Source organism: Nitrosococcus wardiae (genome assembly GCF_004421105.1).
Lineage (GTDB): Bacteria > Pseudomonadota > Gammaproteobacteria > Nitrosococcales > Nitrosococcaceae > Nitrosococcus > Nitrosococcus wardiae.
This window is the reverse complement of sequence record NZ_CP038033.1, coordinates 914839-1027769: the sequence shown is the minus strand read 5'-3', so window position 1 is coordinate 1027769 and position 112931 is coordinate 914839. Positions and strand designations below refer to the sequence as shown.

The following is a 112931-nucleotide window of genomic DNA, read 5'->3' as shown; positions in this document are numbered from 1 at the left end:
TGGATGATATTGAACACCCCAACAAGGCTAAATACCTAAATCAACGGGTATTCGTTGTAGAGGTTGATGAATATGCCTATTTGGTCCCGTATGTAGAAAGTGATAATGAAATCTTCTTAAAAACTGTCATTCCAAGCAGAAAGGCTACAAAGCAATACCTTGGAGGCAAGTCATGAGCAAAGTTAAACTTGATGAGGAAGAGAAAGAAATTCTGCGTGATTTCGAAGCAGGAGAGTTTAAGTCTGCTTTAACTCCGCAGCGAAAGAAGCAACTTGCGAAAGCTGCTGAAGAGACATTTAAAAAAGATAAACGCATAAACATTCGCATATCATCACGTGATTTAGAGGCTTTACAAAGGCGGGCGCTAGAGGAAGGCATCCCTTATCAAACACTTGTATCAAGCATTCTTCACAAGTATGTATCGGGCAGCTTATACGATGCTACGGCTAACAAGTCGCTCAACTCGGACCCGCGCTAAAGCGCGGGCCGGTTAGCTTCGATGTTCGCGCCGCTACGCGGCGCGAATCGGCACGAAGGAGTCAAGTCTTGTCTATTGCTATTTACTATTTTTAGAACATCAAGTTCGAAGGTAAACACAAAATAAGACTTAGCCCATTATTTCTAAATACTAAATAACTGTTTAATTTAATCACTAATAATTCATCTCCGCATGGAGGGAGTAATGTCTTAATCACCTAACTTGTCGAACTTATTCCAATAAGGTAGGGGCATTCTTTCTTGACATCTTTTAACTAGCGTTTATGATGATTTCTAAAGTAGATATGCAGACAAATTTGCCATTATTTTTAAATTGTTCGGCAATTGACACCATGGCGTGCCACAAGAGGAGTGCCTAGGCAAAGGGAGGTGCCTTAATTATGCCCGTAATTTCAATGTTCTACGGGATTATCATCCGGATGTACTTTCTGGATAATCAGCATCACGGTGTGCCACACATCCATGCGCGGTACGCAGAGTTCGAGGCGTCAGTCCGGATTGATGATGGTGAAATACTCGCAGGCGAGCTGCCCCGTAAGCAACTGCGTCTGGTGCAAGCATGGATTGAGCTGCATCGGGATGAACTCATGGCTGACTGGGAATTAGCCGTGGCCGGAGAGACCCCCTATAAGATCAATCCACTATGAGGCAATTATGTATTGGGACGTGAAGAGAGTATGTCCATTGGACAACTACGAAATTTACGTTGAGCTCGAAGATGGACGGAAAGGAATTTTTGACCTCAAACCGTATCTGGATCATGGCTTGTTCAGAGAGCTGAAAAACAAGGCGTACTTTTCACAGGTCGATGTGGTGTTTGGTGCTGTCACATGGCCTCATGAGCAAGATATCGCACCCGAAACGCTTCTCGCTGGATTAAAGCCCGTGGAAGAAGAAATCAATGCCAAACAGGGTGCTTAGCGCTTAACTCGGACTGTCCAGTCGCTGTACTTCTTCGGCATCTGGTTAGTGCTAGCGTTGCCCGGTTAACCCCCTTCTCTGCTACCTGGCGCAAGCTCGTCGCCCAGCTACGCCATTAGGCGCTATAGGGAGAGTTATGAGTCGTCCTACTATTTTCCGCGAGAGAGTGGAGCAGCGTAAAAAGGACGCCCATATGTTGTTCTATAGCGGTTCCCTTTTAAGTTGTCCTGTAGGAGGGAAGGTGTTAGCCTTTTGCCATTGAATTTAGAGTAGCCTAGGAGGAGGTTGCGAGACGATTTTGGGTTTCGGTGAGGACGTTCAAGCGGTGGTGGAAGCGTTACCAGGAAAGTGAGCGCATTGCCCCGGAGCCGATGGGGGGCTGGGTCAAGCCGAAAGTGGATGAAGCGGGAGGAGTTTACCTGCGCAAGTGGGTGGAAGAGCGCTCGGATTTAACACTGGCGGAGCTGTGTGAGCGGTAGGAGAGGCAGCTGGGGGTGTCGATAAGCACCCGTGCCATGGACCGGGGGTTGAAGCGGTTAAAGATCCGCCGTAAAAAACACGTTTTATGACCCTGAGCAAAAGAGCCCCCGGGTCCAAAGGCTCAGGGCAGCGTATCGAGAGAAACGGGTCCAGATTGAGGATGAGGCGCTGATATTTATCGATGAAAGCGGTGCGGGTCTTGACCTGACCCCCACTTTTGCCTTGCCGTCCACCCTCTTGACCCGATAGCCTGGCAACAGGGGCAAACACGTGGCCTTTAGCGCGTGAATCATCCCACCAAGCTCCATGGCGCTATCCCGCACCAAGGCCGCCGATACCGACGTTTCAAGGCCATTGAGCTTGTTATACACCGACGTTATCGACACGCCTATCGTCTCTCTCCGTGCTTGATAAGCCGCGTTGATGGAAGAAAAGGTTTGAGTGACCACCAAACTCATCAATTCGAATATCGAGGAAAATAACAGCTCTCGCGTATATCGCTTCTCGGTGGCGTTCTCAAAACACGCTTCCAGTTTCTCTTCCGTCAATGCCCTTTCCAGTAAGGCTCTGGCCATCACAGGGAGAGGACTGTGTTCCCTAAATCGGCTTAAAATTGCACTGAATGCCATCGCTGAGCCCACCCTCTTGAAAACAAAAAGGTATTTTGGTGCAATCCGAACGAAAAACCTACCGTTCAAGAAAAAAAGGGTTAGAAAATTTCTCTACAAGGGCTCCTGAATTGATTAATCCCTCACCTTGAAAGGGCTGGTCCAATGGACTTATCACCCCATGGCCGTCCTGTCGCCCCGAATCGGTTGGAACAGGAATTTCGGGTAGAACAGCCCGATACCGTGTGGTGACATCACCACCATCCCCACAGAGGAAGGCTGGCTCTACCCTGCCGTCTTCCTTGACCTCTACTCCAGAGCGGTGGTGGGTTGGGCGATGTCCAAGCGCATGAGCGCTCAACTGGTGGAGGATGCCTTGAGAATGGCCATCTGGAAGCGTCAGCCCCCTCAAGGGCTGCTGGTCCATAGCGATCAAGGCAGTCAATACGCCTCCAATCGCTACCCAAAAACCCTCAAGGACCATAGGCTTCATTTGTAGTATGAGCCGTCAGGGCTGTTGTTGGGGCAATGCCCCGGCAGAAAGTTTCTTTCTTTCTTTCATACCTTGAAAACCGAGCTAACCCATCACCGACGCTATCAGACACGGGAGAAAGCTCAGCAGGAAATTTTTGAATATATCCAGGTCTTTTATAACCGCCAGAGGCGCCACTCAACTCTCGGTTATCAAACCCCATTAGGCTATGAGAAAGATAACCGAAAAGTGGCCTGATCATTTGTCCGGAAAACCCTTGCCACATCATTCCAGATTCTGCTCTTCAACGAGAACGTCAACTTCATATTGAAAACTAAAACGGAAGTGCTAAACCATAGGTTTAAAGAAAGGATGATTTGCTCTCCCTTACGGGAATTTAAGTAAACCTTAAGGGAGCGACTTGGTAATCATTCAGGGGTAGGGACTTTGAAAGGGTATAACCCTGCAAACGGAACAAACGCGCTAACGCTGTAAACCCACTATTAGGGAGAGGTCATCCCAATGATATGGCAAGGGCGAAATTTGGGCGTGCTTTTGGTGTTTTATGCGGTCGCAAGACAGAACACCACGGGTTTACCCGTGGGTATCTATTTCATGTTCGTCGGTGTGAAGCGCCGACGAACGGGAGCGTCTAGTGGCGGACTCAACCAGGCTGCACAAGTCGGGGCTAGGAGGAAGATCATGAGTGAGCCAACTCTTCGGAAGTCCACGTTGGCCTCCACGGTCAGGCATTCGGTGACGCGGGTCCCGATGGGAGTTCGATGTATAGCATTGTGTGCGGTGCTGGTGTTTGCGAATCTTCCCGCCATCGTGTTTGCCCAATCATCGTGCCCTGGAATTCACGTGAATATTCTGAACATCAAAAACAGCGCTGGAGCAGTAGCTTGCGCGCTTTTCGAAGCGCCCGACGGCTTTCCTAATGAATTTATGCGTTCCGCAGTCAATCTCATGATGATAAAAGTTCGGGATAAGGAAGCGCATTGCCACTTTATAGACATACCGCTAGGAACATATGCGCTTGCCGTGATTCATGATGAAAATAGGAACGGCAAGCTTGACACCAACTGGCTGGGGGTACCCACGGAAGGGTACGGTTTTTCAAGCGGCGCAAAAGCCTTAATGAGCGCGCCTTCATTTGATGCCGCCAGCTTTCCGTACGATGGGGGAAACCTAGAACTGACGATCAGTTTGAATTAATGAGCGATCTTTGCATGAACACTGTGGATATAGGGGTCACACTGGATATAGTGGGTCAAGTCTTGTATATTGCTATTCACTATTTTTAGAATATCAACTTATCAGGGAGGCGGGAATAAGGAATAACGGAATAAAGGACACCCATATTTTGTTGCCCTCTAATATCCAAAACTTCAACCTATACTCGATGTATAACAAGACCTTCAAGACTAGAATTTTCGAATCGCTACTACGGCTTGGTAGAGTACCTGTATCAAGGTCGTTATAAGACGATTCTGCTCTAGTTCATGAGAGGCGTTAAAATCATAAGGACCGAGTTTTGAAGCTGCCGAATCCTGATCGGGCGATCATGCCGAAGAGAAAATCCGGAATTACTTGTTGTCGGATACCCACCCCATTGGACGATTCAAAGCGGCTCTATTTCGAGGGCTTGGTTATCGACAAAGCGAATGATGCTGATTTAAAAGTTTTTTTGGCGGGATAAGCCGTGGAGGAAGAATCCACCCCTTATGGGCAAAAGTATGAAATCCGGGGCGAATTATCATGTTCAAACGGAAAGTCGATATACTTAGTGACAGCTTAGATTGTTCTAAAGAAAGAAGATTTTCCTCGATTTGTTACCGCGTATCCGGGAGAACGAGAATGACCATCAAAGTGCTAGATACCGTCGTATTAAAAAGAGACATGCCGGAGCACTATCTTAAGAAAGATGATCTTGGCGCGGTTGTTGAAATTTACCCAATAGGGCGTAAAGCATCGCCCAATTGGGCGGTGATATAAGCGCAAGCCGCGAGGCGGCTTACAGAATTCGCTGATTTTTGTAAGATGCAAATATGACGAAGAGGGCGTACAAGGAACGATTCTATCCCACAGCTGAACAAGCCGAACTGCTGGCTCGTTCGTTCGGCTGTGCGCGTTTCGTTTGGAACAACACGCTCAAGCATCGTACCGATGCGTTCTATCAGAACGGCGAAGTCATTGCCCATTCGGCGCTGGAAAAAAGGCTTGTCCAACTCAAGCAGGACTTTTCTTGGCTGAATGAGGTTTCCAGCGTTATTTTCCAGCAGTCGCTGCGCGATCAGCAGCAGGCTTTCAAGCACTTCTGGGAGAAGCAAGCGCGGTATCCGCGTTTCAAATCCAAGCATCGGCGCCAGTCAATCCGGCTGACCAAAGCCGCGTTCCGGTTCAAGGACGGCCAACTGTTCATCGCCAAGTCGAGCGAACCGCTGAATATCCACTGGAGCTTCAAGGACGGTCTGCCGTCGGAGCCCTCCTCTATCACGATTTCTAAGGACGCAGCGGGACGCTATTTTGTGTCCATGCTGTGTGAATTCGAGTCCGAACCGATGCCGGTGCTCAACAAGACGGTCGGCATCGATCTGGGTCTGAAAGACTTGTTCGTCACTAGCGACGGATTCAAATTCGGCAATCCCAAGTACACCGAGCAGTACGAAGCGAAGCTGGCCTATCTGCAGCGTAAGCTGGCGAAGAAGCGGAAAGGTTCCCGTAACCGCAACAAACTGCGGCTGAAGGTGGCCCGTATGCACACCAAAATAGCTGACTGCCGTAGGGACGCCACCCACAAGGCGACCCGCACACTGATCAACGAAAACCAAGTCGTGTACGTTGAATCTCTGGCGGTGAAGAACATGATCAAACACCCCCGGCTTGCCAAGCACATAGCCGATGCCAATGGGGGTGAGTTTGTCCGTCAACTGAAGTACAAGGCGCAGTGGGTAGGGCGAACCGTAGTCGAGATCGACCGCTGGTTCCCCAGCTCCAAGCGTTGCCCCACCCCAGGGTGCGGACATATCAACGAAACGCTGCCGCTGGACGTGCGTGAATGGAGCTGTCCCTCGTGCGGGGCTGTCCATGACCGCGACATCGCAGCGGCGCTCAATATCAAAACCGCCGGGCCGGCGGGGTTAGCCTCTGGAGCGACTGGAACGGGGGCGACAACAGGCGTTGTCGCCTAGGGAAGGCGTGTTGAACGAGGAAAGTTCTTGGAGTGATCCAACAACCCTCGCCCGACAGGGCGGGGAAAAGTCAGGAACCGGACGGCATTGAGGTCGAGTTCATTATGGGAACCGGTAAACCGGTAAAACCCACGCGCTAGTCACATTGACGACGAAAGATGCACGCTCGTTTCAGATTCAGATGTTCTCTCCGTAAGGCCTGAGCACGCCGCTTAGAAAAAAAATTTTTTAGCTAATCGAAAGAAAAGAGGTCTGCCCCCTTTTCCTTCTTTCCTTAGAATGTAAGCAAGGCTCAAGCCGCAGTCAGGGTGGGAATATCGCTGGTATCCACCTCACGTTCGGCGTGCCAGGTATTATAACTCGCCTGCATTCGCATCCAAACCCCGGCACCATCGCCGAACAGCTTACCAAGCCTGACGGCAACAGTAGGCGTGACCGGCTTGCGCTGTCCGACGATATCGTACAGATGCTGGCGGGAAATACCCAGAAGGCGAGCGATTTCCGTCTTGCTGTGGCCGGTTGCCGGGATGAGTTCGGCCAGCAGCGCGCCCGAATGGGACGGGCAGCGATCGGGATTACGCTGGGCGGAATATTCCTTCATGATGTCATGCTCTTTAATGATACTGTTCAAAATCAACTCGACAGGCATCGCCCTTCTCGAATTCAAAAGTGATGCACCAGGGACCATTCACATGCACACTGTAGCGCGTGGGTCTTTGGCCCTTGAGTTCGTGAAAATCAAAGCCTGGCAGATTCATCTCTTCGGGCCGCTGGATGGCATCGAGACGATCAAGACGCACTGATATAAGAATGTAGGAACTGGCCCTCTTGTATTGATCCTCCTGCAAGTGCGCAGTTTGTGAAAGTGCGCCTGTGGCAAAATATAAGTTTTTCTACAGGCTCGTTAGGCAAGCATGAAACCATGCCCATAGCGAAGCTGTCAAAATGATGAAAGTCCGTGATATTCTCCATAAATTGAAAGACGACGGCTGGTACCTCCACTCAATTCGGGGTAGCCATCGCCAGTTCAAACACCCGTCCAAGTTGGGCCGGGTCACAGTTTCGGGAAAGCCTGGTGATGATCTGGCACCCGGAACCATCAATAGCATTTTCAAGCAAGCTGGCTGGAAATAGATAGGGATTCTCATGAAATATGCAATCGTTATTGAAAAGGCTGCAAGCAACTATTCTGCCTATGTCCCAGACCTCCCTGGGTGCGTAGCTACCGGTTCTACCATTGAGGAAGTCGAATCAGAGATTCGGGAAGCCATTGAGTTTCATCTTGAAGGAATGCGAGAGGATGGTGAGCTAATTCCTCCACCAAGCAGTCAAGTTGAATACGTTGACATTGATATCGCCTAACCCGTCGCTCAAGCAAATCCTGCAAAGCTCCAGGACGCTAAGGCCGCTTGCCAAAAGGGTCAATTCTCACATCAAAATATTCAACCTATATATGGCAAGCCCTGATGGTAGACCCTTACCTCCTCCCTGCAAGCGCGCAGTTTGTGAAAGTGCGCCTGTGGCAAAATATAAGTTTTTCTACAGGCTCGTTACGCAGCACGGCTTCATCATTACGGCTAGAAGAACTATTTAGTATCCACCGTTCACTACACAACAAAAGTAATCACTGCCGTGAGACTAGTAGAACGTCTGGCCATGAGCGAGCCCACAACGCTAGCGTGCATGCATGGCAGCGTTTGGAGGGGTAACGACGGTGCGATGCTACTCCGTGCACTCTCGGAACGGCTCTCAGCCGGATGACCGGCGACGGCCGGCACGGATCCGTACTGCGAGGATAATCCTAGCGCCGCATAATCAGATCAAGATTACCCCTCCCTCCGATGGGGGAGATGACCGGATTGTTGCCGCAGGCTATTTCGCGGGGTTTCTTTATTTGAGCAAGGCGTAATCACGTTCGATAAAGCTTGTTATTATCCCCTTAATCATATATCATAAAGACAGCCTTTCCTCTTAACTAGGATAGAAAAGGCGAGGGTATTTAAGGATCACGTATTTGTGTAGTTGTTGTTTTTTTCCCAAAAATTCATTTCTGCCCTAATTCGTTCCCCCTTCGATACGTAGTTTTATTCACTGGCATTTCTATAATGTCAGAGAGTTACATTATTTTTGAGAAATTTCTATGTCAGTACAAGAAACAGGAACCGTAAAGTGGTTCAACGATGCAAAAGGTTATGGCTTTATACAACGGGAAAGCGGCGGTAGTGATCTGTTTGTACACTTCCGTTCTATCACGGGCTATGGCCATAAGTCCCTCGAGGAAGGTCAGCAAGTCAGCTTCATTGAAGTCCCCGGCCAGAAAGGCCCTCAAGCTGACCAGGTGACTGTTTTATAAAAACCACCTTCCTTTGAGAAAAAGCCGGCCTCTAGTGCCGGCTTTTTTTTGCTCCAAAATAAAGTAAGGGAGTAATATCTTAATTGCTGAATGAAGAAAACGGATGGAAAAGGAGAGGCTTCATTAAGCCCAGTGGTTTTTGGGAGGATACCGCACCACATCACTCAACGATAGAACGTATTTTTTTACGGAGGAAGATCGCACGGTTTATCTCGTTTGGATGAAAGAATACTGGGGCAAACACTAAGTTGAAATTCTGGCGTACTGTTTGATGACAAACTCTATTCATCTTGTCGCCGTCCCAGAGAGCGAAGAAGGCTTGCAACAGGTATTGAAACCATTGCACATACGTATGCGCAAAGAGTTAATTGGGCACGCGGTTGGAAAGGCCCTGTGTGGCAAGGCCGGTTTTTCTCATCGCCCTTGGACGATGCCTATTTATGGGCAGCGATCCGGTATGTAGAGCGAAATCCGGTGAGAGCGAAAATTGCGGGTAGAATATTGCAGTATCGACCTATAGGGCGTCCTAGAAAAAAAGGGTAGCCTCCCCTTTCCTCCTCGTGAATTGATGCCGGTGTTACTTGAAAACTAAAGTAGAAGTGCTAAACCTATTTAAAGATGATTTGTCCCCACCGGAATTTAAGCAAACTTTGAATTAACAGCTGGGCAATCATCCGGGAAGAGGGACTTTGAAAGAGTATAACCCTGTGAATGAAAGAAGCGCCCTAGCGCTCTCAAGACAAGCGGAGAATACCTTTTCAAGGATAGTCGTAAACATTAAAGAAGGCGTATGACCAAAAATCTTCACTGGTGGCAATATGGCGTGATCTATCAGCTCATCGTCCGCTCCTTCTTTGATACCAACGGTGACGGAGAAGGTGATCTGCCTGGTGTTATCAACAAGCTTGACTATATTCAGTCCCTGGGCATCGAAGCAATTTGGTTATCCCCCATCTATCCATCGCCTATGGCCGAATTTGGCTATGATGTGACCGATTATACGGATATCCATCCTCTCTTCGGGACGTTGAACGATTTTGACGCTCTGGTAACACAAGCCCACGATCGCGGAATAAAAATTATCCTAGACTGGATACCCAACCATACTTCTGATCAACATCCCTGGTTTATGGAATCCCGCTCAAGCCGCGATAATCCTAAAAGAGATTGGTATATCTGGCGTGATCCTAAGCCGGACGGCGCACCACCTAGCAATTGGATTAGTGTATTTGGCGGCAGTGTCTGGGAGTGGTCTAATGAGACCGACCAATACTACTGTCATACTTTCCTGAAAGAGCAACCCGATCTTAACTGGCGCAATCCAGAGGTTCAGCAGGCCATGCTGGATGTGTTACGGTTTTGGCTTGAACGAGGCGTGGATGGCTTTCGAATTGACGCTACTTGTCTTTTGATTAAGGATGATCAATTCCGCGATAACCCACCCAATCCGGATTATCAACCTGACCAGGCACCAGACAAAGCGGTACTTCCTAAGTACACTCGCGATCAACCCACCGTACATGATGTTTTCGCCATGATACGGCGGGTGGTCGATGACTATGATGACCGCATGCTAGCAGGTGAGCTGTATCTGCCGATTGAGAAGGTAGTAAGCTATTACGGTAAGCAGGCACCAGAGTTACATCTGCCACTTAATCTACAACTCGCTTGGTCACCCTGGAACGCTGATAAACTGGCCAGCACCATCGACCACTACGAAAATCAGCTTCCGGCGGAGGGCTGGCCCACCTGGACCATTAGCACCCATGATTCGACTCGCATTGCCAGCCGTGCGCAAGGCGAGCAGGCTCGGGTAGCAGCGATGCTTCATATGACTCTGCGCGGGACGCCTACACTTTACTACGGCGCCGAGATTGGGATGCAAGATGTCCCTATTGCACCCGAACAGGAGGAAGATCCACAAGGAAAACGGACAGATCGCAGCCGTGATCCCTTTCGCACGCCCATGCAATGGGACAACCGCGAACATGCCGGTTTCACGAGCGGTCAACCCTGGCTGCCCGTAGCTGAGGATTTCTCGACGGTTAATGTCGCTGTCCAACACAATGATCCACACTCATTATTGAACTTATATCGACGCCTCATTAATCTGCGTCGGTGCGAGCCAACGCTGATATCTGGCGCCTATATATCCGTCCCCCGGAAGGATCCATTTATCGCTTATCAACGCCAAGGTGGTGAACGACGATTGCTGGTAGTGCTGAACCTGAGCGCAGAACCCCAAAACTTCAATATTGGTGAAGGGGGCAGGCATGGTCGCATTTTACTCTCCACTTTTATGAATCGCGAAAAAGAAGAAGTCCATGGAGTTGTGGAACTGCGAGGCAACGAAGGCGTGATTATTGTGGTGTAAGGCTCAGCGAAGTCAGCATTAAGGGGTTATCTTAATAGGTCAAGTCTTGTCTATTGCTATTTACTATTTAGAATATTAAATTCTAAGGTCAGCATGAAATAAAACTTAGCCCATTGTTTCTAAATACAATGTCGAGGAACCGTCTCCGGATCATTTCTATTGGCCAGAGGTGGATGTAGATTTGACTACTGAGAAGACTGGAATCTGAAGGCGCACTGTCCCAGAGGGACATGGCAGCTGAATGATATCTACACACAGTTTCGCCCCCTACTCCTTCCCTTTGCAGGTAGACTTACAGGTGGCCTGGATTACGCAGATCCCGCTCATTAGCAGGCGGCGGATTCCACTGGTACAGCCAAGTTTCGCTCATCGCTTCCTTACCCAGCTTGAGGAATAAACGGATATCGATGGGGTCCTGCTTTACATCCAGCGGCACTATATCAAACTGGGCCCGATAGCCGCCGATGTGTAGCTGAGGCCGGCAGGAGAGCAGCTCCACTCGGCCACGGGAAGAGGTCACCACCGCTTCCAGTTTGGCATCCTTACCCAGCAGTGCCAGCTTGCCGCCGATAAAATCCACAGTAAAACGCCAGCTAAAATAATTACGGCGCCGGCCCACTACCCCACCCAAGCCGCTACGGGTGGCCACCACATAGGCTAGGGGAGTGTGGACAGGGGGCAACCCACTCCAGTAGAGGCGATAACTATAAAGGTATTCTTGCCCCGGCTTTACCAGCTCTTTTGGATTCCAGAAGGCCACAACATTATCGAAGGTTTCATCTAGAGTAGGGATTTCCACCAGCTGCACCGAACCTTTTCCCCAGGCATCCTTGGGCTCCACCCAGAGACTAGGGCGCTTATCATAGAACGCCCCATCATCCTGATAGTGGTCGAAATTGCGGTCGCGCTGCAGCAGGCCGAAGCCATGGAGATTATTATCATCATAAGCGTTGAAGCGCATCTGGCGCGGGTTATTGAGCGGCCGCCAGATCCACTCACCATTGCCTGTCCAAATGGCTAGACCATCAGCATCATGGATTTCCGGACGCCAGTCCCAATTGGCGCGGCGGTCGTTCTCCCCCACCATATACATGCTGGTAATGGGTGCAATACCCAGGCGTTCAATAGGCTTGCGCGGATACAGAGCGACATCCATATCCATGACCAGAGTATCCCCAGGAGTGATGGTGAAGCGGTAGGCACCGCTGGTACTGGAGGAATCCAGCAGGGCATAGACTACCAGCGATTGGCTGTTATCTGCTGGCTGCTCCAGCCAGAAACGTACAAACTCAGGAAACTCCTCCGGACGCGGCATGGCGGTATCAATGGCCAGTCCACGGGCGGATAAGCCGTACTGCATCTCCCCTCCTACGGCGCGAAAGTAGCTGGCGCCGAGAAAGGCCGCCACATCCCGGGTCCAGTCACTGTGGTAGTTGAGGCGGAAACCAGCAAAACCCAGATCCTTCGGCAGCTTGCTCGGCTCCACTCCGGATTTGCCGTAAGTAAACATAGCCGGATCGTAAGCGATCTCCTGGGCCTGACCGTTGCTCACTTTATACATGCGCACCGGGGTTTTGAAATAAAGCCCTAGATGGAAAAACTGAGCGCGGAAATTGCTGTCACGATCGCCCCAGAGCGCATGATCACGCTGGTACTGCAGCTGCTGATATTGATCCCAAGTCAGATTTTGCAGGGAGGCCGGCAGCTTAGCTGCATAGCTCTGGTAAGGCTGAGTGGCCAGCGTACGGGCCAGACCTTTCAGCCAGGCATAATTAAAGGGTTCTGGTCCGCCAATCAATTTGATTTTTTCACCACTAGCAGCCCATGCCAATAAAGAAGAGAGGGAAGATAGGGCGCCACCGGCTAGGGCAGCACTTTGCAGAAAAATGCGTCTTTTCATTGCCATATTGCCATTATGCTGAAGTGGTCAGAATGGGGTGTATTTTAATACAAAAGCTGACCCGCACTAAAGACTGGACAAAAATTCTCCATTCCCCTCCATAGCATTCTGATCATGGTAGGTTTCGCTACGTTCAACGCCCCCTACTGAAAGATAAAGGAGTCTACCATCTGATATACAGGCTCGTTAGGCGGATATGATAATGACATCATAAATCAAAGGGCCAAGTCTTGCTAATTGCTTACATAGTCTGAAGGATTTGCGAGAGTAGTTCATAATATATAATCCGTGATTCCCCCTCTCGCTCCCTAGGTGGCGAATTAACGGCAAGCAGAGGAGTAATGTCGTGCAGACAAAAAAGCAGCAAGCTAGCGAGGTGATCGCTAGAGAAGGATACTCTAGCTGGAGTAAGGTAATTGGTATTGTGTCGATGATAATACTCGGTGCAGGGCTCTGGTTTGCTTGGGATTATGAAGCTTTTCTAGCATGGAAACGGGACGCCGGGGCCTTGCCTTTTTTTACCGCCCTGGCAATTATGCCCGCGTTTGGGATTCCGATAACCCCCTTTTACTTGCTAGTGGGGGCAACCTTTGGCATGACCCTAGGCCTGATAGGCTCAGCGCTGAGTTTAGCAGTTAATCTGGTGCTGTGTTACTGGATTGCCCGGAGCGGGCTGCGGCGAATATTAGAAAGGTTATTGGCGCATACGCGCTATACCCTGCCTACGGTGTGGCCTGGGCATGAGTTCAGATTCACTTTGATCGTAAGATTAGTGCCCGGTTTACCAATTTTTATAAAAAACTATCTACTCAGCATAGGTGGTGTGCCTTTCTTAACCTATTTTTTGGTTTCTTTTACGGTGACTTTAGTTTACGCAGTAGTGTTTATTATGCTGGGCGAATCCTTGTATAAGCATGATTTGAACGAAGCCACGGGGGCGTTAATAATCCTGGTCCTGTTCGGCCTCATCACCGAATTTTCTCGCCGCCACTCAAAGTTAACAAGCAATTCCGGTGAAGTAAGGCAAGACTCGGATTGAATTATAAGCCGAGGCAATATTAGAGCAAAAGGCTCAGTTCTCACAGTCAAATATTCAATGCTATATTTAGCGTATGGTAAGACTTCCAAATGAGCACATCGAGCATCACTGTGAGAAAAAACAGGCCGAGGGAAAACCATAATCAGGCCATCCGCGCACTGGGACAACAGCTCTGCCGCATTATATTCAAACTACTCAAAAAGATGATAGACCTCACCAACTCGGTGGTTCGATCCCGTCTCCTATCTTAGGGTTATCCCTGATAGGGTATTCCTCTATAGAATACTCGCGAGCATAAAAATATACTTACCCATAACAGCTTTTCTAATTCAGCCTGGCCACGAGGCGGAAAAGTCGTGGTACTATCTCTAAACCCTTTAGCCCGGATCCCCTCCGGGCTATTTTTTTTTAAACTCTGGTGCTAATCCTAGCTAGCATCGACTCGGCTGCTAATTCCCCGTAGGCTGCTCTCTACCTGGACTACGGCCACTCAGAAACCAATGCGCTAGAAATCATCGACATCGCAAAACAGCTCCACTAAGCTCATACAAATACGTTTGCTAAAAGTAAAGCAAAAGAATGGGTGGAGTTGCAAGTCGATAAACCTAATAGGTCGCTAAATGGAAAGGAAGTTTCTGAGAATTACGACAGCAACTATCTCGGGGTTTCCGCCAAACTGCACAATATGCGCTCAGTATCATGATTGATCTACTCATTGTCCTTGCTTTCGTGGTTTATGCTATCTCAGCTGGGTTATATTCCCGCCGAGCAGCTTCTCAAAATCTGCAAGAGTACTTTCTTGCCGGTAAGACCATTTCCGGGTGGCGGGCAGGCTTTTCTATGGCCGCTACGCAATCTGCTGCGGACACACCACTGCTGGTAACCGGCTTGATCGCCACAGCCGGGATTTTTGCGCTTTGGCGCCTTTGGATTTACGGTTTTGCCTTTCTGTTGATGGCCTTTGTCTTTGCCATTGGCTGGCGGCGCAGCGGAGTGCTTACTGATGCTGAATTTACCGAAACCCGCTACAGCGGACGGGGAGTGTTACTGCTGCGTGGTCTGAAGGCAATTTACTACGGCACGGTTATCAATTGTGTTGTTCTCGCTATGGTAATGGTGGCGACTGTGCGTATTACTGAGGTATTCTTGCCTTGGCATGAGTGGCTGCCTAGTGGCTTTTATGAATCGGTCGTATCTTCCATTGCAGGGACTGGACTGCGGCTGGGCGAAAGTGTAACGGGCCTTGCACCAGAGATCGCGACAACTAATAACGCGATATCGATCCTGCTGATTCTCCTATTCACGGCCATGTATTCGACCACGGGCGGGTTGCGTGCAGTGGTTGCCACAGACGTAGTCCAGTTTATTTTAGCGATGATCGGCACCTTCATTTACGCCTGGGTTATTATCAAGGAAGTGGGTGGACTAGAGGGGTTGGCGACGCAAGTCATTCACCTTTATGGCGCCGAGGAGGCTAGCAGAATGCTCTCGTTCTTCCCAGAAGCCACATCGGCTCTCTTGTTGCCCTTCTTGACCTTGATTGGCCTGCAATGGTTATTTCAGATGAACGCAGATGGCACCGGTTACCTGGCGCAGCGTTCCATGGCTTGCCGCACTGATCGGGATGCGCGGGTGGCTGGGGTGGTCTTCGCCTGGATGCAGATTTTCCTCCGCAGCCTGCTCTGGTTGGCCATTGCGGTGGGCTTGCTTGTTCTGTATCCATTCTCGCCCCAAGAGATCAGCGGCGGAGATTTTGCAACCTCCCGAGAGATACTCTTTGCCACCGGTATTAACGAGTTACTGCCTCCAGGCATTCGCGGCTTGATGATGGTCGGTCTATTGGCGGCATTGGCTTCAACTGTGGACACGCACCTGAATTGGGGTGCTTCGTACTGGAGTAATGATATCTATGATCGCCTAATCTCCCAACACTGGTTCAAACGGGAGCCCAAAAGCCATGAATTGGTCATCGTAGCGCGATTGGCAAATATCCTGATCCTGGTGATTGCGCTTGCAATCATGGCCAATTTGGGATCAATTCAAGCGGCCTGGTTCATCTCGCTGTTGTTCGGTGCCGGAATGGGCTCCGTTTTGATCCTGCGGTGGCTATGGGAACGAATTAATCTGTATTCAGAATTGGCAGCCATAGCCGCGTCCCTGATCACCGCGCCACTGCTATTACTTTTCTTAGGAATGGAGCCTGAGACCGAATGGCTGCGCCTTAGCATTATGGCGCTGGTAACCACCAGTGCAGCGATCGGCATCACCTATGTAACACCGCGCACCGATGATCAGGTGCTCGTCTCTTTCTATGAGCGGGTCCAACCCTTCGGCTTCTGGTCAAATACGGCACAGAAAGCGGGCGATCGTTCCAACGCGCCATTGGAAGCATTTCAACGACGGCTGAAAGCTGCGATTCTCACCGCCCTGTCCTTATTTTTCCTGCTTGTCAGCGTGGGCAAACTTATACTCAGTATCCCTGGTGAGTCCGCTTTTTGGCCATGGGTTCTCCTACTGGCCGGTATCGCGCTTATCCCACTGTGGTGGCGCGAATTGAGACAAGAAGATCTAGAAATCGACCGCTCACTCCAGCCCCAAGATGTTCAGGTAACTGATCACATTTTGCTTGAAGAGAAAGGTGGTTTGCTGGCTGCCCTGCAGCAACTCGCTCACCATATGAAGTTGGTGTATGGGATGGAGGTGGAAGTTGGGGTACGCGGTGCTCACTGTATGAAAGAACCTGGACAACGCCTTTTAATGTTCCAGAATGTAGAAGATTTGCTCCTGTATATGGCCCGATACTTCAAACTGGCCAAAGTGCGCGTGATTCTCGGCCAGCAGGACGGGTACCATTTAATTGAGTTGATACCGAAAAAGAGCATCAATCTTGAAGCATCCCTCGACAGGGTGCCAGACAAAGCTCAGCCCTTTGCCTATAATATCCTGGAGCATATTGAGGAGCGCTTGTATCAGATAGAAGGGCGGCTGAAGGTCAAACCCAGCCGAAGACATGCAAAGCGCATCATTCTTACCTCAGCCATTGAACTGCAGGAAAATCCGCCTAAAATGCCACTTAAGTGACTGTATTGTCAATCGTTTCTTGGAAGCGAACAGTGACATTGCGAAAGCTCTCATCAAGCGCAAGCATAGGAAAAACTTTATTCCTCGTGGCCATTGTCCTCTGGTATCTCATGCCCAAAAGAACCTAGACGTAGTGAAAAAAACTGTTAATAAGGCGAGGATTCAGAAACTCTGTAAAAGGGAAGCGATCAGTTAGAGCACGAGATGAAATCTCTGGCTCCACTAGCGGAGGGCAATAAAAAACCCGCAAGCTCTACAGCCCACGGGTTTTTTTCTTAACAGAAACAAAGATAATTAATCGAGGCCAATAGTCCAATCCTGAGTCCAATCATCATTGCGATCTCGGAAAGCACCAATAAAGTCGACCTCTTCAATGACACAAGTAATGCCTTGGGGGCGAGTTAAATTTTGGATTTCAAAAGTACCGGTGCCATCTAGGCCATTAAAATCGACTGTCCCTTGATTACAAGATTCAAAAGTGAAGGTGGCTTCCCCCCAATCGATAGCGCTGGCCTGGTCAGCCTGGAAATTGGGGCCAAATTGACCGCCTTCCTTGCGGATAAGAGGTACAGTGACAGAGTTAGACCCCCTGTCAACAGGCGCGGCACCGTTCAGCCAGATTTGATTGCCACCGTCATCGTAGGTGAACCAGTTCACAACCAACACATTGCCCGTGTCCGCCTCCGTCACCTCTAAGAGCAAACCACGGCCAGATTTTTCTGGGCCTTCCCACCAATTACCAGTAAGCGTACCATCAACATTCTCAACATTGATGGCGTATGCTGATCCCATGCCTAATCCCCCAATCAAGGCAGCAGGGATAATCATCTTGCGGAGAGTATTCGTTCGTTTCATGGAGTAGTGCCCTTGTATGCTTATTGAGTAACTCATCACAGTTTAAGGGGCGGGAATGACAGTATTTTTAAATTCAGATGACAGAAAGATGACAAAATAGCGACAATCGCTGAGAGAGAAAGCCGAGCTTTGCCAACATGGAGCCACGTTCACCGGCCTTAAAAGTCCCACGTAAAACCAATGCTAAACTCCCGCCCCGGACGGAAAGCACGAGTCACCTTATCTCCCTGCAGTACCTCTATTTCATCATCTAAGAGATTTCTCATTTTTAAATTCAACCGCCAGTGATCGCCAAATTGGTGACGATACACGAAATCCAATTGATGGAAGGGCTGCTCGTATTTATCCGGTGCCCCTAAAGTTCCTACTTCAATAATGCGCTCGCCGGAAGTATTGTAGAGCAGGGTGGCGACAATGCCCCGAGCGGGATTGTCATAGCCAATCTGCGCATTAACAATAGGGGGAATGCCCTTGGAATGGCCGCTGACCAGTGGTTTGCACAGCCAAATCCTCTGGCTTGAGTTGGATTTCCGACTGGGTATAGGTGACATTGCCGCCGAAATAAAAATGCTCTAGACGAGGATGGATAAAATCCAAATATTTCATCAATTCCAGTTCAATTCCCCAAACATTGGCCGTTTCGGCATTCTCCAAAGTCAGCAGTCCAGCGGGACCCGGCAGAAGAATTTTTTCAATGGGGCTTTGGATATCCTTCCAGAAAAAGGCAGCCGACATATGTTCACTAGGCGAGAAGTAGTACTCCCAGCGTAAATCGTAGCTCGTGATAAAAATCTGCTGGAGATCTGGATTGCCCACGGTTTCTGCATCAGATTCCGGATCGATGAACGGTGCTGGGGAAAGCTCCCTAAAGTCGGGACGGGAAAGGGTCTCACTATAGCTGTTGCTCACTCAGGAAATAAGTGGCCGCCACGGCACGCAGTAGATCGACGCTACTGAGCACTGACTCAATAGGCTCCTGATTAGGATTGAACAAAGCGAAGGTTTTGACGCTCTGGCGATTGTCTTCCACCCGCACCCCCCCCGCCAAACGTAGCCGATCAAAAAAATTGGCATCAATTTGGCTAAAATAAGCCTCTAACTCTTGGATGGCTTCATAATTATCGGTTGGGCGGGTGGCTTCGCGGAGTTGAAATCCCTCAACCCCAATATTTTCTGGGGACAAGATATCTTCCAGGGAAGAAAGGGCAAGAATTTCCGGATCCCGGGATTTAGGACCGAACTGGGCAAAATCAAAACGGCGGATTTCCGACTCCCGTTCACGCTGCCGGGAAAGATAACCACTGGATAAATTGAGATCGAGGCGGTTGAATAGTTCTAACGGCAGATTGACGGAAAAGCGAATGGTATCGTCATTATCAGTTAAATCGGCAAAGATCGTCTGATTGCTGTCTGCCCGGCGGGAAAAGGAAAATTGTCCACTGCTAATTGATGGAATCGCGAATCTGGGTATTAAAGCCGGCGGTCACCGCCGAAACACTGTACTCCCCTGGAGGCAATTCTGCTTGATAAGTCCCCTCTTGATCACTGGTCATTTCCAGATTCAAACCGCTCACATACAATTTCACTCCCACCAAAGGATTGCCGTCTTCGGCTGAAAGCACCCGGCCTCGGATCAAACCCGGCTCGCCTTTCACCACCTCCTGTTTGGATTCAACCTTCTCGCCACCTACTGCGGAGCTTTCCACTTCCATGGAAGGCTCCCTGGAATCCGCAAGTAAAGAATCCACCCGCAGAGCGGGTGGATTTGTATTGACCCCTAAAAGGGGATGAGTCTGCCTTGCCCCCAGAGGAGGCAAGGCTTAAGTTGCCCCCTTTCACTCGTCAATCAATTAGACATCCAGACCTTGTTGCTCTGCCCGGCGCTCTCGTCTCTCTTGGTACTGCACATACGCGCGGATTTTCGCCTCATCCAATCCCACCGTATCTACACAGTACCCTCGCGCCCAAAACCGATGACCCCAGTACAGTCGGCGCTTTAGCTCTCGGAATTTGTTGAATACCCGTATCGCCGTGCGTCCCTTCACCGTTCCCACAAAATCCGAGAGCGAGACCTTCGGGGGCACCCATACCAACCAATGAACGTGATCGAACTGGACATTCAGCTCCACCACCTCCCCCTTCTGCTGCTCTGCAAAAGCGCGTATGCACCACCCGACTTCCTCTGCCACCCGTCCCGTCAGTATCCGATGACGGTACTTCGGCACCCATACGATGTGATACTGACAGTGCCAGATTGTATGTGATAGCTTCCGAAAACGGCTCATTGTTCTTACCTCTCGGTGCGTTGTGGGGACAACGCGGAATAGAGGTAACAATGAGCCGTTCAACTGGCAAAGCCGTTGAACTCTGACCACGCCCAGAGGACGTGGTTTTTTTCATTTACCAATAAAATAATAAACAGCCGGATATTTTCCCCTGCTACCACCGTAAGGTCATAGATGAAGAGACTCTTCCCAGAGCGGCTAAAACTTAAGCAGTGGGAACCCGGTTCAATCAAAAGGTGAATGGCGCCATCCCGGTCGCTGCTTAAGGATTGCTGGCCATCCACAACTAGTTTCACCTCCGACTGGGGTCGGCCTTCTTGAAAAAGATAAATGGATAATTCGGCGGGGTCCGCAGCGAATCCAGCACCGGGAATCCCTATCAGCAGGGCAAGGAAAACAAAAGAATATCGCATGATCACCAGTGGGCTATGCCAGCTTATTGTTGTTATTTGGGATCGTTAAAGACCTAGGGAAAGAAGTACCTTCTTGCCCACGCCCCACGCCCCACGCCCCACGCCCCACGGCTGCCTTCAGGAAAATGGGGGAACGGCTCAGTACGCTCCTATAAGCATCGCTCCGGCTCTGCTCGACATTCATCCATTGCCCGCCTGAGGGCCACTGATTTTTTGAACAAATCAGGCGTGCGAATATGCTTCAAATGCTGATCGGCTTGCTCATAATCCCCAATAGCAAAATTGGCATAGGCAATGGCATAACGAATATTTTCGTCGCTTAGTAAGCCGACTCGATAAAGGTCGGTTTCCATACCACTTGCCTGGGCATAGCGCTTGAGGGCAAGAAGAATGGAAAGCCGCTGTTTGAATTTAACCTTTTGATTGCGAATCTCTGCATTGAGGCCTAAGGCCCGGTAGAATCGGCCAGCGCGACGATAGAGTTCAGCGGCTTCGGCAAGCAATTCAGGATTATTGCGGGCTGCTTGTTCTAGCAGGTAGGCCGCCGAAAAGGGCTGTTCTAGATCCAAATAGGTATGGGCAAGGACCTTCGCTAGACCTTCATGATGGGGGTATAGCAACCGCCCCTGTTCCAAAATAGTCAAGGCTTCCTGAGATTGCCTACTTAGTCGAAGGGCATTGCCAATAGCCATGTAATCAGCCACCTCGGCTTGGGATTGAACAAAATAACGCCGCCCCAATTCTGCAGCTTGACGGTAGAGTTTCAGATCCAAGAGGTAAAATACTTGCCGGCGCAGGAAACGGTAATCTTCAGGAAAGGCCTTGTGGGCAACGCTTAAAGTACGCCAGGCTGCATTCTGCTCTCCCAGCAGCCAGTAACTCTGGGCTTTCATTTCATAGAGGGCCGGATATTGATGGATCACGGTCCCCGCTTGCTCAATGGCAGCAACGGTTTCGCGGTACTCTTTGAGGGCATAGTGGGCCTGGGCGAGGTAAACATGGATAATCGGCTCAGTCTGACCATGGGCCAACGCCTGTTGGAAACTTTCCTTGGCCTCGATTTCCTGTTGAAGATTGAGCTGAGCCAACCCCTTGAGGGTATAAAACCGCCCCCGGTCCAACTCCTCCGCTTCCGGGTCCACTTGATTTAAGGTGGTCAGAGCGCGGAGAGAATGGCCATCCTTGAGCAGCATTGCCGCTAAGGCGAGAAAATCCGTTTCTGCAGGATCGGGCTTTTCCTTTTCCTTGGCGGCAAGGCTAAAAGTCACCCCGAGCCACAGCACCGCCACTAGCAGGACCAACATAGAGAGGGGAGAAATCTTTCTGCTCATGCTCAATTTGCATTCCGGCACATGGTCAAAGCGCTACTCGCATTAGCCCAAATCAAATTTAATTTTCTGTTTGGCCCAGGTTTTTACCTTCTTGCCCTGATATTTCGCTGGTTCAAATTGCCATTGCTTAATCCCGGTCACCGCCGAAGCATCAAAAATCCCGCTCGGAGAGGCCTCCAAGACTTTCACTTGGACCACTTCTCCATCTTCGTCAATCAACAGGGAAAGGACCACATACCCGGTGATGCCTCGCTTTTTAGCATTGCGAGGATATTTAAACGATCCGCGAGATAGAGGGCGGGGCGGAACATCCACTGAATCCTCCGTCATCACCCCCACTTGGGTATTGCCCAGGAGTTGATCGTTGAGATCGCTCAAATCATCAGTCGCTAAACCAGGCAGTCCCAGGTCAATACCAGATAGGGCGGAATCGAGTCCTGCCAAAGGAGCAGGCGGGGTGACGCGCCTCGGTTTAGGTTTAGGCTTTTGCCGCTTGATCTCTTTCTTAGGTTTGGGTTTAGGTTGCTTAACTACCGCTAAATTTCTCGCTTCCGGAGTTGGCGGCTTTTCCACTTGGGGGGCAAGACGATTCATCAAAATCACTAACCCAAAGACCAAGGTGCCCCCTACCATCATGGAAATCACCGCCGCCAGGTATTTCCCTGCCCCACTGTTCATCGTTGCCCATCCCGTCAACCCGCTTCTCGCTCGGTGGCCACCCCTACATCCTGGGCGCCAGCCAGGCGGGCTTGATCCACAACCTCCACCAACTTACCGGCAGGCACCCCGTCGTCCGTCACCACGAGCACGGTTTTTGAGGTCGTGGTTTTAAGCATATCCCTGAGCTTGCTTTGGATTAGCCACAAGCGGATGGGCTCGCCATCGAGATAGGTTTCGCCACTTTGATCGATGTAAAGGCGAATCGCCTTGGTGGAAGCCAATGAAGCACTGGAGGCATTGGGTCGATTCAGCTCCAGCTGCATGTCTTTGATGAAGGTCGTGCTGACCATAAAAAAAATCAGCAAAATAAACACGATATCGATAAGCGGCGAGATATCGATGGTGCTGGAATCTTCTTTGCGTTCCCGGTATCGCATATTTAACTAGAAATTAGATGCTGCCTGAGTGGCTGATGAAAATGTGTCACTGCAAAGTAGGTCTTTAATCTGGGCAAATTCCATTTCTAACTGCTTCTGCTTCCTATCCAGCAGTCCTTTGATAAGTAATCCTGGAATAGCGACCACCAATCCCATCTGGGTTGTAAACAGGGCTTGAGAAATTCCTCCTGCAATCCCTCCTGACTGGGTGAACAGGGCCATATCCGCCAAGGATTCAAAAGTTTCAATCATGCCCACCACCGTTCCCAAAAGCCCGAGCAGAGGCGCAATCACCACGATACTTCGGATGAGCGTGGCAAACTTCTTCAGCTCTTGCTCCTGAGCAGCAAATACTTCGTCTAGATGACGCCGCAAATAAGGCGGACGGGTTCTAGCAATGGCCAACCCCTGGACAATCATGTGCTCAATCATTCCCTGAGGCTGATGGTGGGGCTCTTCCTGGAGTCGACAGAGGCATTCCCTCACACTCAAGACGGTCCCTCGGCGCAAGATCCAAAAGCGATAACCGATAGCAAACCACAACAGTAAGGTCGCCACCATCAAGGGAGGCATCACATAGCCGCCCGCTTGATAGAAATGACTCCCTGCTTCCCAAATCTCGGAAAAATTCATCGCTTCGTTAAGCCTATGAATCACACTGCGGAGTAGGCGAGAGGACCTTCAGGTTCGGCGCTTGCCGCCGATGCCGGTTCTACTTTTTTATCTACTTGGGAAATATTGGTGACGCGCAAGGCGGCCTTTTCCATGTTATCCTTGATTCGTTCCGCCCAGCTCGACAGGAGCGTACCCACGAACAGGGTAGGAATAGCCACCGCCAAGCCGACTTCGGTGGTGATCAAGGCAATGGAAATACCACTGGACAGGAGTTTAGGATCGCCGGTCCCAAATTCGGTGATAATATCAAAGGTGGAAATCATGCCGGTCACTGTTCCCAATAGCCCCAGGAGCGGCGAAATGGCAGCAATGATCAAAATCACCGATCCGAAGCGATTAAGGTGGGCTGATTCATGCAAAATAGCCTCGGAGATGATGTCCTCCAAATGAGGCCGGTCCCGATCCAAATTACGAATAGTTGCCGCCATTACTCGGGCAATAGCCCCCCGAGTCTGCTGGCAAAGTTCTTGGGCCTGCTGATGCTTTCCCTGTTGGATAAGATCATTGACTTGCTGAGTCAAGCGACGGGTATTGGCGCTTGCTCCGCTTAAGAACAGTACCCGCAGAAGTATCAGCAATAACGCCACTCCTCCCAGTCCCATGATCACCCAAGCAACCGGCCCCCCTTCATTGATGGTCACTAAGAGGGTTTTTTCAGCTTTCTCCTCAATGGCTTGATCCTGGGATTCGAATAAAAAGATTTTCAGAGTCGGCGGTTGTTGCCCTGCTGCCAATGTCTTGGCCACTTCCGGAGCTGGCTGCGACCACATCTTGAACTGTTCACCGCCGGCAGGCACAAGAATACCGGCGCCCTGAGGGCTTACCCCGTAAGCAGCAATATTACCGAAACGAATCACTGTTCCTTCGGCTTCCGTGCCATCGCCAAGAAAAAATTTATCCTGAGTCCGTTGGACCTGTCCCACTTGGCGCAACAGTCTCAGACCTTGCCCGAACAAAAATGCAAGTTTTTTCTCTGGAGCGGCCTGCTCAAACTGGGCCTGAGATTGAAGCTTGAAACCATAACTTTCCAAAGTGGCGTTTGCTTGCTTAAAGGTCATTTGCAACAATTCGTTGCGCTCCCGGGCGGCCTCGCTACGCCGTTCCACCTGCTCGATACTTCGATTCAGGCGGTCGGCCTCGGCGGTTAAAGAGACATTCTTCTGCTCTAGGGAGCGGATATTTCCTTCCAATTGCCGCTCGCTAGCTTGACTCTTTTGACGAAAATTATCGATGCGCTGTTCGAGTTCCCGCTTTTGAGATTGGAGGAAAGCAAATTCTCGCTTATAGGCTGCTTCTAAGGTTTCTAACTCAGTAGGTTTTTGAGCAGGTAATGACGATTGCTCAGGGGAGTTTTCCTCCGGCTGTCCGGCAACTCTAGGGATAGAAGAATTGTCCTCGGACTGGACCACAGCACTGTTAGCGATGACCCATAGCATCATCAGGCAGATAAAAAAAGACCGAATACTCATCATGACTCGAGGGGGTTAGGCAATTCAAAATATCCTTGCCGGATTTGCTTCTTGAGGGAATCGAAAAGCTGAACAATATGTTTGCGGTCTTGTTCTGTGTCCATTACCACGAAACGCCAATGATCTTTGTCCTGTTGCGCCATTCCCACCCGGCTATCCTCGGTCTGGAAAAAGAGCAACATCATGCCGATTTTAGCCACCTCAGCGAGGTTGTTTTCACCGTCCAGTTGAATGGTTTGGCGGTAGATTCCATTTTCTTTACTCAGCCGGACTTCATCTTCAATAAATGCCCAAATGCGGTTAGCAGATTTTTTCGGGTCTAAAACACCGGTCTTCAATTGAGTATGCAATTGTTCTAGTTCCCTCAGACGACCCTCGACTTTAAACGGGAGTCCAGTCCGTACATAATCTTGCAGATAATCAACTGCCTTAAGCATGACTGGTAAAAGTTCCGTCTCCCCTGATTGTCTATGACTTAGCTGCTGCCTGTGTTCTTCAAAAGTTTGATGCAATTGCTCCACTGATAAAGACAAACGCCGGTTTTCAGTGCTCAACTCAGCCAACTGAGAGGACAAAACCTCCATGCGGTTCTTATGTTTTTCTTTTTCTAGATCAAGCTGACTCTGCAGCTCTTCAACTTCGCTGCGCATGCGGATAAGCTCCTCTGCCAAATTGTCTAGGCTATCCGCCTGGACACCACTCCAAAGCAGGAAGCATCCGACTAAAAATGCGACTCTAGGCAATGCTGCAGCAATAGAAGAAAAAGGAATCATTAAATATCCAGCGTTGTTGACACCTGAATTGAAAGAAGCGACATGGTAAAAAACAAAGATGACAAAATTATGAATGATTGATGACATTTTGTTTGCATTTTGCTTAAGTACTTTAGCGAAAGTTTTGAAGTATTTCTGGAGCAAGCCGGTGGCGTGGAGCCAGGGGACAGGGAAATCCCCATAAACCCTTTTTAAGGAATGTTAAGAAATGGTTAATTATGGAGTACAGAGGGGATTAATAAAGAAAAGTGAGGAGAGAAAATAATTGGCGAAGGGGTAAGTTTGATTGCCTGCGCAGACAGAGCTAGGGCATTAAAGATAGGGCAGGGTAATAGAACAGAAAGGATGAAATTAATTTCAGGGTTTTAGAAACAAATCAATCTTTTTCATCTGGCGCTGGCGATCGCGCCATGCAAATCTGGTCTCGGCCTTTGTGTTTGGCATTATAAAGGGCTTGGTCAGCCAGGCGGTAAAGATCATCCCATTCTTTCATCCCTTCTAAACTTGCCGCCAGACCTATACTAATACTTAAGTCCCCATCGAAACCCGGCACGGTCCAGCGATGGCTTTTTACAGCACGGCGTAATCGCTCGGCCACCTGCAACGCTTCGGCAGCCGTGGTATTGGCGCAGATGACGAAAAACTCTTCGCCACCTAAGCGGCAGACCACATCACTGCTACGGGCTGAATGGCGGAGCACATTGGCAATCTCTCGCAATACGCCATCGCCGATATCATGACCATAATGGTCATTGATCTGTTTAAAGAAATCCAAATCTACGACCAAGCAGGATAAGGAGGTTCCATTACGCTGATATTCAGCCCATGCCTGCTCCATCCGCTCCATTGCATAACGGCGATTAGGCAGCGCAGTCAACGAATCAGTCATCGCCATCTGTTCCAGACGCCGGTTAGCGACAGCGAGTTCAGCTAGGTAACGGCGGGTGGCCTCCCGCTCCCGCTCCACTTCTTGCCGAAGTCGAATAAGGCGCTGCCCACCCCAAAGGCGGGCTTGTAAAAGTCTAGGACTCAAAGGCTTTGCAAGATGATCATCAGCCCCTGCCTCGAAAGCCTGGATGGCGTCATCTCCATTCTCCGAACAGGTCAACACGATAATATAAACTTGTTGGCCAAACTTGGTTTGCCGCAAGCTCTGGCAAAACTCCAAGCAATCCATCCCCGGTATGCGCCGTTCACAAATGACCACTTGGGGTTGCTTGCTCAAAGCCAGGGAAAGTCCTTCACTCGCCTCACCGGCGCTAGTCACTGAATGCCCCATGCCCTCAAGCCAGCCGGAAAGCCGCTTAAGGTTCAATTCATCATCGCTAACCAGTAAAATCCTAAGAGGGAGAAACTCAACCTCCCGGAGGGAGGTTTGCAGCCTCATCTTCGCTTGAAGCCCCTCTTTGAGCTCGGCTAGAGAGGGAACTTCCTGGGTAGGCACATCCAATAACCGCCCCCACTCGGTCCACTCTTGGGTCACCTTTTCGAGCAATTGACCTACAAGCACCTTGTCTAATTCTAAGCTGGGGGCAAGCTCCTCCAAATGGGCCAAGCAATGGGGCTGATCAACGGTTTGGGCAACACAAAGCCAAGCCATCCGGCCGGCAAGATGGAGTTGCCTGGCAAGCCGCTGTACCCGCGAATTGTCCTCCAAATCCTCTAGCCCAAGTTGATAACTCGCGGCGACCCCATCCACATGGATAACAGGCAAGCCCCAATCTTCCAAAAGCGCTCTGGTCAATTCCCTATGATCAGTGGCAAATTTCTCTTGTTCACAAACGATTAGGGCTTGCTCATCTTCATGGGGAATTGACAACAGGACGGCCGTATAGCCATCCGGATAGATGCTTGCCAGAGCCAGCTTGCCCACACGCGCGAGTAAACCACAGGTAAAGGCCTCTTCTGGGGCCACAGCACGGTCCAAATTCGCAAGTGCTTGGGCAGCAAGAGCAGTGGCCAAGGAATGGGACCAAAATTTTAGATAATCAAACCCTTCACAGCGGCCATGGCCGCAATTGGAGAGCACGGAGATCCCGAGGGCAAAATGCCGAATGGCTTGCATCCCCAGCAGTCTTATGCCATCTTCGATGGCAATCACAGGGCGGCGGACTCCCAGATAGGCAGAGTTGGCTAGCTTAAGCAACCTTCCCGAAAGGGCCGGATCGGTCTGAATGGCCTTTGCCAGATCTTGTATGGAGGTATCTTCGCGCTGGGTGAGGCGCATAATCTCTAGGGCAACCCCAGAAGGAGAGGGCAGATCCCCCATAGCTTTGAGTTCGTCAAATCGAGTGGCAACCGTCATTCTGTGGATCCCTAATAGCTGAACAAGCGCAACGGGTGGCTATCCGCTTCGACTACCTATCAAAGCCCACCCATTTCTTTAAATCATCTTTGTGGAACTTATACTTGTATCGGTTGCAACTTCTATTTTTTCAGATCCTGGAGCCAAACTGTGACCAGTTAATACTTTTTCCTAGCCCGAGGGTGGGTTTGATCATAAACTTTAGCGAGATGCTGAAAATCTAAATGCGTATAAACTTGTGTCGTACTGATATCGGCATGACCCAGCAATTCCTGTATGGCTCGTAAATCACCACTGGATTCCAGTAAATGGGACGCAAAAGCATGCCGCAAGCGATGGGGATGGATAGCCACATCGAGTCCCTGCCGCAACCCCCAAATACGCAGCCGTTTCTGTACCGCACGGGGCGACAGACGGCGGCCTCGCCGAGACACAAAGACGGCGTCTTGGTTTTGACGGGTCCATGCCGCCCGCACTGGAAGCCAAGCCAAGAGAGCTGCTTTCGCCTGCCGGCCGAGGGGGACTTCCCGGGTTTTGGCACCCTTACCCACGACCCGCACTAAGGAGGCCTCTAGATCTAATTCCCTCAAGTTCAGCCCCACCAACTCAGCCAATCGGAGCCCGGAGGAGTAGAACAACTCCAGCATGGCCTGATCGCGAAGCAGCAGCTCTGTGCTAGGTTTCCCGTTCAATAATTGGGCAACTTGATCCACATCGAGGGTACGGGGCAATTGGCGCTTCCCTCTCGGTGCAGAAACGCCTTGTGCCGGGTGATTATTCATAACGCCTTCCCGCTGCAGATAGGCGGAAAAACTGCGGAGGGCCGATAATAGACGCTGGATACTACGCCCAGAAAGCCCCTTTTGGTGATGGGTAGCCACCAGTGCCCGGACTTTTTGGGCATCTAACTCTCCCCATCCCCGGATTCCATGACGATCACAAAAAGCAACCACCTTTGCAAGATCACGGCGGTAACTGACGATAGTTTGCCCTGAGAGACCCCGCTCATACTGGAGATGGGTGAGAAAGCGCTGAATCCAAGTCTGCTGTTCCTCTTCCATGGTCTGCTATGTCCAATGACGATGCAAAGCCCGCTCCACAATAGCCCCCAAATAATCCAGAAACATCGTGCCTAGATCGGCACGAAACCGGTTCGGCTCCTGACTGCCTATAGCAAGCAAGCCTCTACGCTGCTCCTCACCGAGGGGAATCAGAACACAAGACACCGCCTGCTCCACAGCGTCCCCAAACAGGTATGCGCCCTGCTCTGCAGTGAGCCGGCCACAAATGGGCCGAGAGCTTTTCAAAATACTGCTAAACACTTCCAGTTCAGGTGCATTTCGAGAAACTAACACTACTTCAGGATGATCCGAAAAAGGAGACGGCGAGGATGGGTCATCAAAAAACAGCCGTAATGCAATAACATCGACTTCGAAATCAGTCCGCAAAGAGGAAAACAAAGCTTCTAGCATGGCCTGGGGAGTCGCCGCCGACAGCACTGTCAGAGCGAATTGGTGAACTTTCTTGCTTAAATTATCATTCGCCGTAGCGTTTTCAATCAAATCCCGTAATTGCCACTTTAACTCCCGGTTCTGCTCTCGCAACAGTGCTAATTGTCGCTCCACTAGGCTAATGGCATCACCGCTGGGGTGGGGAATGGTCAGTTCACTCAAAAGATCCGAATGGTGAATAAAAAAATCCTTATGGGTACGTAGGTATTCCACTACCGCTTGTTCACGCCCTCGCTCTTCCTCTAGCTGAGTTTTGGGCGCCTCTTTTGCTCTAGCTCTCTTTTTCATAGCTCGATAGTCCCCTCGAACACGGTTTCTGCCGGCCCTGTCATCCAAACAGATTGACCCTCACCCGCCCAGTGAATACCTAAACGCCCACCGGGCAGGTCCACATAAACTTGCCCACTCAGCCAGCCCCGCCGTCGGCCTATCACCATTGCCGCACAGGCCCCAGTTCCACAAGCGGGGGTTTCTCCTGCACCTCGCTCATAGACCCGCAGACGGATATGGCCAGGGGAGATGACTTGGACAAAACCCACATTAACCCGCTGGGGAAAGCGGGGGTGCCTTTCCAGTATAGGTCCCCAGTAGGCTATAGGGGCAGTATCAATCTCTGGCACGCGCAGCACGCAGTGGGGATTGCCCATGGATACGGCTCCAATTTCTACGCGCTGTTTATCGAATTCCAACAGGTAATAGTCTGCCTCATGGTCTGCTTTAAACGGGATCTCATCGGGGGCAAAACGGGGCACCCCCATATCCACGGTGACCTGCTTATCAGTCTCTAGGTGCAAATGAATAACGCCACCAGCGGTCTGGACTTGCAACCTTTCTTTACCGGTAAGGCCTTGTTCCCGAACGAAGCGGGCAAAGCAGCGGGCACCGTTACCACACTGTTCCACTTCTCCCCCATCAGCGTTAAAAATCCGATAACCAAAATCAACCTCCGGAGAGGGAGGCGGCGCTACCAACAGCACTTGGTCACAGCCTATGCCTAGGCGGCGATCGGCAATCCGACGTACCTGGGAAGCAGTTAAAGATAATGGCTGGGAAATGGTGTCAATCACCACAAAATCATTGCCCAGACCCTGCATCTTGGTAAAGGCAATTCGCATTTTATGCTTATTTATCAAAAACTAACTAATTGCACTCCCTAAGAAGGGGCCAACAAACCTGAAATAGTCAAGTGTCTATCGCTCGCCACCTCCACCTGCAACGAATCAAGCCCCGCTTGAACCAGTTGTCCTTGGACTTCCTCCGGCTCAAAGGCCGCCAGCAATGAATTGAAAAAATCTCGCTGCAGGATCTCCGGCTCGCCGACCCCATAGTGTTCCACCAAAGCCTTGACCTCATGGCGGGTGGCCGGACGGCGGAGATCCATAATAAAAACCGGCGCGCCCCGGGCGCCGTAGCGCTTGAGGCAATCCCATAAAACGGCCGGTTCAAGCAGATGATGGAGCAGACTATTACTGATGAGTACATCGTATTTCCCCCGGGGCAATCGGACCTCTGGCAACCGCCCGTGTATGAACTGGACCCGCTCCCCCAACCCCGCTTGGCTAAGCGCTCGTTGTCCATGCTGCAACATGGCGGCAGCGCCGTCTACGCCATGGACAGTACAGGAAGGCCAGGCCTGTGCGACCCGCAAGGTAATATCTCCTGGACCGCAGCCCAAATCGAGCACATGGCCTTTAATGGTGCCAGGGGGAAAAGCCGCCTGCAGCAGTTCTATAAAATGGCTGTTGGGCTCGGAAAAATCAGCCTCAGCATAGGCCTGAGCTTGGGCCTCATCTTCCATTAATTCAGGCTCGGGGATACGTTTCACGGCTAGGACATCACGACTACTTGTTTTATGCTCTTTAACAGGGAAATGATAAATAACACACTATTCAGGTAAGATCGATTCACCGGCATAGAGAGATTCCACGGTTTCCCGCTTCCGTACCAAATAGGCCTCACTGCCGTCCACCATCACCTCAGCTGCCCGTGGCCGAGAATTATAATTGGAGCTCATGGTAAAGCCGTAGGCCCCGGCGGCCCGTGCCACCAGCAACGTCCCAACCCCGAGGGCAAGATGACGCTGTTTACCGAGAAAGTCGCCGGTCTCACATACCGGCCCCACCACATCAAAGAAGTGCGACTGGCCATCGGTGCCAATCGTCACCGGGATAATTTCTTGCCAAGCATCGTAGAGCGCCGGGCGGAGCAGATCATTCATCGCCGCATCCACAATGGCAAAATTCTTCTGGGGAGTATGTTTGAGATACTCAACCCGGGTTAACAACACCCCTCCATTGCCGACAATGGCCCGACCAGGCTCGATCCAAACCTCCAAATTTCTTCCCGCCAATTTTTCTCGCAAAGCAGAGGCATATTGCTGCGGACTAGGCGGTGTTTCATCCCGATAGGTAATTCCCAACCCCCCCCCAAGATCAATATGACGGACCTCAACCCCCCGCTCAGCTAACTGGTCGACTAACGCTAAAACCCGTTCCAGAGCAGCCAAGAAGGGAGATAAAGAAGTGAGCTGAGAACCAATGTGACAATCCACACCGAGGATATCAATATAAGGCAAGGTAACAGCATGGGCATAGACTTCTAGAGCCTGGTCAATTTCTATGCCAAATTTATTTTCACGCAGCCCCGTTGCAATGTAAGGATGGGTACGCGCATCCACATCGGGATTTACCCGCAGGGACACCGGCGCTCGCCGCCCTAACTTCCCGGCAATGTGGTTTAAATGCGCTAATTCGGCTTCAGATTCCACGTTAAAGCAGGCAATACCGGCGGTAAGGGCCCGGTGCATCTCGTCAGCCCGCTTGCCCACCCCAGAGAAGACTACTTGCCCAGGATCGCCTCCTGCGGCGAGCACCCGTTCGAGTTCCCCCACCGAAACGATATCAAATCCCGATCCCAAACGGGCTAGGATATTCAAAACGGCTAGATTAGAGTTAGCCTTCACCGCGTAGCATACCCGGTGGGGATACTCCTGGAAAGCTTGGTCGAATGCCTGCCATTGATGCTCAATCATGGATCGAGAATAAACGTAACAAGGCGTACCAAAGCGGCTTGCAATCTCCGGCAAAGGAACCTCTTCCGCCCATAAAGTATTATCGTGGTAGTGAAAATGGTCCATAGATCAGATTGCCTTTTGCATCATCCCTTTCTCTTTTGGTATATAAAGCGGCCCCTTTTGGCCACAACCTGTCACCAACACCCCTAAAAACAATAGCGCAGTAAGACCTAGCGCCCCCTTCCTGCGTCGCAGCCCCATGCTTGCCTCCTTAAGAAAGTAAAGTGCCCATTGTAGCGGTTTTTTAGTCATGATTTTCGCCACTTCTTGCTCTTTGATCTCTACCAACGACCTCAAGAATTAGCCAAAACTCGCGATATCTTTAAATGTCGCATGGGGAATCCGCTCCCAGAGACCTTCCATTATTGAGATTGTCGCCACGGAATATCCCCCCTACTGGAGGTACATTAGAATATATGGCAACCCCTGGAGCACAGATCATAATGAACGGTCTGGCCCGCCGTTTAGTGGAAGATGGGCTACTTAGCGAAGCGGATGCCCTGCAGGCTCATGAGCAGTCCCGCAAGGCCAGTATTCCTTTTGTCACTTACTTAGTCCAGCAAAAACTACTCAAAAGCCTGGATATTAGCCAAGCGGCCTCACAGGAATTTGGCATTCCTCTCTTCGATCTCGATGCGTTGGATTTGGACTGCCTTCCCAAAGGCCTGGTGGAAGAAAAACTAATCCGCCAGCATCAAGCATTACCCATTTTCAAGCGCGGGAATCGCCTGTTCGTTGCCGTGGCCGATCCCACCAACCTCCAGGCATTAGACGAAATTAAATTCCACGCGGGGATTAATACCGAAGCTATCCTCGTTGAAGAAGATAAGCTAGCACAAACTATTGATCGGGCCATGGAGGCCCAAGACACTTCCCTTGCCGATCTGAATGATACCGCATTAGATGATCTCGACATTTCCGGGGGCGAAGAGGAGACCCCGCAAAATTCTATCGAATCTGACGTCGATGATACACCTGTAGTACGCTTTATTAATAAGGCCCTATTGGATGCCATTCATCAGGGGGCCTCGGATATCCATTTTGAGCCCTATGAGAAAATCTATCGGATTAGATACCGCCAAGATGGGGTGCTGCGGGAAGTCGTTTGCCCTCCCGTAAGCCTAGCAAGCCGGCTAGCAGCTCGCCTTAAGGTGATGGCCCGCTTGGATATTTCCGAACGGCGCGTGCCCCAAGATGGGCGCATGAAAATGAATATCTCCAAAAACCGAGCAATTGACTTTCGTGTCAATACCTGTCCTACTTTATTTGGTGAGAAAATCGTCCTTCGTATCCTGGACCCCTCCAGCGCCCAATTGGGAATCGACGCCCTCGGTTATGAAGAAAAACAAAAACAAATCTTTCTAGAAACTATCCACCGGCCTTACGGGATGGTGCTGGTTACTGGCCCCACTGGCAGCGGTAAAACCGTCTCTCTTTATACCGCGCTGAATATTCTTAATACCGCGGACCGTAATATCTCCACCGCCGAGGATCCGGCCGAAATCAACCTGCCCGGCATTAATCAGGTTAACGTATACCCGAAGGTAGGGTTGACCTTTGCTGGAGCCCTAAGAGCCTTTTTACGTCAAGATCCTGATGTCATCATGGTAGGTGAGATTCGGGATCTCGAAACGGCTGAAATTGCCATCAAAGCGGCCCAAACCGGTCATATGGTGCTTTCCACCCTCCACACCAATGACGCACCCCAGACCCTGACTCGGTTATTAAACATGGGGGTGGCTTCCTACAACATTGCCTCGGCAGTCTCTCTGATTATTGCCCAGCGCTTGGCACGGCGCCTTTGTTCCCGATGTAAAGCTCCCGAGAAGATCCCTCAGGAAGCCTTATTAGAAGAAGGTTTCACCCAAGCCCAGCTCGACGCCTCACCCACTATTTATAAAGCAGTAGGCTGCCAGCGCTGCTCAGGAGGCTATAAGGGCCGAGTGGGCATCTATCAAGTCATGCCGGTATCCGAGGAGATGGGGCGCATCATTATGGCAGGGGGCAACTCCATGGAGCTCTCGGAGCAAGCTAAAAAGGAAGGAGTGGTCGATCTACGCCAGTCTGGGCTCAAAAAAGTTATTGATGGGATTACCAGTTTAGAGGAAATCAACCGCGTGACGAAGGAGTAATCTGATGGCGCAAGCAGCCACGAAGCAGCAGATTTTTGTCTGGGAAGGCGCCAACCGGCAGGGGCAGCGGGTTAAAGGCGAGGTGAACGGCAAAAACACTAGCATGGTGAAAGCCGATCTACGGCGACAAGGCATTGTACCCTTAAAGGTCCGGAAAAAACCCACGCCTTTGTTTAGCCGAGGCAAGAAAAAAATCACCCCTAAGGAAATCGCTATTTTTAGCCGCCAACTGGCAACGATGATGTCCGCGGGCGTACCATTGGTTCAGGCCTTTGAAATCATAGGTCGCGGCCATGAAAACGCCTCCATGCAAGCGCTGGTCCTAAATATCAAGGGGGAAGTGGAGGGTGGCGGCACGCTGGCTGAAGCCCTCAAGAAACACCCAAGGCAGTTTGACGACCTTTTTTGTAACCTGGTCAATGCCGGGGAGCAGTCCGGTACCCTTGAGACATTGCTGGATAAAATCGCCACTTACAAAGAAAAGACAGAGGCCATAAAGGGAAAGATAAAAAAAGCGCTATTCTATCCTACCGCCGTAGTGGTGGTGGCTTTTATCATTACCGCTATTTTGCTTATCTTCGTTATCCCCCAATTTCAAACCTTGTTCCAGAATTTCGGCGCCGATCTCCCCGCCCTCACCTTATTAGTACTCCAGCTTTCCGCCCTCTTTCAAGAGTGGTGGTGGGCTATTTTTGGAGGCATGGGGGTCGCCATTTATAGCCTTATCGAAGCCAGGCGGCGCTCACGCAAGATCAACCATCTCTTCGATAAACTACTACTCAAGCTGCCGGTGATTGGCGATATCCTGAACAAGGCAACTATCGCCCGCTATGCCCGTACCCTCTCGACCATGTTTGCCGCCGGCGTTCCCTTGGTTGAAGCAATGGCCTCTGTGGCTGGCGCTGCTGGCAACTCCGTCTATGCTCAGGCCATCCTCCGCATGCGTGATGAGGTCTCCACCGGGACTCAGTTACAAGCGGCTATGCGCAGCAGCCAATTATTTCCTAATATGGTGGTGCAGATGGTAGCTATTGGTGAAGAAGCAGGCTCAATCGATCAGATGCTAGCCAAAGTAGCCGATTTCTATGAGGAGGAAGTCGATAATGCCGTTGATGCCCTAAGTAGCTTGCTAGAGCCTCTTATCATGGCGATACTAGGGGTTTTGGTGGGCGGCCTTGTCATCGCCATGTACTTACCCATCTTCAAGATGGGCTCGGTCGTTTAACTGGATTTGATAGGGGTTCATGGAAGTTATTGCCTTTTTTGAGAATCATCTGATTGCCTTTGTGGCTTCAGCCTTTGTACTAGGCTTAGTGGTAGGCAGTTTCCTTAATGTGGTGATTTACCGCCTTCCCCTCATGATGGAAAGACAGTGGAAGAGCCAGTGTGCGGAACTGCATGGTAAGTCCCTACCGGAGCAGGAACCATTCAACCTGTTCGTCCCCCGCTCTCGCTGTCCAGCGTGTCGCCACAAAATACAAGCTTGGGAGAACATTCCCTTATTCAGTTATCTCCTGTTACTGGGACGCTGCAATCACTGCGGCGCTTCTATTTCCCCCCGCTATCCCCTGGTAGAGCTTTTAACCGGCGTGCTTTCTGCTGCCGTAGCTTGGCACTTTGGCACCAGCTGGGAAACCATTGCCGCTTTGCTCTTGAGTTATGCCCTTATTACGCTTACCTTTATTGATTTTGATCACCAACTGCTGCCCGACAGTATTACCCTTCCTTTTCTTTGGTTTGGATTAGGACTAAGTTTATTTGAGGTATTTACGGATGTCCGAACCAGCCTTATTGGCGCCATGGCAGGCTATCTTTCCCTATGGCTGGTTTACCATCTGTTTCGGCTGCTTACCAAAAAAGAGGGAATGGGATATGGCGACTTCAAACTTTTAGCACTCCTTGGTGCCTGGTTGGGCTGGACGATGCTCCCTGCTATCATTCTACTTTCCTCACTGGTAGGCGCCCTACTGGGTACCATATGGCTCTCTCTTTCCAGCCAACACCGAGAAACCCCCCTCCCCTTTGGCCCTTATCTTGCAGCTGCGGGTTGGTTAGCCTTGATGTGGGGACAGGATATCAACCATTTTTATCTCTCCTTCACCGGACTCGGCTAAGCTGCAGCTTTCCCTAAACTACGGAGCCGTAAACATAGGTTGCTGAAAATGCCTATTTACAAGGTTGGACTCACCGGCGGTATTGGTAGCGGTAAATCTACAGCAGCTCAGATTTTTGCCGAATTAGGCGTCCCTGTCATTGATACCGATACCATCGCCCGAGAATTAGTCGAACCTGGCCAGCCGGCCCTTGCTGAGATTATTACCACTTTTGGCGAAGAAATATTAAACGCTCAAGGAATGCTCGATCGGGCTCGCTTACGCCGTCTCGTATTTGCCAATGAAACATTAAAAGCCCGCCTAGAAGCAATATTGCATCCCCGAATACTCCAAGAAATGCATCACCGGGCTACTCAGTTGACAACGCCTTACTGCATTCTCATCATTCCCTTGCTAATAGAAACTGCTCAGGAAGGCTCTATTGACCGAATTCTGGTAATTGATGTCCCTGAGGCCATCCAACGCCATCGGGTTAAAGCCCGGGACCAGCTTTCAGATGAGGAAATTGATGCCATTCTTCGGACCCAATGCCCCCGCGCGGTTCGACTCGCCGCCGCTGATGATATCATCGTCAATGATACCGATTTGGCCACCCTGCATCGCCAAATTGAGCGTTGCCACCAAAAATATCTCTCCTTGGCTTCCTAGCACTTCCTAGCATTTGCTACTCACCTCAACCTGATCGAAAATGTTTAGTTTACTGCTGTTTCTAGGATTATTGTGCTAAATAAAAATTTTTACGAACAACCGCTTAACGAAAGAGTCCGGACCCTGCTAAGACTCGAGTTCCTATTCCGCCAGGTCCAGCACTACCTGCCGGGCGAGTCAGAATGGGATAGCCAGGGTGCACTCACTGGCCTATTCGAATTACTGACTATCTTTGGCCGAAGTGATCTAAAAACCGAAGCTATCAAAGAACTAGAACGCCTACAAACTAATCTGTCGCGTCTCCAAAAGTCCCCCCATGTGGATCGAGAACGCCTAGACGAATTCTTGCAACAGATTGAAAGCCTGGCTGACACCCTACGGGCTAATAATATGCAACTTGGGCAACAGCTTAAAGATAGCGAGTTCCTCCATAGCATCCGGCAACGATCTACTATCCCCGGTGGTGCCTGTGACTTTGATCTGCCTAACTATCACTACTGGCGAAGATCGCCGGCTGAACAACGCGTTTCGGATCTCGAAAATTGGTTTCAAGACTTTGATCCTATCCGCAACGCTACGGAATTAATTCTTCAGCTCATTCGAAGCAGTGCTCCTCCTACACCGCAAGTGGCTAAAGGGGGGTTTTATCAGCAAAATTTAGATACCCACACGCCTTACCAAATGGTCAGGGTACTGCTGCCTCCCGATAGCGATTGCTTTCCGGAAATCAGTGGGGGAAAACATCGTTTTAGCATACGCTTCATGGTTTTTTCTATTGATAAGCCAACCCAACCCGTTGAAGAAGACATCTCCTTCGAGCTATGCTGTTGTGCTATATGAGTGAGGATAGAAAACGGTATATCCATTGCCCCACCTGCGGCCGTGAAACCCTCTGGTCCCAGGAAAACCCCTGGCGTCCTTTCTGTAGCGAACGCTGCCGACTGATTGATCTCAGTGCCTGGGCCACAGAAACCCATCGGATCCCAGGAGAGGAAGTAAAACCCAGCCCTTCTTCAGAAGAGTAACAGCATTAGCTTTTAGGCCCATGCCCCCACAAGGCTCGAATAGCGGCAATACCTTGGGCCCCCCGATGCCACGCTTCCTGCAAATGCTCCAGTTCCATGCCTCCTAAGGCGTAAACGGGAAAAGGAGCTTGCGCCACCAAGGTTTGGAACCGCTCCCAACCCAAGGGGGATGCTTGTGGATGGGAAGGCGTTTCAAGGACCGGTCCGAGTACGGCAAAATCGACGCCAATTCTGGCAGCGTGGGCCAGTTGTTGAGGGTTGTGGCAGGAAGCCGCTACCCATCTATCCACTCCCAAGGGCCGTTGGGAGAGGCGCAGCAAACGCTCGCTGGTCAGATGCACCCCATCAGCGCCCAACTCCACAGCCCGGGTTGGTGAGGTATTCAGCAATAAGACTGCCTCATGCTCCAAACACAAGCGCCGAGCCTCTCGTGCCAAAGTTTGGTAATGCAGCGGACTAAGATTTTTAGCCCGCAGCTGGACCAACCGTACCCCGGCTTGCAATGACTGGAGTAAACGGTCTAAGAATACTGTCAGATCCTCAACCGGCCCCCCCGTAATAAGATAAGTGGATGGCAGACGTACCGCCGTGACGATGGGTTGGTTAGCCGCCGGGAAAGGATAGCTGCTTAAATCCGCAGGTCGAACCCATTCCACAGGTTGCCCTTCTTGGCCCCTCGCCATGCCAGAAAAGCGATCGACTCGCCACGTATGGAGCCGCACAGACCGATCCGGATAATCATGATGCACTTGTAATAAGGGGCGGGCTTGGAGGACTCGGATCCCGAGCTCTTCCCACAACTCCCTGGAAAGGGCCTGAGCTACACTCTCACCTGGATTGAGCTTGCCTCCCGGAAATTCCCACAAATTACCTTGGTGAACATGGGAAGGGCGTTTGGATAACAATACCTGGCCCTGATCATTAAAGATTGCACCTGCGGCCACCTGTAGTATCATAAAAAGAATTATTTTGTAAAACGGTGCTAAGGCCAGGTGTAATGTCGCGACTGCTGATCACTCTGGGACTCATATTGGTTGTGATAGGGGTCCTCTGGCCATGGCTAACCAAATTGGGCCTCGGCCGACTACCCGGCGATATTGTCATTGAGCGAGAAAATTTCCGTTTTTATTTCCCGATTACCACATCCATCTTAATTAGTTTGATTCTTTCCTTACTCTTTTGGCTGTTTCGCCGCTAAGCAGTTAGCCTACTTCATAATAAAGGGAATTAAATAGCTATCCTAAACTTCGAGCTTTGCTAGCCTGATCTTATTGACTTCTGTTCCCTTTAGTCCTTGAGCACATATATCGCCCCACAATAGGGGCAACGTTCCCGCCCCGTTTCTTCAATAGGGAGATAAACCCGGGGGTGGGAGTTCCATAATTCCATAGAGGGCATTGGACAAGATAAGGGTAAATCCGCGCGCGTGACCTCATAACGGCAGGCTTCATTAGCCTGGGTTCCATGGGTTGGAGAAGTATTAGTATCTGAAGTTGTTGTTTCGCTCACGGCCATATCTATTCACTGGTAGTTATTTACGGAGTTTTAGGTAATAAAGAATATTACCTGCTTTAGGGGGAGACCTCCAACATCCGAGTCAAAGCCAAGCGGGCAAGCTCAGCTTCTTCTTCGGGCACCTTGATTTGATTCACGACTTGCCCGGAAATCAAGTTTTCCAAGCTCCAGGCCAAATGCTGGGGATCAATCCGAAACATGGTTGAGCACATACATACCGTAGGTGACATAAAGTGGATAGATTTACCTTCCGTTTTGTAATGCTCACGCAAGCGATTCACCAAATTAAGCTCGGTCCCCACCAACCAACGGGTACCGGGCTCTGCCTCCCGGATAGTCTTGATGATGTATTCGGTTGAACCGACATAATGGGACTTTTGGCAGACCTCGAAGCTGTTCTCGGGATGAGAGATAACTTTTGCATCAGGATAGCGCTCCAGAAAACGATCGATATGGACCGGCTGGAACATTTGATGCACCGAACAGTGACCTTGCCAGAGGATTATCCGGGCCGCCTGAATCTGCTCCCGAGTTAACCCCCCGTAGGGCTGATTAAAATCCCAAACCACCATTTCTTCTAGCGGAATCCCCATACTATAGCCAGTATTCCGCCCCAAGTGCTGATCAGGGAAAAACAACACCTTTTCACGACGGTCAAAGGCCCATTTAAGGACAGCCTGGGCATTGCTTGAGGTACAAACGATACCCCCGTGGCGACCGCAAAAGGCCTTGAGGTTGGCGGCAGAGTTGATATAAGTGACCGGAGTCACCTCTTGTTCAGGCTCCAAAATTTCGCCTAATTCCCGCCAGGCCCGCTCCACCTTGGCTAAGTCAGCCATATCGGCCATAGCACAACCTGCGGCCATATCAGGGAGAATAGCCTTTTGTTCAGGGCGAGACAGAATATCTGCCACTTCAGCCATAAAATGGACACCACAAAAAATAATATAATGGGCATCTGAAGCAGCGGCCTGACGTGACAATTTGAGGGAGTCGCCAGAATAATCAGCAAACTGGAAAACTTCTTCCCGTTGATAGTGGTGTCCAAGGATAACGACCTGTGAGCCTAAAGCCGCTTTGGCTCTGGCAATCCGGTCCTCACACTCAGTATCACTAAGATCAATGTAGCTCTGAATTACTGCCGCTTCAGCCATCTTTTTATCTTCGCTAGGGACGGTAAAAAATAAATACTTTACTATTTTACTAAAGAATTATAACAAATAGGTAGCCCCTAATGGGTAAAAAAGAAGCGGTTGAATTTCAACAATAACGCAAGTACAGCCTCTCTCAGTCTCTCTTACAGGGGATCTTGAACGTAGCGCGTTAGCGGCTGGCCGCCTAGTTTTTCTGAAAACAGGTCCCTTCTTTCAAAAGACTCCTATTGAGATTTAATGATCTACCCCTTCTCTGGAGTTGATTTGCGCGCTCGAATCCCGAGTTCGCGTAATTGCGCCTCTGCAACCGGGCCAGGCGCCCCTGTAAGGGGACAAGTCGCCGTTTGAGTCTTGGGAAAAGCGATGACTTCTCGGATTGAAGCGCTTCCAGTCATCAACATCACCAGGCGATCCAACCCAAATGCAATCCCCCCATGGGGCGGACAACCATATTTCAGCGCATCCAATAGAAACCCGAATTTTTCCCTGGCTTCTTCATCGCCAATCCCTAACAAACGAAAAACTTGAGTCTGGACCTGGGAGCGAAAGATACGCATAGAGCCCCCCCCCACCTCAGTACCATTTAGCACTAAATCATAGGCGCGAGACCGACAAGCGCCTGGATCTTGCTCCAGCAGGGGAAGGTCTTCCTCTTTAGGAGAAGTAAAAGGATGGTGTAAAGCACTCCAGCGGCTACTGGTCTCATCCCACTCGAACATGGGAAAATCTATCACCCAAAGAGGGCGCCAGCCATGTTCCACTAAGCCGTGGTCGTGGCCTAGCTTCTCTCGCAAAGCTCCAAGAGCTTCATTGACAATGGAAGCTTTGTCAGCGCCAAAAAAGATGACATCTCCATCCTCAGCACCCGTGCGGTCCAGAATGGCGCCAATCACCTCATCAGGCAAGAACTTAAGGATAGGAGACTGCAATCCCTCCCGCCCCCGACGACGCTCAACCACCTTAATATAGGCCAAACCCTTGGCACCATAGATAGCCACAAACTTAGTGTAGTCATCAATCTCTTTACGGCTAAGCTTGCCACCACCAGGTAACCGTAGCGCAGCGACTCGCCCGTCCCGATCTTGGGCCGGTTCGGCAAAGACCTTAAACTCCACCATCTTCATCAAATCCCCTACTTCCACCAATCTTAGGGGAATACGCAAATCAGGCTTGTCCAAACCAAAGCAGGCCAAAGCCTCGGCGTAGGGCATCCGAATGAACGGCGTGTGGAGGGGTACTTCTAATACCGTGGCAAATAGCTCCTTAATCATCTCTTCCATCAACCCCATAAACTCATCCTCATGAAGGAATGAAGTCTCTATGTCGAGCTGAGTAAACTCGGGTTGACGGTCAGCCCGCAAATCCTCATCGCGAAAACAACGCACCATCTGATAGTAACGGTCCACCCCGGCAATCATTAGGAGCTGTTTGAACAATTGGGGGGACTGAGGTAAAGCAAAAAATTGGCCAGGATGAGTCCGGCTTGGAACCAGAAAATCACGGGCACCCTCGGGAGTCGACTTAGTCAGAACGGGGGTATCGATATCGAGAAATCCCCGCTCATCCAAAAACTTGCGCAGTTGTCGGATAATTTCCGAGCGGAACCGCAGACGCTGCAAACTTTCCGGCCGCCGGAGGTCAATGTAACGATAGCGCAGCCGGACTTCCTCGCTCACCTCTAATTTTTCATCAACGGGAAACGGCGGCGTTTCTGAAGCATTCAGTAAAACAAGCTCCTGACTCAGTACTTCAATTTTGCCCGTCTTTAGATCCGGATTTTCAGTCCCTTCCGGTCGGTGCCGCACCCGGCCCTTGACTTGGAGGACATATTCACTCCGTACCTGCTCAGCATGCCTAAAATTTTCGGGAGAATCCTCTGGGTCAAAGACCAATTGGATTAAGCCCTCCCGATCACGGAGATCAATAAAAATCACACCTCCATGGTCTCGGCGGCGGTTTACCCAACCGCAAAGGGTGACTTCTTGATCAATATGGGCTTCAGAAAGGTCGCCGCAATAGTGGCTGCGCATGGAGAAATCCTTAACATATACTAGGAAACGTTAAAACAAAATGACGAATATTACGGCTTCACGGTCAGCCTGTGCAACAAGGCTAGAATTTTGCCCTTACCTAAATCCCACAGGATTTACACTATAGCCTCGGAGTTGTCCTTCCCGCATAGGCAGCTATCCCGTTTTTTCAGGCAGCGATTAGATTTCCGCCTACGCGGGAATAACCCATTGCGTATCTAATCCGTCATCATCGAACATGATAAACGCAATAGCTAAAGAGTTCCCATTCCCGCTAACCCGAGGTAGCGGCAGGGGAACTGTCTGTCGGTTTAGCCGCAGGGGCTCCCGCCTGCTTGTCCTTGGCTTTTCCAGAATCTTCTTTATCTTTAGAGCCGTCGCTAGAACTCACCACGTTTCGCTTGTCACCGTTTTTAAAATCAGTTTCGTACCACCCCCCACCTTTGAGCCGAAACCCAACGGCAGACACTAATTTACGTAATTGCCCTTCGCCACAAGAGGGACATTCCCGTAATGGCTCATCGGCTATCTTTTGCAACAGCTCCATTTCGTGACCACAAGCCTGGCAGCGATATTCATAGATGGGCATAGTCCAATTCCTCATTCCATTTCAACGTTTAAGTATAGGTAGGGAAATCAAAATAAACTAAAAAATCAAAAAATTAACGTCACATTAATCGTGCTCTTTAGGCTCACAAGGGCGCTGGTAGAGGGACCTTTTTAGCATCCTATTAAGCCACCTGCTCAATATGGGGACAATATGTTCTATTTCAACGCCTTTGCGGATTAATGGGGGGGTGTTACAATTTCCGCTTTCTTAATATGAGTTCTGTAGACTCAGTTGCCTTGGCACAACAGCTATGCCTTTCTCACCTCTTCATCTTTTGCTTGCTTTTTTCCTTATCAGCTTTCTGATAGCCTTTATCCAAATCGGGGCCTTGACCTTGGCCGTGGAAAAATTAGGCCTTTCTCCTGAGTCTGCGGCGATACTCTTGTTTGGATCTTTGTTTGGAAGCCTTATTAACCTGCCATTATTTTCCATCACCGCGCAATGCCCTCCCGAATCATTCCAGAGCAAATCCCGGTTGGGCCTACTGCGCCCACCACAAAGACCTTTTCACGGGAAGACAATAATTGCGGTCAATGCGGGAGGATGCCTCATCCCTTTGACTTTCTCGCTCTATTTATTTCAAAACAGCGGCCTAGCGTTAAATCAGGCGATTCTAGGAATTGCTGCGGTCAGTACAGTGAGTTATCTTTTTAGCCGGCCCATACCGGGGATGGGAATTGGGATGCCTATCTTTATTGCTCCCCTTTCTGCGGCGCTTGCCGCCCAGCTCATCGCTCCTGAGTATCGGGCACCTCTCGCTTATATTGCCGGGACCCTGGGAGTTTTACTTGGCGCAGATATTTTGCGCCTCAAGGATGTTCGTCAGATGGGCACGCCAATCGCTTCCATCGGCGGCGCCGGTACATTTGACGGTATTTTTATCACCGGTATCCTCGCCGTTCTGCTGGCTTAACCCATCATGACCAAGTTTTCCGGCTCTTTGTGGTAGAATTGCGCGATGCAAACACCGCTCCAGACTTCTTTTAGTTGAATATTAAAGCAATTATTAAATAACAATTCTCGTCATCTGCCTTTAGTTAAGGGAGCAAAATATATGAGCACAGATAGCGTCGATCAGGGCAAACGCCGCTTTTTGACGACTACTGCGACAGTGGTCGGAGGGGTTGGCATAGGCTTTACAGCAGTACCATTTGTCAAGTCCATGCAACCTAGCGAGCGAGCTCAAGCTGCTGGCGCCCCCGTAGAAGTCGATATCAGCAATCTTGAACCTGGCCAACTTATGACCGTTGAATGGCGTGGTAAACCGGTCTGGATTCTCCGCCGAACCCAGGAAGAGATAGAAAGTGTAGAGGCGCTTACAGAGAGCAGTACGCTCCGTGACCCCTTAAGCGAAGAGGAATCTCAACAACCCCCCTTCGCCCAGAACATTTATCGTTCCATTGAACCTGACGTCCTCGTAGTCATCGGGATTTGCACCCACTTGGGCTGCTCCCCCACCTTCCGCCCGGAGGTTGCCCCACCTGATTTAGGCCCTGATTGGCAAGGTGGATTTTTCTGCCCTTGCCACGGTTCTCGTTTTGACATGTCGGGTCGGGTCTACGCAGGAGTCCCCGCACCGACAAATCTAATAGTGCCGCCCTATCGTTTCCTTGCGGAAAACCGTCTTCTGATTGGTGAAACCCCAGTTGGTGAAACCCCAGGGGAGGCAGCCTAATGAAAAAAATTATAAATCAAACATTTAAATGGATTGATAACCGCCTTCCACTCTCCAAACTATGGAAGGAGCATGCGTCGGAATACTACGCGCCAAAAAATTTCAATATTTGGTATTTTTTTGGTTCTCTGGCCATGTTGGTGCTGGTTATCCAGTTGGTCACTGGGCTCTTCTTGACCATGAATTACAAACCAGCGGCTGATCTAGCCTTCGGCTCTGTTGAATACATCATGCGGGATGTGGAATGGGGCTGGTTAATCCGTTACATGCATTCTACTGGGGCCTCCGCATTTTTTATTCTGATCTATCTCCACATGTTCCGCGGAATAATTTATGGCTCCCATAAGAAACCCCGGGAAATGGTGTGGATCATCGGAGTATTAATATACCTTACCCTGGTGGCAGAGGCGTTTATGGGTTACTTGCTACCCTGGGGACAAATGTCCTACTGGGGTGCCCAGGTCACCATCTCTCTCTTTGGGGCTTTTCCAATCATTGGCGAAGGCTTAGCCGAATGGATTCGCGGCGATTATGTAGTCTCTGACGCCACCTTAAACCGCTTCTTCGCCTTCCATGTATTTCTAATGCCCTTGCTGCTGATTGCACTGGTCGTCGCTCACATTATGGCGCTGCACGAAACAGGTTCCAACAACCCAGACGGAGTAGAAATCAAAGAGAAAAAAGGCTCCAATGGTCTCCCCTTAGACGGCATTCCGTTCCACCCTTATTATACTGTCAAAGATTTGTGGGGATTTGGGATCTTTCTGTTCCTATTTGCCTGGGTCGTTTTCTATGCGCCTGAGCTAGGGGGATGGTTCTTGGAACATCCTAACTTCGAACCGGCCAATCCCCTAGCCACACCGGAGCATATCAGACCTCTGTGGTATCTCACTCCTTTCTACTCCATATTGCGATCGATACCTGACAAGTTATTAGGTGTCATCGCCATGGATGCTGCCATCTTCCTATGGTTTTTCCTGCCCTGGCTGGATCGCAGTCCGGTCAAATCTATCCGTTACCGGGGGCTGTTTTTTAAGTCTGCCATAGGACTCTTTGTTATTAGCTTTGTGGGATTAGGCTATCTGGGCACACAACCTGCCACACCGCTGCTGACCATGTTTGCCAGGGTATTTTCAGCCTTTTATTTTGCTTTCTTCCTGCTAATGCCGATCTACACCAAACTGGACAAAACTAAACCCGTTCCAGAAAGGGTGACCTCAAAATGAAAAGAATTATTGCTTGTTTGTTCCTCTTCTTCTCATCGACCACGTTAGTTTGGGCCGTATCAAACAGCTATCCTTTGGATAGTGTGGAGATCGATCTCAACGATAAGGCCTCCTTGCAACGGGGTGCACAGGTTTTCGTTAATTACTGCCTCAGCTGCCATTCAGCCCAATACATGCGCTATAGCCGAATGGCAGAGGACCTGGATCTAACCGAAGAGCAGGTTGCTGATAACCTGATGCTTACCACGGATAAGATCCATGACGCCATGACTATCGCTATGAAACCCGAGAATGCCGAACGCTGGTTTGGTGTCGCTCCGCCAGACTTATCTTTGGTGGCTCGTTCCCGAGGCCCCGCCTGGTTGCATACTTACCTGCGAACCTTTTACTTGGATCCAAACCGTCCCACCGGGGTTAATAATCTGGTATTCAAGGATACGGCCATGCCTCATGTGTTGTGGCCCCTGCAAGGATGGCAACAACTTGCGGGTAAGAAAGAGGAAGAGGGGGATGAAACCCACAGCACAGAGTTTGAATTGGCCGTTGAAGGGGCCCTGACTCCCAGCGAGTACGAGCAGATGCTAGATGACTTGGTTAATTTTATGACCTATGTGAGCGAACCTGCTCGGCTTGAGCGGGAAAAACTTGGCCCTTGGGTGCTGCTCTACATCGCACTCTTTTGTGGCGTTGCCTATTTCCTCAAAAAGGAATATTGGAAAGACGTTCATTGAGGTAAGATAATTCGGACAGTTTTTGCCCAGCTCAACCCCTGCTTCAACCGGATCCAATTGAGCAAATGCCGGTAAAGTTTGAGGGTGGACCGTCAGCTGGCAAAAACTGTCCAACGCCCTGTGACTATATAAATCAAAATATTCATAAGGGTGCTCACAGGAGTAGGAATGTGGGGAAGAAGGTTCTATGGCCCTTTCACCTAGTAAGCGTTCTATAACAACCTTATATTCAGATCCTTTATGCCCGCTTTGCCACCGTACCCGTATCGTCGTGGCAGAAAAGAATATTTCCACAGATATCATTGATATAGATCCAGATCGTTTGCCGGAGGACTTGGTTCAGCTCAATCCGTACAACTCGACTCCTACTCTTGTGGATCGGGATCTGGTATTGTACGAATCACAGGTCATCATGGAATATTTCGATGAGCGATTTCCCCATCCCCCCTTAATGCCGGTAGATCCCATTTCCAGGGCACGTATTCGACTTATGCTTTACCGTATTGATCGGGAGTGGTACCGCTTGCTTGGCAATACACCTCGATCTAGCATAGGGCCTAAAGCTCGCAAAATGCTGATCGAGGATCTCACCGTATTGAGCCCAGCTTTCGAAAAAACACCTTTCTTTATGAATGAAGAGTTTTCTTTGTTAGACTGCGCCTTAGCGCCTCTGCTATGGCGGTTGCCCGCTCTAGACGTTAAGCTACCCCCTCAAGCGAAGCTTGTTGAGGAATATGCTAATCGTATTTTCTCCCGGGATTCTTTCCAGAAAAGTCTGAGCAATGCGGAGCGGGAAATACGAGCAAAAAACACCACTACCGTCTGAAGGGATCCAAGCACGTCATGGTTGATAACCCCACCCCCCCCATGACCTCCAGCCGCCCTTACCTAATTCGGGCCTTATACCAGTGGATTGTCGATAATGGTTTAACCCCTCACCTACTGGTAGATGCTGCAATGCCCGGTGTTAATGTTCCTCCACAGCATGTCACTGATGGCAAAATCGTTCTCAATGTCCATCCCAACTCTGTGCGTGAGCTTTCTCTCGAAAATGACTGGATCAGCTTTTCTGCCCGCTTCTCCGGTAGCCCCTACAAAGTGATCTTTCCCGTTCGCGCTACTTTGGCTATTTATGCCCGGGAGAACGGACAGGGAATGGTTTTTCCAGAAGAGGATAACGGTGGCGGCGGTCCCTCTCCACCTTCTTCCGACAAAGGGGATCGCAAACCCTCTTTGCGAGTAGTCAAATAGCTGGCTACCTGATTGGTTCCCTTTTCGCCAAAAACCCCTCCTTTTTATCCACCAAGGAAATATGGTAGTCAGTAAGAATAGCTTTAATCTGCTCTTTTCTGCGATCCAAAAAATCCTGAATCGTGGCTTTCCATGCGTCCTCGCCTCGACGAACTCCCATTGATACCGCGTACTCTAAACGTATATTCGGCTCACTATGTAAGGGGATCAGCACTAAACTTTCCGGACTTTTAGCGGCAAAGTAGCCCGCAATAGGCCCCCAAATTAATGCCACATCAAATTTGCCTTCTAAAAGATCGGTCTCCAATATCCGGCCGTGGTAAGCCTCTACATCGCCTGTTTGCAGCTGATAAGAGAGCGCCTGATCCAGAATATGGTATTTCACCAGAAGATCGACCCCCGGCGTACGGTCAAAGACCGCCACCTTGAGGCGTCTGCCCTGCTCCTGCCGAAGGGTCGCAATATCTTGAACACTTTTGAGGTCCAACCCGCTCTTCTTGCGGTAAACCATGGTGTAGGTTGATTGATAATAGGGCTTAGTGGTTGCAACCAAGTCGTAACCCGTCGGTACGCCCAAAACCAAATCGCAGCGATATCGTTTCTCAGCAGGAACAGGTTTTTTGAGGGTATTCCGAATAAACCCTATTCGCTGTGGAAACCAGATATATACTCTAAATCCCAACCTAAATCTTTCGCAAAAAGCTCGGCAATTTTGTTTTCAAATCCGCGCTTTTGACGGTCAGAATAGGGTAGATTATTGGGATCGGCGCAGACTCTTAGGACTTTCCGTTATTCTCCCCTACCGTTTGGGAGAGGGCAGGCACCATAGTAAATAGTATCACTAGCGCCATCCCCAAAATCACAAAAAATTTCTTTACAAACTCACCCATCTCTCTAGACTCCCAGCAAGTGTCATGGGGCATAAGGTCATCATTTCTTAGTTTAGCTGAGGTTAAAATCAGGAAGGAATTTCTAATGAAGCGCCTGGTACCCTTTTCACGGGGTGCCAGACATCCATTTCCTATTGATCTTGGGAAACGATCATGGAAGGGTAAATACCGTCAGGGTACCGCCTAAATTGGTCCAATCTTCAAGAGAGCGGTAAGCGCCCACCGCACCCAGACCTTCCGTCTCTCCCTGTAAGCCAGCAGCCATGCCAATCCCCGCCCAGCCACCAAGACCGGAGAGGACGGCCAGATACTGCTTACCCTGGTGTTGATAAGTCATCACTTTGCCAATAATGCCTGAGGGGGTCTTGAAGTGATAGAGTTCACGGCCACTTTTGGCATCCACCACTTTGAGATAACCTTCTAAGGTCCCATAAGTCACAATATCACCTGCGGTAGCCAGGGTACCACTCCATACGGAAAAGCGCTCAGGGATTTCCCAAACGATTTTACCCTCCCGAGCATCCCAGGCGAAGAACCGACCTAGATGGGTAGAGCCATCCCACAACACCTTACCACCTGGAAACATCGTCAGCGTCGCCCCCACATAGGGTTGACCTGCCGTGTAGCTTACCTCGAAGGGCTCATAGTTCATACACACGTGGTTGGCAGGCACATAGAAGAGGCCCGTCCGGGGTGAGAAGGCGACCGGCTGTTGGTCTTTAGAACCTAGGGCCGCTGGGCAGATATTGGTAGTATTAACATCCTGTCCATTTTGGTGGGTCGAGTAGCGGGGATCCACCTGTGGACGCCCCGTCTCCATATCAACGTGAGTAGCCCAGTTCACGATGGGATCAAACTTCTCAGCGACCAGTAGCTCTCCCGTGACCCGATCCAGGGTATAACTAAAGCCGTTGCGGTCCAGATGCACCAAAAGCCTACGCTCCTCACCGTCAATCTTCTGGTCAACCAGCACCATCTCATTGACGCCGTCATAGTCCCATTCATCATGGGGAGTCATCTGATAAGCCTATTTGGCAATACCCGTATCAAGATCCCGGGCAAAAATAGTCATAGACCAACGATTATCACCGGGTCGCTGCAGTGGATTCCAAGTACCGGGATTGGCGGTCCCGTAATACACCAAATTTAATTCCGGATCATAGGCAAACCAACCCCAGGTGGTGCCGCCGCCAATTTTCCACTGATCCCCTTCCCAGCTTTCAAGGCTAGAAATTTTACCTACCGGCTTTAAAAGATGGGTGGTCTTTTCAGGGTCAATGAGCATTTCCTCGTCTGGCCCAGTGCTATAGGCTTTCCAAATTCTCTCGCCGGAGTTCACGTCATAAGCTTCGAGATAGCCGCGAACACTTTGTCCTTAAAGACATGGGGAGCACCAGTGGAGGTTGCCCCTTGCTTTGGATCATCACGCTTGACCGACCGGGCGACCTTACCGGTCTTGGCATCCAACGCAACGAGGGTGGTGTCGGCCTGGGCCAGAAAAATCTTGCCGTCCCCATAAGCCAAACCCCGATTGATGGTATCACAACACATGACGGGAACGGTTTCCTCATAATTTTGCACCGGCTCGTACTTCCACCTAATCGCCCCCTCCTCATCCAAATCCAGGGCAAATACTTTATTAGGAAAAGGGGTGTGAACATACATCGTGCCATCGATAACCAAGGGATTACCCTCATGGCCCCGTAGTACGCCGGTGGAAAAAGTCCATGCTACTCGCAAATCTTTGGCGTTGTCAGTGTTGATTTGATCGAGCTTGCTGTAACGCTGGTTATCGTAGTTGCCCGCGGGCATTATCCAGTTATCAGAATTTTTCTGCATCTCCAGGAGTTCATCAGCAACGGCGAGTTCCATTCCTGACATTATTAATGCCAGTATCGCCAATGAGACCGTCCTCAGCTTCATCGTCATCACCCTCTCCAGCTAGAATTTAGCTTGAAATTTATTGCCTTGCTGCTATTATTGCTGTAGCTAAGCGAAGCTAGCGCCGGTAGCAACAAGACTCCCCCATTCGCTTCCTGTGTGAGGATAAACATAGACCCGCTCTACGCCAAGTCAACTCCACCCCCGAAATCACTGCTTTGATGGAAAAGCTTTTTATGAGGAAAATTTGCTGCCAAAAAAACGGATGCTACGCTGTTTCATGCCCAGATGGGGTTGCTATTGGGGTCTCACGGTGACTAATCCAGGTGAGAGCCTGGTCAATGCGGGAAAGCGTTCTCTCCCGCCCTATTAATTCAAGCGTGACATCAATCGGTGGCGAAATGGGACGTCCCATCACCGCCACCCGCAAGGGTTGGGCTAATTTACCTAGCTTTAGTCCATACTTCTCCACCGTTTCGAGCAGAATTTCATGCAAGACGGAAGCTTTCCAGGACTGGACTTTTTCCAAAAGGTCACGTAACTCTTGTAAGGGTTGCAGCACGGAAGCATTAAGGTGTTTCTTGGCTGCTGTTTCCTCATAGCCATCAAAGTCGCGGTAAAATGGCACGCTGTTATGGGCCATTTCCACCAAGGTTTTGGCCCGCTCCTGCTGGGCCTGAACAACTGCAGTCAAATCAGGCCCCTCGGCAGGATCAATCCCTAACCGCCCCAAGTGCCAGCTCAAATGGTGGACAATGTGGGCGGGCTCACTCTTTTTAATGTACTGCTGATTGAGCCAAAGCAATTTCTCTGGGTTAAAAATAGAGGCCGATTGATTGACATCCGTAATGTCAAATAATGTGATCATTTCATCCACACTGAAAACTTCCTGATCCCCATGGGACCAGCCCAGGCGAACTAAATAGTTCAGCAGTGCCTCAGGTAAATATCCCGCCTCCCGGTAACTGACGACACTGACGGCACCATGCCGCTTCGATAGGCGTTGTCTATCCGGACCTAAAATCATAGGCACATGGCCATAAACCGGCGGTTCCTTACCCAGGGCATAGAAAATATTGCTCTGGCGAGGAGTATTGTTGAGGTGATCATCTCCCCGAATGACATGGGTTATTCCCATATCCATGTCATCCACCACCACGGTTAAGTTATAGGTGGGGGTGCCATCGGCACGGGCTAGGATTAAATCATCCAGTTCACTATTCTGGAAGACCACCGTACCACGAACTAAATCTCGTATCACGACCTGACCTTCCAGGGGGTTTTTGAAACGGACCACAGGGGAAACTCCTTCCCGTGGAGACTGCCGTTCCCGACATCGCCCATCGTAACGAGGTTTTTCCTTACGGGCTATCTGCTCAGCACGCCTCGCCTCAAGCTCCTCTCGGGTACAGTAGCAAAGGTAAGCATGACCGGAAGCCAACAATTGCTCAACGATCTCCCGGTAGCGGGAAAAGCGATCGGTTTGGTAAAAAGGTCCTTCATCGTATTCCAAACCGAGCCAAGTCATTCCTTCAAGGATGGCATTGACCGACTCGACAGAGGATCGCTCCCGGTCCGTATCTTCCATACGCAGGATAAAACGGCCTCCATGTTTGCGCGCATAAAGCCACGAAAAAAGAGCCGTGCGAGCGCCACCCACATGCAAGTAGCCAGTGGGACTAGGGGCAAAACGGGTACAAACTGTCATCGTAGAAATCACCTGATTTTTAAAGTAAACGCCAGATATCTAATGAGTATTTTAACAAGGCGCTAGCACTTTGGCCCTGGCCTGGAAAACCTTAAATTAGGAACTTTCCCTGGGCAGATGTGACTAACCCAACCAATACTCCGTAGCCCATATTGATAGAAAATCAAGCTGAGAAAATGGCCTTTCATAGTGTTCAAATCTTCTCTCTCCCTTTAAATGGCAAAAGTGTAAAAACTTCGACTTTAAAGGGGAATTATCAGTATGATTATCATCCTCAAAAATCGGGCTCTCCGTTTAACCCTAATATAGAGTGGGATAATTTTATGATAAATGCCAAAAACGCTTTATTAGGTGTAGCATTGATCATGATTTTGGCCTTCTCGGGCATGGCCACCGCCGAGACCCATGTCATTAAGACCATAGGACCGGCATTTAACCCCATGGTGGTCTTTGCCGAACCCGGCGATACCATCAGCTGGACCAATATGTCCGCCCATGACACCCGATCAGGCAATGGCCTCATCCCCGAAGGCGCTGAACCTTGGCAATCCCAGATGGGCCAAAATTTTAACATCACCCTCAAAGAAGAAGGTATTTATCTATACGAATGTAGCCCTCATATTGGCCTTGGCATGACGGGAGCCATCGTGGTCGGTGAGCCTAAAAATCTTACCGAACTGGAAGAAAGGGTGAAAAGCGCCCATGGTGCGGTCCAACGGGCCTTTAGGAAGGCTAAACAGGCTATCAAAGCTAGGCAGTAGTTAAAGAATTCTACACTTTTCCCATTGAGAAACGCCGCCCTAGCAGCGGCGTTTGCTCTTAAACAGCATTATTGGAAAAAGCATTTTTTATTATTGGCCAATGCTTGGGCCTTTTTAAGCAACCCCGCCTTACGCCGACCCTCTTCTGGATCCCGGAAGAGACCTCCTTTCTCCCCTCCCACATTCATCAATTGAAGTATGGTATTTCCTTCCACATAGGTGTCGACACTCACCTGACGGGCAATTTCGTCAATGCTGCAGGAACACTTATACAACATCTCGGGTTTGTTGCCGTTAGCTGCCATGCACTGCAATACGTACTCCACTCGCATAGCGGTAGGATAATCATTCGCTGTCACTTAAGACCTGCCCCCAAAATTAGCAACTTAAGTTTCCTCATCTCTTGCACCTCTGGCTCAGTTCTCGATGATGTTTCCACAGGGATTTCAGACTGCCCCACCAAAAATCAGTTCCTAGCACAATAGTCCTATTCTACGCTATCTCCTCTCTAGTGAGTTTGAATTGGGGGCGATTGACTTATGAACCAAACCTTATTGCTACAGCCAAGAATTGCAAAGTTTGGCAAGTATGCGATAATTTTTCGTCTTTAGCGGGAGCAATAGATTAAAGTAATAAAAATGCGAATTGGAATTCCTAAAGAGATCCATACGGGTGAAAAGCGCGTTGCCACTACCCCCGATGCAGCCGAGCGCCTGCAAAAATTAGGGTTTTCAGTGGCGCTGGAAACCGGTGCCGGCCTCAATGCCAATTTCTCCGATGCAGCCTACCGTGAAGCAGGGGTTGAAATTGTTGAGGACACCCAATATTTATGGTCAAACTCGGATATCATCCTCAAAGTCCGTCCTCCGGAAATGCACCCCGAATTGTGCATTGATGAATTAGAGCTATTGCGGGAAGGCAGTTACCTGCTCAGCTTTATCTGGCCAGCCCAAAACAAGGAGCTATTGGAGCGCTTAGCGGCTAAAAAGGCCAATGTGTTAGCGATGGACAGCGTCCCTCGAGTCTCCCGCGCTCAGAAGCTCGATGCCCTGAGCTCAATGGCTAATATTGCGGGTTACCGGGCCATTATTGAAGCTTCCCACCATTTCGGCCGTTTCTTTGCGGGACAAATTACTGCTGCAGGCAAAATTCCCCCTGCTAAAATCCTGGTCATCGGGGCGGGTGTTGCCGGACTTTCAGCAATCGGTACCGCCGTAGGACTGGGGGCTGTTGTGCGAGCATTTGACACTCGGCCCGAAGTGAAAGAACAAGTCCAGAGCATGGGGGCTGAGTTTCTTGAACTCAAATTTGAAGAACAAAGTGCTGGAGAAGGCGGCTATGCCAAGGAAATGACTAAGGAATTCATCCAGGCAGAAATGGACCTCTTCGCCCATCAGGCCATGGACGTGGATATTATCGTGACCACCGCTTTAATACCCGGCAAAAAAGCTCCCGTACTCATTACTGAGGGCATGGTGGAGTCGATGAAAGATGGCAGTGTCATTGTTGACCTGGCAGCCGAGCAGGGAGGGAATTGCGCCTTAACGAAACCTGATGAAGTCGTCGTGAAACACGGGGTGGCTCTTATTGGCTACACTGACCTACCAAGCCGCCTCCCCACCCAGTCGAGCCAGTTATACGCGACCAATTTACGTCACTTACTTGAAGAACTATGCCCTGAGAAGGATGGCACTGTCCATTTGAATATGGAGGATGAGGTGCTTCGAGGCCTCACGGTAATCAAAGAAGGGGAGATTACCTGGCCCCCTCCGCCACCTAAGATATCGGCTGCACCTGCTCCCAAACCAGAGCAACCGCAACCGGCACCGGCGCCTGCCCCAGCCGAGGCAAAAGAAAAATGGAAACTTTCCAAAGAATGGCGGATTGGCTTACTCATGAGCCTAGGCGGTCTGGGTTTATGGGGTCTAGGAACAGTAGCCCCTCCCTCCTTCATGACCCATTTCACGGTATTTGTGTTAGCCTGCTTCGTGGGCTATCAAGTTATCTGGAATGTGACGCCCTCTTTGCACACCCCGCTGATGAGCGTCACCAACGCTATCAGTAGCATTATCATCATTGGGGCACTGATTCAGGTGTCCAAATCTGGGATTCTGATTGCGCTCCTAGCCGGAATCGCCATCTTGATCACCAGCATCAACATTGCAGGTGGTTTTCTCGTAACCCAGCGTATGCTGCGGATGTTCAGGAAGTAGGAGGCACAACATCATGTCCCAAGGCTTGGTTACCATGGCCTATATTGGCGCAACTATCCTGTTCATCCTCAGTCTGGGAGGCTTGAGCCACCAGGAAACAGCGCGGCGCGGCAACCTCTATGGCATGGTGGGCATGGCCATCGCCATCCTCGCCACGATCCTCAGCGAAGCAGTTACCGGTATCGGCGCTTATGTGTGGATAGTCATCGCCATGATTATCGGCGCAATCGGGGGGGTCCAAGTGGCCCAGCAAGTCAAGATGACCCAGATGCCGGAACTGGTGGCCATACTCCATAGTTTTGTTGGCCTTGCTGCCGTCTTAGTCGGCTATACCAACTTCATTGCTCCAGAGACCCACCCCACGGGGGTCGAAAAAACAATCCATGACATTGAAACCTATCTCGGCGTGCTTATTGGGGCCGTCACCTTTTCCGGTTCCGTCATTGCTTTTGGCAAGCTGAGCGGACGTATCAGCAGCAAACCATTATTGCTTCCTGCCCGTCACTGGTTAAATCTAGGGCTTTTGATTCTGGCAATTTGGCTAGGTAAAGCCTTTGTAGGATCTGAGTCAATGGGTGGAGGATTATTCTACCTCTTCCTGATGACGGTGGTTGCACTGGGATTTGGCGTCCATATGGTGATGACTATTGGAGGCGCAGACATGCCCGTCGTTATTTCCATGCTCAATAGCTACTCAGGATGGGCGGCAGCAGCCACAGGCTTTATGCTTGCTAACGATCTATTGATTGTTACCGGAGCCTTGGTGGGCAGTAGCGGCGCCATTCTCAGCTATATCATGTGCCGGGCAATGAACCGCAATTTCATCAGCGTAATTATGGGAGGATTTGGTACCGAAGGGGGAGGCGCTACCGCTACCGCCCCTGGCGACGCCCAGGGGGTCGTAGCCATTACTGCTGAAGAAACTGCCCATCTGTTGGAAACGGCTAAAAACATCACCATTATCCCCGGTTATGGCATGGCCGTGGCTCATGCCCAACATACCGTTTATGAAATCACCAAATTATTGCGTGAGCAAAACATTAATGTCCGCTTTGCAATCCATCCCGTTGCCGGGCGCATGCCAGGTCATATGAATGTATTGCTAGCTGAAGCCAAGGTCCCCTACGACATCGTCTTGGAAATGGATGAGATTAACCAGGACTTCCCCCGCACGGACGTGGCGGTGGTGATTGGCGCCAATGACATTGTCAACCCTTCCGCCCAGGAAATTCCTGATAGCCCCATTGCAGGCATGCCGGTCCTTGAAGTGTGGAAAGCAAAAACCACCATCGTGCTGAAACGAGGCATGGCAACGGGTTATGCGGGTGTAGATAATCCGTTGTTCTACAAAGAAAACACGCGCATGCTTTTTGGCGATGCCAAGGACAGCCTGGATACGGTGCTCTCCCATCTCCATAAGGATACTCAGGAAACCGCTTCCTATCGGGCTGCTGCCCACTAAACTTAAGATTTAGGATTTTCCCTATTAAGTTAAGGATGAAAAGAAAGGCTGTGACTCGTTGTTTTAAAATTTCCAAGACCAGCCAAGATGAAGAAGCTATTACTTCAACTTGACACAGACCCGGTTCCAAGCGTCTTCGATCAGGTGGTGGCCTATGACTCTGGCGTTGACCACATCATCAGCTATGGGGGGGTGACGCCCGATAAAGTCGAAAACCTAGTCCATGGTCTTATGTTCACCCGAGGCGGTAAGCAATTGGCCAATAGCGCCATCTTCCTCGGAGGTTCCCATGTCTCGGCTAGTCAGCAACTTGCCGAAGCGGTCAAAAAATGCTTCTTTGGGTCGGTGCGGGTTTCGGTCATGCTCGATCCCAATGGCGCGAACACCACGGCGGCGGCCCTAGCCCGGAAAATCGTGGGAAATTACGATATTCGCGCCAAGAAAGCCGTTATCCTCGCTGGCACTGGTCCCGTGGGACAACGCTGTGCCCTTTATTTGCTCAAGGAAGGGGCCAGCGAAGTTGTCCTAACTTCTCGTCATATCAGCCGCTCAATGGCAGTCGCTAAAGAAATGCAATCCCGCTACCAAGCCAGGATCACACCTGCCGAGAGTCGTTCCACCGAAGATACCAGAGCCCTATTAGAAAATGCCCACGTGGCCATTACCTGTGGGCCGCCGGCTGTTTCCCTTCTCCCCCAATCCGTATGGTCAGCTGCCTTGACTTTAGAAATCATGGCAGATGTCAATGCGGTGCCCCCCCTGGGTGTAGAAGAAATGAAGGTCACAGATGATGGTGTGGAGCGCTTTGGTAAGCGTTTCTACGGTGCCATTGCCATTGGCAATTTCAAAATGAAGATCCATCGGAGCAGTATTACCTCCCTCTTTAAAAGCAACGATTGCTTGTTGGATGAGATAACGATCTACGATATTGCTTGTAAAATCGACGAGTAACCCATGGGATTATCTTCCTAGATAATGCCGTACCCACCGGGGAATGGTGTTCGGGTATCCGCCCCAGCCCGCCTCCACTTGGGATTCCTTGACCTGCATGGAGGGTTAGGGCGAAGGTTTGGCAGCATCGGCCTGGCTTTAGAATGGCCTCGCACTATTGTGGAGGCCATGCCTGCCCCCCGCTTCTATTACCAAGGCCCCGTGAGTCATCGAGCCCAGCGGATAACTGAGCATTTTTATAAGGTACTCTCAAAGCAACGCCTGCAGGCCAACCGTGCCGTTCATCTGACCATCAAAGAGGCCATCCCTGACCACTCAGGACTTGGCTCTGGCACCCAGCTTGCACTTGCCATAGGCCGAGCCATCAGCCAAGTCAATCATCTGCCGTTGAGCATCCCCGAGATTGCCGCCCTGCTCGATCGGGGTAAGCGCTCAGGTATTGGTATTGGAAGCTTTCTCAAGGGAGGGTTTCTGGTTGACGGTGGTCTGAAACCCAACGGACGAATACCGCCTCTTATCTGCCGCCATGACTTTCCTGAAGAATGGTGGATACTTTTAATCATTGAGCCTACCCTGCAGGGTCTCCATGGAACAGCCGAAAGCGCGGCTTTCCACAGCCTTCCCCCCTTTCCCGCGGAACAGGCGGCAGCCTTATGTCGCCTGACCATGATGCAGGCCCTACCGGCCCTGGTGGAACGGGATATTAAAACTTTCGGCCAGGCGCTCAATGCTATCCAAGCTGCCATAGGAGACTATTTTGCCCCTGCCCAGGGAGCCCGGTTTGCCAGTCCCTGGATAGCAGCCGCCTTGCAACAGGCCCAACAATGGGGGATTCCTGCCGTGGGCCAAAGTTCCTGGGGGCCTACGGGATTTGCCTTAGTTGAGGGAGAAACCGCAGTACGTAACCTCCAAGCCCGTCTTATCCAATGGGCTAAGGGGGCCCTCCAAGGGGGACCAAAATTGCAATTTATCATTACTCGGGCCTGCAATCAGGGTGGCAAGATGGAATCTTTCGTGGACCCAACAAAGTAAATCGAATATTACCCCCGACTAGATAAAATATCCGCTTTTTTTCCTGCCTGTCCAAGTGAAGGATTCAGACTAGCACTCCGGGCTTGAGCTAAAGACGCCGGCGTCGAGCTTCCAGACAGCGTGTCTGGTCACGCTTACTCCAAGCTCTTTAGACCTCCTTTAAACGGGAAATGCTATAAAGTACATTGGTAAAGGCCCAACCCTAATAATGGAGGAGGGTGCTCCGTGGAAAAACGCTCTATCATTCACATGCTAGACCCCATGCCCCATGTCAGCCCGTTTGACATCAACATGGCAGTGGATACGGGATTTGAGGTGATTGTTCCCTACCCCCATGTCAAACTTGAGGAAATCAATGGTCTGGTACAGGATACCATCTTCTCCCGGGGTCCAGGGGGAGTAAAGCGAACTGCAATTTTCCTGGGTGGACGAGACATCGGCCTGGCGCTGGAAATGCTGGAGGCGGCAAAAAATGCCATGGTTCCTCCTTTTGAGGTTTCAATACTGACCGACCCTAGTGGTGCCTTCACTACTGCCGCTGCCCTCGTCGCCTGTGTGGAAAAAGAACTCAAAGCCAAACATGAGACTGAATTAAAAGGCTGCCGGGCCGTGGTTTTCGGTGGCACCGGCCCGATGGGGATAGCTACCGGTATTATTGCCGCCCTTGCAGGAGCCGATACTCACTTGGTGGACCATCTCTCCATTGATACTGCTTTAGAAAAAGCTAACGAGTATAAATTGAAGGCATAAAACTTAAAGATTTCGGCGCACCGCTTAAATATGCCTCAGGCGCAACAGGAGCGGTAGGCATCGGTGCCCTGGCCGTTGGAGATGTGAAATATAAACTGCAGCAAACACTTCTACGGGCCTTGCTAGACACTCAATAACCGGTCTGTTTAGATTTTCGTGACGCTTTCAAGCAAGCTCGAAACCTGCTGTAACCCAAGAAAATGGGATCTGGCCCACCCCATCCTCATTCTGGGTACCAGCGGACGCGCACTAGCCCAATCCGCCGCCGCTGGCGGATACCGCGTGTTGGTTGCTGACTGCTACGCTGACAGAGAAACCCGGCAGGTTGCCTCAGCTTGGGTCCAGATCCCCCCCGGCGCTGATGATGAGCATTGGCGCCAGAGGATAGCTCAGCTCATCAGGACAGAAACCAACCCGGTGGGCCTGGTTTTTGGGAGTGGCTTTGAAAACCGCCCTGAGTTCATGGAAGAATTGACTCAGTGGGGAGTATTATTAGGTAATAGACCCCACTGTGTTCGCCTGCTTAACGATCCTCGCCGTTTTTTCTCCTTGCTGTGGAAACTCGCCATTCCAGCACCGGAAATCCGCTTCTCCCCCCCTGATCCTACCCACGGATGGCTGCGCAAGGCCATTGGCGGCACGGGTGGCCATCATGTATTACCGATGACCAAGGCACTAATCCACGGGAAGCGGGTTAGATGGCAAGAAATGCGCCCGGAGAGTCAAAAGCGGCGCGCCTCTACCTCACCCCCCTATTACTATCAACGGAAGCTAGAAGGGCAACCGGGATCGGTGCTATTTCTCGCCAATAGCAAGGAAACGCAAATCCTCGGCTATAACCACCTATGGACCGCTGCCACCCGCGCCGCACCTTACCGTTATGGCGGAGTTGCCACCCCCTTAAACTTAACGCCCTCTGCCGCCACCTTTTTACAAAGCTATCTCCGCACAATAGTGACAGCAACCGGACTGCGGGGCCTCAACGGATTGGATTTTATCCAGGAGCCGGGGGGGATCCAGGTCCTAGAAATCAATCCTCGCCCCCCCGCTTCCCTCGACCTCTATCACGATCTCTTTAACCCCTTTGACGCCCATGTCAAAGCCTGTCTAGAGGTTCCCTTATCCTTTAGGGTTACCTCCATCACCACCACCCGCGCCTTTTCCATTCTCTATGCCCCTTATCCATTGCAAATCCCACCCCATATGGTCTGGCCAACCTTTTGCTATGACTGCCCAGTGGCCAACCTCAAGATTGAGCGAGAAGAACCCATTTGTTCCATCCACGCCAGGGGGGCCAATATCGAAGAATGCCGACAGCTGATTCGACGGCGCCAACAACAGGTGCTGAAACTGCTGTCTCCAAATAAAACACCCGCTTAGAGATTCCCACAACCAAGCAACATGCCGAGATTTCGGCTATTATTTTCCTACCACCCTCGGCCCAATCAATGATAGAAATTGGCTATGAGCGATCTTGGAGCACAATGGCCCAGCATTAATGCAAGCTGCCAACCCTTCGTGGAGCGCCTTGTTCATGAGGCGGAATCCCTTCGACTCAAGATCCATGACCTTGATAACGGTACTCAAGTTGTGGATGCGGGGATTGAAGCTCCTGGGGGTCTAGAAGCAGGCAGACGGATAGGGGAAATCTGTATGGGGGGTTTAGGCTGCGCCACTTTAGGCACCATTAGCGGTTTTGAGGCTTGGCCCTGGTCGGTCAATGTTCATACCGCAACCCCTATCCTCTGTTGTCTAGGCAGTCAGTATGCGGGCTGGAGTCTGTCCCACCAAAGCGAAAAGGGAAGTAAATTTCATGCCTTGGGCTCAGGGCCGGGACGCGCTTTAGCGGGAAAAGAAGAACTGTTCAAAGCGTTGGGCTACCGAGATAAGGCCGAAGCCACTTGTCTAGTCATGGAGGTGGATCAATATCCCCCTGTGGCCATCGCCGAAAAAATCGCCACGGCCTGTGGAATCAAACCGGAGAATTTGACCCTTATCCTGACCCCGACAACCCATTTAGCGGGAGTAATGCAAATTGCTATTCGGGTTTTAGAGGTGGCTATACACAAAGCCCATACTCTGAAATTTCCCCTGGGACAGATCGTCGATGGCTATGGAGTCACGCCTGTAGCACCACCAGGGGGGGATTTTATGACTGCTATGGGCCGAACCAATGATGCTATTTTGTTTGGCGGCCAAGTGCATCTTTTTGTGGATTGTAAAGATAGTGAGGCTCAGGATCTTGCCGAGCAGATGCCCAGTACCAGGTCGCGGGATTACGGCCGACCCTTTGCGGAAATATTCAAATCCTATCGCTATGATTTTTTTCAAATCGATCCGCTGCTATTTAGTCCTGCCAAAGTGCTGGTGACCTCGATCAAAAGCGGTAAAAGTTTCCAGGCAGGCAACTTGAACCTTGAGTTGTTAGCTAAAACTTTTGGCCTATCCTCATGATACGGGTGGTCATCTTTAATGATAGCCACGGCTGGCACAGCGACCAGCTAGAGACCGCCCTGGCCCCCTATGGGATAACCCTTATCCGCTCCAACTTGGCCCAGTGCCGGATTGATCTCGATCGGCCCTCTGGACTCCATATTCCTGGAATAGGAGCGGAACTACCAGATGGAGTCATCGTCCGCGGTATTGCCGCCGGGAGTTTTGAACAAATCACCTTACGGCTAGATATATTGCACGCTCTGGCCGAACTGGGGGTCCCTGTATTGAATAGCCCATTGGCCATTGAACGCACGGTAGACAAGGCGCGAACTTCACTGCTCCTACGCTATAAGGGCGTACCCACCCCCCGTACCTGGGCTTGTGAAGATTGGGAGCAAGCCCGCTTCGTTAGTGCCCAAGCACAGCAAGAAAAACATGAGCTCGTTCTGAAACCATTATTTGGTTGCCAAGGACAGGGGATTACCCGGATAGGAAAGAGCACTGATCTGGAGACCTGCGAGGTCACCGGAGGGCTTTACTACTTGCAAGAATTCATACCCCCCACTCAGCCCAATAGGTGGCAGGATTGGCGGTTCTTTGTAGTCGACCACCGTTGTATTGCTGCCATGGTTCGCCGTGGTCGAAGCTGGATCACCAATGTTGCCCGAGGAGCTGAATGTTTCCCGGCCGCTTTAGATCGGCAAATGGGCACCTTAGCCTGCCAAGCCACCCGGGCGGTTGCTGTTGACTATGCGGGCGTGGACATCATCCAAACTCCAGATAAGGGTTTTCAGGTTCTAGAGGTTAACAGCGTTCCCTCCTGGAAGGCCCTGCAACAAACCACGGGGGTCAATATTGCTAATGCCTTAGCAGAAGCTTTACTAAAGCGTCTCCAGCATCCTTATTTGGAGCAGAGCGGTTGGTGACAAAACCTGGGGTTCAAGCCACCTGGCCAAACTTAGCAAGGATTATTGAGTGGGCTTGCCGAGTTGAAGTATTAGCACCCAAGCCTGGCAATGTGAATGCTTATGGTCGCGGACACGGCATGGAGGTAGAGGACTTTTTGCACAGTGCCCAGGCTATCGCCCCCGTATTAAGCATCCCCGGCAAAGGGGTTGGTGAGCGCATCCTTGCTGCGGTGATAGCAACCAAAACCGTGGTCAAAACCAATACCAATCTGGGGATCATCTTGCTATTTTCCCCCTTAGCAAGGGCCACATTGGAGGCGGAGAAGCCAGCCACACTGAGACAGGCATTGACCACTGTGCTGGCCCGCCTGGACATCGATGATGCCCGCCTAGCCTATCAAGGGATTCGCCTCGCTCAACCGGGAGGCATGGGGCATAGCCCAGCACACGACATTGCTGAAGAACCCCAAGTTACGCTGCTAGAAGCTATGCAATGGGCTGCCGAGTGGGATAACATCGCGCGGCAATACCATAGTGGCTTTGGGGATATTTTTGAGCTGGGCATACCTAGCCTGCTTGAAGGGTTCGCCAAATGGGAAAATATTGAGTGGGCAACCACATTGGCGTATCTTACCTTTCTCGCTACTCTCCCAGATAGCCTGGTAAGGCGAAAATATGGCGCTACTGTCGCAGCGCAAGTTGCACAAAAAGCCTCCCAAATACAAAAACAGCTTATAATTCAAGGACCAGGGTTCCAGATGGAGACGAAATTAAGAGCTTGGGATCAAGCCCTTAAGCGAGATCTCATTAATCCAGGAACCAGCGCTGATTTGACTGCTGCAACGCTACTTGTAGGAGCTTTATGCCAAACCAGTGAACTCAAGTTTTTGGAGGCTTGAAGAACTAATTGCTTGGATTCTTCAATAGTGAGGGGCGCGTGTCCTTTTAGACACGTTGCAGCCTATTATTTCCAGTAGGAGATAATCTCATGGGGTTTTTCGACAAACTGTTTGCTAGGGGGGAACAAAAAATGCCCGTTGTAGACCGCATACTCGTTGGCGAAGCGCTAGTCATTGAAGATAATGATCTAAAAAATGTTGCTCATGTTGATATCATCATGGGCCCCCGCGGTAGCGCGGCAGAAGATGCCTTCTGCAATGCGCTGACCAATCAGAAAGAGGGCCATAATTCTTTACTAGCGCTGGTCGCTCCCAATCTGATGGTCAAACCAGCTACTGTGATGTTTAACAAGGTCACTATCAAAGGCGGCAAGCAGGCCGTCCAGATGTTTGGTCCTGCCCAGCGTGGGGTTGCCATGGCGGTGGCCGACTGTGTTGAAGACGGGACGATTCCTGCCAATGAAGCCGACGATATTTTTATCTGCGTAGGCGTCTTTATTGATTCCAAGGCTGATAATGATACCCGCATCCAGGACTGGAATTACGAAGCCACCAAGCTGGCTATCAAACGCGCCGTAGCGCGCGAACCCAAAGCCTCAGAAGTGGTGGAACAAAAGGGGAAAACCCAACACCCATTTGAGGCTCACCCCTAAGTCCTTATATTCCTTGAATTAAAAATAATCTGGCATCGTCCTCTCTTGAGAGGGGACGATTCTTATAATATCTGCCGCCTTTAAACTCCCTTCATGCAAGGCGCTCGCCAGCAAGGCCCCCTGCACTCCCCTGGCTGCCAATCGCCTTAAGTCTTTGAGACAACGGACTCCACCTGCTGCCAATAATTCTCCCCTTTGAGGACGTTTTTGCTTCAGCCGTTCCAAGAGAGCCCAATCTGGCCCTTCTCCACTTCCGACCTGATCTAAGCTCATGGCAATGACCGTTTCGGGCCACAACTCCGGCTGCTGATCCAATCCCCTAGGACCTAGAAATTCTCCTCTGCGGTGATCCAAGGACAGTACTAAGCGGTCCGCCCAAGGGGAGGTTTGCAGCATCTGCCAGAACTCTAAGTTGGGTAGAGTTTCCGTTCCCACAATGGGTCGTGCTATCCCCAGAGCGAGCCACTGGATTATAGCGTTATGGCTGGCTATTCCTGCATCTACCCATAAGGCCAAGGCAGGATAGTTTTCAGCGATAGCCCCTATTACCGCGCTATTATCACCTTGCCCCATAATAGCGTCTAAATCGGCAATGTATAAATGGGGGAATCGATAGAGCTGCAGTAATCCTGCCACTACCCCTAAAGGGGAAGAATCGGGCGTAAGGGGAGAAACTAAGGGCAGATAGCTATCCCGCCGCCCACCGCTGGCATGGACGACCACCCCACCCAATAAATCAAGGACGGGAAGAAGTTTCATTGCGCAAATCCTTTACAATAAATACCTACCCTATCCTAGGCTAATACTAAACAATGAAAATCCTAGTTTATGAACACATCACCAGCGGCGCTCTCTGTACAGAGCCTTTACCCGACCATCTGGTGAGAGAAGGCAATGCCATGCTGCAAGCGTTGCTCAACGACTTGGCAGGAAATCAAGGGGTACAGCCCGTTATTCTTCGGGATTTCCGCCTAGACATTCCCCCTCATACCCACCGCTGCCACTATGTTCGCGACTTGGACGATTTTCGCCGCCGCTGGCTCGCCTGCTTAGACTATGTGGATGGAGTCTTGCCCATTGCTCCAGAGACCGATGGCCTATTGGCCGAAGTTCAGTCTTGGGTACTCAAAACAGGCAAACGCTTACTCGGCTGCCGCCCCGAGGCAACCGCCATTGCCGCGAGCAAAACCCGGACTGCCGAATATCTGGCTGCAGCAGGACTCACCACCGCCCCCACAGTCTGGCTTAGGGATTGGCAACCTGATACTTTTACAGCAGGCGCCCTGATCTGCAAGCCCGATGATGGTGCAGGGGGTACCGATGTTCTATATTTTGAGAACGCTACCGCGCTAAACACCTGGAAACAGCAAAGCCCTTCCGAGACTTGGGAAAAGCAAATTGTCCAACCCTATATCCAGGGAACAGCAGCCAGCCTCTCTCTGCTCTGTGCTGAAGCCGAAGCCCATTTATTGTGCGGGAATCACCAACAGATCCAGATTGAAAATGGCGCAATGCGCCTTACCGGCATTACGGTCAATGGTATGGAGTATCAGCGACTGGATCGCAAAATCTTCCAAGGCCTCGCCGATACCATTGCCAGCGTCCTCCCTGGGCTATGGGGTTTTGTCGGGGTGGATCTTGTTCTGAGTCCCCTGCCGGTGGTGCTAGAAATCAATCCCCGCCTCACCACCAGCTACGTAGGGTTGCGGGAAGTTTACGGAGTGAACCCTGCTAGCTGGTTCATGACCCTGCTGCACAAAGGGATGGAGGCGGTAGAATTGCCGCCTCAGCCCAACCAAAAAGTGACTATTTCGGTGGAGGAAGGGCTTGCTATCCAAGCAACTCACTGTTAGCGGCTGGGATATTGGCGGTGCCCATCTCAAAGCAGCATTGACTGATTCCCAGGGTCGAATTACGGCATGCACTCAACTCCCCTGTCCCCTCTGGCAAGGCCTAGAAAAATTAACACAGGCTTTCAGCCAAATGGAGATTGAACTAGGAGATAAGGGTCGTTTGGCCGCCATTACCATGACCGGAGAACTGGCTGATTTATTTAACGACCGGGATGAAGGGGTCATCAAGATCCTAGAATATACCTCACAGCATTTTCAGGATATACCGATATACGTATTCACTGGGGCGCAAGGGCTCATCCCGCTGGAGCAAGCACTCAAGTATACAGAAGCCATTGCTTCCGCTAACTATCTTGCCACTAGCCAGTTAGCGGCCCGACATTGGATTCAGGGACTATTCCTGGACATTGGCAGCACCACCAGCGATCTCATTCCCTGCAGGGAGGGGAGTCCCTGCCCTCACGGCAACAATGATCAGGAACGCCTTAGGAGTGGTGAGCTGCTCTATAGCGGGGTGATACGCACCCCCCTTATGGCCTTAGCCCGGCAAGTCCCCCTGGAAGGACACTGGGTGCGGTTAGCCGCCGAATACTTTGCCACTACAGCCGATGTCTATCATCTATTGGGCTGGCTTTCAGCAGGTGTGGATCTTCATCCAAGCGCCGATAATCAAGGCAAACAGCCGCAAGACTGCGCTCGGCGCCTAGCCCGAATGGTAGGGGCGGATAGCAAACATTGGCCCCTCCAAACCTGGCAGGGGTTAGCGGCCTACTTTGCTGAGCGACAATGTCAGCAACTGACCAAGGCCAGCTTCCAGGTGCTCTCGAAGGCAGAGCTTTCGCCAGAGGCCCCCATTATTGGTGCGGGAATAGGCCGTTTCCTCGCTGCCGAATGTGCTCGGCGGCTTCATCGCCCCTACAGGGATTTTGCTACCGCCTTAGAAACTAACCTACAGGCCTACCTGAGCGCTGACCATGCCCCAGCCGCTGCCCTTGCCCGGCTTGCCTGGGAACAGCTGCAAGGTAAAACCGACTAATCTGATATATGAAGCCACAATCTCTATATGCGGAACTGCCCTACTGCGAGGACTCGGTACCGCTATTCGAGGCGATACGTCTGGAGCCCTGGCCCATATTTTTAGATAGCGGCAGGCCCACTAGCTCATCTGGACGCTTTGACATTATTGCCGCGGATCCCTTCGTGACTTTCAGCTGCCGGGGATCCGAAACGACGGTTTGTAAGCGCCATGATAGCTTTTTAAGCCTTGAAAATCCCTTTGCCCTGCTGCAATCTGAACTGCACCGCTGCCACAATAAAAAACCTCCCCTTGCTTTTCCTGAGCTTCCTTTAGCGGGTGGCGCCATGGGCTATTTCAGCTATGACCTAGGACGGCGCCTAGAGCAATTGCCCACCTTTGCCCTTGATGCTGAACATATGCCAGAGATGGCTGTCGGGCTTTATGATTGGGTCATTGTCGTCGACCACCACCAGCGACGCTGCTTCCTCCTAGGACAAGGTTATGATTCCCGTACTTGGAAACGATGGGAAGCGCTTAAATTTCACCTTAGCCAAGCCCGTCGCTTGCCACCCCCATCACCATTTCGGTTATGCGGCCGGATTGAATCCAACATGGACCGGGAAGACTATCACCAGGCTTTTGCAAGAATCCAACACTATATCCGTGAAGGAGATTGCTATCAGGCAAATTTAGCACAACGCTTTGAAGTTCCGGCCCAAGGGGATCCGTGGATCCTCTACCGTCGCTTACGCTTGCGCAACGCCGCCCCCTTCAGTGCCTACTTCGCCACCCCAGAAGGGGTGGTATTGAGCACCTCGCCGGAGCGCTTCTTACTCGTCAATGAAGGCCGGGTTGAAACCCGCCCCATCAAGGGCACTCGGCCCCGAGATTCCAACCCTATGGTGGATCATAAATTTGCGCTGGAACTTCAAAATAGCCCCAAAGACCGGGCAGAAAATGTGATGATCGTCGATCTTTTACGTAATGACCTAGGCCGAGTCTGCCTCCCAGGCTCAATTCATGTGCCTAGCCTCTGTGCTATTGAGTCCTTCGCGACTGTCCACCACCTAGTAAGCACCGTACGCGGTCAACTGGCACCCGGGCGAGACTCCATAGATTTACTGCAAGCTTGCTTTCCCGGAGGATCAGTCACAGGCGCCCCCAAGGTGCGCGCCATGGAGATCATCGAGGAATTAGAACCCCACCGCCGCGGGATTTATTGTGGCAGCCTGGGCTATATTGGTTTTGAAGGCAACATGGACACCAATATTGCGATCCGTACTCTGGTTTATAACCAAAACTCTTTGCGCTTCTGGGCAGGAGGGGGAATCGTTGCCGATTCGGTGGAAGAGGCTGAATACCAGGAAACCCTAGATAAAGCAGCAGCTATTTTGCAAACCTTGAGCGAGTATAATGCTCCCGCATCGGGCAGAGTGATATAGATGTGGGTCGTCAAGCTTGGCGGCAGTCTTTATGAAAGCCACTGCTTACCCCGGTGGCTTCATCAACTCGCTACCTCTGAAGGCCCAATTGTCATCGTGCCGGGTGGGGGTCCCTTTGCTGACCAAGTACGCCATGCCCAAAACCGCTGGAGGGTATCCGATTCCTGCGCCCATGGGATGGCCTTGCTTGCCATGGAACAGTTTGGCCGCTTGCTACAGGGCTTGGAACCTAGACTTTGCCTCGCAGCCAGCCGTAAAGACATCAAACAGGCACTCAGCCAACAGGGAGTTCCGATTTGGTTGCCCGCAGCCGAGCTATTGGATCAACCTGCCATTCCAGAAAGCTGGGAGGTTACCTCTGACAGCCTAGCGGCCTGGCTTAGCGGTCAACTAAAGGCCAGCCGGCTCATCTTGATCAAAAGAGTACGGCTATCGGAACCGGTCATCAGCGCCCGAACCCTTGCTGCCCAGGGGATCGTTGACGCCGCTTTCCCTCGTTTTCTTCATTCCCTGACGGTTCCCTGCTATTGCATTGCCGCCGATGACTACCTCCAAATCATCCAGGCAGGTATGGCTAATAGGGGAACCCGGATCTGTCCAGATAAATAAATTGCCCAGTTATCGGCTAGAACAAAGCCTTAACTGGGCACAATATTATAAATTATCTCAAAAAATTTAATTTATAAATATTGTTATAATGCCAATAGCCATGTTGCCATTATGAAAAGAACAAAGCCCCCGCATGATTTGAATAATCTCATCACGGACTCTTCCTCTTTGATGGTCAACGTTCCTTGAAACCGACGTCTTTGCATATTAACCATAGTAAATACCTCTGCTATTTACTGGAGGGTAAATTTCCCCCTCTATCTTATTAGGCATATTTTATGCCGTTTATATCCGTAAAATTTAAAAATTAAGGCACTTAAATAAGCACCACCAAAATAAGTATTTGTAAAATATAAGGTATTTTGGAGCAGACGGGTGTGTAGAATGAAGAAATAAAAAAGAATTTGCAGCTTTTTTTTTACAGCAGAAAAAATAAGTTTGCAAAAAGCCACCTAACAGTCGGTTTCGCGTTGCTCAACCGCCCCTACGAGCCGACAAGTAGCGTGCGCTGTGCGCACGAAGAGGCTAAAAATCCCAGCGGAATTTGGCTAGGCTCCCCTAACGGCAATCCTCTATCGTCGCTTCTAGCAGCTCGGGTCTAAAATCACCGGTCACCGTAGCCTGCCCCAGCTGTTTCAGTAATACCAGGCGCAAATGCCCATCGATGACTTTTTTATCCACTGCCATCAGCTCCATGAAGCGAGCCTTATCAATTTCTCGCGGGGCATGCCTAGGAAGCCCCGCCTGCTCCAGTAGATTAAGCACCCGCTTTACTTCTGGAGTCGACAACCACCCTAGCCGCCTTGACAAATTCGCTGCCATTGCCATACCCACCGCCACCGCTTCACCATGCAACCAGGTACCATACCCCAGACCTGTTTCAATCGCATGGCCAAAAGTATGGCCTAGATTAAGAATTGCCCGTATCCCTGATTCGCGCTCATCGGCCGCAACGACCTCGGCCTTATTATGGCAAGACCGCTCAATGGCTTGTGCCAATGCTAAGGGATTTCGCGCCAATAACTCATCGATATGCTCCTCTAACCAGACAAAAAATGCCGCATCCCGGATAAGGCCATATTTGATCACTTCAGCCACTCCCGCCCGCAACTGCCTCTCATCCAGGGTATTGAGGGTATCCGTATCAGCCAAAACACAGCGGGGCTGGTAAAAAGCACCAATCATATTCTTTCCCCGAGGGTGATTAACCGCCGTCTTGCCCCCGACAGAAGAATCCACCTGGGCTAATAAGGTGGTAGGAACCTGGATATAAGCAACGCCCCGCTGGTAACAGGCCGCGGCGAATCCCGCCATGTCACCAATGACACCGCCACCCAAGGCAATCACGGTGCAGTGCCTGGAAAAGTGGGCTTTAAGCAACCCATCAAAAATCCGCCCCAGTACCTCCAAAGTCTTATATTGCTCACCATCAGGCAGAATTACTTGGGCACAGCGGTAGTCTTTGAGCCCCTTCAAAAGGGCCTCTAGATATAAAGGCGCCACCGTCTCATTAGTGACGACCATGACCTCAGATCCCACGATATGCTTTACCAAAAGGTGGCCCTGGTCTAACAGACTGCTGCCAATATAGATGGGATAACTGCGTTCTTGAAGGTCGACTTGTACTGTAATCATAAAGCAACAAACACCTATAGCCTTGCAAAAAGGCAGGCTACTTTATTTAAAGTCATTCTGCCCTCGCTACTTTTAGCGTATGGCGGAAAATTTCTGCCCGTGAACATTTCCATACCGTTTAAGCTGCCGGAGCACTTCATTGGCAACGGCCTTGATTGGCCGTTCGCCTGTTTTGATAGTGATATCCGCTACCTCTCGATACAGGGGATCACGCTCCTTGAGTAAGCGCTTCAAGCGCTCTAACGGATTCTCCGTCTGTAATAAAGGACGGCTGTTATCATGGGCAGTACGGCGATATAGTTGTTCTGGGGATGCATACAAATAGACGACGGTTCCTCGCTGTGCTATTTTTTGCCGATTCTCGAGGGCAAGCACCACTCCCCCCCCGGTAGCCAATATAATATTGTTTAGCTGGGTAAGCTCAGCAATAACTTTACTTTCACGCTGCCGGAAACCGGCCTCCCCCTCGATTTCAAAGATAACGGGGATACTGACCCCGGTACGGCACTCAATTTCACGATCACTATCATAAAATTTTCTGCCCAGCGTCTTTGCTAAGCACCGACCAAGGGTTGTTTTACCGGCCCCCATTGGGCCCACAAGGAAAATATTTCTAGCCATATTGAATCCACAAATCGCTAATAGGCGACCTGCACAAAGAATAGCTCATGCCTAAGGGGAAGAGCCGCCACACGAATGACTATTGTACAGTAATGGCGGCCAAAATAAGAAAATCGAGCCCTCTAGGAGAACTCGACCTTCTTATTCAGATATAGCGGTAGCTGGGGATTATAACTTTATTCCCTCCTTGATAATCTTAGGGGTCACAAAGATGAGGAGTTCATCCTTATTGTTCACCTCCGATTTGTTCCGGAACAATGTCCCCACATAGGGCAAATCCCCTAAAAAGGGTACCCGGCGGCTCGCTCGGTTCTGCTCCTGCTCATAAATTCCGCCGAGCACGACGGTTTGACCGTTGTCGACAAGCACCTGGGTTGCGACCTCGCGGGTATCGATGCTGGGCACCCCATTAAAAACTTGCCCCACACTGTCTTTGTTCACCGTTAAGTCCATGATAATTCTATCATCAGGCGTAATTTGAGGAATCACCTTTAGGCTCAGCACGGCCTTCTTAAAGGAAACGGAAGTAGCACCGCTGGAGGTGGCTTGTTGAAAGGGAATTTCGGTACCCTGTTCAATCAATGCTTCCTTCTGATTAGAGGTGATAACCCGTGGATTGGAAATCACCTCACCACGTCCTTCTGCCTGAAGAGCGGAGAGTTCCAACTCTAACAGGTTACCCAGAGGCAGCTTGGTCAGGGCGAGGGCAATCCGCGCTGCGTCTTGCCGGGTTACAGGCAAATTGACATTCATCCGATCCTGAAGCTCCAAAGTCTCCCTATTGATGATCTGGGTCGTGCCATTGAGCGAACCCGAGGTGACCACTTCATCAAAAGCCCCGCCAGTATCTTCTCGCTTGCTTAAACCAAACCGGATCCCCAGATCCTTGCTGAAATCACTATTAGCAATGACAATACGGGACTCAATCAGCACCTGACGCACTGGAATATCTAGGCGAGCCACCAACTTTCTAAGATCCGCTAACCTGTCGGCCGTATCCATTACCAGTAAGGTGTTAGTGCGCTCATCAACCGTCACATGGCCTCGCGGCGACAAAAGAGTATTTTCTTCAGCTTGGATAAGCGCAGCAAGGTCGCTAGCCTTGGCAAAGTTCACCTGAATAAATTCAGAGCGCAGCGGTGCTAGCTCTTCCACCTGTTTTCTAGCTTCTAACTCCAGCCTTTCACGAGTTGCAATCTCTTCAGTCGGTGCCACTAAGATCACATTACCCGTACGGCGCATATCCAGTCCTTTAGTTTTGAGGATAATATCCAAAGCCTGATCCCAGGGTACATTCTTGAGCCGCAGGGTTACATTGCCTTGCACCGTATCGCTTGCTACCAGATTTAATCCCGTGAAATCGGCAATCAACTGCAAAACAGCGCGTACCTCAATGTTCTGGAAATTTAAAGAAAGTTTTTCGCCCACATAGCCAAACTCCTTTTTCTTGGCTAATTCCTTTTCCTTTTTCGTGAGCGGCTTGAGTTCGATAATTAAGGTATCCTCGGACTGATAAGAAAGGTGCTCATGTTCTGCTTCAGTGGGACTAATAATCATGCGCACACTCCCATCCTTGGCAAAAGTATCGATAAGTTTAACCGGCGTAGCAAAGTCCAAAACATCAAGGCGCCGCTCAAACTCCTTGGGCAGGGAAGTATTCATAAAATCAACGATAATACGCTCCCCTTCCTCCCGGATATCTACTGGAGTCTGGGCATCCGAAAGAGATACAATCACTCGGCCTTCACCGTCCTCGCCACGCCGAAAATCAATATTTTTGATCAAATACTGCCCGTCATTAGCAGCCGTATCTGGTCTAGCTGAAGCGACTATAGAAGAACCGTTTACAGTGACATAAACGATATTTTTCTCTACCCGAGTTTCAAAAGCCGCGCTCTGAACCAAATTGATCACGACCCGGGTTCGATCTGCTGCCTCCACCATAGTGACACTCCGGGTCATCCCTACTCCAATATTCTGGGATCGAGGCGTTGTGCCGATTTTGACTCCTGGAAAATCTAATACAATTCGAGCTGGATTATCAATTGCAAAGAACTTAGGTTCAGAAACCGGCGTTGAGAACTCCAACTGAAGCTGGACTCCCTCACCCGGTAAGGATGAATATTCAATGTCCTGCAATTCGGTAGCAGCCCAGGCTGTACAGGGCAACAAACACAGGAGCAGCAGACCTATTAAAGCGTGGAGGAAACAGCGCTGTCCGCACGCCTGACTAGAAATAGATGGAACGACTGTGTGCGTGGACTTCATTAGCTTCCCCTTATTACTACTCCGCCAATGCCAGCATGTTCTGGCGCTCTAACCAACCGCCCTGCTCATCAGAGACGATCTCGGTGAGTTCAATCATTTCTTCGTTAATGTGGGTAATCCTGCCATAGTTTCGGCCCATATAATTACCTTTTTTAACACGATATAAAATTCCATCGGAGGCTCGAACAATCGCCCAAACCTCCTCCCCTTGTTCAAGTAGACCTACCATCTTAAGCGAAGCGAGGGGATATTCCTCCAAAGCTTCTCTATGTCGATTCAGATTAGGCTTAAGGGTATTCTTAGATCCAGGACTCATCTTTGCCATGGGTCCCGGAGGGAGTTCTACTACGGTGGGAATAAAAGGATTGCGCAACTCAGCCGCTTGATAAGTAAAAGTTTCATGGGGTTTGATTTCTGGCAAGGATTCAATCGTCCCTTTAGGACGAGATTTTACCTGCTCCACATATTGTTTTAGATCGATCAACTGCTCATCGCTACAGCCGGATACTGAAATCAATAAAACACCAAGCAAACCCATGGTTCCTGCTGGAGAACTCAGTTTGATTTCTTTCTTAATATGCTGCACATTATTCATTTTTTACCCCGCTTTTGGCCCATTACTACCTCGCCTTCGTCAAAATAACGGTAAGTCTTGGCGGTAATATCCATTGCTAGCTGCCCGGTCTCCTTCTTCTCACCTTCGATAGAAAAATCGTGTAAGGTCACAATACGGGGAAGAGCCGCCACCTTGCTCACGAATTCTCCAAATTGGTGATAGTCGCCAATGACCCGAATTTGAATAGGTAATTCAGCATAAAAATCTGCTGGTACTTCAGAGCCCGGTTTGAATAGTTCAAATTCCAACCCACTTGACAGCCCTGTTTGAGAAACATCAACTAATAAGTCGGCAACCTCTGTCTTACTAGGTAATTGCCGCAGCATGGCGCCGAAGGAAAGCTTCATCTCCTCCATCTGTTTTTCGTAGGCTTCTAAGTTGGCTGCCTTCTTCTGTTTAGCTTCAAAAGTGGCTTTCAGCTCCGGCTCCTTATTTTCAAGCTCCTCGAGCTGTAGCAGCTTGTCTTTAGTAAAAAACCAATAACCGCCACCCGCCACTGAAGCGCAGAGCAAAATAACCGCAATGGCCTTAGCAATAATGGGCCAATCACCAACTTCACTGAAGTCAAGTTCATTGAGTTCTGATAGATTCATTACAACGCCCCCGTATCGCCGTGGCTATTGGTATGGTTCTCATGCACGCGAAGCGTAAAATTACGCACGGCTCGTTGGTTATTTCCTGTTCTCTCGATGACATCTAATCGAGGATCTTGAAATACGGGAGAAGAATCTAAATTGCGCATGAAGACAGAAACCCGAGCATTTGACTCAGCCACACCGTGTAATATATTGGTATGCCCTTGACGCTTTATATTCTCCAAATGAATCCCATTAGGAAGCATTCGAACTATTTCATCAAAAAGGTGCACAATCTGGGGCCGGCTAGCTTGAAGCTTCTGAATTATTTCCATACGTGCCAGAAGCTTCTCTTTCTCTTTTTCCAAATCCTTAATTTTATGTATCTGCTTATCTACAATGGCTATCTGATCTTGTAAGAATTTATTGCGTTGAGTTTGGTTATCGATTAAGCCATTAATATACGAGTTGATATAAAAGACAATACTGGCCGCTAGAACTGCCCCGAAACCCAAGGCGAGATAAAATTGTTTTTCCCGTTCTTTGCGCTGGGCTTCACGCCAAGGCAATAAATTGATACGAGCCATTAATCAAAACTCCTAAGTGCTAAGCCGCAGGCAGTCATCAAAGCTGGAGCATCACTGTACAACTCCTTAGCTTTAACCTGAGAGCCTAACGCCATATCAGCAAAAGGATTCGCAATCGAAACAGTAGTACCCGCCATATGCTCAATCAGTTCGTCTACTCCAGGAATAGAAGCACATCCACCTGCCAATACCACATGATCAACGCTGTTATATTGGGTTGAAGAAAAGAAGAATTGAAAAGCACGGCTGACCTGCTGGGCAATTGCCTTTTTGAAAGGTTCTAAGATCTCGGGAATATAATTATCTGGCAATCCCCCTTGACGCTTCGCTAAATTAGCTTCCTCATAGGACAAGCCATATCGCCGTTGTATTTCTTCCGTAAGCTGATTACCACCAAATATTTGTTCCCGGGTATAAATAATTTTGTAATCATGCAACACATTAATCGTGGTTAAAGTTGCACCTACATCCACAACAGCAATGGTTTGCCCTTTCCCTCGGCTCGGCATCTGGCTCGCAATCAAAGGAAAAACTTTTTCCATAGCATAAGCCTCTACATCCATTACTGCGGGTGTTAAGCCTGCCAGTTCCAATGCGGCTACCCGTGCTTCAACGTTTTCACTGCGGCAAGCAGCAAGCAGCACATCCACTGCTTCAGGATCTTTTTCAGAGGGAGTCAGCACCTCAAAATCCAGATTAACTTCCTCCAGGGGGTAAGGAATATACTGTCCTGCCTCTAACTCGATCTGACTCTCGAGTTCGCGCTCTGAAAGGGTATTTGGAACGGAGATGATCTTCGTAATTACTGCTGAACCAGCGACTGCTGCAGCCGCTTTTTTTATTCGGGTTCCCGAACGTTTAACCGCCCTTTTAATCGCCTCACCAAGGGCTTCCACATCTTCAACCTTATTTTCAACCACAGTATGAGGTGGCAAAGGCTCAATCGCATAATTTTCTACACAAGAGCGTTCTCCCTTTCGGCTAAGTTCAAGCAGCTTGACGGCTGATGAGCTTATATCTATCCCCAACAGAAAAGGAGGTTTGCGAGAAAATAAGCTCGATGATTTTTTCCCAGAGTCAAGTGAATTACTAATACGATCCAATGAATTTAGCATAAGCGCACCCGTCGATATTGCCTGCCTTTAACCGAAGACGACCCCTTTGCCTCACCACAGCCCTATAAAGATTTTTTCCAATTACAACCACGGCTTGACTGAATAGCTTTGCTTGTGCTGAACTCAGGTGGTAGACCAAGGTCGTAGCTTAAGTTGGATACACGTTTTATACTGTTCCTAACCACGTTCCTTTGATATAAATCACATGCTTGTCCATTAACTTTCATGACATATCTCCCTCGCTTGCTCCGCTGGATTGCGGTTTTGTTGCTTACTACCACAACAATTGGTATCCTTATTGCCATCGGGATATACTTTTACCTAGTCCCCCAACTACCTTCTACCGAGGCTCTCAGGAATGTTCAGCTTCAGGTCCCCCTCCGCGTTTATTCCCAGGAAGGAAAGCTTATTGCTGAATATGGAGAAAAACGCCGCACCCCTTTACCTTTTAAACAGTTTCCAGACTTGCTGGTTAAGGCCGTTCTGGCTGCAGAAGATGACCGTTTCTATGAGCATCCCGGTGTCGACTATCAAGGTATTCTCCGTGCTGCCTTATATCTGATAAAGACCGGCAAAAAAGGCCAAGGCGGCAGCACTATTACTATGCAAGTCGCCCGCAATTTCTTTTTAAGTAGAGAAAAAACCTACTTACGTAAGCTAAATGAAATTCTGTTAGCTCTTCAGATCGAACGAGAACTTAGTAAACAGAACATCATTGAGCTCTATTTAAACAAGATCTATCTAGGCAACCGCGCTTACGGAGTTGCCGCCGCTGCCCAGGTATATTACGGCACGACTCTGGATAAACTTGAGCTGTCACAACTGGCGATGGTGGCGGGCTTACCAAAAGCTCCCTCCCATTACAACCCCCTAGTAAATCCAGAGCGGGCCTTACTGCGAAGGAATTATGTGCTCCGGCGCATGTATGAAGTTGGATACATCGATGATAAAACCTACCAAAATGCGGTGACCCAACCGATTACGGCAAAATTCCACGGATTGCCCGTCGAACTAGATGCCCCCTTTGTGGCAGAAATGGCGCGAAGCCAATTGTTTGAGGAGTACGGCTCCGATATTTATACGGCCGGTTATAATGTTTATACGACTCTCCAGGCTGAGCATCAGGAAGCGGCAAATAACGCCTTGCGCTCCACACTGGTTGCTTATGATCGGCGGCATGGGTTTCGAGGCCCAGAGCAGCATATTGAGCTACCAGAAAGGGCTGACGAGGCGTTCTATCGTCAGGCCCTATTTCAGTACAGAGTAGCCAACAGCTTGGTGCCCGCCCTGGTGCTTGCCACCAAGGAGCAAACGAGCCGGGTCTACACCAAGACTGACGGCGAAATCCTCCTTTCTTGGGAAGGGTTATCTTGGGCTCAACCTTACCAAGGGGTTAACACATTAGGGAAAAAGCCCCAACAAGCCGCAGATATCATTAAGGCAGGGGATCTCATTCGACTAGAAGCGCTCCCTGAGGGGGGATGGCAGTTAGCGCAAATACCCCAAGTAGAGGGTGCCATTATCTCCCTTTCCCCTGACAATGGGGGGATTACCGCCCTCAGTGGGGGCTTTGATTTTTATCGAAGCAAATTTAATCGGGCAACTCAATCTCAACGACAACCCGGGTCGAGTTTCAAGCCATTTCTCTATTCTTCTGCCCTAAATAAGGGCTATACCGCTGCCAGCATTATCAATGATGCACCGATAGTATTAGATGAACCTGGGCTAGAGAGTGTCTGGCGGCCAGAGAACTATAGCGGACGTTTTTACGGCCCAACTCGCCTTAGGGTGGCTTTAATCCATTCCAGAAATCTAGTTTCTGTCCGGTTACTGCGTGCTATTGGCATTGATTATGCCATTGAATATATTCAACGTTTTGGATTTAAACCCGAACAATTGCCTCAGAGTCTATCCCTAGCACTAGGCAGCGGTAGTGCCTCTCCCTTAGAAATGGCACGCGGCTTTGCCGTCTTCGCCAATGGGGGATACCTCATCAAACCCCATTTAATTGAACGAATTGAAAATGCTAATGGGCAAATCATCTTCCAAGCACGCCCACCCCAAGTTTGTCAACACTGCGAAGAGCTGGAGGCAGGACAGGCCCTTGCCCCTAATTTAATATCGGCTCCCTTACAAGATGCAGGACTGATTAGCCAACCTATTCCGGCCCCTCGGGTAATTACTCCGCAAAATGCTTATCTTATCTATAGCATGCTACAAGATGTTATTCGTTATGGTACAGGGCGACGGGCGAAACAACTTGGGCGAAATGATCTAGCAGGTAAAACGGGAACCACCAATGATCAACACGATGCTTGGTTCTCAGGTTTTAACTCCAAACTCGTTGCTGTTTCCTGGGTTGGTTTTGATCAACCAAAGTCGTTAGGAAGCTTCGAAACGGGCGCACGGGCGGCACTTCCAATGTGGATAAACTATATGGATGCCGTGCTAAATGGCAAGCCAGAAAAACCCCTTACTCCCCCCAAGGGCATAGTCACAGTACGTATTGATCCCGAGACTGGATTGCTTGCAGGACCCAATACCCCGAATGCTATTTTTGAGACTTTTCTCACTGAGAATGCTCCGGTCAAGTACGCCACTTCAAGCCGCCAGAACAGTAGCAGCGCGAAAACAGACACGCCTATTACCGAGCAGTTATTTTAAACAAAATTGAATAGTAGTGCTTATGTCTAGAAAAGACCAGCAGATGAGAGAATACATCGCTACAGAGGCGGCTCGGCTTATGGTCGAGCACGGAATCAAAAGCTACTATCAAGCCAAGCGCAAGGCAGCCACTGCTCTAGGAGCCGCAGATACCCGAAATTTGCCCACTAACCAAGAAATAGAGCAGGCTGTAGGGGCTTATTTACGCCTATTTAAATCAAATTCTCAACCGGCCACCTTAGAAAAGCTACGTCAGATGGCTTTAGAAGCAATGGGCTTTTTTAGCCGCTACAACCCGCACCTAGTCGGGTCGGTACTCAGCGGGCTGGCTTCCGAATATTCGGACATCAATCTTCATCTCTTCGCTGATACAGAAGAAGAGGTTGCCTTATTTCTCACAGAAGCTGGGATTCCTTTCCAGCTCAAATCTCGGCAACTATCCTTTTCCTCTAAAGTCCTTCAAAGTTTTCCGGTTTTTCGGTTCATAGCGGGAGAGGTCACCGTGGAACTCACCGTATTTCCCCCTAAAGGTATTCGCCACGCACCACTCAGCCCGATAGATGGAAAACCCATGCGCCGAGCAGGCCGTAAAGAAGTCCAGTCTCTATTGGAGGCAGAAATTCAGCCTATAGGTTAATTTTATTAATTCGGGCAACGCCTGATTCGATAGCTGCCTGGGCAACGGCGGCCGTCACAAACTCTCTCAAACGGGGATCCAGCGGCTTAGGGAGGATATAATCTGGCCCAAAACCAAGATGGTTCTCGCCATAGGCCTCCAGCACTTGCTCAGGAACGGGTTCCTTGGCCAACTCAGCCAATGCCTGAACAGCGGCAATTTTCATGGGATCGTTGATACAACTGGCGCGGACATCCAGGGCAGCACGGAACAGAAAAGGAAAGACCAACACGTTATTCACCTGATTAGGATAGTCAGTGCGCCCTGTGGCCAAGATTAAATCACTCCGAACGGCATGAGCCAAGTTCGGATCAATCTCCGGATCTGGATTGGAGAGAGCAAACACTATAGGCCGCGAAGCCATGGATTTTAGCATCTCTACAGTCAACAGGTCAGGGGCTGCCACGCCAATGAAGATATCCGCCCCGTTTACTGCTTCTGCGAGGGTACGCTTCAGCGTGGAAGAGGCAAAAGGACGGCAATAGGGATGCAGCAGCCGATCCTCTTCAAGAATAACTCCCTGGCGATCAATGAGCAAAATATTTTCCTTGCGTGCGCCTAAGGCAGTCAATAGCCGCAGTGTAGCAATTCCGGCCGCCCCAGCACCGACGCAAGCGATGCGGGCTTCCGGTAAAACCTTCTCCTGCAGTTCCAGGGCATTTTGGAGGGCCGCAGCAATGGTAATCGCCGTACCATGCTGATCATCATGGAGAACAGGGATATCAAGGCGTTCAATCAGTGCTTGCTCAATTTTAAAGCAGTGGGGGGCAGCAATATCCTCCAGATTAATTGCCCCAAAAGTAGGGGCGATACGGGCCACAGTATCCACAAATGCCTCAGGGGACTCCGCTTCCACCTCAATATCGATGGCATCTAATCCGGCAAAAGATTTAAATAGAACCGCTTTGCCCTCCATCACAGGTTTGCTAGCTAAAGGCCCAGCATTTCCCAATCCCAACACCGCACTACCATCGGTAACAACCGCAACCAAATTGCCCTTAGCGGTGTAACGGTAAACCGCTTCAGGATCAGACACGATGGCCCCAACCGGCGCGGCAACTCCAGGACTATAGGCCAAACTAAGTTGCTTCTGGGTCGCGCAAGGCTTAGTGATGCTGATCTCTAATTTTCCAGGTCGCGGTTCCGCATGATAGGCTAGGGCAGTAGCGGTTAAATCCTGTCCTAGTTTTTGTTCTTTCACAGCTTGTCCAGAGGGCGTTTCTAAGTCCGCACTAGAAGATGTCAACTCCTGCTGATTCAACAGATGCATATCAAACCTATGTTGGGTTAATCACAATGCCCTTAAACAAGCCCAGGACTCACCTGCCCCAACGATTAAAGAGCGGAGACCGCAACAGCGGTACTCAACCGTAGGCGCCGTTGGTTCAGGGGAGGGTAATACGGTTGACTGGGATTTTTAATATTATGATTTCAAATTATATTTTTGCCGGAACTTATCGACACGACCTGCCGTATCCAGCAGCTTTTGCTTACCAGTATAAAAGGGATGACAGGCGGAACACACTTCAATATGAAGGTCATGACCCGCTGTGGAGCGGGTAGTAAAACTGTTACCGCAACTGCAAGTCACCGTAATTTCACTGTATCGGGGATGAATATCCTGCTTCATAGGGGTTCTCTAAAGACTTAAAACTTACTTTCAATCGTATTAAGCCACAAAATTTTACCGGGCTACCCTTCCTGCTACAAGTCCTAACTTTAGATGAGGGCTTTTTTGCCGATCAATATCGCTTGATTACGACAACCTCTGGCGAGTATCTTCTGCCATAATTCTATCGACGCCAAAAAGTAGGGCTCAGGATAACAAGGAGAGTAAAGATCTCCAGACGCCCGAGCAACATGGCAAAACACAAAATCCATTTGGAGATGGCATTAATACCCTCGTAATGGGCGCCCACTTGCCCTAAACCGGGACCTAAGTTGTTGAGGCACGCGGTGACTGCAGAAAACGAGGTGATCATATCTAGCCCGGTAGCCAGCAGCAGGAGGTACATGGCACTAAAACAGGCCACGTAGACGGCCATAAAGCCTGCCACTCCTTCTACTACCCGATCCGGTAAACTTTTATTCCCAATTTTGATAGGCACGATGGCACTAGGATGAATCAGGCGCTTGATTTCCCGTGCGCCCTGTTTGTAGAGCAACAAAACCCGGATGACTTTCATGCCGCCACCGGTAGAAACTGCACACCCCCCCATATAACTGGCCATCAGCAACAGAATAGGAAGAAAACCGGGCCAACCGTAATAATCGCTGGTGGTAAATCCGGTAGTGGTACCGATAGAAACCGCATGGAAAATACCATGCTGGAGAGCCGAAAGGGGATTATCAAAATGATGAGTTATCCAAAGATAAGCGGAAGTCAATACCGCTACTCCGGTGAGCACCAGTAAATAGGCGCGAAATTCCTCATCTTCCCAATAATGGCGCGCTGTCAGATGCCGCCAGGCAAGGAAGTGAAGGGAAAAATTGACCCCAGCCAACAACATAAAAAATACAGCGATCATCTCAATCAAGGGGCTATTGAAATACCCCATGCTGGCATCATGGGTAGAAAAGCCACCAATAGCGATAGTTGAAAAACTATGACCAATGGCATCAAAAAGTGTCATGCCCGCTACCCAGTAAGCAGCCGCACAGGCTACCGTCAAGCCCAAATAAATCAACCATAGTGCTTTGGCGGTCTCAGCGATGCGCGGAGTAAGTTTGGTGGTTTTCATTGGGCCTGGAGTTTCTGCCCGGTAAAGCTGCATCCCCCCGATACCCAGCATGGGCAAAATCGCCACGGCCAAAACGACGATGCCCATGCCTCCTAGCCACTGTAATTCTTGACGGTAAAACAATACCGCTTTGGGCAGGTCATCTAGTCCAGTAATCACTGTAGCCCCGGTAGTCGTCAGGCCAGAAACAGACTCGAATACGGCATCGGTAAAGGACAAGCGAGGTTCGGTGGTTAAAAATAGAGGAAGCGCCCCTGAGAGGCTTAACACCACCCAAAACATGACGACCACAACAAATCCGTCCCGCAACCGCAGCTCTCGCTGATAATGACGCACGGGCAACCAGCACAACAGGCCAAGACTTAGAATCAGACCAAAGGCGCTTAAAAACTCCTCCGCTGCACCATCCTGGTAGAATAGAGACACTATCACCGGCGGGAGCATGGCGCTACTGAATAGGGTTAACAATAACCCCAAAATCCTTTGGACAACCACAAGTTGCATAACGCTCCTAGTTCCCTTTGGAGCGCTGAGCGTACCTGCCGATGGCCAACATACACAGGCATAGCCCTAGGGTCGGCCCATTACCCCAGAGGACATAGGGAGTAGCCCCTGCTCGCGGTTGAACACTTCCCGTCAGAACAGTCGCTTGGAACTGGGGGGTGGTGGCTTGCAAAGCTCCTTTGGCATCGATAATGGCTGAAATTCCATTGGTGGTGGCCCGGACTAGATCCCGTCCCGTCTCTAGGGCACGCATGCGAGAAATCTGCAAATGCTGATGAGGAGCCAAAGAATCCCCATACCAGGCATTATTGGTGGCATTCACTAATAAATTCGCCTCGGGCAACGCGGCAATGATTTCTTCTCCAAAGGCATCCTCATAGCAAATGGAGGTGGCCACCGGGTAGCCCGCCGCTTGCAACAACGGTTGCCCCTGAGGCCCGGCACTGAAGGAAGACATGGGTAAATCGAAAAAACGGATGAGCCCCCTTAGATACTCTTCCAAAGGAACATATTCACCAAAAGGAACTAAATGTTGCTTGTAATAGAACCCTTGCCGGGAACCGAGGCTTAACATGCCATTGTAATATTTTCCCGTCTCTTGGTGGAAAATTGGCAAGCCAATGAGCAGATCCGTTTTATGGGCTTGGGCCTCAGCCGCCAGATCAGCCAGGTAACCGTCTGCCACCTGGTGGTAAAATAGTGTAAGGGCACTCTCCGGCCAGACAATCAGATCACTCTCCCAATGCTTGGCCGTCAATCGCCAGTACCGTTCTAAAGTGGACTTTACTTGCTCCGGCTGCCATTTTACCGCCTGGGGAATATTTCCCTGAATCAGGCTTGTTTGCAGTGGCTTGCCCACCGGCATCGTCCAAGGCACGTAGGAAAGCAGCACCGCTGATCCCCACAGGACTCCCAACCCACTGAGGGTAGCGAACCGCCTCCGGCCTGATTCATACCACGCGACCAGGAGTAATCCCGCACTGAGGGCTGCAGCTAAAGAGAGTCCATAGACCCCAAGAATTGGAGCCAGCCCGTGAAGGGGGCTTTCAATTTGGCTATACCCCAAATTTAACCAGGGAAAACCCGTGAGAAACCAGCCCCGAAACCACTCTATCATTACCCAAATTGCCGGCCATACCAAGAGGTATTTGTACCTACTTTCCTGGGGAAACCAGAGGGTAACCAGACCCGCTAATGTGGCCGGGAAAAGGCTCAGGAAGGCCACAAATAATGCCGTCAACAACAAGGCTAAGGGCATACTGGCATAGCCAAAGTCGTGAATGGCCACATAGACCCAGGAGACCCCGGCACCGAACCACCCCAACCCAAACAACCAGCCGCGCCAAAAGGCCCGTTGAATAGATAAATCCCGGCAAGCGGCAAATAACAATGCAGGAACAATAATCGCTAGGAGATAGAGATTATAAGGAGAAAAAGCAAGCGGACCAAGAAGACCCGCTGTCAAGACTAAGGCATCGCCGCTCCATGCCTTTGTCTCCGCAGACACAGAAAAAGATTTTTCCTGCGGCACCTTTTCATAAGATGGATTTTGCTCAGGTGAACGGCCCATACTATCTCCCCTGCCAACCCCCTATTGGCAGCCCCTAATTAAAATAGCCAGCCGCTATCGAGGAATTAGCTGCCTACCTTCGCTGCCGAGCTTTCAATGCTATCGACTTTCGACAAGAGGTGTAATTCTAATAAGTGGATGCGACGGCTATCGGCACGCAGGACTTTAAACTCAAAATCACTAATAGAAATGGCTTCTCCTCGCTCAGGAACTCGCCCAAATCCATTTAGCACCAAACCGCCAATGGTATCGAATTCCTCATCGCTAAAATCAGTCCCAAAGTATTCATTAAAATCTTCAATAGGCGTTAGGGCCTTTATCGTATAATTATCATCCCCGCGGTGAAAGATGAAGGCATCTTCGGCAATATCATGCTCATCTTCAATTTCACCCACAATCTGCTCCAGTACGTCCTCAATGGTCACGAGGCCCGCAGTTCCCCCGTATTCATCCACGACAATAGCCATGTGGTTGCGGCTAGCACGAAATTCCCTTAGCAGCACATTGAGACGCTTGCTTTCTGGAATAAAGACAGCCGGACGCAAAATATCTCGAATATTGAAAGAGCGCGCTTCCCGCTGTCGACAATAAAGAAGCATATCCTTAGCCAGCAGGATACCCACAATGTCATCACGGCTTTCGCCAATCACCGGAAATCGGGAATGGGCCGATCGGGTGATGACCTCCAGGGTTTCTTCCGGTGGCGTATCTCGCTCCACGACCACCATTTGTGAACGGGGCACCATGATATCACGCACCTGCATCTCGCCTACGACTAAGGCACCTTCAATCATACTGAGAATTTCTGGATCAAAGAGACGGCGGTTGGAAGCATTACGTAGAAATTCAACGAGTTGCTCCCGGTCTTGGGGTTCGCCCAGCAGTACCTGCCCCAGGCGCTCTCGCCAAGAGCGGGCTGCTAGACTATGACTAGGTCGGCCTTCGTTCATAAATCCTCTTTATGCACTCTCATAGGGATTGGGATAACCTAATGATCTAAGTATAATAATTTCCATAGCCTCCATCTGCTGCGCTTCCTTCTCTTGCTGGTGGTCAAACCCAAGCAAATGGAGTACTCCATGGACTACTAAGTGAGCCCAATGGGCCTTCTCCTCTTTAGCTTGTTCTCGGGCTTCACGCGCTACGACTGGAGCGCAAATTACCAAATCCCCTAAAAGGGAAATTTTAAAAGGCAGAGGCGCGGGAACCTCAAAGGGAAAAGAAAGGACGTTAGTTGCTCCTTGCTTGCAGCGATACCGCCAATTAAGCTTGGCCACTTCAGCTTCATCCACGACTCGAATGGTCACTTCTCCCTCTTTGGATTGGTTTACCAGTACCGCCTCTACCCAACGCTGGAAATCTACTTGCAAAGGAATACCTATTCTAGCAATAGCATACTGAACCTGGACGGTGATACTCATAGCCCTGCCCCCTTGCCGCGACCAAAACGCTCATAAGCCTGCACGACTCGCTGCACCAATGGATGCCGCACCACATCGCGAGCTTGGAAAAAAGTAAAGCTAATCCCATTGACGTCCTTCAGCACCTCAGTAACATGGCGTAAGCCTGAAGGCTGACCTTTAGGCAAATCAATTTGGGTAACATCCCCTGTCACAACAGCAATGGAGCCGTATCCTAAACGGGTGAGAAACATTTTCATCTGCTCGATAGTCGTATTCTGGGCCTCATCTAAAATGATAAAGGACTCGTTTAACGTCCGACCACGCATGTAAGCTAGAGGTGCCACTTCAATCACATGGCGCTCGATAAGTTTAGCCACTCGCTCAAAGCCCAACATTTCATAAAGAGCGTCGTAGAGGGGGCGAAGATAAGGATCAATCTTCTGAGCTAAATCCCCTGGCAAGAAACCTAGACGCTCACCGGCCTCTACTGCAGGTCGCACCAAAAGCAATCGCCGTACCCGTTCCTTTTCCAAAGCTTCCACCGCACAGGCCACAGCCAGGTAAGTCTTACCCGTCCCCGCCGGACCGATGCCAAAATTAATATCATGGGTGAGAATATTGCGTAAATAACGAATTTGCCGCGGACTACGGCCTTTAATCGTCCCCCGGCGGGTCCGTATCAGGACCTCTTCCTGCTCTTCCAAGAGGGAATATTCCTGGTGCCCCGCCTCTTGCAGGAGAAGATGAACCCGGGCTGGGGTCACCCGGGCTTCATCGGCATCATCATAAAGACGCCTTATCACGTCACCGGCCGCCTGCACCGAAGGGCTGTCACCAAGGACCCGAAAAAGGTTTCCCCGATTGTTGATTTCTACTCCCAAACCTCTCTCTATCTGGCGCAGGTGCTCATCCATCTGCCCACAAAGATTGGCCAGCCGTTCGTTGTCCAGAGGTTCCAGGACAAAATCGTTACTTTCAGGATGATCAGAAGGAGGGTATTCGTTCAAGGGTATGCTAATAGCCCAAACAATAAACTAGGTTCCGAATCCCTTGCACCACCTAGGGCCCAGGATGGAAACGCAGGTTGAACTCAGATACCAAAACAGAAGAAGGGAAACAGAAAAAGCCAGGGTAAGCATATTTCGTTGTGTGCTTATCTACTCAACAATAGCAATAGCTCAATCTATTAAAGTACTTGCTTATTTCAATCCGGATTGACAACACTAGGCTAGGGGAAAACACTACCAAAATAAGCGGCAGCTTGGGCCTTAGCTCTAAGATAGACTGGCGCTTCGCGCCGCCTATCTCCCATTTTATCAGGCACATTGCCTTTCATTGTCAATAACTACACCCCGTAAAGAGTTGGGCAGCGCCTCTGTAATCCTCACATGGACAAATTTACCAATTAGACCTTGGACAGCGGGAAAATTCACTACTCGGTTATTTGCCGTACGCCCCGCTAACATAGCAGGATCCTTCTTTGATGAGCGTTCAACGAGCACCTGCTGCACGGTATCCACCATTCCTTGACTGATAGCCATTTCCGAAGCACATAGACGTTCCTGCAAGATCCCAAGTCGCTCTTTCTTAACTTCCATCGGCACCTGATCCGAAAGGCTCGCTGCTGGCGTCCCTGGTCTTGGACTGTAGATAAAACTAAAGGAATGATCAAACCCCACCTCATCCACTAAGGCTAGCGTAGCCTGGAAATCAGCTTCAGTCTCTCCTGGCAAGCCTATAATAAAATCACTTGAAATGCTGATATCAGGGCGCACTTGGCGTAATTTTCGGAGTTTTGCCTTATACTCTAGCACAGTGTGGCCCCGTTTCATCAAACTGAGAATCCGATCCGAGCCGCTCTGTACCGGTAAGTGTAAATGGCTAACCAGTTCTGGCACTTCAGCAAAGGCCTGGATTAAGCTATCGGAGAACTCTACTGGGTGGGACGTGGTAAAACGGATGCGCTCAATGCCCTCAATAGAAGCTACATAGGTAATCAATAGGGCCAGGTCGGCAACATCACCCTCCCCCATCGGTCCTCGGTAAGCATTGACGTTTTGACCCAACAGGGTCACTTCCCGCACCCCCTGCGTTGCCAGGTCCACGATCTCCGCGATCACATCATCAAGGGGCCGGCTGATCTCTTCGCCACGGGTATAAGGGACGACACAAAAGGAGCAGTATTTACTGCATCCCTCCATCACAGAGACAAAGGCCGTCGGGCCCTCAGCGCGGGGTTCAGGTAATTTGTCGAATTTTTCGATCTCAGGAAAAGAGATGTCAATCACTGGCTGGTGGTTTACGCTGACCTGGGCCAACATTGCGGGGAGCCGGTGTATCGTCTGGGGCCCGAAAACCAGATCCACATAAGGTGCCCGAGTACGTATCGTTTCCCCTTCTTGGCTGGCAACACAGCCACCCACGCCAATAATTAATTCAGGGCGCTCTTGTTTCCATTGGCGCCATCGGCCTAACTGAGAAAAGACTTTTTCTTGGGCTTTCTCCCGAACGGAGCAGGTATTAAGCAATAACACCGCTGCTTGCTCAGGGTCAGAAGTGAGCTCCAACCCATGAGACTGTCTGAGTACATCCGCCATCCTGGTGGAATCATACTCATTCATCTGGCAACCATGGGTCTTAATATAAAGCTTCTTAGTCATGAAAATTCTTACAAATTCCTCCAATCGTCATTCCATACACACATCACAATACTACGCTCTGTCTTGAAGTTCCAGCCCCCTTTTCGACCCCACCCAAAGCCTACTGGGACAATAGCGAACTAGGACACAAACCAATGCCACTTAAGTATCTCAGTAAAAGTTTTGAAGTATTCCTGGAGCGAGCCGGTGGCGTGGAGCCAGGGGACGGGGAAATCCCCGCACCGATTCGCCGGGAGCGAATCGGGACATCCGGAGGAGGCCCCTTAGGGCGCGCGCCAGGGAGGGTGCGCATCCAACCTTTTTTCAGGGAAGAAAAACGGGTTTGCGGAACACCACCAGCTCGCTCCTAAAACACCCCATATTTTATTCATAGGTACTTACTTTACTATAGGCTGATATATTAGAAGCCGTTTTAAAAATATCCTTTAGCGCCGATACGGTGTTGAGGCATGTTTTACGATGCTCCTGTATGAGTGCATACACTGCGCTTCTCAAACGCATCTCGCCTGGTCTCAGCACAAAATCACTATTCCAAAACGGCTTTTTAAAAGACCGCGCTACCTAGGGGAGAAACCATTTCCATGGCAATTAACCACTGGCCTGCCCACGAAAGGCCCCGAGAGAAACTACTCCAACGGGGCCCTAGCGCCTTGTCTGATGCGGAGCTTTTAGCCATCTTTCTCCGTACCGGGGTCACCGGGAAAACTGCCGTCGACCTGGCGCGAGAACTCCTAGAAGATTTCGGCAGCCTACGGGCCTTGCTCGAAGCCGACCTAAACCAGTTCTGCCGTGCCCCAGGACTAGGGTTAGCCAAATATGCGCAATTGCAAGCTTGTCTGGAAATGGGACGGCGGCATCTAGAAGCTACTCTCAAACGGGGAGACGCCCTAACCGACCCGATAACCACACAACGCTATCTTGTGGCACGCTTGCGAGCCTATCCTTTTGAAGTTTTCTCCTGCCTCTTTCTTGACAACCGCCACCGGGTTCTCGCTTTCGAAGAACTATTCCGAGGGACCATCGATGGCGCCAGCGTTCATCCTCGGGAGGTGATTAAACGTGCCCTCGCCCATAATGCTGCGGCCGTCATCCTAGCCCACAACCACCCCTCTGGGGTGGCAGAACCCAGCCGGGCCGATGAGCTGATTACTCAACGGCTCAAGGAGAGTTTGGCGCTGGTGGACATTCGGGTCCTTGATCACATTATTGTGGGAGATGGAGAAACCCTGTCCTTTACCGAGCGAGGCCTCCTCTAACACGGGGGTCCCGTTCCCCCTTGCTTTTTTCCAATAGCTCGCTCAAGGCGAATGAAGCTATAGGGATAAGGGTTTTGGGAATCCGGACCATGATCTTCTCGCCAGACTTCGGTCCAATCAGCAGGATCGAAATCAGGAAACCAGGTATCCCCCCTAAAAGTCCCCCAAATCAAAGTGAGGTAGATGCGATGGGCCTGGGGCAATAATTGCTGGTAAAGAGCAGCCCCGCCAATGACCATTACCTCCTCAGCTTCCCCAGCAGCCTGCAATCCCGCTTCCACCGTAGGGACTACAGTGCATCCCGGCGCTTCATAATGGGGGTTATGGGTCACCACAATATTATGTCGCCCAGGCAAGGGGCGCCCAATGGACTCATGGGTACCACGCCCCATCAGAATAGGTTTACCCATGGTAAGACGACGAAAATATTTGAGATCAGCCGATAAATGCCAAGGCAACCGGCAATTGGCGCCAATTAATCGATGATCGTCCATGGCGACGACGAACGAGATAATCATATTTCTTAACTTATACCGAAACTTCCGCCTTAATATGGGGGTGGCTTTGATAGCCTACCACCTCCAGATCGTCATATTCATACTCAAACAAAGAAGCGGGCTTGCGCTTGATCCGGAGACGAGGCAAGGGAAGCGGCTCCCGGGTGAGTTGCAACTGTGCCAGTTCTAAATGATTCCGATACAGATGAACATCCCCCCCCGTCCAGATAAATTCCCCTACTTCCAAATCACATTGCTGGGCCATTAGATGAGTCAGCAGAGCATAAGAAGCAATATTGAAGGGAACCCCTAGGAAAACATCAGCGCTGCGTTGATAGAGCTGGCAAGACAAACGGCCCTGAGCCACATAGAACTGAAACATGGCATGGCAGGGAGGGAGTGCCATCTCATCCACATTGGAGGGGTTATAGGCCACCACCATATGACGCCGGCTATAGGGATGGTACCGTATCTGCTCTAACACTTTCGAGATCTGGTCTAAGTGCCGCCCATCGGGCAGGGGCCAAGATCGCCATTGATAGCCGTAAATGGGGCCCAGTTCTCCTTGCTCATCGGCCCACTCATCCCAAATCGTCACCCCATGATCGTGGAGATATTTCACATTGGTGTCGCCCCGAAGGAACCACAGTAACTCAATGAAAATAGAACGAACATGAAGCCTTTTGGTGGTGACCAGAGGGAATCCCTGCTGAAGGTCAAACCTCATCTGATGCCCGAAGATGGACCATGTCCCGGTGCCGGTCCGATCATCTCGCTCGACTCCCGTATCGAGTATCTTCTGGATAAGGTCAAGATAAGGTTTCACCGCCAAGATTTCTCAAACCGGTTGGCTCTCAGATAGGCCCACCCCAGCAGGATGACACCGATTAAAATCATGGGCAGGCTTAAAACTTGCCCCATGGTCAGCCAGCCAAAGGCAAGATAGCCCAGATGAGCATCAGGCACGCGCACAAACTCCACGATAAAGCGAAATAGCCCGTAGCAGAGCAGAAATAGGCCCGAAACTGCCATGGTGGGGCGAGGCCGGCTCGAAAAGAACCATAAGATGAGAAAAAGGGCAACGCCCTCTAAGGCCGCCTCGTAAAGCTGCGAGGGATGCCGCGGCAGGTCACCCGCCCGGGGATCAGGAAACACCATCCCCCAAGGCACGTCCGTGACCTTTCCCCACAGCTCACCATTGATGAAATTGCCAATACGACCTGCCCCCAACCCAATAGGCACCAGCGGTGCAACAAAATCTGTCACCTGGAAAAAGCGCTTGCCCACTTTGCGGGCATAGATGGCCATGGCCACTAAAACGCCTAATAACCCCCCGTGAAAAGACATCCCCCCCTGCCAAATCTTAAAGATACGGAGGGGGTCGGCCAAGACATTGTCAAAATCGTAGAAGAGCGCATAGCCGAGCCGACCCCCGAGGATAACCCCAAGGGCCCCATAGAAAATCAGATCATCCACCTGTTCCGGACGCCAACCTGAGGTGGGGCGCTTGGCGCGAAGGCGGCCTAATCCCCAGGCTCCCAAGAAACCGATCAGGTACATGATGCCATACCAGTGAACCTTGAGGGGGCCCAAGGAAAAGGCAACTGGATCAAAATTAGGATAGCTAATCATCATAATCTTTACTCAAGGCTCAAGAAATTCAATCGCCAACCGCTACCTTGGCTTAGAAGTTTAACCCCCAGAGAGAGGATGGCCCCCATTTATAAAATCCAGCAACCTTTTTTGGAGGCGGGACAGGGCTGGCCGGACTACCACCGGGACTTAAGTAGGGAGTGTCATGGTGAAAAATTTAGCCCGTCACTGTTTTTTTCTTTTGTGTTTGACTCTTGCTCCTAGCATCGGATCGGCTGGTTTAAATGCCTTTCCCGATGCGGATGCAAATAATAACAGCAATACCAATAGTAACGATACCCAAGGAAATACCCAAAATTTTAGTAATGACTCAGGTTCTGATGCCAATTCCAGCGGGGCAACCCCGAAAAACACCGATGAAATCGTTGCTGCAACCAAAGCTGAATGTGCCGCCAATCCTGCAAGCTGCGGGGTTACTTTATCCAGTTTTCTAGACGGCACCGGGTTTGGCGAGACCGAACCTAATAACCATGTCATGGGAGCTGACCCCATGGAATTTGGCGTTGAATATGGGGGCCAACTTTATAGCCCAGAGGACCAGGATTGGTTCTACATCACCACCACGGAATCCAATCAAATACTCACCCTTAATTTTAACGTCCCCGGATTAGAAGACATCACGGGGTGGAATATCTCCGTGCGGGATAGTGGCGGTAATGTTTTCTCGGAAGTCTATAGCGGGTTTGACTTCGCGCCAGAAAGCCTATTGCAGACAATCCTATCCCATGCGGGTACCTATTATGTAGTGGTAAAATCCTTAAAGCAGGCCCAGGAAGAGACAAGATCTTCGGACCAAAACGGTGAAGCTGATCTGATCTATGAACACCTGCCCCATGATTACCGCCTAGCCGCATTTCTAGGAAATTCTCAAGTCACTACGGAACCCATTGATGTCAACTTCTTTGATGCGGAAGTGGAACCCAATGATTCCCGTGTCGAGGCCAACCCATTATCTTTCTCTAGTCCATTAGCTTCCAATGTCACTATGGTAGGGTTACTCTCAGGTACCCCAATACCGGGAGTTCCAGCATTTGAATTCGAGAAGGATTGGTTTGTCTATGACACAGCAGGCAATGAAATTCTCAGCGTGGAATTTTGTGCCCGCAATGACTGCCAAGGCAGCGCTTGGCAAGTAACTGTATTTGATGAAAACGAGTTAACTTTGGTTGACATGCGGACTGATATGGAAAAAAGATTTGATCTCGGCATCCGCAATCCAGGCAGATACTTTATACGGATTGGGGTTGCCCCGAGATTAGATGAAGAGGGTGGTAAAGGTAGTGGAATAACTTATGTCTGCGCTATTGATCCTGCTATGCCCCTAAAAGATTGTCCTAGCCCTGATGAGAGGATATTGATTGTTGAACCGCCGTGGCACCAATACAACTTCACGGTCACCAGCACCCAGCTCCCGCCCTTGATGAATGAGGTGGACAACCCCTAATAGGTGCCCGCCCCACAAAACACCAGGGTTTTAACATTTCTGTAGAATTAGGCCGGTAGGATATCCCAAAGCCCATCCTACCGGCCTCCTTACCCTATACCCCCCGGGAACTTTTAGATTAGAATTAGGCATCGTTTTGGCCTGGGCTCTCCATGATTTTGCTCATAGCCCTCTAGCCGCAATTGAAACCACTATCCCTCCTTATTCATAGAGACTTAATAGCAAACTCCCCAACGGGATGATTTAATGGTCACCAAAGCAGAACTCCTTAAACAAGCCACCCACCAAGCGTTAATAGAAGCCAATAAACGCCACTTGGGCAACTCCGCGAAGGAACAACTTCAAACCGAAGCCCAAGCAATTATCGCGGACATTTTTGGCTCCATTCATTGGAAAAACACCGAGAATGACCCAGAAGCTCCCCCAAAAATCCTCACGGCCTGGCACCATCGAACCCTGAATGACCGAGAACCTGACTGGCACAACTTGAGCTTCGCCAAAGAGAAATTGCAACAGGCCGCCGAGCGTTATCTGCAAGCTTCATGGCTCCACTCTCCAGAGCTGGATTGGCTGTTGCTCAACACTTTAGTCTACGGGGATTATCTAACAACGTTAGATACGGTTCGCGCTCGTACTATGCCCTTCAGTCGTTATGAGTCTAAAAAATCAGGGAAAACCAGCTTCAGAGTATTAGCTGAAGTATGGAGAGGGGCTTTATTGATACTCAAAATTACTGCCTGGTTCATCATATTTGCAGCCGTCTCCCCCGCTTCACCCATAGGACCTCTCCTATGGATAGGGATCACTGGTTGGTGGCTATGGCGGAAGTGGGCTATTCGACGGAAAAATAACACTCTTCTGAATTCAATACTCAGCACCTACGGGATGCTCAATGCAACGGAGCAAAATTGGCCTAAAATTCATGAAAAGCTAGAAAAGAGTGAGGAATTAGGGGCGATCTGGAATCCTACCATTTACCCTCTGGTTGAAGAGAGAAGGCGCGCTTACCTTCTTTAGAGAGTTTTTAGTTCCATTGTGAAGGGATGATGCGGCGATGATGAGCCAGTGGGTACCCCAAGCCCTGGAGCCGACCGTCCTGGAACTCTCGCTAGCCGCTGCCGCTTAAGTATCTTAGGTAAAAGTTTTGAGGTATTCCTGGGGCGAGCTGGTGGTGTGGAGCCAAGGGACAGGGAAGTCCCCGCCCCGATTCGCTCCCAGCGAATCGGGACATCCGGAGGAGGCCCCTCAGGGAGGGCGCGCATCAAACCCTTTTTTCAGGGAGGAAAAACAGGTTTGCGGAACACCACCAGTTCAACACCTCATATTTTATTCAAAAGTACTCACCTCCTCTTCTATTTCTATCTCTCATATGCTCAGGATGTTTTAACAGCTTCTAAGGCTTATTGAGAGTGGAGAGGTACTCGAGCATTCACAGGTTGCTCTGGCCGGTTATTAGGATGGTGCATTGCGGCTAGAAAAGCGTTTACCTGCTGCGGAGAGATATGAACCGGCTGTTCGAGGATTACCCACCATACGCCTTCTGTGCAGGGGGGGGTGGTCAGAGATCCATTGTAGAGATAATAGCTCTTATCAGAGGGCAATAGCTCAGCGGCCGAGATATGGGCTTCTACCCGATGGTGCTCGCCCCTTCGCCGAGGCATATCTTCCCAGAGCTTAGCAAGAGCAGGATTGGGCTCTTTTCCCTTGTAGAAGATGGAGATCACGGCTAAGTTGCCCTGCTCATCGGCATGGACCAAATGTCCCTCCATAGGAAATTCCTTTCCTTCCATGTGATGCTCGCTGGGTGCGTGGAAATGGACCTGTTTTAGTTCAAAGGTATGATTCCTCACTACCATGGTATTGCCAGGAGGGAAGGTAATTTGTATAGTATGGCCGTCGTTGATAATTTCGTTGGGTTCATTCGTGTAGTGGAAGCGTAGCGGGGGTAGCTGGGTCTCTGCGGCGGTGGTGCCGGTGATATTAATGGGGGATTGGTTTTTGCCCGATTGGCAAGGGGCGTATTCGGGATTTAGCTCTGCCCAGTGCGTCGGACCCGCATTCCCCACATAGTCCCAAAAAGGGGTATGTCCCGCCGCATAGGCAGTAGAAGTGGCTAATAGACCGCCGGCCAACACAGCATACCATTGTTTTATCATTCCTTTTGCTCCTCTTCAGAGTTAGACTATTTATCCTCGTCTTTACTCATTTAGCTTGTAAATAAAAGCGGATGTTTTAAAGCTCACCAAGACAGAGAAGTCTCCTAGGGAGAACTAAACTTCGTGAACAGAAACCGATTTGCGTTCACCATAAAGACCATAAAAAAAGTATAATGGTTTCTCTCATAACAACATTCAATAATTTTTATGCTTTAGATAAGTTAAAACTTATGGGTATTGCGGCCCTGAGTTAACGCTTATCTGTAGAACCGGCTCCTGGATTGCTTGAGGCTTTGCCCAAGCCTTTGATGATTTGTTTGAGCGACGCCGTCAGCGGGAGGGGTTTTCATCGTTCTCTTGAAGAGTGATTGCTGCCGTCCAAGCGTAACAAGTCGCTGACGGGAGAGGAAAAATAGCCGAAAAATAAGAAATTATACGTAACTAGCGGTAATAGCACCGACTAAACCCTCGCTGACTGAACTGCCGCTAATTTACAGGGAGACCTGATCGCTTTCGCTTAGTAAAAAAAGTCGTCGCCATATGCTCTTTAGGATTGAGCCGATCGCCGCTGGGCTTTGTCAGCCAAAGCCGTCACTGTCAGATAAACTCCAATAAAGAGCACGAACTCCCAGACCAGCCCAACACCTAGGAGCGGGAAAAGTTTGAGAGCGATAAACCCCGTGAAGGCACCGAGAACGCCTGGAACAAAACGAATTACGTTCGACATCTTAGATAGCTTCTTCTGCTATTTGTAGGTGCTCTTAGGTAATTTCTCTTAGGTAATATAGACGGGCGTGTGCGAGTTTCACTAAGGAGTGTGAAGCAACGTGAGGAAAAAAGACAAAAATTACGTAGAAATACCCATTTTAATTACAGGGGCTTTGGGCTTTACTTACTTCCAGTTCTAAATTCATAGCAATAACAAAACCCCTGTTAAACAGAGGCGGTATTAATAAAGGAGGTTGTCATGTCTTTAGCGACTCACCTTGCGATCGCCAATAGCCCCATGGCTGGAGTTGAAAACCACATGGTGCTTTTAACTCCCCCCGCTGTCCTGGATTTCGCCCTATGCCGGGATTTTTGGGAGACCGCGCAACAAGCCCGTGACTCTGAGATGAAAGTCCTCATTGACCTCAGCCAGACCTGCTTGATTCGCGACTCCGGTTATACCTTACTGTGGATGTTGAAAGACAGCCTCAAAAAGGGACCCGCCGACCTCCTGCTTCTCCATTGTCGTCCGCGTTTGAAAAAAATACTGCAGCTACGCGGGTTTGGGCCTCACTTTACCCTCTTGTAACCCTCGAAAGGAGACGTGTCTCGCCCAAGCCCGGCAAAACCAATAGGTTTTTCATGCGTTAGCCTTGGGAGAAAAGGCATGGCCATAGAAGGACTGTTTATTGTTGCAGCGGTGGTAATCGCGCTTTTTTTCCTGGAAAAAGTATTCTCTCTGCGGACCAGGAAAAGCTCTACCCTGCACCGCCTCGCCATCAATATAACCGTCTCTATTACAACCTTTACAGTAGCTTTTTTGCTGATTCAGCCTACTACCGGCTTTTTCCTTGAGTGGACAGCCAGCCACCGCTTCGGACTGATTCCATCCTCTGGGTTAACGGGACTTGCCGCAATTGTTGCCGGATTTCTTCTCTTGGATCTTAGCTTTTACTACTGGCACGTAGCAAATCACAAAATACCTTTACTTTGGCGCTTTCATAATGTTCACCATATTGACCCGGACCTTGACGTTTCCACGGGCTTCCGGTTTCATCCGGGCGAGATCGCCATTTCGACGGGCTTTCGCGCCATCCAAGTACTTGTCATCGGCATTTCCCCTGCAACTCTCGTCTTTTATGACACTATTTTCCAAACTTGCACTTTTTTTCATCACTCCAATCTGCGGATTCCCATCCGATTGGAACGCACGCTTAATCTCTTTCTGGTAACTCCAAGAATGCACGGCATCCACCATTCCTGCTTTCAAGATGAAACCAATTCGAATTATTCAGTCGTTTTTTCCTTTTGGGACAGACTGCACCGGAGTATCGAACTCGGCATACCCCAACGCGAAATCGTTATTGGAATCCCTGCCTACCTGCAAAAGGAAGATAATACCCTAAAGAAGGTGATGATTATGCCCTTCCTGAAACAGCGGGAATACTGGAAAAGCGCTTCGGGCGAATTTAGGCTTTCGAGAGGTGAAGAATCGAAACGGCGAAGGCTACGGCTGAGCGATTAGCCGAGGCTAATAAACTAGCGTTCTGCCTCCATCTGGGCAATGAGATCCTGCACTTTGTGCATTGCCGATAAAACATCGGCCTGTTCTGCTCTACTGGCCTGCTTTCCTTGGGCAAGATTCTCCAGTGCTGCCAGGGAGGAATAGCGAAACCCCACCACAGGCAAGCCGCTCTTTAATTCGTTTAATATCTCTTTTGTGGTCGCATCAGAATCCACTATCGCCGAAACCCCTGCGATCCGGTTGAGTCCCTCAAACCAAAACAGCATCGCCATGTGGTCGCCACCCGCAAGATCCATCAAGCTGAGGTAGTCTCCCTCACCTATCGGCCTGGCCACATTCACTCTATCTACGCCAGTGGATCGAAAGCCGATAGCCATACCATCGTTGATCTGGTAGTAGGTGACCGCATCGCTGTGGCCTAGCCGGTCGGTCGTGACCTGAAACACGATTGTCCACACACCGAGCAGGCGGTTAACTCCACTTCCCAAGGCAAAATTAAATCGCTCTATCGTGCTCCGGTCACCATCAAGGGAGACCGTTGCTGTGGTCTCGCTGTTGAAGGTGATCACTAGGGAGTGGCCACTATCGAAGGATTGGGGGCTGATATAGCTGCACCCCAGACACGGGCCGCCCTCCGATCGCAGCAGCCGCATCGTTACCCGCTCGTTTGGGTCCATCTGCCCAGAACCTGAGTACCATACCGGATGGCCCTCATCGTCATAGACAGAGGTGGCAATAAAGACCATGCCCTCTTGGATCTCGATGTTGTAGCCGCTCCCCGGCTCTTGTGGGTTCCACCACCAACCATTCTCAGGTGTGGCGGCGTTGACAGCATGAGCAAGCAAGGTGAGGGCTAAAGCGATGATGGTTGTTCTCATTGCTTTTCTCTTATGTAGTTTCTTTTGCCTTCACGTAGTCGACCCCATTGGCGTACTGCTTTAATCTATGCTGTAAATCCCCTGTTGATTCAGTGAGCGCTTTGTACTCGGGTTCATCATTTTTGTGATGTTCCTGGTGTCCCATCGGCTTAGCCCTGCAAGTTTGCGGGGGGACCCGTGAACATGGGGAGTGTCCCATGGCCTTCGGTGCAACCCAACCTATTTAGAAGTGTACAGAACTGTCTTAGATAGGGACTTTTCGGATATCTGCAATCCCCCCCTCCCCACGCACGTGAGCGTCCCCGCTTTGTATTCCACCCCAGTGCCCCTATTCCCAGGTACCACCTATGCGAATGCGGCTGGATCCAGGGTATTCCTGTATATCTGTATTTTGTTGCTAAGGGTGGGAATAGAGTATCATGGAGGGGATTAAAGCCATTCGGTATTGCGGCCATGACCCAACGCCTTCCCATCGAACCGTCGCCGGGGTTGCTCGAGGACTTTGCCCACGCCTTTGATGATCTCTTTGAGCGAAGCAGCCAGCGTGAAGGGTTTCGTCGTTATCTTGAAGGATTGCTACTGCCGGCTGAGCGCAACAAGACGCTGACGGCCTTGGCCAATACCGAGCCGGTGGTGGGGGCGACGGCCCCTCCGGCCCAGCGCCTGCAATGGTTTTTATCGGAGTCAAATTGGGAGGTGGAGGCGGTCAATGGTCGTCGACTAGAACTGCTGAAGCAGACGGGGTTGACCGCGCCGACGGTCTGTGGGGTGTTGGCCATCGATGAGACGGGCGATCGCAAGTGGGGCGCAAAAACGGCTCATGTGGGGAGGCAGTATCTGGGTTCGCTAGGCAAAGTCGATAATGGGGTGGTGACGGTGCACGCGCTATGGGCCGATGAACGGCTGTATGTGCCGCTGGAGTTGGAACCTTACACCCCGGCGCACTGGTTTGGACAGGGCCAGCAGGATGCAGCCTTTCGCACTAAGCCGGCGATGGCATTGGAACGGGTGGATCGGGTCCTCGCCCAGGGCTGGCCGTTTCGGGCGGTGGTAGCCGATGCGTTCTACGGGAGCCATAAAAACTTTCGAGCCGGACTCAAAGCGCGTGGGGTGGGCTATGTTCTGGCATTAGGGCCAGAACATAACTGGTGGCATTCTCCGGGACAGATCGGTTCGGTGAGGGAAGCGGCCCAGGCCACGCCCTGGAAGGCGGATCGGCCAGGACGCTGGCAAGCGCTGACCAGGCGTTTTCGCGACGGCAGTGAGCAGTGCTGGTGGGCGCTGGAGGCCACAGCCGGTCCGTTTGGCCCGGATCAACCTCAACGCCTGATCGTGACCACCACTGACCCGGCCACCCTGCCGCAGGCCGAGACCTGGTATCTAGTGAGCAATTTGCCGGCACCGGGTAGCGCCCTGGAAAAGGGGGGCCTCCAAGCGGCCACGCTCGCTGAGGTGGTTCGCCTCTATGGGTTGAGGGTGTGGATTGAGCAAACATACAAGCAGGTGAAAAACACCCTCGGTTGGGCTGAGTACCAGGTGCGCTCAGATCTTGCCATGCGCCGCCATTGGGCGCTGGTGTGCTGTGCCTTGAGCTTCTGCTGGTGGGCGTTGGCCCAAACCCCTTTGGAGAAAGCGACCGAAGGGGGACCCCCGGCGGCCGCGATCGCCCAATCACCCTCAAACCTTGCGCCGGTAGTGGAAAAAAAAATCCGCCGATCCCGCGGCCCTGCCCCGCCCCACGGTCAGCTGGCCCGTCGCTCTGCGCCGGGTTCGGGCGTGGCTAGAACCCTTCATGATGTTACGCCGGTATTGGCAGGCGTGGTCCAACAGGCCCCCACCCGCTGCTTTGCAGCGGCTGCTTGATCAACTCCAAGCAGGGGAAGGTATCAATATTTATGTCCAGTAACAACAAAGTACAGATATAGCACTTCCCGTTTTCATTAGGCACAATGTTAAAATAGCTTGTTTTCTTCAACCCGATTGAAGGGGTTTAACGACGATGCCTGCACCGTATTCATTGGATTTACGCCAAAAAGTCATTGAAGCCTATGCGAACAAAGAGGGTTCAATCCGTCAGCTGGCGACACGATTTAAACTGTCGAAGAACACGGTCAGTGGTTTTTTGAGGCGCTTTCGGGAGACGGGGACGGTCCATCCCAAGCGCCGGGAAGGAGTGGGGCATCCGGCAAAAATTGATGAGCCGAGGGCCCAGTATTTGACCGAGGTGTTGCAGTGCGAACCCGATTTAACGCTCCAGGAATTGTGCCAGCGATTTGAAGCCCGCTTTGGTGAAACGATTAGCACCTCGGCGATGGACCGAGGGCTGAAAAAGCACCGGATCACGCGAAAAAAAAACGGTCTACGATCCCCAAAAACACACCCCCCGGGTCCAACAACGCTGGCTTGAGTATGGGATCAAAGTGAGCCTGTGTTCCCCCGAAGACTTCATTGTGCTCGATGAAACCGGAGCGGTGTTGAATCTGACCCCGGTGTATGGCCGGGCCCCTCAAGGGCAAAGAGCCTATGGAGAAAAACCAACGACCCAAGGCGAGCGCATCAGCACCATCGGCGCTCTGTCCAGAGACGGAGTACTGCCAGCGATGTGTTTTGAAGGCACACTCAATGGCCCCGTTTTCCTTTATTATGTCGAACATTTCCTCTGGCCTCACCTCCAGGAAGGGAAAGTGGTCATTTTAGATAATGCCGCCGCTCATCGATATGAAGAGGCTATCGAGAAGATCGAGCAGACCGGCGCCAAGGTGGTCTTTCTACCCCCCTATCATCCTGAGCTCAATCCTATTGAATACGCCTGGTCCAAGCTAAAACATGTCCTAAAGAAAAAAGCGGCCCGGACAAAAGAGCAGCTTTATCAAGCCCTCAGCGAAGCGCTTACGCTGATTTCCCCTCAAAACTGTCAAGCCTACTTTAAGCATTGTGGACTCTGTCCCTAACTTAAATGAGAACCGCTATAGGACTCCAATGAGTAGAAGAATAAAATGAAAGCTTCACCTGCATTTTCTTAACCCGCACCCCCAGGGCTAACGCATGAAATCGCAGAATAGTGATCTGAATCTTACTCCTCTGTGTGTGAAGAGCTCTCACCGTGATCGACCAGCTGATTTCGTGCGCTGTAAGCGCATCTCTTGCTTGCTATCGATCAAACACTTATTTGCACCAGTCATAAGCCACCTAAGTGGGGGTTCAGATCAGTGAATTTTTGACCTAGCTTTCATGTTTATGAAATAGGGTTGGAGTAATTGTGACAAAGCATAAAGAGGAGGTAATCCTATGAATTTTCTAAATAGCTGGCGGAATAATGTTTTGCAGCCTAGACGTCAATTCCTGGATAGGTCTACCTTGTTTTTGCTAGGAATGCTCCTGCTTTCCCAACCAATTTTAGCGAAAGAGTGGGAGTTTGATATTCCCATCACTGAAGTAAGCATTTTTTCTTCCGAGCGGCAGTTTCAGAGCTCGTTTATCCATGTTAGTAAGGGCGACAAAGTCATTGTTCATATAAAAAACAACAGCCCTTTTAACTATGCCATCCAGTGGCATGGTATCCATCAAACGGATAATGGGCCCAATGAGGCCCTATTAGGAACAGCAAAAAGGCTCTTGTCTGTACATAAAAATATCGAAGCAGGCAAGAGTTTTACTTACCGCTGGAAAGCGGAAAAAACAGGTACGTTTTGGTACCACTATCATTTCAATACCAGTTAATAGGTAGGGATGGGCACGAGCTGCAGAACGCTTTTTGTCTTATCTGGTTAACAAAAAAAGAAGTGGGGAACGGTTAAGGTCCCCTTCTTCTTCATTGATTCTTTGCTTTAAGTATTGGTCTGTAAGGATTTGAACGAAATTGGAAAGAAACTCTTATTATTAAGGTTATAAGTAATTGTTTATACTAAGCATTATACAATGCAAAGTTACATGAAATTGGTATCAATGGACATTAGCTTAACTGGACGCCCGTTGCGTCATTTACCTTACTATGCAGAATGGTGCAGAACGGATTCCCGCAAAACTCCGGCGCTGCTACCGCCAGTCTGGTGGAAAATTTGCATCGGTTTCCACGTTGCCTAAGTGACCTCGATTAGCTTTTCCCCCGATGCGATTGCCTGCTCGATCTGGGGTAGCAAGGGCGCAAACCAAGCAAGAAGTGCTCTCCGAGTAGTATTACCCACCCGAATCCATACTATGGGGGGACCGTTTGGATCTAGGGTTGTAAAAGCCACCAAATCCAGGTTGTGGGCTTCGTCATAGAGCTTGGTCACAGCGGGCAACTGCGCCACAGTACGAAAGACGTCGTAGAGATAATCTCGGTCTGTATCTGTGGGATGTGATTGGAAATACAGTGTTTGACGATTTGAGGCCCTACCCCGTCGCTCACCCGACCCCGAGATCAGGGGCTGATCCACCAAGGCATTATCTCTAGGAACGGACAAACACACACCCCAGAATCCAGACCACCACCGCCTGGGTCAAAACCCCTTCACACCAGACCTCGAAGGCCCCCCCGTGCGACCGCTTTATCGGCAGAGCGGTAACTCCGCCTGAAGGCGATCTACCATTTCAGGTCCGGCAGTCACCCGTTCCCACAGGTCATCCTCCAGGTATTTGAGCAACTTTTTCAAATCATCGAGAAGGCGTTTCGAGTCAATCATCTTCGTCCTGTGGAAGGTGTGCTCAAGTGCTAAGCTACCTTGCGCTCATTCTGGATAGTGATCTTGGGATCGGGATTTCGCGGCGGTATCGGTAATCCCTGCTCCTTTAGCAATTCCACATGCTCTTTCATCCCCCACTTCGCTTTATAAAGACAATCCTCCACGGAGTGGCCCACACCCGTGAAACCCTCGAGATCCGGTGAATAGAAACCAAAGTAATCCGGTTCCTCGGTCGCTTCAATGAGGAGCGAATAAGGTAGATCAATCATGGTTATCACCCTTTACGTGTGTTGATGCCTGCTGCTTTGAGAATGGCGCGACAGGTCCCTGTGGGGATTTCTTTATTCCCATGGAAGTCGAGCCGCACGAGACGCTCCCACCCGGGTTTGGCGTAATACCGTACAGAGCCCTTTTCCTTAACAACCCTGAAACCATTGTCTTCTAGAAGCTTAACCAACTCGGTAAATTTCATTGCAGGTCCACTAGGAAGCGCACCCTCAAGCCACCCACAGTACCGGATGATCTGCCTGGCGAGCCGCATACTCCAAAGCAGCTGTAATGTCCTCGTCTTCCAGGTACGGGTAGTCGGCTAGAATCTCCTCCCGGGAAGCACCGGCAGCCAACAAAGCAAGAATGTCCTTGACCCGAATGCGAAGCCCGCGAATACAGGGACGCCCTCCACAAACTTCAGGATTTACCATAATTCGATTGAGATGATCCATCTTGCACCTCAGTTTCTTAAATGTTTCAGTTCTTAAGGAATCCGTTCTACCTTTTGAACCCTTGAGCCTTATAAGGCTAATGCCCGCTGATCAAGTCACATTAAACAACAAGACCATAGGAAATTATTCAACTCTCCCGCGCTGCTTGGCCTATTTAAGCGCCAGGATGAACTGCACCGTAGCAAAAGAGTCATCCCATGGGAGACAATCCTGAACCAAATATAATATAGGAGAACCACGAGACTCGGGTTAGTCATGGAGATAATCCATGGTGAGGCCAGTTGGCGCAGTTCCACCTTCCAGGTGAGAAGACCCACATACTGAAGAAACAGGGCCATGCCTGGCGTTCCTTTCCTTTTACCACCGTCCAACAAGGCAAGGGAAGTTAGAGGCAAGACGGTTCAATAAGAAGGACGTATGTCCCCTGCTTAGCTTTCCTCAAACCGGTCCTCCCTGTACGCTTAGGAAAACCACCGGTAATAGCAGCCTGGAGAAAGCTGTGGAGCATATCACGAACAAAATCGCTCGGATGGCGAAAGAAGCCAAGAAGGAAGCAGAAACGGCTAAAATCATCCCCTTACTCCCTTGTTGGGGCAAAGGGCAACGTGGTGTCCCTAATGAGAGGGTTCGCTCGGCGCTCTTTTCGGTGAAGAACAAGAAACAGGCGAGAGCTTACTTGGAAGGCGTGCCGATTGTGGTCGTGGGGGATGGCCGTATCACTTACCGCGGGCAAGAGCTGCGCCAAGATGATGAAGATGAAGGTGGAGACCCTATGGAAAGGGTCCGGCAGCGGTGACGGTCTCTTGAAGACTTTCAAAGCCAATCTTAAGGGGGCGCTTAACGAACTCAAGGCAGTGGGCTTTCTGAGCGACTGGCGAATAGAAGGCAATCTCGTCTATGTGGTGAGAGCAGAGAAGAAAACATGACCTTTGAGCTACCAAAACTTGGTGGTGCTCAAAAAGTAATGCTTTGAATTTGTGAAAACAGAGCGACTCCGTTGTCATAGGAAGCGACCAAACTTTCTTTAACAAGGAGTCGCTCTGATGAACAACTTGCGTTGCCCACGTTGCGGATTATCGCATATTAAGAAAAACGGTCGCACCCACTACGGTAAACAAAATTACGCCTGTCTGGTGTGTGGTCGACAGTTTGTGGCTGACGCCCATCGAATTGACGAGACCACGCGCACCTTGGTCAAAAAATTGCTGCTAGAGCGGCTGTCGTTGCGAGGTATTTGTCGGGTACTGGAGGTGAGCTTGACGTGGTTGCTGCAGTTTATCAATGAGCTATACGCGCACTTGCCTGATGATCTGGGTGTTCAATCGGTCTCACCCGATCGGGTTATTGAACTGCTTTGTCTGGAAGTCCAAGCTGATGAATTGTGGAGCTTTGTCGATTGTAAAGCGAATAAGCAATGGCTCTGGCTGGCGCTCGACCCCTGCTCACGCCAAGTGTTGGCCTTCTATGTCGGTGACCGCTCACGGGACAGTGCCCGCGGGCTGTGACTACGCCTTCCGGCAAGCTATCGCAAATACGCCACTTTTTCCACTGACGGCTGGGAGGCCTATCGGGGCATTATTCCCCCAGCGCAGCATCAAGTGTGTTCCAAGGGCTCGGGGCAAACTAATGCCATTGAACGGTTTAACTGCACCTTGCGCCAGCGCGTCTCGCGCTTGGTTCGTCAAACCCTTTCATTTTCGAAAAAACTGGCCAACCCTATCGGGGCAATCAAATTCTTTATTTGTCATTACCACCAAGAAGTCATACGACAATTCTGAGCAGCATTACTTTTTGAGCACTACCTAAAAATAGTAGGCCTTCTCTCTGAAAATGAAGCCTAAGTAAGGTATGGTGTTATTACCTACTATACCTAGCCTCAAAATCTGGATCACATTAGTGATTTTTCCATTGCAGTGGACTTGCTATGGACTTGTAACCACCTTAAAACAAATACAAGCAGATTTCTTGTGGTGTGAAAATTTACTCTAATTATCTGTTTCAAAAGGATATTCATATGGTGGCTATGGGTGCTACCAAATTATGAATATAAGTTATTGATAAAAAAAATAAACTAACATTTAACTTTCTTTAGTTGCCCCCATAGTTGCCCCCACAATAAGCCGGTGTCCCTCTGGAGAAGAGTATAATCACTTGATTGTTGAAATCGCCGAGAACAAGGCTCATGACCCCCAACCAGCGCTTAATCGAAATGATGGAAGAGCGTGGGCTGGATACTCGCCCGGATTCCCGCCTGAACCACGATGTCGACCACATTGCCGAGATCCTCGGCGTTTCCCGGCGCACCGTTTTGAATTGGATCTCACCGCCGCACTGGAAAACCTACCGGGGGATGCGGTGGATTTACTTAGATAAGCTGGAATCACTCCCCTGAGCTCACCAGGAAAGCCAGGAGGCATCTTACCTTCTCAGCCGGTTGCCTAACTCCCTTAATCCCCTCCCCTAAGAAGTCCCAAGACCCCGCAGTCCATCGGGACTTTCAACCCTAACCTCTATTGCACCTAGGGAGCCCCTAAAGCTCACAGCATACCAATCCTCCCGAGGGGCCGTGATTCCGCTCAAGATTTTCAGCCAGGGGCTTCTCTCAGCTCGGATTCGGGACTGGATAGGTAAGGAGAAAACGCTGTACGTATTCTTTGCCTTGTGAAAGTTTGCTGCCACTTTCCAGGTTAGAATCTTAAAACTGTGCTTTAACCCCCATCCTCTGCTCGACAAGCTCCCTCACCCTACTGGCTTGTCCTCGTCGAGCGCCGGAGAAACTAAAATGGGCTGATCCGTAATAACACGTGGAGGCCTGAAATCCACTCCACCTGCACCGCTGCACAGCCAAAAAAACATGAATTAATTTCACTCTCCTAAAAACCTTCGTTGAAGGATAGAACCCTCTGAGGTTTCCTGCTGGAGAATGCGTAGCCCGGCTCATAGCATTCCATCCTTTCATCGCCTCCGGCTACACCCAGGCTTTGCACCGGCCACTGACCGCACGGTCTCAGGTTTTATCCAAGGTACGAATAATCTTAATCCCTTCTTCATACAGTCTACGCTTCAAACTCATAGAAGCATCTCGAAAATACCTCGGAACTGACGAAGGAGGCAACGAAAGCTCTAGAGCGGTTTGGCAGGTGATATTATCGACAAGAACACCCTCTCCCTTGAGGCGGCTGGCCGATAGGCCAGACCAACCGCAGACGCGACCGACACGTAGAACAGACTCCAGTGTAGGTCTGAGTTCGCACGGTTGAAGACTTGCTCAAGGCTATGCTCCTTCGTCTTCTCGATATTCAAACGCAAATAATCGAGTTGACCGTAAAGCCGATCCCCAGATCTGGTCAAAGACGTTACCCTCCTCAATGAGTTCGCCGTGTGAAATCAGCTCCGCCTCCAGCGTATCATAGTCTTCGTACATGTCCATTATCACTCTCACTCTCAGCAACTCATCCACAATCTCGTAGGAATGCTCAGAAGTCACCATTAAGATGTTTCGCGATAGGAACCAGTCGACATCTTCCTTGTCGATTTCCTCCAGAGCTTTGCCAACATCTATTTGACCCGGAAAATTCCCACCGAGAAGGCCCAGAAGCTCAAGGTAGGCATCGTATCTGGCTTCCGCGCGCATGTCATGAATCAGTGCGTCGTATACAGGAGCCCGTTGTTGATAGCAGATCTTCTGCAACGATCCTACAAGGTCTGAGTTATCAAGGAGGCCATCAGGGTTTGCGTGTTCGTGCTCGATTACATGCGACCCAAGCAGTTGTAGGAGGTGAGGATGTCCTCCTGAAAGTTGAACTATACGGTCTACGACTCCCGGGTCGACGTTGACATCCTCACCCAGCGCTTTTGTGCTCTCAACCACCAAGGAGAATTTCGCATCCAATAACTCCCGGGCCTCCTCCATCGAGAAGGGCTTTAGGTCAATGGTCTCATAAATAAATCGCATTACTCCCGGATCTTCCTTGATCATGGCTTCCACAAAGGGACTGACGCCAGCAAATACAAATCGAATGTTCCCGATGCCGTTTAGCTGAGCCTTTGTAATTACTTGTCGAAAAAGCCGGGCCAATGCGGGTGCGCATTTCTCCGCCTCGTCAATCGCGATAAGGAAGTATCCTCCGTTCGAAAGAGCTGTCCTGAATGCCTTGTCTTCCAATATGTGATTAAGGGCTGCGAGATGCCGCCCTTCCTGGAAGAGAGCGTACGCCTCTGTCGATGAGTACTGTGCAAGCTTTGGAATGCCGAATGTAAGTGTCTGAGACTTCGTGTCAAAACTGACTAGTTCTTCTAAGACGAGCCGCGCGGCCTTTTCAATGTCGTCGATGTCTCCGTGACCTACGGCAAGTTTGTACACACATACTTCGCCCGAGTCGAAGCCATCCATATGAAGCAACACTCTCGAAAGAAGAGAGGACTTCCCGACACCGAACGAGCCCTGAATCGCAACGGAACCCTGGCTTAGGAGGCGCCCGAGGGCGCTGATCTCGTGCGCACGACCGAAGAATTCGTTAGGGTCCGAGATTATCTCGCTAGGCTTAAACGGGTTTTTCATTTATGGAGCCTCCAGAGCCCTAACGTTCTCCATAACCTGCGGCAAAAAGTGGTGCGACGAAGGAGCGGCGCTTTTTGCTGTCCGAGTGCATGCTTTTGTTAGGCCATCTTCTCAACATACTTCGGCCAAGCCTTGCCATATGGGATTAAGTCTTCCGCACATGAGATAATCGTTAAATAACTTCCTTCTGTATGTCGTTTCAAACGAGTTAAGCCAGTATAAATAAGAGCTAATGATTTCTTTTCTATTGATCTTCCAATAAAAATTACAATAGCTCTCGACTCCCAACCCTTAAAACTATGAAGGGTTGTTGCCTTGATGCGTGCATCCCCCATATAAAACCCCATTTTCTTTCTTCTAGACTCGCGGGTATCTTCGGAAAATGTGTGACATGATTTGACACCCTTAGCTCCTAATTCACAAATCACACCTATACCGCGTTTATGGGTATCTGACAAAAATGTTATATCAGGAATAGATACTAAATCTGGCTCTGCATCAACTGCTAGTGCAAATAACTCCTCTCTACATACCTGCGCTACAAGTTCCATTTTTGTATGTACCCATTTTAGGGTGCATGGGTAAAGATTCAATTCGCTTTGCTCTGAGACAGGCAAATCTACAGTTTCTTTAGGTAAAAACTGTTCTGCAAATTTTCGGCAATATTCAAGAGCTAGTGTCGGTAATCGGTAACTGATTTTAAGCTCTGCCCATCTGCCACCCGGAAACCCCGCCCCGATCATGGCTTCATCTGTCCATGAGTTGGCCGTGCCATAGATGTCCTGAGTTGCATCTGCAACCAGGAGCATTTCCCCGTCTTTCTTACAAACCTTTCTTAAAACGTTCCACCAGGGGGGCATAAAATCCTGCCCTTCGTCAACTAAGACAGCATCATAGCTATTAGCAGTGCAATGCGGGTCATCTAGAATTGATGCAACAAGATCGGGTAGGTCAACACTTAAAACTTTATGTTTATTCTTGTCTTCTGACCAAAGATTTTTATATTCTTCCTCACAATCATTTTCTTGACATACTCTCTTGCACCAAAAATGAAAATTGAGCCATGTAATATCTTTTCGTGTTTTACCTCTTGATTGCGGCCAACGAACCGCAATATCCATGAGATAATGAAGCAGTGTAATGTTAAATGTAACAACCAATACATTCTTTCCTTCACCGAGTAATTCAGCCGCCCTTGCGGCCAATATTAGTGACTTGCCTGATCCAGCAGGTCCCTTGATTCGGCGATAACCTGATTTCGTCCTTGTTTTAACAAATGAAAGTTGTATCCTGTCAAGCTCAAGTGGTTGTCTCTGCGTTGCAGCAAAATCAGGCTCAACCAACCAATTTCTTAGGTCTTTTGCGAGATCGTTGCTCATGAATTTTGAATGTTTTCTGACACATTCAGGAAACACAGCAAGTATATTTCTAGATTGGACAGAATCCGCGCCTGTCACTGGATTGTATTGTGGCCATTGATCCATTCCTCGGTAACGCAAACTATTAGAAAATAAATTCTTTATTGAGCCATCTGCTGCAAAGGGAAATATAACTCCAGCTGTGATAGCAGCAAACCCAGCTTTACCGTCAATTCTCGGGCAGTAGAGTTCGTGGATCTCTTGTTTATATCGATATACCTTTTCGATTGGGTTTTCATTCTGTAATGAAAAATGCTTACCATCCTTTTCAGCTATCAGCACTGGTGATTTTCCAGTGCGTTCTTTAACTTCGTATTTCATTGCCCGCAAATCCCAATCTTTTACTTCAAAAACCGCGACCCCTACTTTTGGATGCAAAAGAACGAAATCAGGACGCAAGCCATTTAAATGAGGTTGGATGTAAATTTCCCATTCAATGGGTAAATGAGCATTGAAAAGCTCAAATACAATGCGCTCGCCATCAGTAAGTGGTTGACGTAACTTATCAAATTGATTTAGAGGAGGTGATATGAATCTAGGCAAGCGATGCGTCTCCTTGATGGGCCTAACATGAAATAGCCTGACGAAGCTGCGCCTTATCACACGCAACCGGTTACTGGCTAATGCTTATTTTTAATCTTAATATCAAGTAATTACCCATTCTGATAGTCCATATTGGTTTGGTAAATACGCACATCAGTTCAATTTTTCAACCACTTAGCAGTAGGAATTTAAGGCGTGTTTGGTGGCAATGTTTTCCTGGGGGTAGACCGTACCGATGTCCGGCTTGGGGGCATTCTTGCCGTACTGAGCCGGTAGATTGGCAACGATGTTCGCCTTGTGCTCCAGCACGCCGAATTTGCCCAAAAAGTTGTAAAAGGCGCGGGTCTGCCCGGTGATGACGCCGATGCATTCATCGCGGAATAGTCTAGCCATCTCAAGGGTACTAAATGGAAAGTTGCGTGGTGGACATGACATTTCTCAAGGTAATCAAAAACTGCATATAGCCTTCTTTCGTCACGTTCCCAAGCAACTTTAATGACGTGAGCGCTTGCCATTCCTCCGGAGTGGTTTTCAGCGCTTCGATGACAGGTGCAAGATGGGGAGGGCTAAAACGCTATCGGTGAGGTCGAAACCAACCCTATCTGCACCCTATTCGGCAGGAGACGCTACGAAAGCCACTAAAATTCACCCCCGTTCGCCCGATATTCACCCTGCGGAAAGCCTTGTGCCCCAAGGATTTTCGCCTAATTTAATTCGCCCCTTTCGCCCCTCTATCAAAAAGGAATCAGAATATATAGCCTAAAGCGAGCCCCACTAATCAGCATCTGCCAGGCCCGGGCCCGCAAGCTATGGTGGCTTTTTTGAACCGTATACGCTAGTTCCGAAGCCATTCCCAGGGAAGCACCCGCTGGGCCTCTGGAAACGACCACAAGCCCCGGGGGATCGCTCTAGCCTCCTGCGCTACCCCCCTATAGCAGAGATCCGCTCCGTAAATACTGCCTGTAGACCCAGACAGCTTCGTGAGCC

Annotated in this window: 122 protein-coding genes and 4 pseudogenes (1 of these 126 running past the window's edge); 62 read left to right on the top strand and 64 right to left on the bottom strand. The window is 50.2% G+C overall.

The genetic code is table 11. The features are described 5' to 3' along the window. The 5 genes from E3U44_RS05020 to E3U44_RS19195 form a co-directional block, all read left to right on the top strand. Positions 1–176: the 3' portion of a BrnT family toxin gene (locus E3U44_RS05020; RefSeq protein ID WP_134356950.1), read on the top strand. 103 nt of this gene lie to the left of the window's left edge; only the last 176 of its 279 coding nucleotides appear in the window; its start codon lies beyond the left edge, outside the window; its stop codon occupies positions 174–176. Continuing rightward, on the top strand, positions 173–478 hold the full coding sequence (locus E3U44_RS05015; protein WP_134356949.1) for a CopG family antitoxin: 306 nt from the start codon (positions 173–175) through the stop codon (positions 476–478). Before E3U44_RS05020 ends, E3U44_RS05015 begins: the two co-directional genes overlap by 4 nt. Before the next feature lie 400 nt (positions 479–878). After that, positions 879–1145 (top strand): type II toxin-antitoxin system toxin DhiT, encoded by a 267-nt coding sequence (gene dhiT / locus E3U44_RS05010; protein ID WP_134356948.1) that lies wholly within the window; start codon positions 879–881, stop codon positions 1143–1145. 7 nt (positions 1146–1152) lie between these two features. Next, a complete protein-coding gene (locus tag E3U44_RS05005; RefSeq protein ID WP_134356947.1) occupies positions 1153–1419 on the top strand; it encodes a DUF2442 domain-containing protein in 267 nt (88 codons plus the stop codon). Between the two features lie 308 nt (positions 1420–1727). After that, on the top strand, positions 1728–1898 hold the full coding sequence (locus tag E3U44_RS19195; RefSeq protein WP_166804996.1) for a hypothetical protein: 171 nt from the start codon (positions 1728–1730) through the stop codon (positions 1896–1898). Positions 1899–1982: 84 nt separating this feature from the next. Here the strand turns inward: E3U44_RS19195 and E3U44_RS05000 are convergent, their stop codons facing one another. After that, the gene (locus E3U44_RS05000) at positions 1983–2528 is read right to left on the bottom strand and encodes a hypothetical protein (RefSeq protein WP_134356946.1); all 546 of its coding nucleotides are present in this window, start codon (positions 2526–2528) and stop codon (positions 1983–1985) included. Between the two features lie 153 nt (positions 2529–2681). On the opposite strand from E3U44_RS05000, the pseudogene E3U44_RS19845 reads away from it, so the two are divergent. From E3U44_RS19845 to E3U44_RS04975, 5 genes and pseudogenes are all read left to right on the top strand, one after another. Next, positions 2682–3237 (top strand): annotated as a pseudogene (locus E3U44_RS19845) (IS3 family transposase); the annotation flags it as partial. Positions 3238–3681: 444 nt separating this feature from the next. Continuing rightward, a complete protein-coding gene (locus E3U44_RS04985; protein ID WP_134356945.1) occupies positions 3682–4197 on the top strand; it encodes a DUF2141 domain-containing protein in 516 nt (171 codons plus the stop codon). 363 nt (positions 4198–4560) lie between these two features. Then, positions 4561–4650, top strand: a complete 90-nt coding sequence (locus E3U44_RS20535) for a hypothetical protein (protein ID WP_420812613.1) — start codon at positions 4561–4563, stop codon at positions 4648–4650. Between the two features lie 189 nt (positions 4651–4839). Next, a complete protein-coding gene (locus E3U44_RS04980) occupies positions 4840–4977 on the top strand; it encodes a DUF4926 domain-containing protein (RefSeq protein ID WP_134356944.1) in 138 nt (45 codons plus the stop codon). A gap of 53 nt (positions 4978–5030) precedes the next feature. After that, positions 5031–6173 carry an RNA-guided endonuclease InsQ/TnpB family protein gene (locus tag E3U44_RS04975; RefSeq protein ID WP_134356943.1) on the top strand — a complete coding sequence of 381 codons (1143 nt, stop codon included), beginning with the start codon at positions 5031–5033 and terminating at the stop codon, positions 6171–6173. A 292-nt stretch (positions 6174–6465) separates the two neighbouring features. Here E3U44_RS04975 and E3U44_RS04970 read toward each other — a convergent pair whose 3' ends face one another. Together E3U44_RS04970 and E3U44_RS04965 are read right to left on the bottom strand one after the other, a co-directional pair. Further along, positions 6466–6822: a HigA family addiction module antitoxin gene (locus E3U44_RS04970; RefSeq protein WP_206054894.1), complete on the bottom strand. Its 357-nt coding sequence runs from the start codon at positions 6820–6822 to the stop codon at positions 6466–6468. Then, entirely contained in the window at positions 6788–6973 is a 186-nt protein-coding gene (locus E3U44_RS04965) for a type II toxin-antitoxin system RelE/ParE family toxin (protein ID WP_206054893.1), read from the bottom strand. The genes E3U44_RS04970 and E3U44_RS04965 overlap by 35 nt, the downstream gene beginning before the upstream one ends. 148 nt (positions 6974–7121) lie before the next feature. On the opposite strand from E3U44_RS04965, the gene E3U44_RS04960 reads away from it, so the two are divergent. The 6 genes from E3U44_RS04960 (at position 7122) to E3U44_RS04935 (ending at position 10900) form a co-directional block, all read left to right on the top strand. After that, positions 7122–7307 (top strand): type II toxin-antitoxin system HicA family toxin, encoded by a 186-nt coding sequence (locus E3U44_RS04960; RefSeq protein WP_134359664.1) that lies wholly within the window; start codon positions 7122–7124, stop codon positions 7305–7307. 12 nt (positions 7308–7319) lie between these two features. Beyond that, positions 7320–7535, top strand: a complete 216-nt coding sequence (locus E3U44_RS04955) for a type II toxin-antitoxin system HicB family antitoxin (protein ID WP_134356941.1) — start codon at positions 7320–7322, stop codon at positions 7533–7535. Positions 7536–7860: 325 nt separating this feature from the next. Further along, on the top strand, positions 7861–8082 hold the full coding sequence (locus tag E3U44_RS19190; RefSeq protein WP_166804994.1) for a hypothetical protein: 222 nt from the start codon (positions 7861–7863) through the stop codon (positions 8080–8082). A gap of 231 nt (positions 8083–8313) precedes the next feature. Next, positions 8314–8526, top strand: a complete 213-nt coding sequence (locus E3U44_RS04945) for a cold-shock protein (RefSeq protein WP_134356940.1) — start codon at positions 8314–8316, stop codon at positions 8524–8526. 271 nt (positions 8527–8797) lie between these two features. Continuing rightward, a complete protein-coding gene (locus tag E3U44_RS04940; protein ID WP_134356939.1) occupies positions 8798–8989 on the top strand; it encodes a hypothetical protein in 192 nt (63 codons plus the stop codon). 327 nt (positions 8990–9316) lie between these two features. Next, positions 9317–10900 carry an alpha-amylase family glycosyl hydrolase gene (locus E3U44_RS04935; RefSeq protein ID WP_134356938.1) on the top strand — a complete coding sequence of 528 codons (1584 nt, stop codon included), beginning with the start codon at positions 9317–9319 and terminating at the stop codon, positions 10898–10900. Between the two features lie 292 nt (positions 10901–11192). On the opposite strand, the gene E3U44_RS04930 is transcribed toward E3U44_RS04935, so the two are convergent. Continuing rightward, positions 11193–12800: an OpgD/OpgG family glucan biosynthesis protein gene (locus E3U44_RS04930; protein WP_134356937.1), complete on the bottom strand. Its 1608-nt coding sequence runs from the start codon at positions 12798–12800 to the stop codon at positions 11193–11195. A 346-nt stretch (positions 12801–13146) separates the two neighbouring features. Between E3U44_RS04930 and E3U44_RS04925 the strand changes: the two genes are divergently transcribed. Together E3U44_RS04925 and E3U44_RS04920 are read left to right on the top strand one after the other, a co-directional pair. Next, positions 13147–13839, top strand: coding sequence for a TVP38/TMEM64 family protein (locus E3U44_RS04925; RefSeq protein WP_134356936.1), 693 nt, complete (start codon positions 13147–13149; stop codon positions 13837–13839). 699 nt (positions 13840–14538) lie between these two features. After that, positions 14539–16920 carry a sodium:solute symporter family protein gene (locus E3U44_RS04920; protein ID WP_134356935.1) on the top strand — a complete coding sequence of 794 codons (2382 nt, stop codon included), beginning with the start codon at positions 14539–14541 and terminating at the stop codon, positions 16918–16920. 294 nt (positions 16921–17214) lie between these two features. Here E3U44_RS04920 and E3U44_RS04915 read toward each other — a convergent pair whose 3' ends face one another. The 19 genes from E3U44_RS04915 to lptM form a co-directional block, all read right to left on the bottom strand. Then, positions 17215–17775 carry a hypothetical protein gene (locus tag E3U44_RS04915; RefSeq protein WP_206054892.1) on the bottom strand — a complete coding sequence of 187 codons (561 nt, stop codon included), beginning with the start codon at positions 17773–17775 and terminating at the stop codon, positions 17215–17217. Positions 17776–18225: 450 nt separating this feature from the next. After that, positions 18226–18684, bottom strand: coding sequence for a TonB-dependent receptor domain-containing protein (locus E3U44_RS04910; protein WP_134356934.1), 459 nt, complete (start codon positions 18682–18684; stop codon positions 18226–18228). Continuing rightward, a complete protein-coding gene (locus E3U44_RS04905) occupies positions 18668–18958 on the bottom strand; it encodes a hypothetical protein (RefSeq protein WP_134356933.1) in 291 nt (96 codons plus the stop codon). The genes E3U44_RS04910 and E3U44_RS04905 overlap by 17 nt, the downstream gene beginning before the upstream one ends. Before the next feature lie 259 nt (positions 18959–19217). After that, positions 19218–19487: a carboxypeptidase regulatory-like domain-containing protein gene (locus E3U44_RS04900; RefSeq protein ID WP_134356932.1), complete on the bottom strand. Its 270-nt coding sequence runs from the start codon at positions 19485–19487 to the stop codon at positions 19218–19220. A gap of 138 nt (positions 19488–19625) precedes the next feature. After that, on the bottom strand, positions 19626–20060 hold the full coding sequence (tnpA, locus tag E3U44_RS04895) for an IS200/IS605 family transposase (RefSeq protein ID WP_134356931.1): 435 nt from the start codon (positions 20058–20060) through the stop codon (positions 19626–19628). A gap of 59 nt (positions 20061–20119) precedes the next feature. Beyond that, entirely contained in the window at positions 20120–20473 is a 354-nt protein-coding gene (locus E3U44_RS04890) for a hypothetical protein (RefSeq protein ID WP_134356930.1), read from the bottom strand. A gap of 149 nt (positions 20474–20622) precedes the next feature. Beyond that, the gene (locus E3U44_RS04885) at positions 20623–21804 is read right to left on the bottom strand and encodes a tetratricopeptide repeat protein (RefSeq protein ID WP_134356929.1); all 1182 of its coding nucleotides are present in this window, start codon (positions 21802–21804) and stop codon (positions 20623–20625) included. A 42-nt stretch (positions 21805–21846) separates the two neighbouring features. Then, positions 21847–22482, bottom strand: a complete 636-nt coding sequence (locus E3U44_RS04880) for an energy transducer TonB (protein ID WP_134356928.1) — start codon at positions 22480–22482, stop codon at positions 21847–21849. A gap of 14 nt (positions 22483–22496) precedes the next feature. Continuing rightward, positions 22497–22901: an ExbD/TolR family protein gene (locus E3U44_RS04875; protein ID WP_013034697.1), complete on the bottom strand. Its 405-nt coding sequence runs from the start codon at positions 22899–22901 to the stop codon at positions 22497–22499. A 6-nt stretch (positions 22902–22907) separates the two neighbouring features. Beyond that, positions 22908–23534 (bottom strand): MotA/TolQ/ExbB proton channel family protein, encoded by a 627-nt coding sequence (locus E3U44_RS04870; protein ID WP_134356927.1) that lies wholly within the window; start codon positions 23532–23534, stop codon positions 22908–22910. Between the two features lie 20 nt (positions 23535–23554). Beyond that, positions 23555–25048, bottom strand: a complete 1494-nt coding sequence (locus E3U44_RS04865) for a MotA/TolQ/ExbB proton channel family protein (RefSeq protein ID WP_134356926.1) — start codon at positions 25046–25048, stop codon at positions 23555–23557. Next, positions 25045–25962 (bottom strand): DUF3450 domain-containing protein, encoded by a 918-nt coding sequence (locus E3U44_RS04860; protein ID WP_240761731.1) that lies wholly within the window; start codon positions 25960–25962, stop codon positions 25045–25047. The genes E3U44_RS04865 and E3U44_RS04860 overlap by 4 nt, the downstream gene beginning before the upstream one ends. A gap of 232 nt (positions 25963–26194) precedes the next feature. Further along, the gene (locus E3U44_RS04855; protein WP_134356925.1) at positions 26195–28123 is read right to left on the bottom strand and encodes a diguanylate cyclase; all 1929 of its coding nucleotides are present in this window, start codon (positions 28121–28123) and stop codon (positions 26195–26197) included. Positions 28124–28281: 158 nt separating this feature from the next. After that, positions 28282–29184, bottom strand: a complete 903-nt coding sequence (xerC, locus tag E3U44_RS04850) for a tyrosine recombinase XerC (RefSeq protein WP_134356924.1) — start codon at positions 29182–29184, stop codon at positions 28282–28284. A gap of 6 nt (positions 29185–29190) precedes the next feature. Then, positions 29191–29922, bottom strand: a complete 732-nt coding sequence (locus E3U44_RS04845; protein ID WP_134356923.1) for a DUF484 family protein — start codon at positions 29920–29922, stop codon at positions 29191–29193. Next, positions 29919–30749, bottom strand: a complete 831-nt coding sequence (gene dapF / locus E3U44_RS04840) for a diaminopimelate epimerase (RefSeq protein ID WP_134356922.1) — start codon at positions 30747–30749, stop codon at positions 29919–29921. Before dapF ends, E3U44_RS04845 begins: the two co-directional genes overlap by 4 nt. 38 nt (positions 30750–30787) lie before the next feature. Beyond that, on the bottom strand, positions 30788–31459 hold the full coding sequence (locus E3U44_RS04835) for a class I SAM-dependent methyltransferase (RefSeq protein WP_134356921.1): 672 nt from the start codon (positions 31457–31459) through the stop codon (positions 30788–30790). A gap of 60 nt (positions 31460–31519) precedes the next feature. Then, positions 31520–32770, bottom strand: a complete 1251-nt coding sequence (gene lysA / locus E3U44_RS04830; protein WP_134356920.1) for a diaminopimelate decarboxylase — start codon at positions 32768–32770, stop codon at positions 31520–31522. Positions 32771–32773: 3 nt separating this feature from the next. Then, entirely contained in the window at positions 32774–32959 is a 186-nt protein-coding gene (gene lptM / locus E3U44_RS04825; protein ID WP_206054891.1) for an LPS translocon maturation chaperone LptM, read from the bottom strand. 164 nt (positions 32960–33123) lie between these two features. On the opposite strand from lptM, the gene pilB reads away from it, so the two are divergent. From pilB to E3U44_RS04795, 6 genes are all read left to right on the top strand, one after another. Next, positions 33124–34839 (top strand): type IV-A pilus assembly ATPase PilB, encoded by a 1716-nt coding sequence (pilB, locus tag E3U44_RS04820; protein ID WP_206054890.1) that lies wholly within the window; start codon positions 33124–33126, stop codon positions 34837–34839. Positions 34840–34843: 4 nt separating this feature from the next. Further along, positions 34844–36064 carry a type II secretion system F family protein gene (locus tag E3U44_RS04815; protein ID WP_134356919.1) on the top strand — a complete coding sequence of 407 codons (1221 nt, stop codon included), beginning with the start codon at positions 34844–34846 and terminating at the stop codon, positions 36062–36064. A gap of 19 nt (positions 36065–36083) precedes the next feature. Beyond that, positions 36084–36953, top strand: a complete 870-nt coding sequence (locus E3U44_RS04810) for a prepilin peptidase (protein WP_134356918.1) — start codon at positions 36084–36086, stop codon at positions 36951–36953. Positions 36954–37001: 48 nt separating this feature from the next. Further along, positions 37002–37601 (top strand): dephospho-CoA kinase, encoded by a 600-nt coding sequence (gene coaE / locus E3U44_RS04805; RefSeq protein ID WP_134356917.1) that lies wholly within the window; start codon positions 37002–37004, stop codon positions 37599–37601. Between the two features lie 72 nt (positions 37602–37673). Next, entirely contained in the window at positions 37674–38441 is a 768-nt protein-coding gene (gene zapD, locus E3U44_RS04800) for a cell division protein ZapD (RefSeq protein ID WP_134356916.1), read from the top strand. Further along, positions 38438–38626: a DNA gyrase inhibitor YacG gene (locus tag E3U44_RS04795; RefSeq protein ID WP_134356915.1), complete on the top strand. Its 189-nt coding sequence runs from the start codon at positions 38438–38440 to the stop codon at positions 38624–38626. Before zapD ends, E3U44_RS04795 begins: the two co-directional genes overlap by 4 nt. Before the next feature lie 5 nt (positions 38627–38631). Here the strand turns inward: E3U44_RS04795 and E3U44_RS04790 are convergent, their stop codons facing one another. Next, positions 38632–39582 carry a Nudix family hydrolase gene (locus tag E3U44_RS04790; RefSeq protein ID WP_134356914.1) on the bottom strand — a complete coding sequence of 317 codons (951 nt, stop codon included), beginning with the start codon at positions 39580–39582 and terminating at the stop codon, positions 38632–38634. 41 nt (positions 39583–39623) lie between these two features. On the opposite strand from E3U44_RS04790, the gene E3U44_RS04785 reads away from it, so the two are divergent. Then, positions 39624–39824, top strand: a complete 201-nt coding sequence (locus E3U44_RS04785) for a DUF2905 domain-containing protein (RefSeq protein ID WP_134356913.1) — start codon at positions 39624–39626, stop codon at positions 39822–39824. A gap of 89 nt (positions 39825–39913) precedes the next feature. On the opposite strand, the gene E3U44_RS04780 is transcribed toward E3U44_RS04785, so the two are convergent. The 4 genes from E3U44_RS04780 to E3U44_RS04765 all read right to left on the bottom strand — a co-directional run bounded on the left by E3U44_RS04780 (position 39914) and on the right by E3U44_RS04765 (position 43914). Next, positions 39914–40141, bottom strand: a complete 228-nt coding sequence (locus E3U44_RS04780) for a zinc-finger domain-containing protein (RefSeq protein ID WP_134356912.1) — start codon at positions 40139–40141, stop codon at positions 39914–39916. Between the two features lie 56 nt (positions 40142–40197). Next, the gene (gene nadA / locus E3U44_RS04775) at positions 40198–41295 is read right to left on the bottom strand and encodes a quinolinate synthase NadA (RefSeq protein WP_134356911.1); all 1098 of its coding nucleotides are present in this window, start codon (positions 41293–41295) and stop codon (positions 40198–40200) included. 242 nt (positions 41296–41537) lie between these two features. Continuing rightward, on the bottom strand, positions 41538–43325 hold the full coding sequence (gene aspS / locus E3U44_RS04770) for an aspartate--tRNA ligase (RefSeq protein WP_134356910.1): 1788 nt from the start codon (positions 43323–43325) through the stop codon (positions 41538–41540). Positions 43326–43599: 274 nt separating this feature from the next. Next, positions 43600–43914 carry an FmdB family zinc ribbon protein gene (locus E3U44_RS04765; RefSeq protein WP_134356909.1) on the bottom strand — a complete coding sequence of 105 codons (315 nt, stop codon included), beginning with the start codon at positions 43912–43914 and terminating at the stop codon, positions 43600–43602. A 271-nt stretch (positions 43915–44185) separates the two neighbouring features. On the opposite strand from E3U44_RS04765, the gene E3U44_RS04760 reads away from it, so the two are divergent. The 6 genes from E3U44_RS04760 to E3U44_RS04735 all read left to right on the top strand — a co-directional run bounded on the left by E3U44_RS04760 (position 44186) and on the right by E3U44_RS04735 (position 48818). After that, positions 44186–44848: a DUF1614 domain-containing protein gene (locus E3U44_RS04760; protein WP_134356908.1), complete on the top strand. Its 663-nt coding sequence runs from the start codon at positions 44186–44188 to the stop codon at positions 44846–44848. A gap of 141 nt (positions 44849–44989) precedes the next feature. Next, entirely contained in the window at positions 44990–45610 is a 621-nt protein-coding gene (petA, locus tag E3U44_RS04755) for a ubiquinol-cytochrome c reductase iron-sulfur subunit (protein ID WP_134356907.1), read from the top strand. Continuing rightward, a complete protein-coding gene (locus E3U44_RS04750; protein ID WP_134356906.1) occupies positions 45610–46836 on the top strand; it encodes a cytochrome b in 1227 nt (408 codons plus the stop codon). Before petA ends, E3U44_RS04750 begins: the two co-directional genes overlap by 1 nt. Beyond that, the gene (locus tag E3U44_RS04745; RefSeq protein WP_134356905.1) at positions 46833–47567 is read left to right on the top strand and encodes a cytochrome c1; all 735 of its coding nucleotides are present in this window, start codon (positions 46833–46835) and stop codon (positions 47565–47567) included. Before E3U44_RS04750 ends, E3U44_RS04745 begins: the two co-directional genes overlap by 4 nt. 187 nt (positions 47568–47754) lie before the next feature. Then, complete coding sequence (locus E3U44_RS04740; protein WP_134356904.1) at positions 47755–48393, top strand: glutathione S-transferase N-terminal domain-containing protein; 639 nt, start codon at positions 47755–47757, stop codon at positions 48391–48393. Between the two features lie 17 nt (positions 48394–48410). After that, a complete protein-coding gene (locus E3U44_RS04735) occupies positions 48411–48818 on the top strand; it encodes a ClpXP protease specificity-enhancing factor (protein WP_134356903.1) in 408 nt (135 codons plus the stop codon). Between the two features lie 4 nt (positions 48819–48822). Here the strand turns inward: E3U44_RS04735 and E3U44_RS04730 are convergent, their stop codons facing one another. The 5 genes and pseudogenes from E3U44_RS04730 to gltX form a co-directional block, all read right to left on the bottom strand. Then, positions 48823–49500 (bottom strand): transporter substrate-binding domain-containing protein, encoded by a 678-nt coding sequence (locus E3U44_RS04730; RefSeq protein ID WP_134356902.1) that lies wholly within the window; start codon positions 49498–49500, stop codon positions 48823–48825. A 359-nt stretch (positions 49501–49859) separates the two neighbouring features. Beyond that, complete coding sequence (locus E3U44_RS20780; RefSeq protein WP_476703568.1) at positions 49860–50294, bottom strand: hypothetical protein; 435 nt, start codon at positions 50292–50294, stop codon at positions 49860–49862. Positions 50295–50633: 339 nt separating this feature from the next. After that, a pseudogene (locus tag E3U44_RS20280) lies at positions 50634–51047 on the bottom strand (PQQ-dependent dehydrogenase, methanol/ethanol family); the annotation flags it as partial. Then, the gene (locus tag E3U44_RS20275) at positions 51044–51637 is read right to left on the bottom strand and encodes an outer membrane protein assembly factor BamB family protein (RefSeq protein ID WP_276321960.1); all 594 of its coding nucleotides are present in this window, start codon (positions 51635–51637) and stop codon (positions 51044–51046) included. The pseudogene E3U44_RS20280 and the gene E3U44_RS20275, both read right to left, overlap by 4 nt. Positions 51638–51857: 220 nt before the next feature. Then, a complete protein-coding gene (gltX, locus tag E3U44_RS04720; protein ID WP_134356901.1) occupies positions 51858–53297 on the bottom strand; it encodes a glutamate--tRNA ligase in 1440 nt (479 codons plus the stop codon). A gap of 323 nt (positions 53298–53620) precedes the next feature. Between gltX and E3U44_RS04715 the strand changes: the two genes are divergently transcribed. Beyond that, positions 53621–54058, top strand: coding sequence for a plastocyanin/azurin family copper-binding protein (locus E3U44_RS04715; RefSeq protein ID WP_134356900.1), 438 nt, complete (start codon positions 53621–53623; stop codon positions 54056–54058). Between the two features lie 68 nt (positions 54059–54126). Here the strand turns inward: E3U44_RS04715 and E3U44_RS04710 are convergent, their stop codons facing one another. Continuing rightward, positions 54127–54417 (bottom strand): hypothetical protein, encoded by a 291-nt coding sequence (locus E3U44_RS04710; RefSeq protein ID WP_134356899.1) that lies wholly within the window; start codon positions 54415–54417, stop codon positions 54127–54129. Between the two features lie 279 nt (positions 54418–54696). Between E3U44_RS04710 and E3U44_RS04705 the strand changes: the two genes are divergently transcribed. From E3U44_RS04705 to fae, 10 genes are all read left to right on the top strand, one after another. Next, entirely contained in the window at positions 54697–56271 is a 1575-nt protein-coding gene (locus E3U44_RS04705) for a Re/Si-specific NAD(P)(+) transhydrogenase subunit alpha (protein WP_134356898.1), read from the top strand. Positions 56272–56284: 13 nt separating this feature from the next. Then, positions 56285–57733, top strand: coding sequence for a Re/Si-specific NAD(P)(+) transhydrogenase subunit beta (pntB, locus tag E3U44_RS04700; protein ID WP_134356897.1), 1449 nt, complete (start codon positions 56285–56287; stop codon positions 57731–57733). Between the two features lie 87 nt (positions 57734–57820). After that, on the top strand, positions 57821–58684 hold the full coding sequence (locus E3U44_RS04695) for an NAD(P)-dependent methylenetetrahydromethanopterin dehydrogenase (RefSeq protein WP_134356896.1): 864 nt from the start codon (positions 57821–57823) through the stop codon (positions 58682–58684). Between the two features lie 24 nt (positions 58685–58708). After that, positions 58709–59716 (top strand): beta-ribofuranosylaminobenzene 5'-phosphate synthase family protein, encoded by a 1008-nt coding sequence (locus E3U44_RS04690; protein WP_134356895.1) that lies wholly within the window; start codon positions 58709–58711, stop codon positions 59714–59716. Positions 59717–59941: 225 nt separating this feature from the next. After that, positions 59942–60466 (top strand): NAD(P)-dependent methylenetetrahydromethanopterin dehydrogenase, encoded by a 525-nt coding sequence (locus tag E3U44_RS04685; RefSeq protein WP_276321959.1) that lies wholly within the window; start codon positions 59942–59944, stop codon positions 60464–60466. Positions 60467–60622: 156 nt separating this feature from the next. Next, positions 60623–61846, top strand: a complete 1224-nt coding sequence (locus tag E3U44_RS04680) for an ATP-grasp domain-containing protein (protein ID WP_134356894.1) — start codon at positions 60623–60625, stop codon at positions 61844–61846. 84 nt (positions 61847–61930) lie between these two features. Beyond that, entirely contained in the window at positions 61931–62920 is a 990-nt protein-coding gene (mch, locus tag E3U44_RS04675; protein ID WP_134356893.1) for a methenyltetrahydromethanopterin cyclohydrolase, read from the top strand. Further along, entirely contained in the window at positions 62917–63828 is a 912-nt protein-coding gene (locus E3U44_RS04670) for a RimK family alpha-L-glutamate ligase (protein WP_134356892.1), read from the top strand. The genes mch and E3U44_RS04670 overlap by 4 nt, the downstream gene beginning before the upstream one ends. Next, complete coding sequence (locus tag E3U44_RS04665) at positions 63825–64709, top strand: triphosphoribosyl-dephospho-CoA synthase (RefSeq protein WP_206054888.1); 885 nt, start codon at positions 63825–63827, stop codon at positions 64707–64709. The genes E3U44_RS04670 and E3U44_RS04665 overlap by 4 nt, the downstream gene beginning before the upstream one ends. An 89-nt stretch (positions 64710–64798) precedes the next feature. Beyond that, the gene (gene fae / locus E3U44_RS04660) at positions 64799–65362 is read left to right on the top strand and encodes a formaldehyde-activating enzyme (RefSeq protein WP_276321958.1); all 564 of its coding nucleotides are present in this window, start codon (positions 64799–64801) and stop codon (positions 65360–65362) included. Between the two features lie 18 nt (positions 65363–65380). On the opposite strand, the gene E3U44_RS04655 is transcribed toward fae, so the two are convergent. Next, on the bottom strand, positions 65381–66121 hold the full coding sequence (locus E3U44_RS04655) for a HisA/HisF-related TIM barrel protein (RefSeq protein ID WP_134356891.1): 741 nt from the start codon (positions 66119–66121) through the stop codon (positions 65381–65383). Between the two features lie 53 nt (positions 66122–66174). Between E3U44_RS04655 and E3U44_RS04650 the strand changes: the two genes are divergently transcribed. Genes E3U44_RS04650 through E3U44_RS04635 form a run of 4 tightly spaced genes read left to right on the top strand, consistent with a single transcriptional unit; the run spans position 66175 to position 70284 of the window. Continuing rightward, positions 66175–67215, top strand: coding sequence for an ATP-grasp domain-containing protein (locus tag E3U44_RS04650; protein WP_134356890.1), 1041 nt, complete (start codon positions 66175–66177; stop codon positions 67213–67215). After that, complete coding sequence (locus E3U44_RS04645; protein ID WP_134356889.1) at positions 67190–68251, top strand: hydantoinase/oxoprolinase family protein; 1062 nt, start codon at positions 67190–67192, stop codon at positions 68249–68251. Before E3U44_RS04650 ends, E3U44_RS04645 begins: the two co-directional genes overlap by 26 nt. A gap of 8 nt (positions 68252–68259) precedes the next feature. Continuing rightward, complete coding sequence (pabB, locus tag E3U44_RS04640; RefSeq protein WP_134356888.1) at positions 68260–69675, top strand: aminodeoxychorismate synthase component I; 1416 nt, start codon at positions 68260–68262, stop codon at positions 69673–69675. Continuing rightward, positions 69676–70284 (top strand): amino acid kinase family protein, encoded by a 609-nt coding sequence (locus E3U44_RS04635; protein ID WP_134356887.1) that lies wholly within the window; start codon positions 69676–69678, stop codon positions 70282–70284. Between the two features lie 558 nt (positions 70285–70842). On the opposite strand, the gene aroB is transcribed toward E3U44_RS04635, so the two are convergent. From aroB to E3U44_RS04600, 7 genes are all read right to left on the bottom strand, one after another. Beyond that, on the bottom strand, positions 70843–71919 hold the full coding sequence (gene aroB / locus E3U44_RS04630; RefSeq protein WP_134356886.1) for a 3-dehydroquinate synthase: 1077 nt from the start codon (positions 71917–71919) through the stop codon (positions 70843–70845). A 72-nt stretch (positions 71920–71991) separates the two neighbouring features. After that, the gene (gene aroK, locus E3U44_RS04625) at positions 71992–72540 is read right to left on the bottom strand and encodes a shikimate kinase AroK (protein ID WP_134356885.1); all 549 of its coding nucleotides are present in this window, start codon (positions 72538–72540) and stop codon (positions 71992–71994) included. Positions 72541–72708: 168 nt separating this feature from the next. Beyond that, entirely contained in the window at positions 72709–74808 is a 2100-nt protein-coding gene (locus tag E3U44_RS04620; RefSeq protein WP_134356884.1) for a type IV pilus secretin PilQ, read from the bottom strand. Positions 74809–74824: 16 nt separating this feature from the next. Beyond that, positions 74825–75403, bottom strand: a complete 579-nt coding sequence (locus E3U44_RS04615; protein ID WP_134356883.1) for a pilus assembly protein PilP — start codon at positions 75401–75403, stop codon at positions 74825–74827. Continuing rightward, a complete protein-coding gene (locus E3U44_RS04610; RefSeq protein WP_134356882.1) occupies positions 75400–76017 on the bottom strand; it encodes a type IV pilus inner membrane component PilO in 618 nt (205 codons plus the stop codon). Before E3U44_RS04610 ends, E3U44_RS04615 begins: the two co-directional genes overlap by 4 nt. Then, entirely contained in the window at positions 76017–76586 is a 570-nt protein-coding gene (locus E3U44_RS04605) for a PilN domain-containing protein (protein ID WP_134356881.1), read from the bottom strand. The genes E3U44_RS04610 and E3U44_RS04605 overlap by 1 nt, the downstream gene beginning before the upstream one ends. Continuing rightward, entirely contained in the window at positions 76586–77701 is a 1116-nt protein-coding gene (locus E3U44_RS04600; RefSeq protein WP_134356880.1) for a pilus assembly protein PilM, read from the bottom strand. The genes E3U44_RS04605 and E3U44_RS04600 overlap by 1 nt, the downstream gene beginning before the upstream one ends. A gap of 225 nt (positions 77702–77926) precedes the next feature. Here E3U44_RS04600 and E3U44_RS04595 point away from each other — a divergent pair, with 225 nt between their 5' ends. After that, on the top strand, positions 77927–80365 hold the full coding sequence (locus E3U44_RS04595) for a penicillin-binding protein 1A (protein WP_134356879.1): 2439 nt from the start codon (positions 77927–77929) through the stop codon (positions 80363–80365). A gap of 22 nt (positions 80366–80387) precedes the next feature. Further along, positions 80388–81002, top strand: coding sequence for a hypothetical protein (locus E3U44_RS04590; protein WP_134356878.1), 615 nt, complete (start codon positions 80388–80390; stop codon positions 81000–81002). Here the strand turns inward: E3U44_RS04590 and E3U44_RS04585 are convergent. From E3U44_RS04585 to miaB, 8 genes are all read right to left on the bottom strand, one after another. Continuing rightward, positions 80992–82311 carry a malic enzyme-like NAD(P)-binding protein gene (locus E3U44_RS04585; protein WP_134356877.1) on the bottom strand — a complete coding sequence of 440 codons (1320 nt, stop codon included), beginning with the start codon at positions 82309–82311 and terminating at the stop codon, positions 80992–80994. The two genes, E3U44_RS04590 and E3U44_RS04585, sit on opposite strands and share 11 nt — an antisense overlap. Before the next feature lie 153 nt (positions 82312–82464). Beyond that, the gene (rpmE, locus tag E3U44_RS04580; protein WP_134356876.1) at positions 82465–82671 is read right to left on the bottom strand and encodes a 50S ribosomal protein L31; all 207 of its coding nucleotides are present in this window, start codon (positions 82669–82671) and stop codon (positions 82465–82467) included. 163 nt (positions 82672–82834) lie between these two features. After that, positions 82835–84286: a TrkH family potassium uptake protein gene (locus E3U44_RS04575; RefSeq protein WP_134356875.1), complete on the bottom strand. Its 1452-nt coding sequence runs from the start codon at positions 84284–84286 to the stop codon at positions 82835–82837. Between the two features lie 7 nt (positions 84287–84293). Beyond that, positions 84294–85856 (bottom strand): apolipoprotein N-acyltransferase, encoded by a 1563-nt coding sequence (lnt, locus tag E3U44_RS04570; protein WP_134356874.1) that lies wholly within the window; start codon positions 85854–85856, stop codon positions 84294–84296. 65 nt (positions 85857–85921) lie between these two features. Further along, positions 85922–86806, bottom strand: coding sequence for an HlyC/CorC family transporter (locus E3U44_RS04565; RefSeq protein WP_134356873.1), 885 nt, complete (start codon positions 86804–86806; stop codon positions 85922–85924). Between the two features lie 9 nt (positions 86807–86815). After that, on the bottom strand, positions 86816–87277 hold the full coding sequence (ybeY, locus tag E3U44_RS04560) for an rRNA maturation RNase YbeY (RefSeq protein WP_134356872.1): 462 nt from the start codon (positions 87275–87277) through the stop codon (positions 86816–86818). Continuing rightward, positions 87274–88266, bottom strand: a complete 993-nt coding sequence (locus E3U44_RS04555; RefSeq protein WP_134356871.1) for a PhoH family protein — start codon at positions 88264–88266, stop codon at positions 87274–87276. The genes ybeY and E3U44_RS04555 overlap by 4 nt, the downstream gene beginning before the upstream one ends. A 309-nt stretch (positions 88267–88575) precedes the next feature. Further along, the gene (miaB, locus tag E3U44_RS04550) at positions 88576–89919 is read right to left on the bottom strand and encodes a tRNA (N6-isopentenyl adenosine(37)-C2)-methylthiotransferase MiaB (protein WP_134356870.1); all 1344 of its coding nucleotides are present in this window, start codon (positions 89917–89919) and stop codon (positions 88576–88578) included. Between the two features lie 134 nt (positions 89920–90053). On the opposite strand from miaB, the gene E3U44_RS04545 reads away from it, so the two are divergent. Together E3U44_RS04545 and radC are read left to right on the top strand one after the other, a co-directional pair. Next, on the top strand, positions 90054–90269 hold the full coding sequence (locus E3U44_RS04545; RefSeq protein WP_134356869.1) for a hypothetical protein: 216 nt from the start codon (positions 90054–90056) through the stop codon (positions 90267–90269). 231 nt (positions 90270–90500) lie between these two features. Further along, on the top strand, positions 90501–91175 hold the full coding sequence (gene radC / locus E3U44_RS04540) for a RadC family protein (protein WP_134356868.1): 675 nt from the start codon (positions 90501–90503) through the stop codon (positions 91173–91175). Here radC and folA read toward each other — a convergent pair. The 3 genes from folA to lgt are packed head-to-tail and all read right to left on the bottom strand — an operon-like array spanning position 91172 to position 93307. Further along, positions 91172–91693 carry a type 3 dihydrofolate reductase gene (gene folA / locus E3U44_RS04535; protein WP_134356867.1) on the bottom strand — a complete coding sequence of 174 codons (522 nt, stop codon included), beginning with the start codon at positions 91691–91693 and terminating at the stop codon, positions 91172–91174. The two genes, radC and folA, sit on opposite strands and share 4 nt — an antisense overlap. 10 nt (positions 91694–91703) lie before the next feature. Further along, entirely contained in the window at positions 91704–92498 is a 795-nt protein-coding gene (locus tag E3U44_RS04530) for a thymidylate synthase (RefSeq protein ID WP_134356866.1), read from the bottom strand. Then, complete coding sequence (lgt, locus tag E3U44_RS04525; protein WP_206054887.1) at positions 92495–93307, bottom strand: prolipoprotein diacylglyceryl transferase; 813 nt, start codon at positions 93305–93307, stop codon at positions 92495–92497. The genes E3U44_RS04530 and lgt overlap by 4 nt, the downstream gene beginning before the upstream one ends. 163 nt (positions 93308–93470) lie before the next feature. On the opposite strand from lgt, the gene E3U44_RS04520 reads away from it, so the two are divergent. Together E3U44_RS04520 and E3U44_RS04515 are read left to right on the top strand one after the other, a co-directional pair. Further along, entirely contained in the window at positions 93471–94769 is a 1299-nt protein-coding gene (locus E3U44_RS04520; RefSeq protein ID WP_206054886.1) for a hypothetical protein, read from the top strand. A 246-nt stretch (positions 94770–95015) separates the two neighbouring features. Continuing rightward, positions 95016–95786 (top strand): hypothetical protein, encoded by a 771-nt coding sequence (locus E3U44_RS04515; protein ID WP_134356865.1) that lies wholly within the window; start codon positions 95016–95018, stop codon positions 95784–95786. A gap of 383 nt (positions 95787–96169) precedes the next feature. Here the strand turns inward: E3U44_RS04515 and E3U44_RS04510 are convergent, their stop codons facing one another. Continuing rightward, positions 96170–96925 (bottom strand): carbonic anhydrase, encoded by a 756-nt coding sequence (locus E3U44_RS04510; protein WP_134356864.1) that lies wholly within the window; start codon positions 96923–96925, stop codon positions 96170–96172. Between the two features lie 547 nt (positions 96926–97472). After that, entirely contained in the window at positions 97473–97652 is a 180-nt protein-coding gene (locus tag E3U44_RS04505) for a hypothetical protein (RefSeq protein WP_134356863.1), read from the bottom strand. Positions 97653–97892: 240 nt separating this feature from the next. Between E3U44_RS04505 and E3U44_RS04500 the strand changes: the two genes are divergently transcribed. Further along, complete coding sequence (locus E3U44_RS04500; protein ID WP_134356862.1) at positions 97893–98222, top strand: STAS domain-containing protein; 330 nt, start codon at positions 97893–97895, stop codon at positions 98220–98222. A gap of 78 nt (positions 98223–98300) precedes the next feature. Beyond that, positions 98301–99158 carry a sterol desaturase family protein gene (locus E3U44_RS04495; protein ID WP_206054885.1) on the top strand — a complete coding sequence of 286 codons (858 nt, stop codon included), beginning with the start codon at positions 98301–98303 and terminating at the stop codon, positions 99156–99158. A 14-nt stretch (positions 99159–99172) separates the two neighbouring features. On the opposite strand, the gene E3U44_RS04490 is transcribed toward E3U44_RS04495, so the two are convergent. Beyond that, positions 99173–100036, bottom strand: coding sequence for a hypothetical protein (locus E3U44_RS04490; RefSeq protein WP_134356861.1), 864 nt, complete (start codon positions 100034–100036; stop codon positions 99173–99175). A gap of 453 nt (positions 100037–100489) precedes the next feature. On the opposite strand from E3U44_RS04490, the gene E3U44_RS04485 reads away from it, so the two are divergent. The 4 genes and pseudogenes from E3U44_RS04485 to E3U44_RS04470 all read left to right on the top strand — a co-directional run bounded on the left by E3U44_RS04485 (position 100490) and on the right by E3U44_RS04470 (position 103756). Continuing rightward, positions 100490–101899: an IS701 family transposase gene (locus E3U44_RS04485; protein ID WP_206054884.1), complete on the top strand. Its 1410-nt coding sequence runs from the start codon at positions 100490–100492 to the stop codon at positions 101897–101899. 136 nt (positions 101900–102035) lie between these two features. After that, on the top strand, positions 102036–102443 hold the full coding sequence (locus E3U44_RS04480; RefSeq protein ID WP_134356860.1) for a helix-turn-helix domain-containing protein: 408 nt from the start codon (positions 102036–102038) through the stop codon (positions 102441–102443). Position 102444: 1 nt separating this feature from the next. Continuing rightward, a pseudogene (locus E3U44_RS04475) lies at positions 102445–102987 on the top strand (IS630 family transposase); the annotation flags it as partial. Positions 102988–103324: 337 nt separating this feature from the next. Beyond that, the gene (locus E3U44_RS04470; RefSeq protein ID WP_134356858.1) at positions 103325–103756 is read left to right on the top strand and encodes a multicopper oxidase domain-containing protein; all 432 of its coding nucleotides are present in this window, start codon (positions 103325–103327) and stop codon (positions 103754–103756) included. A gap of 359 nt (positions 103757–104115) precedes the next feature. Here the strand turns inward: E3U44_RS04470 and E3U44_RS04465 are convergent, their stop codons facing one another. From E3U44_RS04465 to E3U44_RS04450, 5 genes are all read right to left on the bottom strand, one after another. Then, a complete protein-coding gene (locus E3U44_RS04465; RefSeq protein ID WP_134356857.1) occupies positions 104116–104481 on the bottom strand; it encodes a hypothetical protein in 366 nt (121 codons plus the stop codon). Positions 104482–104565: 84 nt separating this feature from the next. Continuing rightward, entirely contained in the window at positions 104566–104700 is a 135-nt protein-coding gene (locus E3U44_RS20270; protein ID WP_276321957.1) for a hypothetical protein, read from the bottom strand. Between the two features lie 29 nt (positions 104701–104729). After that, on the bottom strand, positions 104730–104969 hold the full coding sequence (locus E3U44_RS04460) for a type II toxin-antitoxin system HicB family antitoxin (RefSeq protein ID WP_041355211.1): 240 nt from the start codon (positions 104967–104969) through the stop codon (positions 104730–104732). Positions 104970–104974: 5 nt separating this feature from the next. After that, the gene (locus tag E3U44_RS04455) at positions 104975–105172 is read right to left on the bottom strand and encodes a type II toxin-antitoxin system HicA family toxin (RefSeq protein WP_134356856.1); all 198 of its coding nucleotides are present in this window, start codon (positions 105170–105172) and stop codon (positions 104975–104977) included. Positions 105173–105197: 25 nt separating this feature from the next. Then, on the bottom strand, positions 105198–105422 hold the full coding sequence (locus E3U44_RS04450; protein WP_134356855.1) for a DUF433 domain-containing protein: 225 nt from the start codon (positions 105420–105422) through the stop codon (positions 105198–105200). Between the two features lie 499 nt (positions 105423–105921). Between E3U44_RS04450 and trfA the strand changes: the two genes are divergently transcribed. The 4 genes and pseudogenes from trfA (at position 105922) to E3U44_RS04435 (ending at position 107814) form a co-directional block, all read left to right on the top strand. Then, complete coding sequence (trfA, locus tag E3U44_RS19840; RefSeq protein ID WP_240761730.1) at positions 105922–106218, top strand: plasmid replication initiator TrfA; 297 nt, start codon at positions 105922–105924, stop codon at positions 106216–106218. Beyond that, a complete protein-coding gene (locus E3U44_RS19835) occupies positions 106169–106348 on the top strand; it encodes a hypothetical protein (RefSeq protein WP_240761856.1) in 180 nt (59 codons plus the stop codon). The genes trfA and E3U44_RS19835 overlap by 50 nt, the downstream gene beginning before the upstream one ends. Before the next feature lie 126 nt (positions 106349–106474). Then, positions 106475–107200: pseudogene (locus E3U44_RS04440) on the top strand (IS1 family transposase). A gap of 404 nt (positions 107201–107604) precedes the next feature. After that, positions 107605–107814 (top strand): helix-turn-helix domain-containing protein, encoded by a 210-nt coding sequence (locus E3U44_RS04435; RefSeq protein ID WP_134356854.1) that lies wholly within the window; start codon positions 107605–107607, stop codon positions 107812–107814. Between the two features lie 882 nt (positions 107815–108696). Here E3U44_RS04435 and E3U44_RS04430 read toward each other — a convergent pair. From E3U44_RS04430 to E3U44_RS04420, 3 genes are all read right to left on the bottom strand, one after another. Next, positions 108697–109983 carry an nSTAND1 domain-containing NTPase gene (locus E3U44_RS04430; RefSeq protein ID WP_134356853.1) on the bottom strand — a complete coding sequence of 429 codons (1287 nt, stop codon included), beginning with the start codon at positions 109981–109983 and terminating at the stop codon, positions 108697–108699. A 98-nt stretch (positions 109984–110081) separates the two neighbouring features. Next, entirely contained in the window at positions 110082–111944 is a 1863-nt protein-coding gene (locus tag E3U44_RS04425; RefSeq protein WP_134356852.1) for a nuclease-related domain-containing DEAD/DEAH box helicase, read from the bottom strand. 174 nt (positions 111945–112118) lie between these two features. After that, entirely contained in the window at positions 112119–112337 is a 219-nt protein-coding gene (locus tag E3U44_RS04420) for a hypothetical protein (protein WP_166804993.1), read from the bottom strand. Positions 112338–112931 lie beyond the last annotated feature (594 nt).

Coding starts and splice junctions, on each gene's coding strand:
- coaE (WP_134356917.1), top strand. CDS start 37,002: ATGCCTATTTACAAGGTTGGACTCACCGGCGGTATTGGTAGCGGTAAA.
- E3U44_RS04960 (WP_134359664.1), top strand. CDS start 7,122: ATGAAAGTCCGTGATATTCTCCATAAATTGAAAGACGACGGCTGGTAC.
- E3U44_RS04490 (WP_134356861.1), bottom strand. CDS start 100,036: ATGAGAACAACCATCATCGCTTTAGCCCTCACCTTGCTTGCTCATGCT.
- E3U44_RS04480 (WP_134356860.1), top strand. CDS start 102,036: ATGCCTGCACCGTATTCATTGGATTTACGCCAAAAAGTCATTGAAGCC.
- mch (WP_134356893.1), top strand. CDS start 61,931: ATGAGCGATCTTGGAGCACAATGGCCCAGCATTAATGCAAGCTGCCAA.
- lptM (WP_206054891.1), bottom strand. CDS start 32,959: ATGACTAAAAAACCGCTACAATGGGCACTTTACTTTCTTAAGGAGGCA.
- E3U44_RS04955 (WP_134356941.1), top strand. CDS start 7,320: ATGAAATATGCAATCGTTATTGAAAAGGCTGCAAGCAACTATTCTGCC.
- E3U44_RS04565 (WP_134356873.1), bottom strand. CDS start 86,806: ATGAACGAAGGCCGACCTAGTCATAGTCTAGCAGCCCGCTCTTGGCGA.
- ybeY (WP_134356872.1), bottom strand. CDS start 87,277: ATGAGTATCACCGTCCAGGTTCAGTATGCTATTGCTAGAATAGGTATT.
- gltX (WP_134356901.1), bottom strand. CDS start 53,297: ATGACAGTTTGTACCCGTTTTGCCCCTAGTCCCACTGGCTACTTGCAT.
- E3U44_RS19190 (WP_166804994.1), top strand. CDS start 7,861: ATGGCAGCGTTTGGAGGGGTAACGACGGTGCGATGCTACTCCGTGCAC.
- E3U44_RS04970 (WP_206054894.1), bottom strand. CDS start 6,822: ATGCCTGTCGAGTTGATTTTGAACAGTATCATTAAAGAGCATGACATC.
- E3U44_RS04940 (WP_134356939.1), top strand. CDS start 8,798: ATGACAAACTCTATTCATCTTGTCGCCGTCCCAGAGAGCGAAGAAGGC.
- E3U44_RS04760 (WP_134356908.1), top strand. CDS start 44,186: ATGCCTTTCTCACCTCTTCATCTTTTGCTTGCTTTTTTCCTTATCAGC.
- pntB (WP_134356897.1), top strand. CDS start 56,285: ATGTCCCAAGGCTTGGTTACCATGGCCTATATTGGCGCAACTATCCTG.
- nadA (WP_134356911.1), bottom strand. CDS start 41,295: ATGGCTGAAGCGGCAGTAATTCAGAGCTACATTGATCTTAGTGATACT.
- folA (WP_134356867.1), bottom strand. CDS start 91,693: ATGATTATCTCGTTCGTCGTCGCCATGGACGATCATCGATTAATTGGC.
- E3U44_RS04500 (WP_134356862.1), top strand. CDS start 97,893: ATGTCTTTAGCGACTCACCTTGCGATCGCCAATAGCCCCATGGCTGGA.
- E3U44_RS04845 (WP_134356923.1), bottom strand. CDS start 29,922: ATGAAAAAGAGAGCTAGAGCAAAAGAGGCGCCCAAAACTCAGCTAGAG.
- E3U44_RS04670 (WP_134356892.1), top strand. CDS start 62,917: ATGATACGGGTGGTCATCTTTAATGATAGCCACGGCTGGCACAGCGAC.
- E3U44_RS04485 (WP_206054884.1), top strand. CDS start 100,490: ATGACCCAACGCCTTCCCATCGAACCGTCGCCGGGGTTGCTCGAGGAC.
- E3U44_RS04495 (WP_206054885.1), top strand. CDS start 98,301: ATGGCCATAGAAGGACTGTTTATTGTTGCAGCGGTGGTAATCGCGCTT.
- E3U44_RS04575 (WP_134356875.1), bottom strand. CDS start 84,286: ATGCAACTTGTGGTTGTCCAAAGGATTTTGGGGTTATTGTTAACCCTA.
- E3U44_RS04930 (WP_134356937.1), bottom strand. CDS start 12,800: ATGAAAAGACGCATTTTTCTGCAAAGTGCTGCCCTAGCCGGTGGCGCC.
- E3U44_RS04420 (WP_166804993.1), bottom strand. CDS start 112,337: ATGGCTAGACTATTCCGCGATGAATGCATCGGCGTCATCACCGGGCAG.
- E3U44_RS05015 (WP_134356949.1), top strand. CDS start 173: ATGAGCAAAGTTAAACTTGATGAGGAAGAGAAAGAAATTCTGCGTGAT.
- E3U44_RS04885 (WP_134356929.1), bottom strand. CDS start 21,804: ATGAGCAGAAAGATTTCTCCCCTCTCTATGTTGGTCCTGCTAGTGGCG.
- E3U44_RS04595 (WP_134356879.1), top strand. CDS start 77,927: ATGACATATCTCCCTCGCTTGCTCCGCTGGATTGCGGTTTTGTTGCTT.
- E3U44_RS04795 (WP_134356915.1), top strand. CDS start 38,438: ATGAGTGAGGATAGAAAACGGTATATCCATTGCCCCACCTGCGGCCGT.
- E3U44_RS04880 (WP_134356928.1), bottom strand. CDS start 22,482: ATGAACAGTGGGGCAGGGAAATACCTGGCGGCGGTGATTTCCATGATG.
- E3U44_RS04890 (WP_134356930.1), bottom strand. CDS start 20,473: ATGCGATATTCTTTTGTTTTCCTTGCCCTGCTGATAGGGATTCCCGGT.
- lnt (WP_134356874.1), bottom strand. CDS start 85,856: ATGGGCCGTTCACCTGAGCAAAATCCATCTTATGAAAAGGTGCCGCAG.
- tnpA (WP_134356931.1), bottom strand. CDS start 20,060: ATGAGCCGTTTTCGGAAGCTATCACATACAATCTGGCACTGTCAGTAT.
- aspS (WP_134356910.1), bottom strand. CDS start 43,325: ATGCGCAGCCACTATTGCGGCGACCTTTCTGAAGCCCATATTGATCAA.
- pilB (WP_206054890.1), top strand. CDS start 33,124: ATGGCAACCCCTGGAGCACAGATCATAATGAACGGTCTGGCCCGCCGT.
- E3U44_RS04875 (WP_013034697.1), bottom strand. CDS start 22,901: ATGCGATACCGGGAACGCAAAGAAGATTCCAGCACCATCGATATCTCG.
- E3U44_RS05005 (WP_134356947.1), top strand. CDS start 1,153: ATGTATTGGGACGTGAAGAGAGTATGTCCATTGGACAACTACGAAATT.
- E3U44_RS04600 (WP_134356880.1), bottom strand. CDS start 77,701: ATGCTAAATTCATTGGATCGTATTAGTAATTCACTTGACTCTGGGAAA.
- E3U44_RS04765 (WP_134356909.1), bottom strand. CDS start 43,914: ATGCCCATCTATGAATATCGCTGCCAGGCTTGTGGTCACGAAATGGAG.
- E3U44_RS04435 (WP_134356854.1), top strand. CDS start 107,605: ATGACCCCCAACCAGCGCTTAATCGAAATGATGGAAGAGCGTGGGCTG.
- radC (WP_134356868.1), top strand. CDS start 90,501: ATGGCAATTAACCACTGGCCTGCCCACGAAAGGCCCCGAGAGAAACTA.
- E3U44_RS04790 (WP_134356914.1), bottom strand. CDS start 39,582: ATGATACTACAGGTGGCCGCAGGTGCAATCTTTAATGATCAGGGCCAG.
- E3U44_RS04985 (WP_134356945.1), top strand. CDS start 3,682: ATGAGTGAGCCAACTCTTCGGAAGTCCACGTTGGCCTCCACGGTCAGG.
- E3U44_RS04615 (WP_134356883.1), bottom strand. CDS start 75,403: ATGAATAATGTGCAGCATATTAAGAAAGAAATCAAACTGAGTTCTCCA.
- petA (WP_134356907.1), top strand. CDS start 44,990: ATGAGCACAGATAGCGTCGATCAGGGCAAACGCCGCTTTTTGACGACT.
- E3U44_RS04935 (WP_134356938.1), top strand. CDS start 9,317: ATGACCAAAAATCTTCACTGGTGGCAATATGGCGTGATCTATCAGCTC.
- E3U44_RS04780 (WP_134356912.1), bottom strand. CDS start 40,141: ATGGCCGTGAGCGAAACAACAACTTCAGATACTAATACTTCTCCAACC.
- E3U44_RS04505 (WP_134356863.1), bottom strand. CDS start 97,652: ATGTCGAACGTAATTCGTTTTGTTCCAGGCGTTCTCGGTGCCTTCACG.
- E3U44_RS04865 (WP_134356926.1), bottom strand. CDS start 25,048: ATGATGAGTATTCGGTCTTTTTTTATCTGCCTGATGATGCTATGGGTC.
- miaB (WP_134356870.1), bottom strand. CDS start 89,919: ATGACTAAGAAGCTTTATATTAAGACCCATGGTTGCCAGATGAATGAG.
- E3U44_RS04810 (WP_134356918.1), top strand. CDS start 36,084: ATGGAAGTTATTGCCTTTTTTGAGAATCATCTGATTGCCTTTGTGGCT.
- E3U44_RS04585 (WP_134356877.1), bottom strand. CDS start 82,311: ATGCATCTGTTGAATCAGCAGGAGTTGACATCTTCTAGTGCGGACTTA.
- E3U44_RS04855 (WP_134356925.1), bottom strand. CDS start 28,123: ATGACGGTTGCCACTCGATTTGACGAACTCAAAGCTATGGGGGATCTG.
- E3U44_RS20780 (WP_476703568.1), bottom strand. CDS start 50,294: ATGTTTCCAGGTGGTAAGGTGTTGTGGGATGGCTCTACCCATCTAGGT.
- E3U44_RS04705 (WP_134356898.1), top strand. CDS start 54,697: ATGCGAATTGGAATTCCTAAAGAGATCCATACGGGTGAAAAGCGCGTT.
- E3U44_RS04635 (WP_134356887.1), top strand. CDS start 69,676: ATGTGGGTCGTCAAGCTTGGCGGCAGTCTTTATGAAAGCCACTGCTTA.
- E3U44_RS04945 (WP_134356940.1), top strand. CDS start 8,314: ATGTCAGTACAAGAAACAGGAACCGTAAAGTGGTTCAACGATGCAAAA.
- E3U44_RS04605 (WP_134356881.1), bottom strand. CDS start 76,586: ATGGCTCGTATCAATTTATTGCCTTGGCGTGAAGCCCAGCGCAAAGAA.
- E3U44_RS04870 (WP_134356927.1), bottom strand. CDS start 23,534: ATGAATTTTTCCGAGATTTGGGAAGCAGGGAGTCATTTCTATCAAGCG.
- rpmE (WP_134356876.1), bottom strand. CDS start 82,671: ATGAAGCAGGATATTCATCCCCGATACAGTGAAATTACGGTGACTTGC.
- E3U44_RS04815 (WP_134356919.1), top strand. CDS start 34,844: ATGGCGCAAGCAGCCACGAAGCAGCAGATTTTTGTCTGGGAAGGCGCC.
- E3U44_RS04915 (WP_206054892.1), bottom strand. CDS start 17,775: ATGAAACGAACGAATACTCTCCGCAAGATGATTATCCCTGCTGCCTTG.
- E3U44_RS04545 (WP_134356869.1), top strand. CDS start 90,054: ATGCCACTTAAGTATCTCAGTAAAAGTTTTGAAGTATTCCTGGAGCGA.
- E3U44_RS04975 (WP_134356943.1), top strand. CDS start 5,031: ATGACGAAGAGGGCGTACAAGGAACGATTCTATCCCACAGCTGAACAA.
- E3U44_RS04510 (WP_134356864.1), bottom strand. CDS start 96,925: ATGATAAAACAATGGTATGCTGTGTTGGCCGGCGGTCTATTAGCCACT.
- E3U44_RS04980 (WP_134356944.1), top strand. CDS start 4,840: ATGACCATCAAAGTGCTAGATACCGTCGTATTAAAAAGAGACATGCCG.
- E3U44_RS20275 (WP_276321960.1), bottom strand. CDS start 51,637: ATGACGATGAAGCTGAGGACGGTCTCATTGGCGATACTGGCATTAATA.
- E3U44_RS04620 (WP_134356884.1), bottom strand. CDS start 74,808: ATGAAGTCCACGCACACAGTCGTTCCATCTATTTCTAGTCAGGCGTGC.
- E3U44_RS04650 (WP_134356890.1), top strand. CDS start 66,175: ATGAAAATCCTAGTTTATGAACACATCACCAGCGGCGCTCTCTGTACA.
- xerC (WP_134356924.1), bottom strand. CDS start 29,184: ATGGAAGAGGAACAGCAGACTTGGATTCAGCGCTTTCTCACCCATCTC.
- E3U44_RS04900 (WP_134356932.1), bottom strand. CDS start 19,487: ATGGAAGTGGAAAGCTCCGCAGTAGGTGGCGAGAAGGTTGAATCCAAA.
- E3U44_RS04715 (WP_134356900.1), top strand. CDS start 53,621: ATGATAAATGCCAAAAACGCTTTATTAGGTGTAGCATTGATCATGATT.
- aroK (WP_134356885.1), bottom strand. CDS start 72,540: ATGGCTAGAAATATTTTCCTTGTGGGCCCAATGGGGGCCGGTAAAACA.
- E3U44_RS04690 (WP_134356895.1), top strand. CDS start 58,709: ATGCCGTACCCACCGGGGAATGGTGTTCGGGTATCCGCCCCAGCCCGC.
- E3U44_RS04470 (WP_134356858.1), top strand. CDS start 103,325: ATGAATTTTCTAAATAGCTGGCGGAATAATGTTTTGCAGCCTAGACGT.
- dapF (WP_134356922.1), bottom strand. CDS start 30,749: ATGCGAATTGCCTTTACCAAGATGCAGGGTCTGGGCAATGATTTTGTG.
- E3U44_RS04785 (WP_134356913.1), top strand. CDS start 39,624: ATGTCGCGACTGCTGATCACTCTGGGACTCATATTGGTTGTGATAGGG.
- E3U44_RS04735 (WP_134356903.1), top strand. CDS start 48,411: ATGGTTGATAACCCCACCCCCCCCATGACCTCCAGCCGCCCTTACCTA.
- fae (WP_276321958.1), top strand. CDS start 64,799: ATGGGGTTTTTCGACAAACTGTTTGCTAGGGGGGAACAAAAAATGCCC.
- E3U44_RS04590 (WP_134356878.1), top strand. CDS start 80,388: ATGTCTAGAAAAGACCAGCAGATGAGAGAATACATCGCTACAGAGGCG.
- E3U44_RS19835 (WP_240761856.1), top strand. CDS start 106,169: ATGATGAAGATGAAGGTGGAGACCCTATGGAAAGGGTCCGGCAGCGGT.
- E3U44_RS04450 (WP_134356855.1), bottom strand. CDS start 105,422: ATGGATCATCTCAATCGAATTATGGTAAATCCTGAAGTTTGTGGAGGG.
- E3U44_RS04745 (WP_134356905.1), top strand. CDS start 46,833: ATGAAAAGAATTATTGCTTGTTTGTTCCTCTTCTTCTCATCGACCACG.
- E3U44_RS20270 (WP_276321957.1), bottom strand. CDS start 104,700: ATGATTGACTCGAAACGCCTTCTCGATGATTTGAAAAAGTTGCTCAAA.
- E3U44_RS04455 (WP_134356856.1), bottom strand. CDS start 105,172: ATGAAATTTACCGAGTTGGTTAAGCTTCTAGAAGACAATGGTTTCAGG.
- E3U44_RS04695 (WP_134356896.1), top strand. CDS start 57,821: ATGAAGAAGCTATTACTTCAACTTGACACAGACCCGGTTCCAAGCGTC.
- E3U44_RS04740 (WP_134356904.1), top strand. CDS start 47,755: ATGGCCCTTTCACCTAGTAAGCGTTCTATAACAACCTTATATTCAGAT.
- E3U44_RS04920 (WP_134356935.1), top strand. CDS start 14,539: ATGATTGATCTACTCATTGTCCTTGCTTTCGTGGTTTATGCTATCTCA.
- dhiT (WP_134356948.1), top strand. CDS start 879: ATGCCCGTAATTTCAATGTTCTACGGGATTATCATCCGGATGTACTTT.
- E3U44_RS04430 (WP_134356853.1), bottom strand. CDS start 109,983: ATGAAAAACCCGTTTAAGCCTAGCGAGATAATCTCGGACCCTAACGAA.
- E3U44_RS04515 (WP_134356865.1), top strand. CDS start 95,016: ATGGTCACCAAAGCAGAACTCCTTAAACAAGCCACCCACCAAGCGTTA.
- pabB (WP_134356888.1), top strand. CDS start 68,260: ATGAAGCCACAATCTCTATATGCGGAACTGCCCTACTGCGAGGACTCG.
- E3U44_RS04610 (WP_134356882.1), bottom strand. CDS start 76,017: ATGAATCTATCAGAACTCAATGAACTTGACTTCAGTGAAGTTGGTGAT.
- lgt (WP_206054887.1), bottom strand. CDS start 93,307: ATGATGATTAGCTATCCTAATTTTGATCCAGTTGCCTTTTCCTTGGGC.
- lysA (WP_134356920.1), bottom strand. CDS start 32,770: ATGGACCATTTTCACTACCACGATAATACTTTATGGGCGGAAGAGGTT.
- E3U44_RS04460 (WP_041355211.1), bottom strand. CDS start 104,969: ATGATTGATCTACCTTATTCGCTCCTCATTGAAGCGACCGAGGAACCG.
- E3U44_RS05000 (WP_134356946.1), bottom strand. CDS start 2,528: ATGGCATTCAGTGCAATTTTAAGCCGATTTAGGGAACACAGTCCTCTC.
- aroB (WP_134356886.1), bottom strand. CDS start 71,919: ATGATTACAGTACAAGTCGACCTTCAAGAACGCAGTTATCCCATCTAT.
- E3U44_RS04520 (WP_206054886.1), top strand. CDS start 93,471: ATGGTGAAAAATTTAGCCCGTCACTGTTTTTTTCTTTTGTGTTTGACT.
- E3U44_RS04750 (WP_134356906.1), top strand. CDS start 45,610: ATGAAAAAAATTATAAATCAAACATTTAAATGGATTGATAACCGCCTT.
- E3U44_RS04655 (WP_134356891.1), bottom strand. CDS start 66,121: ATGAAACTTCTTCCCGTCCTTGATTTATTGGGTGGGGTGGTCGTCCAT.